109 protein-coding genes (2 of these 109 cut by a window edge) are annotated in these 112115 nt (G+C 64.8%); 71 read left to right on the top strand and 38 right to left on the bottom strand.

The annotated features are described in order from the left end of the window. The 4 genes from pgm to BRAGE_RS0127380 all read left to right on the top strand — a co-directional run. Nucleotides 1-197, top strand: the end of a protein-coding gene (gene pgm / locus BRAGE_RS0127395; protein WP_027564260.1) for a phosphoglucomutase (alpha-D-glucose-1,6-bisphosphate-dependent). 1450 nt of this gene lie to the left of the window's left edge; only the last 197 of its 1647 coding nucleotides appear in the window; its start codon lies beyond the left edge, outside the window; the stop codon is at nucleotides 195-197. A 297-nt stretch (nucleotides 198-494) separates the two neighbouring features. Beyond that, complete coding sequence (locus BRAGE_RS0127390) at nucleotides 495-1544, top strand: aromatic ring-hydroxylating dioxygenase subunit alpha (RefSeq protein ID WP_027564261.1); 1050 nt, start codon at nucleotides 495-497, stop codon at nucleotides 1542-1544. Between the two features lie 3 nt (nucleotides 1545-1547). Continuing rightward, nucleotides 1548-2300 carry a GntR family transcriptional regulator gene (locus tag BRAGE_RS0127385; RefSeq protein WP_027564262.1) on the top strand — a complete coding sequence of 251 codons (753 nt, stop codon included), beginning with the start codon at nucleotides 1548-1550 and terminating at the stop codon, nucleotides 2298-2300. 11 nt (nucleotides 2301-2311) lie between these two features. Continuing rightward, entirely contained in the window at nucleotides 2312-3292 is a 981-nt protein-coding gene (locus BRAGE_RS0127380; RefSeq protein WP_027564263.1) for a PDR/VanB family oxidoreductase, read from the top strand. 64 nt (nucleotides 3293-3356) lie between these two features. Here BRAGE_RS0127380 and BRAGE_RS0127375 read toward each other — a convergent pair whose 3' ends face one another. From BRAGE_RS0127375 to BRAGE_RS0127360, 3 genes are all read right to left on the bottom strand, one after another. After that, complete coding sequence (locus tag BRAGE_RS0127375; protein ID WP_231164292.1) at nucleotides 3357-4097, bottom strand: cupin domain-containing protein; 741 nt, start codon at nucleotides 4095-4097, stop codon at nucleotides 3357-3359. 168 nt (nucleotides 4098-4265) lie between these two features. Continuing rightward, on the bottom strand, nucleotides 4266-6227 hold the full coding sequence (locus BRAGE_RS0127370) for a putative bifunctional diguanylate cyclase/phosphodiesterase (RefSeq protein ID WP_027564265.1): 1962 nt from the start codon (nucleotides 6225-6227) through the stop codon (nucleotides 4266-4268). Between the two features lie 464 nt (nucleotides 6228-6691). Further along, nucleotides 6692-7057, bottom strand: a complete 366-nt coding sequence (locus BRAGE_RS0127360; protein WP_027564266.1) for a nuclear transport factor 2 family protein — start codon at nucleotides 7055-7057, stop codon at nucleotides 6692-6694. 347 nt (nucleotides 7058-7404) lie between these two features. Here BRAGE_RS0127360 and BRAGE_RS0127355 point away from each other — a divergent pair, with 347 nt between their 5' ends. The 3 genes from BRAGE_RS0127355 to hemC are packed head-to-tail and all read left to right on the top strand — an operon-like array spanning nucleotide 7405 to nucleotide 10680. Next, the gene (locus BRAGE_RS0127355; RefSeq protein WP_027564267.1) at nucleotides 7405-7995 is read left to right on the top strand and encodes a TetR/AcrR family transcriptional regulator; all 591 of its coding nucleotides are present in this window, start codon (nucleotides 7405-7407) and stop codon (nucleotides 7993-7995) included. 53 nt (nucleotides 7996-8048) lie between these two features. Next, on the top strand, nucleotides 8049-9674 hold the full coding sequence (locus tag BRAGE_RS0127350) for a GMC family oxidoreductase (RefSeq protein WP_027564268.1): 1626 nt from the start codon (nucleotides 8049-8051) through the stop codon (nucleotides 9672-9674). A gap of 25 nt (nucleotides 9675-9699) precedes the next feature. Then, nucleotides 9700-10680: a hydroxymethylbilane synthase gene (gene hemC / locus BRAGE_RS0127345; RefSeq protein ID WP_027564269.1), complete on the top strand. Its 981-nt coding sequence runs from the start codon at nucleotides 9700-9702 to the stop codon at nucleotides 10678-10680. A gap of 283 nt (nucleotides 10681-10963) precedes the next feature. Here hemC and hemE read toward each other — a convergent pair whose 3' ends face one another. Next, a complete protein-coding gene (hemE, locus tag BRAGE_RS0127340) occupies nucleotides 10964-11998 on the bottom strand; it encodes a uroporphyrinogen decarboxylase (protein ID WP_027564270.1) in 1035 nt (344 codons plus the stop codon). 106 nt (nucleotides 11999-12104) lie between these two features. Here hemE and BRAGE_RS0127335 point away from each other — a divergent pair, with 106 nt between their 5' ends. Further along, nucleotides 12105-12320, top strand: a complete 216-nt coding sequence (locus BRAGE_RS0127335; protein ID WP_027564271.1) for a hypothetical protein — start codon at nucleotides 12105-12107, stop codon at nucleotides 12318-12320. A 173-nt stretch (nucleotides 12321-12493) separates the two neighbouring features. Continuing rightward, nucleotides 12494-14395 (top strand): sensor domain-containing diguanylate cyclase, encoded by a 1902-nt coding sequence (locus BRAGE_RS0127330; protein ID WP_027564272.1) that lies wholly within the window; start codon nucleotides 12494-12496, stop codon nucleotides 14393-14395. A gap of 6 nt (nucleotides 14396-14401) precedes the next feature. Here the strand turns inward: BRAGE_RS0127330 and BRAGE_RS0127325 are convergent, their stop codons facing one another. Both BRAGE_RS0127325 and BRAGE_RS49290 read right to left on the bottom strand, forming a co-directional pair. Beyond that, nucleotides 14402-14620: a SlyX family protein gene (locus tag BRAGE_RS0127325; RefSeq protein WP_027564273.1), complete on the bottom strand. Its 219-nt coding sequence runs from the start codon at nucleotides 14618-14620 to the stop codon at nucleotides 14402-14404. Next, entirely contained in the window at nucleotides 14610-15377 is a 768-nt protein-coding gene (locus tag BRAGE_RS49290; RefSeq protein ID WP_027564274.1) for a rhodanese-related sulfurtransferase, read from the bottom strand. Before BRAGE_RS49290 ends, BRAGE_RS0127325 begins: the two co-directional genes overlap by 11 nt. A gap of 198 nt (nucleotides 15378-15575) precedes the next feature. Here BRAGE_RS49290 and ggt point away from each other — a divergent pair, with 198 nt between their 5' ends. The 5 genes from ggt to BRAGE_RS0127295 all read left to right on the top strand — a co-directional run bounded on the left by ggt (nucleotide 15576) and on the right by BRAGE_RS0127295 (nucleotide 21783). Beyond that, a complete protein-coding gene (ggt, locus tag BRAGE_RS0127315; protein ID WP_027564275.1) occupies nucleotides 15576-17162 on the top strand; it encodes a gamma-glutamyltransferase in 1587 nt (528 codons plus the stop codon). Nucleotides 17163-17378: 216 nt separating this feature from the next. Further along, a complete protein-coding gene (locus BRAGE_RS0127310; RefSeq protein WP_430642267.1) occupies nucleotides 17379-17942 on the top strand; it encodes a (2Fe-2S)-binding protein in 564 nt (187 codons plus the stop codon). Between the two features lie 4 nt (nucleotides 17943-17946). Then, nucleotides 17947-18963 (top strand): FAD binding domain-containing protein, encoded by a 1017-nt coding sequence (locus BRAGE_RS0127305; protein WP_027564277.1) that lies wholly within the window; start codon nucleotides 17947-17949, stop codon nucleotides 18961-18963. Between the two features lie 2 nt (nucleotides 18964-18965). Beyond that, nucleotides 18966-21257, top strand: a complete 2292-nt coding sequence (locus BRAGE_RS0127300; RefSeq protein WP_027564278.1) for a xanthine dehydrogenase family protein molybdopterin-binding subunit — start codon at nucleotides 18966-18968, stop codon at nucleotides 21255-21257. A gap of 61 nt (nucleotides 21258-21318) precedes the next feature. Continuing rightward, nucleotides 21319-21783: an FKBP-type peptidyl-prolyl cis-trans isomerase gene (locus BRAGE_RS0127295; RefSeq protein ID WP_027564279.1), complete on the top strand. Its 465-nt coding sequence runs from the start codon at nucleotides 21319-21321 to the stop codon at nucleotides 21781-21783. Nucleotides 21784-21931: 148 nt separating this feature from the next. On the opposite strand, the gene BRAGE_RS0127290 is transcribed toward BRAGE_RS0127295, so the two are convergent. Then, on the bottom strand, nucleotides 21932-22150 hold the full coding sequence (locus BRAGE_RS0127290; RefSeq protein ID WP_027564280.1) for a CsbD family protein: 219 nt from the start codon (nucleotides 22148-22150) through the stop codon (nucleotides 21932-21934). A 127-nt stretch (nucleotides 22151-22277) separates the two neighbouring features. Here BRAGE_RS0127290 and BRAGE_RS0127285 point away from each other — a divergent pair, with 127 nt between their 5' ends. The 3 genes from BRAGE_RS0127285 to BRAGE_RS0127275 all read left to right on the top strand — a co-directional run bounded on the left by BRAGE_RS0127285 (nucleotide 22278) and on the right by BRAGE_RS0127275 (nucleotide 23873). After that, the gene (locus BRAGE_RS0127285) at nucleotides 22278-22790 is read left to right on the top strand and encodes a cupin domain-containing protein (RefSeq protein WP_008568982.1); all 513 of its coding nucleotides are present in this window, start codon (nucleotides 22278-22280) and stop codon (nucleotides 22788-22790) included. 127 nt (nucleotides 22791-22917) lie between these two features. Then, nucleotides 22918-23346: a VOC family protein gene (locus BRAGE_RS0127280; protein ID WP_027564281.1), complete on the top strand. Its 429-nt coding sequence runs from the start codon at nucleotides 22918-22920 to the stop codon at nucleotides 23344-23346. A gap of 38 nt (nucleotides 23347-23384) precedes the next feature. After that, the gene (locus BRAGE_RS0127275) at nucleotides 23385-23873 is read left to right on the top strand and encodes a VOC family protein (protein ID WP_027564282.1); all 489 of its coding nucleotides are present in this window, start codon (nucleotides 23385-23387) and stop codon (nucleotides 23871-23873) included. Between the two features lie 124 nt (nucleotides 23874-23997). On the opposite strand, the gene BRAGE_RS0127270 is transcribed toward BRAGE_RS0127275, so the two are convergent. Both BRAGE_RS0127270 and BRAGE_RS0127265 read right to left on the bottom strand, forming a co-directional pair. Next, the gene (locus BRAGE_RS0127270) at nucleotides 23998-25143 is read right to left on the bottom strand and encodes a hypothetical protein (RefSeq protein WP_027564283.1); all 1146 of its coding nucleotides are present in this window, start codon (nucleotides 25141-25143) and stop codon (nucleotides 23998-24000) included. A gap of 2 nt (nucleotides 25144-25145) precedes the next feature. Beyond that, nucleotides 25146-25847 (bottom strand): FecR family protein, encoded by a 702-nt coding sequence (locus BRAGE_RS0127265; RefSeq protein ID WP_027564284.1) that lies wholly within the window; start codon nucleotides 25845-25847, stop codon nucleotides 25146-25148. Between the two features lie 200 nt (nucleotides 25848-26047). On the opposite strand from BRAGE_RS0127265, the gene BRAGE_RS0127260 reads away from it, so the two are divergent. Further along, nucleotides 26048-27328 carry a phospholipid carrier-dependent glycosyltransferase gene (locus BRAGE_RS0127260; protein WP_027564285.1) on the top strand — a complete coding sequence of 427 codons (1281 nt, stop codon included), beginning with the start codon at nucleotides 26048-26050 and terminating at the stop codon, nucleotides 27326-27328. 54 nt (nucleotides 27329-27382) lie between these two features. Here the strand turns inward: BRAGE_RS0127260 and BRAGE_RS0127255 are convergent, their stop codons facing one another. Beyond that, entirely contained in the window at nucleotides 27383-28024 is a 642-nt protein-coding gene (locus BRAGE_RS0127255) for an OmpA family protein (protein WP_027564286.1), read from the bottom strand. 492 nt (nucleotides 28025-28516) lie between these two features. Here BRAGE_RS0127255 and BRAGE_RS0127250 point away from each other — a divergent pair, with 492 nt between their 5' ends. The 4 genes from BRAGE_RS0127250 to BRAGE_RS0127235 all read left to right on the top strand — a co-directional run bounded on the left by BRAGE_RS0127250 (nucleotide 28517) and on the right by BRAGE_RS0127235 (nucleotide 32106). Beyond that, entirely contained in the window at nucleotides 28517-29932 is a 1416-nt protein-coding gene (locus tag BRAGE_RS0127250; RefSeq protein WP_027564287.1) for a caspase family protein, read from the top strand. A gap of 260 nt (nucleotides 29933-30192) precedes the next feature. Continuing rightward, nucleotides 30193-30438 (top strand): hypothetical protein, encoded by a 246-nt coding sequence (locus tag BRAGE_RS0127245; protein ID WP_027564288.1) that lies wholly within the window; start codon nucleotides 30193-30195, stop codon nucleotides 30436-30438. Between the two features lie 121 nt (nucleotides 30439-30559). Next, nucleotides 30560-30814: a hypothetical protein gene (locus BRAGE_RS0127240; RefSeq protein WP_027564289.1), complete on the top strand. Its 255-nt coding sequence runs from the start codon at nucleotides 30560-30562 to the stop codon at nucleotides 30812-30814. A 128-nt stretch (nucleotides 30815-30942) separates the two neighbouring features. After that, complete coding sequence (locus BRAGE_RS0127235) at nucleotides 30943-32106, top strand: winged helix-turn-helix domain-containing protein (RefSeq protein WP_027564290.1); 1164 nt, start codon at nucleotides 30943-30945, stop codon at nucleotides 32104-32106. A gap of 18 nt (nucleotides 32107-32124) precedes the next feature. Here BRAGE_RS0127235 and BRAGE_RS0127230 read toward each other — a convergent pair whose 3' ends face one another. Further along, nucleotides 32125-33105: an NAD(P)-dependent oxidoreductase gene (locus BRAGE_RS0127230; protein WP_027564291.1), complete on the bottom strand. Its 981-nt coding sequence runs from the start codon at nucleotides 33103-33105 to the stop codon at nucleotides 32125-32127. A 175-nt stretch (nucleotides 33106-33280) separates the two neighbouring features. Between BRAGE_RS0127230 and BRAGE_RS0127225 the strand changes: the two genes are divergently transcribed. Further along, nucleotides 33281-34285, top strand: a complete 1005-nt coding sequence (locus BRAGE_RS0127225; RefSeq protein ID WP_028146375.1) for a LacI family DNA-binding transcriptional regulator — start codon at nucleotides 33281-33283, stop codon at nucleotides 34283-34285. Here BRAGE_RS0127225 and BRAGE_RS49285 read toward each other — a convergent pair. Next, nucleotides 34251-34709 carry a DUF2809 domain-containing protein gene (locus BRAGE_RS49285; protein WP_027564293.1) on the bottom strand — a complete coding sequence of 153 codons (459 nt, stop codon included), beginning with the start codon at nucleotides 34707-34709 and terminating at the stop codon, nucleotides 34251-34253. The two genes, BRAGE_RS0127225 and BRAGE_RS49285, sit on opposite strands and share 35 nt — an antisense overlap. Nucleotides 34710-34878: 169 nt before the next feature. On the opposite strand from BRAGE_RS49285, the gene BRAGE_RS0127215 reads away from it, so the two are divergent. The 10 genes from BRAGE_RS0127215 (at nucleotide 34879) to BRAGE_RS0127170 (ending at nucleotide 49006) form a co-directional block, all read left to right on the top strand. Further along, a complete protein-coding gene (locus BRAGE_RS0127215; RefSeq protein ID WP_027564294.1) occupies nucleotides 34879-36210 on the top strand; it encodes an MFS transporter in 1332 nt (443 codons plus the stop codon). A 253-nt stretch (nucleotides 36211-36463) separates the two neighbouring features. After that, the gene (locus BRAGE_RS0127210) at nucleotides 36464-37570 is read left to right on the top strand and encodes an efflux RND transporter periplasmic adaptor subunit (RefSeq protein ID WP_027564295.1); all 1107 of its coding nucleotides are present in this window, start codon (nucleotides 36464-36466) and stop codon (nucleotides 37568-37570) included. A 170-nt stretch (nucleotides 37571-37740) separates the two neighbouring features. Next, nucleotides 37741-40878 carry an efflux RND transporter permease subunit gene (locus BRAGE_RS0127205; protein ID WP_027564296.1) on the top strand — a complete coding sequence of 1046 codons (3138 nt, stop codon included), beginning with the start codon at nucleotides 37741-37743 and terminating at the stop codon, nucleotides 40876-40878. A gap of 35 nt (nucleotides 40879-40913) precedes the next feature. Further along, nucleotides 40914-41513, top strand: coding sequence for a TetR/AcrR family transcriptional regulator (locus tag BRAGE_RS0127200; RefSeq protein ID WP_027564297.1), 600 nt, complete (start codon nucleotides 40914-40916; stop codon nucleotides 41511-41513). Nucleotides 41514-41633: 120 nt separating this feature from the next. Continuing rightward, complete coding sequence (locus tag BRAGE_RS0127195) at nucleotides 41634-42257, top strand: flavin reductase family protein (RefSeq protein ID WP_027564298.1); 624 nt, start codon at nucleotides 41634-41636, stop codon at nucleotides 42255-42257. 298 nt (nucleotides 42258-42555) lie between these two features. Continuing rightward, nucleotides 42556-44823, top strand: coding sequence for an acyl-CoA dehydrogenase (locus tag BRAGE_RS0127190; RefSeq protein ID WP_027564299.1), 2268 nt, complete (start codon nucleotides 42556-42558; stop codon nucleotides 44821-44823). Continuing rightward, nucleotides 44823-46106: an acetyl-CoA C-acetyltransferase gene (locus tag BRAGE_RS0127185; RefSeq protein ID WP_027564300.1), complete on the top strand. Its 1284-nt coding sequence runs from the start codon at nucleotides 44823-44825 to the stop codon at nucleotides 46104-46106. Before BRAGE_RS0127190 ends, BRAGE_RS0127185 begins: the two co-directional genes overlap by 1 nt. A 2-nt stretch (nucleotides 46107-46108) precedes the next feature. Beyond that, nucleotides 46109-48205, top strand: coding sequence for a 3-hydroxyacyl-CoA dehydrogenase NAD-binding domain-containing protein (locus BRAGE_RS0127180; RefSeq protein WP_027564301.1), 2097 nt, complete (start codon nucleotides 46109-46111; stop codon nucleotides 48203-48205). A 7-nt stretch (nucleotides 48206-48212) separates the two neighbouring features. Beyond that, complete coding sequence (locus BRAGE_RS0127175) at nucleotides 48213-48623, top strand: acyl-CoA thioesterase (protein ID WP_027564302.1); 411 nt, start codon at nucleotides 48213-48215, stop codon at nucleotides 48621-48623. Between the two features lie 191 nt (nucleotides 48624-48814). Next, on the top strand, nucleotides 48815-49006 hold the full coding sequence (locus BRAGE_RS0127170) for a hypothetical protein (protein ID WP_024341426.1): 192 nt from the start codon (nucleotides 48815-48817) through the stop codon (nucleotides 49004-49006). Between the two features lie 144 nt (nucleotides 49007-49150). Here BRAGE_RS0127170 and BRAGE_RS0127165 read toward each other — a convergent pair whose 3' ends face one another. Together BRAGE_RS0127165 and BRAGE_RS0127160 are read right to left on the bottom strand one after the other, a co-directional pair. Next, nucleotides 49151-49543, bottom strand: a complete 393-nt coding sequence (locus tag BRAGE_RS0127165; protein WP_027564303.1) for a nuclear transport factor 2 family protein — start codon at nucleotides 49541-49543, stop codon at nucleotides 49151-49153. A gap of 371 nt (nucleotides 49544-49914) precedes the next feature. Continuing rightward, the gene (locus BRAGE_RS0127160) at nucleotides 49915-50367 is read right to left on the bottom strand and encodes a nuclear transport factor 2 family protein (protein WP_027564304.1); all 453 of its coding nucleotides are present in this window, start codon (nucleotides 50365-50367) and stop codon (nucleotides 49915-49917) included. 154 nt (nucleotides 50368-50521) lie between these two features. Here BRAGE_RS0127160 and BRAGE_RS0127155 point away from each other — a divergent pair, with 154 nt between their 5' ends. Next, a complete protein-coding gene (locus BRAGE_RS0127155) occupies nucleotides 50522-51208 on the top strand; it encodes an HAD family hydrolase (protein ID WP_027564305.1) in 687 nt (228 codons plus the stop codon). A gap of 103 nt (nucleotides 51209-51311) precedes the next feature. Beyond that, nucleotides 51312-52157, top strand: a complete 846-nt coding sequence (locus BRAGE_RS0127150; protein WP_027564306.1) for a DeoR/GlpR family DNA-binding transcription regulator — start codon at nucleotides 51312-51314, stop codon at nucleotides 52155-52157. Between the two features lie 4 nt (nucleotides 52158-52161). On the opposite strand, the gene BRAGE_RS0127145 is transcribed toward BRAGE_RS0127150, so the two are convergent. Both BRAGE_RS0127145 and BRAGE_RS0127140 read right to left on the bottom strand, forming a co-directional pair. Further along, complete coding sequence (locus tag BRAGE_RS0127145; RefSeq protein ID WP_027564307.1) at nucleotides 52162-52584, bottom strand: type II toxin-antitoxin system VapC family toxin; 423 nt, start codon at nucleotides 52582-52584, stop codon at nucleotides 52162-52164. Next, nucleotides 52581-52865, bottom strand: coding sequence for a type II toxin-antitoxin system Phd/YefM family antitoxin (locus tag BRAGE_RS0127140; protein ID WP_027564308.1), 285 nt, complete (start codon nucleotides 52863-52865; stop codon nucleotides 52581-52583). Before BRAGE_RS0127140 ends, BRAGE_RS0127145 begins: the two co-directional genes overlap by 4 nt. Before the next feature lie 231 nt (nucleotides 52866-53096). Between BRAGE_RS0127140 and glpD the strand changes: the two genes are divergently transcribed. The 13 genes from glpD (at nucleotide 53097) to BRAGE_RS0127075 (ending at nucleotide 68525) form a co-directional block, all read left to right on the top strand. Then, on the top strand, nucleotides 53097-54647 hold the full coding sequence (glpD, locus tag BRAGE_RS0127135; RefSeq protein WP_027564309.1) for a glycerol-3-phosphate dehydrogenase: 1551 nt from the start codon (nucleotides 53097-53099) through the stop codon (nucleotides 54645-54647). Beyond that, nucleotides 54644-55723, top strand: coding sequence for an ABC transporter ATP-binding protein (locus BRAGE_RS0127130; protein WP_027564310.1), 1080 nt, complete (start codon nucleotides 54644-54646; stop codon nucleotides 55721-55723). The genes glpD and BRAGE_RS0127130 overlap by 4 nt, the downstream gene beginning before the upstream one ends. 11 nt (nucleotides 55724-55734) lie before the next feature. Then, nucleotides 55735-56820 carry an ABC transporter ATP-binding protein gene (locus tag BRAGE_RS0127125; RefSeq protein WP_027564311.1) on the top strand — a complete coding sequence of 362 codons (1086 nt, stop codon included), beginning with the start codon at nucleotides 55735-55737 and terminating at the stop codon, nucleotides 56818-56820. Continuing rightward, nucleotides 56820-57794, top strand: coding sequence for a carbohydrate ABC transporter permease (locus tag BRAGE_RS0127120; protein WP_027564312.1), 975 nt, complete (start codon nucleotides 56820-56822; stop codon nucleotides 57792-57794). Before BRAGE_RS0127125 ends, BRAGE_RS0127120 begins: the two co-directional genes overlap by 1 nt. After that, complete coding sequence (locus tag BRAGE_RS0127115; protein ID WP_027564313.1) at nucleotides 57794-58600, top strand: carbohydrate ABC transporter permease; 807 nt, start codon at nucleotides 57794-57796, stop codon at nucleotides 58598-58600. Before BRAGE_RS0127120 ends, BRAGE_RS0127115 begins: the two co-directional genes overlap by 1 nt. Before the next feature lie 10 nt (nucleotides 58601-58610). Continuing rightward, a complete protein-coding gene (locus BRAGE_RS0127110) occupies nucleotides 58611-58940 on the top strand; it encodes a DUF2160 domain-containing protein (protein WP_027564314.1) in 330 nt (109 codons plus the stop codon). Nucleotides 58941-59069: 129 nt separating this feature from the next. Then, the gene (locus BRAGE_RS0127105) at nucleotides 59070-60812 is read left to right on the top strand and encodes an ABC transporter substrate-binding protein (RefSeq protein ID WP_027564315.1); all 1743 of its coding nucleotides are present in this window, start codon (nucleotides 59070-59072) and stop codon (nucleotides 60810-60812) included. A 422-nt stretch (nucleotides 60813-61234) separates the two neighbouring features. Then, a complete protein-coding gene (locus BRAGE_RS0127100) occupies nucleotides 61235-62701 on the top strand; it encodes an FAD-binding oxidoreductase (protein ID WP_035730092.1) in 1467 nt (488 codons plus the stop codon). Nucleotides 62702-62714: 13 nt separating this feature from the next. After that, nucleotides 62715-63800, top strand: a complete 1086-nt coding sequence (locus BRAGE_RS0127095; RefSeq protein ID WP_027564316.1) for an ABC transporter substrate-binding protein — start codon at nucleotides 62715-62717, stop codon at nucleotides 63798-63800. A gap of 35 nt (nucleotides 63801-63835) precedes the next feature. Continuing rightward, nucleotides 63836-64927, top strand: a complete 1092-nt coding sequence (locus BRAGE_RS0127090; RefSeq protein ID WP_027564317.1) for an ABC transporter ATP-binding protein — start codon at nucleotides 63836-63838, stop codon at nucleotides 64925-64927. A gap of 2 nt (nucleotides 64928-64929) precedes the next feature. Next, a complete protein-coding gene (locus BRAGE_RS0127085) occupies nucleotides 64930-66696 on the top strand; it encodes an ABC transporter permease subunit (protein ID WP_035730090.1) in 1767 nt (588 codons plus the stop codon). Nucleotides 66697-66728: 32 nt separating this feature from the next. Then, a complete protein-coding gene (dapA, locus tag BRAGE_RS0127080) occupies nucleotides 66729-67634 on the top strand; it encodes a 4-hydroxy-tetrahydrodipicolinate synthase (RefSeq protein WP_027564319.1) in 906 nt (301 codons plus the stop codon). Nucleotides 67635-67646: 12 nt separating this feature from the next. Beyond that, nucleotides 67647-68525, top strand: a complete 879-nt coding sequence (locus BRAGE_RS0127075; RefSeq protein WP_027564320.1) for an IclR family transcriptional regulator — start codon at nucleotides 67647-67649, stop codon at nucleotides 68523-68525. Between the two features lie 214 nt (nucleotides 68526-68739). On the opposite strand, the gene BRAGE_RS0127070 is transcribed toward BRAGE_RS0127075, so the two are convergent. The 3 genes from BRAGE_RS0127070 to BRAGE_RS0127060 form a co-directional block, all read right to left on the bottom strand. Beyond that, complete coding sequence (locus tag BRAGE_RS0127070) at nucleotides 68740-69840, bottom strand: alkene reductase (RefSeq protein ID WP_027564321.1); 1101 nt, start codon at nucleotides 69838-69840, stop codon at nucleotides 68740-68742. Nucleotides 69841-70019: 179 nt separating this feature from the next. Beyond that, the gene (locus tag BRAGE_RS0127065; protein ID WP_027564322.1) at nucleotides 70020-70523 is read right to left on the bottom strand and encodes a DUF1993 domain-containing protein; all 504 of its coding nucleotides are present in this window, start codon (nucleotides 70521-70523) and stop codon (nucleotides 70020-70022) included. Between the two features lie 268 nt (nucleotides 70524-70791). Next, nucleotides 70792-72093, bottom strand: coding sequence for a lytic murein transglycosylase (locus BRAGE_RS0127060; RefSeq protein ID WP_027564323.1), 1302 nt, complete (start codon nucleotides 72091-72093; stop codon nucleotides 70792-70794). A gap of 188 nt (nucleotides 72094-72281) precedes the next feature. Here BRAGE_RS0127060 and htpX point away from each other — a divergent pair, with 188 nt between their 5' ends. Continuing rightward, nucleotides 72282-73241, top strand: coding sequence for a zinc metalloprotease HtpX (gene htpX, locus BRAGE_RS0127055; protein ID WP_027564324.1), 960 nt, complete (start codon nucleotides 72282-72284; stop codon nucleotides 73239-73241). A 135-nt stretch (nucleotides 73242-73376) separates the two neighbouring features. After that, nucleotides 73377-74018: a tetratricopeptide repeat protein gene (locus BRAGE_RS0127050; RefSeq protein WP_027564325.1), complete on the top strand. Its 642-nt coding sequence runs from the start codon at nucleotides 73377-73379 to the stop codon at nucleotides 74016-74018. A 175-nt stretch (nucleotides 74019-74193) separates the two neighbouring features. Here BRAGE_RS0127050 and BRAGE_RS0127045 read toward each other — a convergent pair whose 3' ends face one another. Further along, nucleotides 74194-74544, bottom strand: coding sequence for a hypothetical protein (locus BRAGE_RS0127045; protein WP_027564326.1), 351 nt, complete (start codon nucleotides 74542-74544; stop codon nucleotides 74194-74196). 160 nt (nucleotides 74545-74704) lie between these two features. Continuing rightward, on the bottom strand, nucleotides 74705-75508 hold the full coding sequence (locus BRAGE_RS0127040) for a hypothetical protein (protein ID WP_027564327.1): 804 nt from the start codon (nucleotides 75506-75508) through the stop codon (nucleotides 74705-74707). Between the two features lie 397 nt (nucleotides 75509-75905). Between BRAGE_RS0127040 and BRAGE_RS56015 the strand changes: the two genes are divergently transcribed. Next, the gene (locus BRAGE_RS56015; protein WP_014497428.1) at nucleotides 75906-76199 is read left to right on the top strand and encodes an antibiotic biosynthesis monooxygenase; all 294 of its coding nucleotides are present in this window, start codon (nucleotides 75906-75908) and stop codon (nucleotides 76197-76199) included. Between the two features lie 191 nt (nucleotides 76200-76390). On the opposite strand, the gene BRAGE_RS0127030 is transcribed toward BRAGE_RS56015, so the two are convergent. Further along, nucleotides 76391-77836, bottom strand: a complete 1446-nt coding sequence (locus BRAGE_RS0127030) for a helix-turn-helix domain-containing protein (RefSeq protein ID WP_027564328.1) — start codon at nucleotides 77834-77836, stop codon at nucleotides 76391-76393. 231 nt (nucleotides 77837-78067) lie between these two features. On the opposite strand from BRAGE_RS0127030, the gene BRAGE_RS0127025 reads away from it, so the two are divergent. From BRAGE_RS0127025 to BRAGE_RS0127015, 3 genes are all read left to right on the top strand, one after another. After that, nucleotides 78068-79702, top strand: a complete 1635-nt coding sequence (locus BRAGE_RS0127025) for an isocitrate lyase (protein WP_027564329.1) — start codon at nucleotides 78068-78070, stop codon at nucleotides 79700-79702. 30 nt (nucleotides 79703-79732) lie between these two features. Beyond that, entirely contained in the window at nucleotides 79733-79942 is a 210-nt protein-coding gene (locus tag BRAGE_RS0127020; RefSeq protein WP_008560963.1) for a DUF4170 domain-containing protein, read from the top strand. Nucleotides 79943-80234: 292 nt separating this feature from the next. Next, entirely contained in the window at nucleotides 80235-80792 is a 558-nt protein-coding gene (locus tag BRAGE_RS0127015) for a hypothetical protein (RefSeq protein WP_027564330.1), read from the top strand. 140 nt (nucleotides 80793-80932) lie between these two features. On the opposite strand, the gene BRAGE_RS0127010 is transcribed toward BRAGE_RS0127015, so the two are convergent. Then, a complete protein-coding gene (locus tag BRAGE_RS0127010; RefSeq protein ID WP_027564331.1) occupies nucleotides 80933-81814 on the bottom strand; it encodes a metallophosphoesterase family protein in 882 nt (293 codons plus the stop codon). A gap of 134 nt (nucleotides 81815-81948) precedes the next feature. Between BRAGE_RS0127010 and BRAGE_RS0127005 the strand changes: the two genes are divergently transcribed. Next, nucleotides 81949-82440, top strand: a complete 492-nt coding sequence (locus tag BRAGE_RS0127005; RefSeq protein ID WP_027564332.1) for an NUDIX domain-containing protein — start codon at nucleotides 81949-81951, stop codon at nucleotides 82438-82440. On the opposite strand, the gene BRAGE_RS49280 is transcribed toward BRAGE_RS0127005, so the two are convergent. Both BRAGE_RS49280 and BRAGE_RS0126995 read right to left on the bottom strand, forming a co-directional pair. Next, nucleotides 82437-82853, bottom strand: a complete 417-nt coding sequence (locus BRAGE_RS49280) for a DUF2304 domain-containing protein (RefSeq protein ID WP_051378518.1) — start codon at nucleotides 82851-82853, stop codon at nucleotides 82437-82439. The two genes, BRAGE_RS0127005 and BRAGE_RS49280, sit on opposite strands and share 4 nt — an antisense overlap. A gap of 58 nt (nucleotides 82854-82911) precedes the next feature. Then, the gene (locus BRAGE_RS0126995) at nucleotides 82912-83688 is read right to left on the bottom strand and encodes a glycosyltransferase family 2 protein (protein ID WP_027564333.1); all 777 of its coding nucleotides are present in this window, start codon (nucleotides 83686-83688) and stop codon (nucleotides 82912-82914) included. Between the two features lie 107 nt (nucleotides 83689-83795). On the opposite strand from BRAGE_RS0126995, the gene BRAGE_RS0126990 reads away from it, so the two are divergent. Together BRAGE_RS0126990 and BRAGE_RS0126985 are read left to right on the top strand one after the other, a co-directional pair. Next, the gene (locus tag BRAGE_RS0126990) at nucleotides 83796-84965 is read left to right on the top strand and encodes a hypothetical protein (protein ID WP_027564334.1); all 1170 of its coding nucleotides are present in this window, start codon (nucleotides 83796-83798) and stop codon (nucleotides 84963-84965) included. Between the two features lie 51 nt (nucleotides 84966-85016). Continuing rightward, the gene (locus BRAGE_RS0126985) at nucleotides 85017-85532 is read left to right on the top strand and encodes a GNAT family N-acetyltransferase (RefSeq protein WP_027564335.1); all 516 of its coding nucleotides are present in this window, start codon (nucleotides 85017-85019) and stop codon (nucleotides 85530-85532) included. A 247-nt stretch (nucleotides 85533-85779) separates the two neighbouring features. Here BRAGE_RS0126985 and BRAGE_RS54805 read toward each other — a convergent pair whose 3' ends face one another. The 7 genes from BRAGE_RS54805 to BRAGE_RS0126950 all read right to left on the bottom strand — a co-directional run bounded on the left by BRAGE_RS54805 (nucleotide 85780) and on the right by BRAGE_RS0126950 (nucleotide 96477). Further along, complete coding sequence (locus BRAGE_RS54805; RefSeq protein ID WP_156950877.1) at nucleotides 85780-86310, bottom strand: hypothetical protein; 531 nt, start codon at nucleotides 86308-86310, stop codon at nucleotides 85780-85782. A gap of 24 nt (nucleotides 86311-86334) precedes the next feature. Continuing rightward, nucleotides 86335-88698 (bottom strand): TonB-dependent receptor, encoded by a 2364-nt coding sequence (locus BRAGE_RS0126975; protein ID WP_027564336.1) that lies wholly within the window; start codon nucleotides 88696-88698, stop codon nucleotides 86335-86337. Nucleotides 88699-88846: 148 nt separating this feature from the next. Next, nucleotides 88847-89251: a DUF2946 domain-containing protein gene (locus tag BRAGE_RS0126970; RefSeq protein WP_027564337.1), complete on the bottom strand. Its 405-nt coding sequence runs from the start codon at nucleotides 89249-89251 to the stop codon at nucleotides 88847-88849. A gap of 402 nt (nucleotides 89252-89653) precedes the next feature. Continuing rightward, nucleotides 89654-91717 (bottom strand): membrane protein, encoded by a 2064-nt coding sequence (locus BRAGE_RS0126965; RefSeq protein WP_027564338.1) that lies wholly within the window; start codon nucleotides 91715-91717, stop codon nucleotides 89654-89656. Between the two features lie 7 nt (nucleotides 91718-91724). Next, nucleotides 91725-94538 (bottom strand): DUF4159 domain-containing protein, encoded by a 2814-nt coding sequence (locus BRAGE_RS0126960; RefSeq protein WP_027564339.1) that lies wholly within the window; start codon nucleotides 94536-94538, stop codon nucleotides 91725-91727. Further along, nucleotides 94535-95479: a DUF58 domain-containing protein gene (locus BRAGE_RS0126955; RefSeq protein ID WP_027564340.1), complete on the bottom strand. Its 945-nt coding sequence runs from the start codon at nucleotides 95477-95479 to the stop codon at nucleotides 94535-94537. The genes BRAGE_RS0126960 and BRAGE_RS0126955 overlap by 4 nt, the downstream gene beginning before the upstream one ends. Next, nucleotides 95479-96477 (bottom strand): AAA family ATPase, encoded by a 999-nt coding sequence (locus BRAGE_RS0126950; RefSeq protein WP_027564341.1) that lies wholly within the window; start codon nucleotides 96475-96477, stop codon nucleotides 95479-95481. Before BRAGE_RS0126950 ends, BRAGE_RS0126955 begins: the two co-directional genes overlap by 1 nt. A 275-nt stretch (nucleotides 96478-96752) precedes the next feature. Here BRAGE_RS0126950 and BRAGE_RS0126945 point away from each other — a divergent pair, with 275 nt between their 5' ends. From BRAGE_RS0126945 to BRAGE_RS0126925, 5 genes are read left to right on the top strand one after another with little or no spacing between them, the layout of a single operon-like run. Further along, on the top strand, nucleotides 96753-97364 hold the full coding sequence (locus tag BRAGE_RS0126945; RefSeq protein ID WP_027564342.1) for a DUF1285 domain-containing protein: 612 nt from the start codon (nucleotides 96753-96755) through the stop codon (nucleotides 97362-97364). Continuing rightward, nucleotides 97361-98044: a CoA pyrophosphatase gene (locus tag BRAGE_RS0126940; RefSeq protein ID WP_027564343.1), complete on the top strand. Its 684-nt coding sequence runs from the start codon at nucleotides 97361-97363 to the stop codon at nucleotides 98042-98044. The genes BRAGE_RS0126945 and BRAGE_RS0126940 overlap by 4 nt, the downstream gene beginning before the upstream one ends. Then, on the top strand, nucleotides 98041-98304 hold the full coding sequence (locus BRAGE_RS0126935; RefSeq protein WP_027564344.1) for a DUF6111 family protein: 264 nt from the start codon (nucleotides 98041-98043) through the stop codon (nucleotides 98302-98304). Before BRAGE_RS0126940 ends, BRAGE_RS0126935 begins: the two co-directional genes overlap by 4 nt. A gap of 10 nt (nucleotides 98305-98314) precedes the next feature. After that, the gene (locus BRAGE_RS0126930; protein WP_027564345.1) at nucleotides 98315-99571 is read left to right on the top strand and encodes a CCA tRNA nucleotidyltransferase; all 1257 of its coding nucleotides are present in this window, start codon (nucleotides 98315-98317) and stop codon (nucleotides 99569-99571) included. Then, nucleotides 99568-100338, top strand: a complete 771-nt coding sequence (locus tag BRAGE_RS0126925; protein ID WP_027564346.1) for a sulfite exporter TauE/SafE family protein — start codon at nucleotides 99568-99570, stop codon at nucleotides 100336-100338. The genes BRAGE_RS0126930 and BRAGE_RS0126925 overlap by 4 nt, the downstream gene beginning before the upstream one ends. Nucleotides 100339-100430: 92 nt before the next feature. On the opposite strand, the gene BRAGE_RS0126920 is transcribed toward BRAGE_RS0126925, so the two are convergent. Together BRAGE_RS0126920 and BRAGE_RS0126915 are read right to left on the bottom strand one after the other, a co-directional pair. Beyond that, nucleotides 100431-101285 (bottom strand): alpha/beta fold hydrolase, encoded by an 855-nt coding sequence (locus BRAGE_RS0126920; RefSeq protein ID WP_051378035.1) that lies wholly within the window; start codon nucleotides 101283-101285, stop codon nucleotides 100431-100433. Between the two features lie 195 nt (nucleotides 101286-101480). Further along, nucleotides 101481-102284 carry a helix-turn-helix transcriptional regulator gene (locus BRAGE_RS0126915; protein ID WP_027564348.1) on the bottom strand — a complete coding sequence of 268 codons (804 nt, stop codon included), beginning with the start codon at nucleotides 102282-102284 and terminating at the stop codon, nucleotides 101481-101483. A 99-nt stretch (nucleotides 102285-102383) separates the two neighbouring features. On the opposite strand from BRAGE_RS0126915, the gene BRAGE_RS0126910 reads away from it, so the two are divergent. Then, nucleotides 102384-102953: a pyridoxamine 5'-phosphate oxidase family protein gene (locus BRAGE_RS0126910; protein WP_027564349.1), complete on the top strand. Its 570-nt coding sequence runs from the start codon at nucleotides 102384-102386 to the stop codon at nucleotides 102951-102953. 49 nt (nucleotides 102954-103002) lie between these two features. Here BRAGE_RS0126910 and BRAGE_RS0126905 read toward each other — a convergent pair whose 3' ends face one another. From BRAGE_RS0126905 to BRAGE_RS0126890, 4 genes are all read right to left on the bottom strand, one after another. Continuing rightward, nucleotides 103003-103326, bottom strand: coding sequence for a GcrA family cell cycle regulator (locus BRAGE_RS0126905; protein WP_027564350.1), 324 nt, complete (start codon nucleotides 103324-103326; stop codon nucleotides 103003-103005). A 37-nt stretch (nucleotides 103327-103363) separates the two neighbouring features. Next, nucleotides 103364-103540, bottom strand: a complete 177-nt coding sequence (locus BRAGE_RS56010; RefSeq protein ID WP_167336525.1) for a hypothetical protein — start codon at nucleotides 103538-103540, stop codon at nucleotides 103364-103366. Nucleotides 103541-103670: 130 nt separating this feature from the next. Beyond that, nucleotides 103671-103982, bottom strand: a complete 312-nt coding sequence (locus BRAGE_RS0126895) for a hypothetical protein (protein ID WP_027564351.1) — start codon at nucleotides 103980-103982, stop codon at nucleotides 103671-103673. Between the two features lie 163 nt (nucleotides 103983-104145). Continuing rightward, on the bottom strand, nucleotides 104146-104361 hold the full coding sequence (locus BRAGE_RS0126890) for a dodecin family protein (RefSeq protein WP_027564352.1): 216 nt from the start codon (nucleotides 104359-104361) through the stop codon (nucleotides 104146-104148). A 316-nt stretch (nucleotides 104362-104677) separates the two neighbouring features. Here BRAGE_RS0126890 and BRAGE_RS0126885 point away from each other — a divergent pair, with 316 nt between their 5' ends. The 8 genes from BRAGE_RS0126885 to BRAGE_RS0126850 form a co-directional block, all read left to right on the top strand. Continuing rightward, nucleotides 104678-105751, top strand: a complete 1074-nt coding sequence (locus tag BRAGE_RS0126885; protein ID WP_027564353.1) for a TauD/TfdA family dioxygenase — start codon at nucleotides 104678-104680, stop codon at nucleotides 105749-105751. Nucleotides 105752-106021: 270 nt separating this feature from the next. After that, nucleotides 106022-106495: a cupin domain-containing protein gene (locus BRAGE_RS0126880; RefSeq protein ID WP_027564354.1), complete on the top strand. Its 474-nt coding sequence runs from the start codon at nucleotides 106022-106024 to the stop codon at nucleotides 106493-106495. A gap of 75 nt (nucleotides 106496-106570) precedes the next feature. Continuing rightward, nucleotides 106571-107212 carry a glutathione S-transferase family protein gene (locus BRAGE_RS0126875; protein WP_027564355.1) on the top strand — a complete coding sequence of 214 codons (642 nt, stop codon included), beginning with the start codon at nucleotides 106571-106573 and terminating at the stop codon, nucleotides 107210-107212. A gap of 196 nt (nucleotides 107213-107408) precedes the next feature. Then, nucleotides 107409-107651: a hypothetical protein gene (locus BRAGE_RS0126870; RefSeq protein WP_027564356.1), complete on the top strand. Its 243-nt coding sequence runs from the start codon at nucleotides 107409-107411 to the stop codon at nucleotides 107649-107651. Nucleotides 107652-107839: 188 nt separating this feature from the next. Then, nucleotides 107840-108331, top strand: coding sequence for a hypothetical protein (locus BRAGE_RS0126865; RefSeq protein ID WP_027564357.1), 492 nt, complete (start codon nucleotides 107840-107842; stop codon nucleotides 108329-108331). Nucleotides 108332-108352: 21 nt separating this feature from the next. Further along, nucleotides 108353-109051 (top strand): hypothetical protein, encoded by a 699-nt coding sequence (locus BRAGE_RS51740; protein WP_051378033.1) that lies wholly within the window; start codon nucleotides 108353-108355, stop codon nucleotides 109049-109051. A 444-nt stretch (nucleotides 109052-109495) separates the two neighbouring features. Further along, on the top strand, nucleotides 109496-111673 hold the full coding sequence (locus BRAGE_RS49265) for a PQQ-dependent dehydrogenase, methanol/ethanol family (protein ID WP_084334966.1): 2178 nt from the start codon (nucleotides 109496-109498) through the stop codon (nucleotides 111671-111673). A gap of 249 nt (nucleotides 111674-111922) precedes the next feature. Next, a protein-coding gene (locus BRAGE_RS0126850) for a glycosyltransferase (RefSeq protein WP_027564358.1) crosses the window boundary here: on the top strand, nucleotides 111923-112115 show its 5' portion. The gene runs 1106 nt beyond the window's last position; 193 of the gene's 1299 nt are visible here — the first part of the coding sequence; it begins with the start codon at nucleotides 111923-111925; its stop codon lies beyond the right edge, outside the window.

The raw sequence follows: 112115 nt of genomic DNA, 5'->3' as shown, positions 1-112115 counted from the left end.
CGCTGAGCAAGGCGCCCGGCAACGGCCAGCCCTTCGGCGGCATCAAGGTCGAGACCGATTTCGGCTGGTTCGCCGCAAGGCCCTCGGGCACCGAGGACGTCTACAAGATCTACGCCGAGAGCTTCCGCAGCACCGAGCACCTGAAGCGGATTCAGGAAGAAGCCCAGGCTGGTCTAGCGAAGGTGTTCGGGGCGTAAGCGCGCCGACGCGGAGCGCCGCGTGTCGCCTTTCCCGGCCAAAGGTAGGCCTCGCCACACCACGCGGCGTCATCGCCCGCGAAGGCGGGCGATCCAGTACTCCGCGGCGGAAATTGTCTGAACCAATGACCGCCGCGGAGTACTGGATTCCCCGCCTTCGCGGGGAATGACTTGTGGCTATATATGTATACATAATTCGCAGAAGAGGTAATTAGATACACAATTTTTGGCCTTGAACGATTCCGCGCTCCCGATATTGTATACATGGCGCATACATGAGCCCCGGGAGCACGGCCCATGACAAAACCCTTCCCCATGAACGCCTGGTACGCCGCGGCCTGGGACGCCGAGGTGAAGCCGGCGCTGTTGCCGCGGACGATCTGCGGCAAGCATGTCGTGATGTACCGCAAGGCCGACGGCTCGGTGGCCGCGCTGGAGGATGCCTGCTGGCACCGCTTGGTGCCGCTGTCCAAGGGCCGGCTCGAAGGCGACACCGTCGTCTGCGGCTATCACGGTCTGAAATACAACGCGCAGGGCCGCTGCACCTTCATGCCCTCGCAGGAGACCATCAACCCGTCGGCCTGCGTGCGCGCCTATCCCGTGGTCGAGCGCCACCGCTACATCTGGCTCTGGATGGGCGATCCGGCGCTCGCCGATCCCGCGCTCGTGCCCGACATGCACTGGAATCACGATCCGGCCTGGGCCGGCGACGGCAAGACCATCCGCGTCAATTGCGACTACCGCCTCGTGCTCGACAATCTCATGGACCTCACCCACGAGACGTTTGTGCACGGCTCCTCCATCGGCAATGACGCGGTGGCCGAAGCGCCGTTCGACGTCACCCATGGCGAGAAGACGGTCACGGTGACGCGCTGGATGCGCGGCATCGAGGCGCCGCCGTTCTGGGCGAAGCAGCTCGGCAAGTCCGGCCTCGTCGACCGCTGGCAGATCATCCGCTTCGAGGCGCCGTGCACCATCGCGATCGACGTCGGCGTGGCGCCAACGGGCACCGGCGCGCCGGAAGGCGACCGCTCGCAGGGCGTCAACGGCTTCGTGCTCAACACCATCACGCCCGAGACCGAGAAGACCTGCCACTACTTCTGGGCCTTCGTGCGCAACTATCGTCTCGATGAGCAGCGCATCACCACCGAGATCCGCGAGGGCGTCTCCGGCATCTTCCGCGAGGACGAGCTGATCCTCGAGGCGCAGCAGCGCGCCATGGACGAGAATCCCGACCGCATCTTCTACAACCTCAACATCGACGCCGGCGCGATGTGGTCGCGCAAGCTGATCGACCGCATGGTGGCGAAAGAGAACGCGCCGCAGCACCTCCAGGCCGCGGAGTAAACGATGGCCGAGCGTGAGGTCGACCGCTCCGTCTCGCAGACCGTGAAGGCGCAGCTCGCGCTGCGCGACCAGATCCTGTCGGGGTCCTTGCGTCCCGGCGAGCGCATCTCCGAGCTCCAGGCGGTGGAGACGACCGGCGCCTCGCGTACCCCGGTGCGCATGGCGCTGGTGCGGCTGGAGGAGGAGGGCCTCCTGGAGGCGATCCCGTCCGGCGGCTTCATGGTGAAGGCGTTTTCGGAGCGCGACATCTCCGACTCCATCGAGCTGCGCGGCACGCTGGAAGGCCTTGCCGCGCGCTTTGCCGCCGAGCGCGGCGTCTCCGCGCGCGAGCTCGAGCCGCTGAAAGAGTGTCTTGCTGCGATCGACGAGCTGCTGCGGCAAGTGCCGATCTCGATCGAGGCCTTCTCGTCCTATGTCACGCTCAATGCGCGCTTCCACGCCCTGCTCACCGAATTGTCGCGCAGCCCGCCGCTAATCCGGCAGATCGATCGCGCCTCCGCGCTGCCGTTCGCTTCGCCGAGCGGCTTCGTGATGGCGCAGTCGGCATTGCCCGAAGCGCAGCAGATCCTGATCATCGGGCAGGAGCACCACCGCGTCGTGATCGACGCCATCGAGAACCGCGAGGGCGCGCGCGCCGAAGCCGTGATGCGCGAGCACGCCCGGCTCGCCGTCCGCAACTTACGGCTTGCACTGCGCAACCGCACCCATCTCGATCTCTTGCCGGCGCTCGCGCTGATCAAGACCGCAACCGACTGAGGGCAGTCACCATGCGCTTCGTTGAGACCTGGATTCCGGCAACGCTCGTTGAGACGCGCGATCTCGCCCCCGGCATCCGCGAATTCCTGATCCGCCCTGATCAGTTCGACGGCGCGGCCTATCCGGTCGGCAGCCATATCAATGTCAGCGTCACCATCGACGGCCTGCCGGAGACGCGGTCCTATTCGCTGGTCGGCGAAGCCACCTCGCGCGGCCTGCGCATCGCGGTGCGCCGCGCCGAGGATTCCCGCGGCGGCTCGCGCTACATGTGGCAGCTCGCGCCGGGCGCGCGGCTCGACATCACGCAGCCCGCCTCGTTGCTCGCGGTCGACTGGGCCCGCCAAAACTACTGCCTGATCGCCGGCGGCATCGGCATCACCCCGATCTTCGGCGCCGCCCAGGCACTGGCCCGGCGCGGCGCAAATGTCACGCTGCATTATGCCATGCGCTCGCGCGGCGAGGCTGCCTATCTCGACGATCTCGGCGCGATGCTCGGCGATCGCCTGGTCGTGCATGCGAGCGACGAGGGCCAGCGGCTCGATCTCGACGCGCTGTTCGCGTCATTGTCGCAAGGCTCGCTCGCGCTGTTCTGCGGCCCAATGCGGATGCTGGATGCCGCGCGCCATGCCTGGATCGGCGCCGGCCATCCGCTGCCCGATCTGCGCTACGAGACCTTCGGCTCCAGCGGCACGCTGCCGACCGAAACCTTTCGCGTGCGATTGAAGGACTCGAACGTCGAGCTCGAAATCCCGCGCGAGCGCTCGATGCTCGACGTGCTCAACGCCAGCGGACACGACGTCATGTACGATTGCAAGCGCGGCGAATGCGGCCTCTGCGCCATCGACGTCGTCGCCGTCGACGGCGAGATCGACCACCGCGACGTCTTCTTCAGCGACCATCAGAAACAGGGCAACCAGAAGATCTGCGCCTGCGTCTCCCGCGCGCGGGGCACCATCACCGTGGACACGCTGCTGCGGGCAGATGCGGTCTAAGCAGGGCGTTCAGCCATCCATACGCTGCGCCTGAAAGCGGAGCCGCCCCACGATCCTTCAGCTATCAGGCGCGCTTCCCGCCGACCGAGATAAACGCCATGAGGCAAGGTTCCGGCAACGGGTTGCGCCAGCGATGGCGCGTTCCGTTCTGGACGATGCAGTCACCTTGGCGCAAATGGACCTTCTGCCCGTCGTCCAGTTCCAGCGTCATCTCGCCACGAACCACGACCCCGTAGTCGATGGTGTCCGACGTGTGCATTCCTGGAGTGCCGCGCTCGAAATGGTCTCCCATGCTGGGGATCTTCTCCGACATTTCCCTGAGCCCGCTCTCGAAAGTCACTCCAGGTGGCGGCTTCCAGCCTTCGGGACGCTTCGGCGGATACGAGATGAGACGAAACATCGTGCCGCCGGGGCCCGGGAAGGCTTTCGTTCCCTTCAACATCGGATCCGGCTCTCGGCCGGTGAGGTCTGGCACGCCCTCGGTCATATAGAGTTCGTAGAAAGTCAGTCCCGGATTTGCATCGATCTCAACCACCTTCGGCGTTACGTCGAAAGACTTCAGCACCGACTTGCCGGTCTCGTCGCGGCCGGTCAGCGCACGTCTTGGAGGCGGCAAATCACTCGAATCCCTTGCTTCGGCCGGGTGTGACATTCCGCCCAGCGCGCTGCCGGTCACCAGGACGGACAGCGCCTGCAACATGTGTCGCCGATGGCTGCCTTCGAATTGTTCGGAAGCTGGCTCCGCGTCATCCCGCGAGCTTTTCTTGTGCCGTTGCCACAAGCGCCAAAGGAAGCTGCTCACCATGCGGTATCCCCCGTTGGCCGCCGACAACCTGCCTTCACGGCCACAATCTAGGCGCGTAGGCATTGCAATGCTATTCGGCTTTGGTCGGGGATGCGCGCGTGTTGATGACGACCAGGCGGGGCGATGCTGGCCTTACGCTCGGAAGCTGACGTTCGTGAGCAAGCGCTCTTACGCCGCAAACGTCGCCCGAAGCTTCTTGGTCTCCAGCAGCGCCATCACGCCATCGGCCTGCACCGGCCGGCTGATCAGATAGCCCTGCACCTCGTCGCAACTGATCTGCCTGAGATATTCGAGCTGGTCCGCGGTCTCGACGCCCTCCGCGACCACGCCGATGCGCAGATCGCGCGCCAGCGAGATCACCGACTTCACGATCGCTGCGCAGTCGGGCTGCACCAGCATGTCGCGGATGAAGGACTGGTCGATCTTGATCCGGCTGAACGGCAGCTTGCGCAGGTAAGTCAGCGAGGAGAAGCCGGTGCCGAAATCGTCGAGCGCCACAGTGATGCCGAGCTCGAGCAGCGCATTCAGGATCGACGCCGCCGAGCCGTATTTCGACAGCAGCATCGATTCCGTGATCTCGATCTCGAGCCGGTGCGGGGCGACCTTGGCATCCGCCAGCGCCTGCACGATGATCTGGAGAATGCTCGTGTTGTGAAACTGCGCCGCCGAAAAATTCACGGCGACGCGGATGTCCTCGGGCCAGTCCGCCAGCGTTGCACAGGCGCGGCGGATCACCCATTCGCCGATCTCGTGGATCAGCCCGGTCTCCTCGGCGATCGGGATGAACTCGCTCGGCGGCACGAGGCCGCGCGAGGGATGCTGCCAGCGCAGTAGCGCCTCGAAGCCGGTGATGCGGTTCTCGTCGAGATCGAGGAACGGCTGGAAGGCGAGGAACAGCTCGTTCCGTCCGACGGCGCCTGCGAGGTCCGATTGCAGCGCCTTGCGCTCGCGCGATGAGCGGTCGTCGCTGGCCTCGAAGAAGCACACGGTGCCCGGGCCGGCCTTCTTGGCGCGGTAGAGCGCAGTGTCGGCATTCTTCATGATGTCGAGCGCAGCGCTGCCGTCGCGCGGCGCCAGCACGATGCCGACGCTGGTCGCGCCGACGAACTGGCGGCCCTCGATCTGGAACGGCTCGGTGAAGGCGGCAACGAAGCGCTCGGCGATCTCGAGCGCGTCTTCGGGGCGCGCCAGATTGGCCATCAGCAGCGCGAACTCGTCGCCGCCGATGCGCGCAACGTGCTCGGCCGCGCGGGTGCAGCGTTGCAGGCGGCTTGCGACCTGGACCAGGAATTCGTCGCCGGCGGGATGGCCGAACTGGTCGTTGACCTCCTTGAAGCGGTCGAGGTCGAGCAGCAGCACCGCGAACTCCTCGCCGGACAGAGCGAGGCGCTTCAGGGCGGCATCGAGCGTCTCGTTGAAGGCGACGCGGTTGGGCAGCTGGGTCAGCGGGTCCTGCCGCACCGTGCGCTCGGCCTCGATCTGCCGCATCACGCGCCGCGCGAAGGCGAACGAATTCACGAACACGCCGCGCAGCAGCACGCTGCCATAGACCACGACGAGAAAGGCGATCAGCAGGAAGGCGAGGTCGCCGTTTCGCCCCAGGCAAATGGCGATCCCGATGAAGATAGGCGCGGTGAAAGCAATGGCCGCGATCGGAATGGTGGCGAAGGCCAGCGCGCCGCCGGCCAGCATGCCCGAGCAGAGACAGGTGATGACGAGCTGGCCGCCGGTCGAGGCATTGGCGAAGAAGGCGACCGGGACGATGCCCCAGGCGGTGCCGAGCACGACGGCGTTGCGCACCAGGCGGTGGATCGCCCGGCGCGAGACGAATTGCGGTTTCGTGATCCGGCGCGCGGCGCGGGATTGCAGGCCGAATGCGATCGCGGCGCCGGCGACAGCGACCGCCCAGATCAGGGCAGGGATACGGTCCGGCGACTGCCACAGCGCGATCGCTAGCACGACGGCGTTGCAGGCATTGGCTAGCATGATGCCGACGGAATAGCCGAGCACCAGCGACATTTGTTCGGCGCGGATATGGCCGGCCACGGCTTCGTCGGTTGCAGGACCGCCAAAGGCCGACAGATCGCCGGCAAACAGCCGCGCGAAATAGCTGGTCGTTTGAGTCCGCATTCCAGAGCCTAGCAGCATGAGCCGATTGTCCGGCTCGATCGCGAGAATTCGCCGTAAAGATTTGACGAACTATGAATTATCCACGCTTGCGAGGTCCGGCGTGATCACTTCTAGGTGGCAAAGATCGCATATCGATAACAAATCGATACAAATGCGGCCCCCGCGCGTTACGGCTGTAACGGAAGGGCAATCTTCGCCACCATCTCCACTGCCATGCCCCGCCTAGTGCGCAATTGCGCACGGGGGCGGAGCATCCAGTACGCCGCGGTCTGCCGGTTCAATCACGACCGTCTCGGTGTACTGGATCGCCCGGTCAAGTGTTTAGTCCGGAGACGGATTGTCGGGGGAATGTTTGCGAGCTGGGACGACCGGGAGATCGAGGATCTTGTGCGCCTGATGCGCAAGCTCGCCGACGCGATGACCGCGCCGGGCGAACCGGGCTGAAAACGACTAGGAGGGGGGCGTCACCGCCCCAACTGCTTCGGGTCGTAATAGAACCGCTCTTCGATCAGCTCGTCGCCCCGCCAGGTCTGCCACGCGATCTCTTCCAGTGTGCGCGTGATGCCTTCGGCATTGGTGAAGCTGAAGATCCAGCGTGAGGCGACGTTGTCGCCTTCGATCAGGCTCGGGCCGACCCGCACGGCCTTGACCTCCTTGAAAGCGGCCAGCACGCCGCGCTCCTTCGCCGCCAGCTTGTCCCGGCCGACCGTCGGGGCCGCGTTGTTCTCGTAAGTGGCGGCATCGGGCGTGTAGAATTGCTCGATCGCCCCGACGAAATCCCCATCCTCCAGACGCTGCGCAAAGGCTTCGACGACGTCACGGCTCGGCATGGCACACCTCACGAATGAAACCGACTGGCAGTCGGTAAATACCGACCGATAGTCGAAAAGTCAACTGGTGACCCGCGGAGAATTCGATTACAGCCAGATGAGTGAGACGCAGCTAGCGCTCAAGCGACGGTGCGTTCCCTCCCCCCTTGCGGGGGAGGGCTAGGGAGAGGGGTAGCCCAGCAAAGAGCGCCAATTGTCGAAGATGCACGAGGCGGGTGCGCCCTCGATGGAATCCCCGTGTGGTACCCCTCTCCCTGCCCCTCCCCGCAAGGGGGAGGGAACGGAGAGACCGCCGCCGATCGCCGAACTCTCTTCGACTTCAACCCATCACGCGATAAACGAGACCCATGGCAAAACAGGCGGAGCGGCGGGCAGCGACGACGGAGGCGATCCTGACGGCGGCGCGCCGGCTGTTCGGAACACACGGCTTTGCTGCCACCACCATGGACGAGATTGCGGAGGCTGCCGGCATCGCCAAGGGCGCGGTCTATCACCACTTCAAGACCAAGGAAGCGGTGTTCGAAGCCGTGTTTGATCTCGTCTCGCGCGATCTCGTTGCCGAGATCGACAGGGCCGCGCGGGCGGAGAAGGACGTGCTCGCCGCGATGGTCGCCGGCACCCAGCATTATTTTGCTGCGACCGCCAAGGGAGCGACCGGCCAGATCATCCTGCGCGATGGTCCGGCCGTGCTCGGCTGGGAGCGCTGGCGCGAGATCGACGCGCAGCATTTTGGCGGCAAGATGCCGCGCGCACTCTCGGCCGCGATGGAGGCCGGCCTGATCGGACGCCAGCCGGTCGAGCCGCTGGCGCGGCTGCTGCTCGGCGCGGTGACGGAGGCCGCGGTCGCCTGCGCCGGACGCGCCGACATCGCAAGGGCCGGCGCGGAATATGCCCGTGCGTTCCGATCGCTGGTCGAGGCGCTGCGTCTGCGCGCATGATTGTGCTAGTGACGAAACGGAAACGCCCACACCAACAAAAAGAACAGTAGCGCATGAACGCAAATTCCTCTCTCGCACCCAGCGATCCTGAATTCGACTACATCATCGTCGGCGCCGGCTCGGCCGGCTGCGTGCTCGCCAACCGCCTGTCGGCGAATGGCAAGCACAGCGTGCTCTTGCTCGAGGCTGGCCCAAAGGATTCCAACATCTGGATCCACGTGCCGCTCGGCTACGGAAAGCTGTTCAAGGAGAAGACCGTCAACTGGATGTACCAGACCGAGCCGGAGCCCGAGCTGAAGGGACGGCAAGTGTTTCAGCCGCGTGGAAAAACGCTGGGCGGCTCGAGCTCGATCAACGGCCTGCTCTATGTCCGCGGCCAGCACGAGGACTATGACCGCTGGCGCCAGCACGGCAATGCCGGCTGGGGCTATGACGACGTGCTGCCCTATTTCAAGAAGGCCGAGAACCAGACGCGCGGCGCCGATCAATATCACGGCACGGGCGGGCCGCTGCCGGTGTCCAACATGATCGTGACCGATCCGCTGTCGAAGGCTTTCATCGACGCCGCGGTCGAGACCGGTCTGCCCTATAACCCTGACTTCAACGGCGCGACGCAGGAAGGCGTCGGCCTGTTCCAGACCACGACGCGAAACGGCCGGCGCGCCTCGACGGCGGTGGCCTATCTCGGCCCCGCAAAGACGCGCGGCAATCTCAGGATCGAGACCGAGGCGCTCGGACAGCGCGTGCTGTTCGAGGGTCGGCGCGCCGTCGGCATCGAATACCGGCAGGGTGCGAACGTGCGTCGCGCGCGTGCGCGGAAAGAGGTCGTGTTGTCGAGCGGCGCCTACAACTCGCCGCAGCTCTTGCAGCTCTCCGGCGTCGGCCCCGCCGATCTCCTGCGCAAGCATGGCATCGATGTCGTGCTCGACGCAGCTGGCGTCGGCCACGACCTCCAGGACCACATGCAGGTCCGCATCGTGATGCGCTGCTCGCAGCAGATCACGCTCAACGACACCGTCAATCATCCGCTCCGCCGCACGCTGGCCGGCGCGCGCTACGCGCTGTTCCGGAAAGGCTGGCTGACGATCGCGGCCGGCACGGCCGGCGCCTTCTTCAAGACCAATCCACGGCTGGCCTCGCCGGACATCCAGGTCCACTTCCTGCCGTTCTCGACCGATAAGATGGGCGAGAGGCTGCATGATTTTTCCGGCTTCACCGCGTCGGTGTGCCAGCTCCGCCCCGAGAGCCGCGGCTCCCTGCGGATCCGAAGCGCGGACCCGACCGTGCCGCCGGAGATCCGCATCAACTACATGTCGACCGAGACCGACCGCACCACCAACGTCGAAGGCATCAAGATCCTGCGCAAAATCTTGAATGCGCCGGCCCTGAAGCCGTTCGTGGTGAACGAGTACGATCCCGGCGCGAAGGTATCCACGGATGCCGAGATCCTGGATTATTGCCGCGACCGCGGCAGCACCATCTACCATCCGACCTCGACCTGTCGTATGGGCAACGACGCGCTCGCGGTGGTGGACCAACGGCTGAAGGTAAGGGGGCTCGACGGCCTTCGCGTCGTCGACGGCTCGGTCATGCCGGACCTCGTCTCGGGGAACACCAACGCGCCGATCATCATGATCGCCGAAAAGGCGTCGGACATGATATTGGAGGATGCGCGCTAAATTCGCGCATTGAAAGGACTTGGACTTGGCTACGCGATTCAAGATCGGCACCCGCAAGAGCGCGATGGCGCTGGCGCAGACGGAGGAGATTGCGCGTCGCCTGAGCGCGGCCATGCCCGATCTCGAGGTCGAGATCGTCAAGTTCGACACCACGGGCGATCTCGACCAGACCAGCAAGCTGCTGCCGCATGGCGGCAAGGGCGGCGCCTTCGTGGCGCAGATCCGCGCCGCCGTGCTGTCGGGAGAACTTCAGGCCGCGATGCATTCGCTGAAGGACATGCCGGGCAATGAAGACACGCCCGGTCTCGTCATCGGCGCCACGCTATCGCGCGATCCGCCCGGCGATGCGCTAGTGCTGCGCGAGGGCGTGACGCTGGAAGCGCTGCGTCAGTCCCGCGGCAAGGGTTTCAAGATCGGCACCAATGCCGTTCGCCGGGCCGCCTATGCGCGGCGGCTGTTTCCGGATGTCGAGGTGATCCACTTCCGCGGCGCTGCCGACACGCGCGTGCGAAAACTCGACAATGGCGAGAAGCAGAAGCTGCCAGATGGCGGCGCGGTAGGGCCCGCGGATGCGCTGATCATGGCACGCTCGGGCCTCGACCGCGTCGGTCTTGCGCATCGCATCGCCTACGAATTCTCCGCGGCGGAGATGTTGCCCGCGGCGGGGCAGGGCATCGTCGCCGTCGAATGCGCCGCGCAGGACTGGCAGACGCGGCAAATTCTGTCATCGATCGACGATCCCGCCGCGCACGCCTCTGCCGATGCCGAGCGCGAGGTGCTGTGGGTCCTCAACGGCCACTGCAATTCGCCTGTTGCGGGCTTCTCGACCATATCGGCCGATCAGATGTCACTCACCGCCTCCGTGCTCGACCTCTCCGGCAACACCATCATCGAAGCTTCGCACACGGGCCCTGCCAATCGCCCGCGTGAGCTCGGCCGTGCGGTGGGTCTGGATCTCTTGGCGAAGGGCGCCGCCGAGATCATCGAGCGCAGCCGGCCGCGCTAGGCTCTCGGCTAACCGGTCGCTTGGGTGATGATGGCATTATGCGCCTGTTTTGCCCGACGGGTCAAATCTTATTCGGAAAGGACGAATATCCGCGCGGGGGGAATTCTTCAATGATTCCTACTGTGCATGGGGTTGTTTTCGCGGCTTTTTATCGGAGCCGACCACAAAGGGGGCGTCATGCCCGGGCTTGTGCCGGGCATCCACGTTCTTGGTGCCGAGTGGTTAGGCGTGGATGGGGGGGGGGGGCCCGCCCCCCGGCCATGACGGCGTGGAAAGAGTCCCTCTACCCCCGCACCCGCTTGATCATCTGCTCGACATGGGCGATCGGCGTCTCCGGCTGGATGCCGTGGCCGAGATTGAAGATCAGCCGCCCTTGCGCAAAGTTCGCCAGCACGTTGTCGACGGCGCGATCGAGCGCGGCGCCACCTGATATCAGCACCAGCGGATCGAGATTGCCCTGCACGGCGACACGGCTCTGCACGCGCTCGCGGATGAAGGCGGGCTCCGCGGTCCAGTCGATGCTGACCGCGTTGACGCCGGTGGCCTCGACGTAACCGGGCAGTTGCGCAGCAGCGCCGCGGGGAAAGCCGATGATCTTCGCATCCGGCACCTTTGCGCGCACGCCCGCGACGATGCGCCGCGTCGGCTCGGTTGACCAGCGCGCGAATTCGGCTGGCGGCAGCACGCCGGCCCAGGTGTCGAAGATCTGCAACGCGTTGGCGCCGGCCTCCAGCTGCTTCAGCAGATATTCGATCGAGCTCTCCACGAGCACGTCGATGATCTTCGCAAACGCTTCCGGATGCCGGTAGGCCATCATCCGGGCCGGCGCCTGGTCGGGCGTGCCGTGGCCCGCGACCATGTAGGTCGCAACCGTCCACGGCGCGCCGCAGAAGCCGATCAGCGCGGTCTTTTCATCGAGCGCGCCGCGCACGAGCTTGAGCGCCTCGAACACCGGCGTGAGCTTGCCGAGGTCGGCGTATGCGGCGAGCGTTGCGACTTTCGCCGGATCATCGAGCGGCTCCAGCCGCGGACCTTCGCCGACCTCGAAACGTACCGAGCGGCCGAGCGCGTAGGGGATCACGAGGATGTCGGAGAAGATGATTGCCGCATCAAAGCCGAACCTGCGGATCGGTTGCAGCGTCACTTCGGCGGCGAGCTCCGGGTTGAAGCAGAGATCGAGGAAGCCGCCCGCCTTGGCGCGCACCTCGCGATACTCAGGCAGATAGCGGCCGGCCTGCCGCATCATCCACATGGGCGGGATGGCTTGGCGGTGGCCGGAAAGGACGTCGATGAAAGGTTTCGTCGCAGGCTGGGGCACGAATGGTCCTGAAGCAGGTTATCGCCCCTGATACACCGCGGCGGCCCCGAGCGGAACAGGGGAACCAGCGCAATCGGGCCGCGTTGACCAGCCAACGGAGGAGATCATGGCTGAGACATTCAATCCCGCGCCGCACGACAAGCACGCCGACGATCTGCGCGAGGCGCTCGTCGCCGATCGTCACGCCAAGCTCGACACCGGGCTCGAGGGTACCTTCCCGGCATCCGATCCCGTCAGCGCCGCCCAGCCGACGCCTTCGAAGGCCGACGCGGACGCCGACAATCCCTCGCTCTGGGACAAGGTTAAGGCGATCTTCAGCTAGCGGTAAGGGGCGCCGGATTCCGATAGGTTCGCTAATGTCTTGTTAGCGATGCATCGATCCCGGCGTCCGTACGACTACGGGAAACCGGGGGTATGGCGGCGTATTCCGCCAATCGTTTCAGAGTTCAATAACAGAAGCGGCAGAGGTTCCCGGCGATCGGAGAACCCTGCCGCATGAACGCCGTTGCCCAAAGAGCCGGATGGAGCCGCCTGCCGCTGCGCGCGGCGGCTTTCGTCGTGCTCACTTGCGCGACCATCCTCGGCGTCAGCGGCTGGCGCGAATGGGCCGCGCGCGATGCGGTGCTCAAGGGCGCCGAGACCGAGATGGCGAATGTCGCGCGCTCGCTGACCCAGCATGCCGAGGATAGCCTCGATCTGCTGGATTCCGGCGTCGTCGGCGTCGTCAGCCGGCTCGAGATGGACGGCACCGAGCCGGCCACGATCGCCAAGCTCAGAAGCCTGCTGGAGGCGCGCAAGAAGGCGATGGAGCGCGTCCACAGTCTCGCCATCATCGACGACCAGGGCAATTGGCTGACCTCGCCCGGCACGATCTCCTCGACGCTCAGCGACGATGCGTTCTTCCGCCATCATCAGCTCTCGCCGAAGCGCGAGCCGTTCGTCGGCCACCCCGTGAAGAGCCAGCTCGACGGCGAATGGGTCGTCACCCTGTCGCGCCGCTTCAACAAGCCGGACGGCAGCTTTGGCGGCGTCGTGCTCGCGACCATCAGCTCGCGCTATCTCTCGCACTTCTACGAGCAGTTCGAGATCGGCCGCAACAGCTCCGTGGCGTTGATGCATGGCGAGGGCACGATCATCGCGCGCAACCCGCACAACGAAAAATTCGTCGGCCGCAGCGTGGCCGATACCCCGCTATTCCGCGACGCCAGCCTGCAACGGCCGGCTGGCGCCTATCATTTCAAGTCGCCGCTGGACGGCGCCGACCGCGTCAGCTTCTTCAAGCGCAGCGGCCGCTATCCGCTCGTCCTGCTCGCGACCGTCGACAAGGACGAGCTGCTGGCGCCCTGGCGCGCGGCGGCGATCTCCCGCATGCTCTACGTGCTCGCGCTGGTCATGCTGATCGCGATCATCGGCGCGGTGCTGGTGCGGCAGTTGCAGCGGGGCCAGAGCATGGCCGCTGCCCTGGTCGAGAAGGAAGCCCATTTCCGCCTGCTCGCCGAAGGCTCCAGCGACATGGTCACCAGCATCGGGCTCGACGAGCGGCTGCGCTACGTCTCTCCGTCCTCGATCCGTGTCGTCGGCTGGCGCGCCAACCAGCTGATCGGCACGCCGGCGCTCGCGGGCATCCATGCCGACGACCTGCAGCAGGTCCAGGCCCTCGTCGATGCCATGAAGCGCGGCGAGAAGGAGGAGGCGCGGGTCACCTATCGGAACTCGCACCGGCAGAAGGAGGAGGTCTGGCTCGAATCGACCATGCGAGTGACGCGCAAGGACAACGGCCGCGTCGACGGCGTGGTCGCGATCTCGCGCGACATCACCGAGCAGAAGAAGCTGGAGACCAGGCTCGAGACCCTCGCGATCGAGGACAGCCTGACCGGGCTCGCCAACCGCCGCCGCTTCGACGAGCGGCTCAGCGATGAATGGGCGCGCGCCTATCGCGACCGCTCCAGCCTCGCTCTGCTGATGATCGATGTCGACCACTTCAAGGCCTACAACGACGAATACGGCCATCCTGCCGGGGACGCCTGCCTGCGCGTGGTGGCGCAGGTCATCGCCGCCGAGATGAAGCGTCCCGGCGATCTCGCTGCGCGCTACGGCGGCGAGGAATTCGCCATGCTGCTGCCGAACACCGATGCCGATGGCTGCGCCCGCATCGGCGAGCGGATCAGGAAGGCCATCCGCGAGGCGGGCCTCGTCCACAGCGCCAATCGCAGCTCCGGTCGCGTCACCGCTTCGCTCGGCGGCGCCGCCTGCCGTCCGGCGCTGGAGCGCACCGCCGGCGTCGGCACCCTCGTCGAGGCGGCCGACCAGGCGCTCTATGCGGCGAAGGAAGCCGGTCGCGACCGATTGATGATGTCGGTCCAGGTCGCGAACCTGCCCAAGGCCGTCGGCGAGTAGGACCGCTCAATAATGCGGCGGGCGCTCGTTGGCGGGGCCGGGCGCGTTGGCTTCGGCCTCCTGAAGCCGCTCGCCGAGCTCCGCGACTTTCCGCGTCAGCGCATCGATTTGCTTCCACTGCGCGGTGATGGTCTGGTTCAGCGTCTCGATCGTGTCGTCCTGATAGGCGATGCGCATCTCCAGCGCGTCGATGCGCTCGCCGAGCGTCTTGATCTCATTCGTCACGTGCGGCGTCCTTGTCCCGTTCGCGCAGACCCAATTCTTTCAAGCCATGGCCGAGCGCGACGCGCTCGTCGAACACGAAGCACTCGCCGCGCCACCGGCTCTGCGCCTCCGGCACCTCTTCCAGATATCTCAAGATGCCGCCCTTGAGGTGATAGACCTCGGCAAAGCCGCGCGCGAGCAGATGCGCGCTCGCCTTCTCGCAGCGGATGCCGCCGGTGCAGAACATCGCGATGCGCCGGTGCTTTGCGGGATCGAGTTTTTGTGCGGCAAAATCCTTGAACTGGCCAAAGCTCTTGATATCAGGATCGACCGCGCCCTCGAACGTGCCCATCGCCACCTCGAACGCATTGCGGGTGTCGAGCACCAGCGTGTCGGGCGCCGCGATCAGCGCGTTCCATTGGTTCGCATCGACATAGATACCGACCTGCCGGGTCGGATCGGCGGCCGCATCGCCAAGCGTGACGATCTCCTTCTTCAGCCGCACCTTGAGCCGGCCGAACGGCGTCGCGTCAGCGGTCGAGAATTTCAGTTCGAGATTGTCTAGCCGGCCGCCGAACATGGCGCCATGGGCGAGCTCATGGACGAAGGCGTCGATCGCCTCGGGTGTGCCGGCGATCGTGCCGTTGATGCCTTCCTCCGCCAGCAGCACGCTGCCCTTCAGCGCGAGGCCGGCGCAGAACGCGCGCAGCGGCTCGCGCAGCTCGCGGTAATCGGGCAGGGCGGTGAATTGGTAGAAGGCGGCGACCTTGTGGATCATGGCGGCTCGTTTAGCAGGCGGCCGCCGCCCAGAAAACCCGCATGGCTGCGGGGCGCAAACGGTCTATACGCCCAGCGGATGGCTGCCATTTCCCTGGTATGCCAGGATTGCCCGGATGGGCCGGAATGTGTCATGTAGGCCCGGTTTTTCCGAGACGGCGCGCTATCCGCGCCGACGGTCTGAGAGAGCAAAAATTCAATGAGAAACTTCCATTTCCCCGGCAGGTCCACGGTTCACGCCACCAACGCGGTGGTGGCGACCTCGCATCCGCAGGCCTCGCTGGCCGCGATCGAGGTGCTGCGCGAGGGCGGCACGGCGGTGGACGCGGCGGTCGCGGGCTCGGCCATTCTCGCCGTGATCGAGCCGCAATCGACCGGCATCGGCGGCGACTGCTTCGCGCTGATCCAGCCGCGCGGCGAGGGCAAGATCATCGCCTATAACGGCTCCGGCCGCGCCCCGAAGGCGGCCAACGCCGACTGGTATCTCGAGCGCAAGATCAATTCCGTGCCGCTGACCTCGGCCCATGCGGTCTCGATCCCCGGCGTGATCGACTGCTTCGCGACCGTGCTGCGCGATCACGGCAAGTTCGGCTTCGACCGCCTGCTCCAGCCCGCGATCAAGGCCGCCGAGGAAGGTTACGTCGTCGCGCCCCGCATCGCCTTCGACTGGAAGAACCAGTTCGAGAAGCTCAAGGCCGGCACCAACACCGTTCGCTACCTGTTGCCGGGCGGCAAGCCGCCGGTGGCCGGCGACGTCATCCGCCAGGCCGAGCTCGGCAAGACCCTGCGCGCGATCGCCAAGGACGGCCGCGACGCCTTCTACAAGGGCGAGGTCGCGGAAGACATGGTCGAGACCCTGCGCTCGATCGGCGGTCTCCACACCCTCGACGATTTCGCCGCGCACACCACCGAGACGACGAAGCCGATCGGCGCCATGTACAAGGGCTACGACGTCTGGCAGTGCCCGCCGAACGGCCCGGGCGTCACGGCGCTGTTGATGCTCAACATCCTGTCGCGCTTCGACCTGACCAAATACGCCCCCGTCAGCGTCGAGCGCTTCCATCTCGAGGCGGAAGCCGCGCGCATCGCCTACATGAACCGCGAGATGCATGTCGCCTCTCCCGAGCACATGAAGATCAACGTCGCCGAGATGCTCGAGAAGGGCTTTGCCGACGAGTATATCAGCAAGATCCGTATGGACGGCATGCTCGACCTGCCGAATGTCGCGCCGCCGATGAACCCCTCGACCATCTACATCACCGTGGTGGACAAGGACCGCAACGTCTGCTCGTTCATCAACTCGGTCGCGCATTCGTTCGGCTCGGCGATCGTCTCCAACAAGACCGGCGTGCTGTTCCAGAACCGCGCCGGCGGCTTCCGCATCCAGCCCGGCCATCCCAACTGCATCGAAGGCGGCAAGCGCCCGCTGCACACGATCATGCCGGGGCTGCTCACCAAGGGCGGCCGTTCCACGATGTCGTTCGCGGTGATGGGCGGCCAGTACCAGCCGACCGGTCAGACTCATCTGCTGACTAACATCCTCGACTACGGCTGCGACGTACAGGAGGCGATCGACATGCCGCGCGGCCTGCATTACGAGGGCCACTATCAGCTCGAGGACAGCGTGCCGGCCGATATTGTCGAGGGCCTGAAGAAGCTCGGCCATAAGACCACCAGTGTCGTCGGCCCGCTCGGCGGCGCCCAGGCGATCTGGATCGACTGGGACAAGGGCACCCTCACCGGCGGTTCCGATCCGCGCAAGGACGGCTGCGCGCTGGGCTATTGATCGCGCGCGGTTCCTCGCGAAGACATCAGGAAAAATTGACGAAGGGCGGCACGGCATTGGCTGTGCCGCCCTTTCCCGTTCGGAACGGAGCTCATGGCCCCAAGTTGGTTGGCGGTGAGCGGTGCAGGCGTGCGCTGCTTTGTTTTGAAGCGGCGGAGGCCGTCAATGTCCGACAATTCAAGTTCCCGATCATCCGGATTCGATCGCCGCGCCTTCATGGCGGGCGCAGCCGGCAGTGCCCTCGTTCCGATCACCGCGCGCGCGGCCGCGCAGGAGGCGGACGCGCCGTCCGCGCTGGATCCGGCGCTTCCCGTCGATGTCACGCTGCACGTCAACGGCAAGGACAAGCGCCTGCACATCGACGCCCGCACCACGGTGCTCGATGCGTTGCGCGAACATCTCAAGCTCACAGGCAGCAAGAAGGGCTGCGATCACGGCCAGTGCGGCGCCTGCACCGTGCTGATCAACGACCGCCGCGTGGTGTCGTGCCTGACGCTCGCGCTCGCCGCCGAGGGGCAGGAGATCACCACGATCGAGGGCCTTGCCACCGACGATCACCTGCATCCGATGCAGCAGGCCTTCGTCGACAATGACGCGTTCCAGTGCGGCTATTGCACACCGGGGCAGATCATGTCGGCGATCGCCTGCGTGAAGGAGGGGCATGCCAACAACGAGGCCGACATCCGCGAATATATGAGCGGCAACATCTGCCGCTGCGCCGCCTATCCCAACATCGTCGCCGCCGTGAAGCAGGCCGCGCCCGAAATCATGAAAGGCTAGGCACATGCGACCTTTCTCGTATCAGAGGGCGAGCGACCCCGACATGGCCGTGCAGGCGCTCAGCGCCGCCGCGGCCGCCAACGATCCGCTGACGCAGGCCGCTGCGCAGCCGCTCGCCGGCGGCACCACGTTGATCGATCTGATGAAGCTCGACGTGATGCGGCCCGCCGCGATCGTCGACATCAATCCGCTCGCGCGCGGCTGGTCGGCGATCGAGCCGGGCGGCGACAAGCTGCGGCTCGGCGCGCTCGCAAAGATGTCTGATGTCGCCGCGCATGACGGGATCCAGCGGGACTATCCGGTGATCGCGAACTCGCTGAAGCTTGCCGCCAGCGCCCAGCTGCGCAACATGGCAACGCTCGGCGGCAACGTGATGCAGCGGACGCGGTGCAGCTATTTCCGCGATGTCTCCTACGAGAATTGCAACAAGCGCAATCCCGGTTCCGGCTGTGCCGCAATGGACGGCGTCAACCGCATGCATGCCGTGCTCGGCACGTCCGACCACTGTATCGCCACCTATCCTGGCGATTTCGCCCAGGCGCTGATCGCGCTGGACGCCACGGTCGAGATCACCGGCAGGTCCGGCACGCGCAACATGCCGTTCGCGGAGTTGCACAAGGCGCCCGGCAGCACGCCCGATATCGAGACCACGCTTCAGCCCGGCGAGCTGATCTCGGCCTTTGTCATCACCGGCCGCTGGCCGCGTTCGGTGTACCTCAAGGCGCGCGACCGGCAATCCTATGAATTCGCGCTGTCCTCGGCGGCCGTCGCGCTCGACGTGCAGGACGGCACGATCAAGGATGCGCGCGTCGCGCTCGGCGGCGTCGCGACCGTGCCCTGGAGGGCACGCGAGGCGGAGGCGCTGCTCAAGGGCCAGAAGTTCGACGATGGGCTGGCGCAGCGTGTTGCGGATGCCGCTTTCGCCCATGCCAGAGGACGTCAGCACAACAATTTCAAGATCGCGCTCGGAAAGCGCGTGGTGGCGCGTGCGCTCCAGCAGGCCGTAACGATGGAGATCTGACCATGACCGCTGCTGCTCCCGAGCCGAAGGCCAATATGGGCCAGCCCGTGCCGCGCTACGATGCGACCGCAAAAGTCACGGGGCGCGCGACCTATGCGTCCGACATGCCGCTGGACAATCCGGCCCATGCCTACCTGGTCACCAGCGCCATCGCCAAGGGCCGCATCGACAGCTTCGACCTCGATAATGCCAGGCGCGTCCGCGGTGTGATCGACATCGTCACGCACGAGAACGCCCCGAAGCTGAAGGAGTCGAAACTTTTCAGCAATGGCGGCTATGCCGGCACGACGATCCAGCCGCTGAAATCGGCCGAGATCGCGCATGACGGCCAGATCATCGCTGTCGTGATCGCGGACACCTATGAGGCCGCGCGCGAGGCGGCCAACCGCATCAAGGTCAGCTATACGGCCGCTGCGCCCACCGCGACCTTCGATTCCCCGGGCACGACGACAGCCGCCGCGAAGGGGCAGAACTCGCAGTTCAAGGAAGACCCGAAGGTCGGCGATTTTGCCAAGGCGTTCGACGAGGCCGAGGTCAAGCTCACCGCCTCCTACGACACGCCGACCCAGCACCACAATCCGATGGAGCTGTTCACGACGAGCTGCGCCTGGATGGGCGAGGACCTCGTCATCTATGAGGGCAGCCAGTATGTATACGGCCTGAAGAACGGCGTCGCCGAGCAGCTCGGCATCGACGCCGACAAGGTGCGCGTGGTCAATCCCTATGTCGGCGGCGGCTTCGGCTCGCGCGGCTCGATGACGCCGCGCACCGCCATCATCGCCGGCATTGCGAAGCGCCTGAACCGGCCCATCAAGCTCGTCGCCACCCGCGACCAGGGCTTTACCATCGCGACCTACCGCGCCGAGACGCGGCACGAGATCAAGCTTGGCGCCAGCCGTGACGGCAAGCTGACCGCGCTCAGGCACGAGGGCGCCGAGGTGTCCTCGCGTCCGGATCCCTATTGCGTCGGCGGCACCAAGACCACGACGCGGCTCTATGCCTGTCCGAACGTCGACAGCCTGGTGTCGATCGTGCGCGCCGACCGCAACACGCCGGGCTTCATGCGCTCGCCGCCGGAGGTGCCGTATCTGTTCGCGCTGGAGAGCGCGATGGACGAGCTCGCGGTCAAGCTCAACATGGATCCGGTCGAGCTCCGCCGCATCAACGACACGACCAACGAGCCGATCGACGGCAAGCCCTACACGTCGCGCTCGCTGATGGCGTGCTTCGACGAAGCCGCCAAGGCGTTCGGCTGGTCGCAGCGATCGCCGGAGCCGAAATCGATGGCGGAGGGCGACTGGCTGATCGGCTATGGCTGCGCCGCCACCTGCTATCCGACGCAGATGGCGCCCTCGGCCGCGCGCGTGCGCCTCCAGCGCGACGGCCGTACCCGCGTGGAGATCGCGGGCCACGAGATCGGCACCGGCGCCTACACGATCATCGCCCAGACCGCGTCCGAGCGGCTCGGCGTGCCGCTGGAGAAGGTCGCCGTCTTCATCGGCGATAGCGATCTGCCGCCAGCGCCGGTGGCCGGCGGCTCGAACTCGACCGCCAGCACCTGCTCGGCGGTGATGATGGTGTGCGACCAGATCCGCCAGCGGCTGTTCAAGGCGGTGATGCCGAATGCGAGCCTGACCGACAAGGCCAAGGAAACCATCGGCATGGGACAGACGCCGACGACGCAAGCCGCAAAGAGCGATCGTCCGCTCGATCTGGACAAGGCATTCGACGCGCTCGGTGTCGGCGTCGTCGAGGAATATGGCGAGTGGAAGCCGGAAGGCGCGCCGCTGGATTCCTTCAAGGCCATGCATAGCGGGCACGCGCGGCTCGTCGGCGGCCACCAGATGAAGGACAAGATTGCCTACGCCTTCGGTGCGGAGTTCGTCGAGGTCCGCGTCAACCGCTTCACGCACGAGATCCGCAGCCCCCGCCTGGTCGGCGCCTTCGCGGCCGGCCGCATCATGAATCCGCGCACGGCGCGCAGCCAGCTGATGGGCGGCCTGATCTGGGGCATGTCCTCGGCCCTGCTGGAGGCCACGGAGATCGACAAGCGCTATGCGCGCTACGTCAACGACAATCTCGCCGATTATCTTGTGCCCGTGAATGCGGACACACCAAGCGTCGAGGTGATCCTGCTCTCCGAGCAGGACGATCACATCAATCCCGCGGGCGCCAAGGGGCTCGGCGAGCTCGCCAATGTCGGTACCAACGCCGCGATCTGCAACGCGATCTATCACGCCACCGGCCAGCGCATCCGCAAGCTGCCGGTGCGGCTGGAAAATATCGAGGTCTAAAGGGGTGGAATCCCCACGCGCCTTGCGCTAGACACCTTCCGCCTCAAACCGAAGGTGCCTTATGCAGCGTTTTCAACGCGCACTCCTCGCCATCATGTCGGCACTCGCGATCACCGTGATCGCCGGCGTGTCGACATTCGTTTCCACCACGGCCTCGGCCCAGACCGCAGGAAAGACCATGACCACAGCTTCAGGCTTGCAAGTCACCGACAGCGTCGTCGGCACCGGCGCTTCGCCAAAACCCGGCCAGATCTGCGTGATGCATTACACCGGCTGGCTCTACGAGAACGGCCAGAAGGGCAAGAAATTCGACTCGTCCGTCGACCGCAACGAGCCGTTCGAATTCCCGATCGGCAAGGGCCGCGTCATCGCCGGCTGGGACGAGGGCGTTGCCACGATGAAGGTCGGCGGTAAGCGCACGCTGATCATTCCGCCGCAGCTCGGCTACGGCGCCCGCGGCGCCGGCGGCGTGATCCCGCCGAACGCGACGCTGATGTTCGACGTGGAATTGCTCGCGGTGAAGTGACGCGAAGCGTCATTCCGGGGCGGCTCGAAGAGCCGAACCCGGAATCTCGAGATTCCGGGTTCGCTTCGCGCCCCGGAATGACGGCGTGAATGGACCAACAAAAAGACCGGCCTTGCGGCCGGTCTTTTCGCTTTCAACGCTAGTCGCGCTACTCTGCCGCGCGACGAGCCGCCGCAGCGGCGCGATCCGCCGCGTCCTTTGCTGCGTCCTTGGCATCGCCCATGGCCTTCTGGCCCTTGCCCTTCACTTCCTGGACCGCGCCTTCGCCCTGCAGGCGCTCGGAACCGGTGGCTTCGCCGATGCCCTGCTTGGCCTTGCCGATCGTCTCGTTGGCGGTGCCCTTGATCTTGTCGGTGGTGCTACCCATGAAACTCTCCATCCAATTTGCTCATGAGGGCAACGTCCCGCAGCTACGAGAGTTCCGATTTTGGTATGGCTTGCGGATGCGGCTTTGGGGTAGTTTGCCGCGCACGGAACCAACAGAAAGAAGTCCCATGACCGGCCATGACCATTCGCATTCCCACCATGACCACGATCACGATGATCGCTGGAAACATGACGGCGTGCGCGTCATTCCCGGCAACCAGCTCGACACCAACGTGCCCTCGACGGCCGGCATGGACCGCGCGGCCGCGATCAATTTCGCGCGCGTCGGCGCGCAGAAATTGTGGGCGGGCACGGTCAGCATCAAGCCGGATGCCAAGACCGGCGCGCATCACCACGGCCATCTCGAAAGCGTCATCTACGTGGTGAAGGGCAAGGCGCGGATGCGCTGGGGCGAGAAGCTGCAATTCACCGCCGAGGCTGGCCCCGGCGATTTCATTTTCGTGCCGCCCTACGTGCCGCACCAGGAGATCAACGCCAGCCCGGACGAGGTGCTGGAATGCGTGCTGGTGCGCAGCGACGGCGAGGCGGTCGCGATCAACCTCGACATCGAGCCGGTCGAGAAGCCCGAGACCGTGCTGTGGATCGACCCGGTGCACCGGGATCCCAACGAGAAGAAGTAAGACCTCCCGAGACCGCCGCGGGGCAGTGCGGTCGCCTCCAGGGAGGCGGCAAAAAATATCCGGAAGCGATGTCGGATGGCCGTCGGGCCATCCGTCCTTGGGCAGAACCCCGCCCAAGGAGCTTCCGATGCCCAGGATGATCTTCATCAATCTGCCGGTGACCGACCTGAAGCGCGCCACGGCCTTTTACGAGGCGGTCGGCGCGACCAGGAACCCGCAATTCTGCGATGACACCGCGAGCTGCATGGTCTTCTCCGAGACCATCTACGCGATGCTGACGACCCACGACAAATTCCGCCAGTTCACGCCGAAGCCGATCGCGGATGCGAAGACCTCGAACCAGGCGCTGTTCTGCCTGTCCGCCGAGAGCCGGAGCGAGGTCGACGAGATCGTTGCCAGGGCCGAGGCTGCAGGCGGGGTCGCCGATCCCAGCCCGAAGGACGAATACAGCTTCATGTACGGCCGCAGCTTCGAGGATCCGGATGGCCATATGTGGGGTGTGAACTGGATGGACATGGCAGCGTTCGCCGCGCAGTCCGAGATGGCGAACGCCTGATCGAAGCCCGATCGAACAACCAAAGAGGAGTGCGCTTCATGTCCAAGCTCGTGCCCTGCATGTGGTTCAACGGCGATGCCGAGGAAGCCGCGAAGTTCTACACCTCGCTCGTTCCGAATTCGGAGATCACGCACGTTCAGCAGAACGTTTCGGACGGCCCGTCCGGCAAGACGGGCTCGGTGCTGGTCGTCGAGTTCACTGTCGCCGGGCAGCCCCTGGTCGCGCTCAACGGCGGCATGACGATGGAATACACCCACGCCATCTCGCTGATGATCCATTGCGACGACCAGGCCCAGGTCGATAGCGTCTGGAACGCGTTCCTGGCGCATGGCGGCAGGGAAGAGCAGTGCGGCTGGCTCAGGGACCGCTGGGGCGTGGCCTGGCAGGTGGTGCCGAAGGTGATGTTCGAATTCCTGTCGAGCCCCGACAGGGCCGCGGCCGCGCGCGCGATGCAGGCCATGATGAAGATGGTCAAGCTGGACGTGGAGGCGCTGCGGCGCGCGTTCGAGGGCAAGTCCGCGGCGTGACGTCGACACAGGTGCCGTAGGGTGGGCAAAGGCGCGAAGCGCCGTGCCACCATCCGTCCCTGATTGCGAGAAGTGGTGGGCACGCTTTCGCTTTGCCCACCCTACGGGACCGTCCCTGGGCGCTCTAATAATTGATCCGCAGCCCCACGCCGCCATGGATGGTGTTGCCCACCGGCTGCGGGCCCAGCGTGCCGTTCGCGAACAGGTCCACGATCCAGCCCTTCTGCACCCGGAAGCCTAGTCGGCCGCCATATTCGAACCAGCCCTGGTTGCCCATGGTCGGCACCACCGTGCCGTTGCCGGTGACCGTCGCAACGATGCCGCTATGGCCGGCGAACGACTGCACCCAGCCACCGTTGATGTTGGTCTCGATGTTGCCGCCGTAGAGATGCGTCCACTGGCCGCCGATCTTGACCAGGTTGGTGCGGTCGGTGCCGGTCGCGATGCTGGCGTCGAACGGGTTGAAAGCGACTGCGCTGTCGCTATAGCCGGACACGCGCTGCCAGAGCTGCCAGACCTCGATCGAGGCCGCGACCTCGTCGCGCGGCGAGACGCGGCTCATCCAGCCGGCGCGGCCGTAGACGGCATAGTTCGCCGCATTGGTCGAGCTCGTCACGCTCACCGGGCCGAGGTTGGTGTCGTAGCTGCGGGTGTAGCGGGCCTTCTCCCACGGCGTCAGGATGGTGCCGACGTCGAAGAACGGGCGCGACGAGCCCCAGTCGGTGAAGTCGTAGCGCAGCGCAAAGGCGCCGATCGGCGCGCTGGTGATCTTGTACCCGCCCTCGTTGTATTGCGTGTAGGCGATGCCGGCGAGGAGCGACAAATTGTTGGTGAGCTCCTTGCGGCCGTGAATGCCGGCCGAGAATGAGCCGGCCGACCCGAACGCGCTGATGCAATCACTGCAATTGACCTGCTCGTTGACGCCGAGCAGCACCGTGCCGAGCACCCGGTTGGTGATCATCTGGTTGAAGCGCTGGCCCGCGAGACCGCCGATCGAATTGCCGCTGGAATCCGCGCCGGTCGGGCTGGGACTCGGGCTCGGATAAGGTGACGGATAGGGGGACGGCCCGCTGGATGTCGGGGTCGTCGTGGGCGTACTCGTGGGCGTGGACGTCGGCGCGTAGCTGGGCGTTGGCGTGGGCCCGTAGCAATTCGACTCGCAGGAGGCCTGCGCCATGGCCGGACGCGCATGGAGCGCCGCCAGCGCGAACGTGGCGGCTGCGGCCAGCACCGCGGCAGGCAGGAAACGCCTCAAGCGGTGTTTCGCCATCATCAGCGCCCGCACAGCATGCCGTCGTCATGGACGGCGGGCGTGATGGTTGGCGTGGCGTCGGCATATTGGTTGACTGAGCACAGCCCCGCGCTTGCGGCGCAATTGGCGGCAAACGTCCAGGGCGGTGTATTGGTCTTGGTGATGCTGACCTTGCCGCCAGTGGAGGTGATCACTGCTGTGTCGCCCGGCTGGGCGAGCTGCACGCATTGGAAGCTCAGCGTGCAGACGCTGGCCGCGCCGTCCTGAAGCACGACGACCGAGCGGCCGCGCTGCGACAGGATGTCGAGCGTGGTGCCGCGTACGCCGATGGTCGCGAGCGGCGTCGTGATCTTGTAGGCGGTCTTCTCGGAATGGCCGGTGACGAAGCGGAACGCGCCCGTGGTCATGCGGATCGCGACATCGCGATAGCTGTGCTCGTCGTTGAAGACGGTACGATCGAGCTTGAGCGTGGCGCTCGGGCCGAGCGAGAGATTGGTGCTGTCGGCCATGACGAAGCGCGCGGCGCTGTCGGCGCCGGTGCGCACGGTCTCGTCGCGCAGCATGCTGTCGCCGACATTGATCGGAGTCGCGGTCGCGGCGACGCGCACCACTTCGTTCTGGATCACGACGGCTTCGCCGACGCGCGTCTGCGCTTGCGCGCCAGACGCCGCGCACAGCACGGCCGTCAGCAGTGTGGAGAAAAACGAGAAACGCAAATTCATTTCGCAACCGATCGATGTGTCCCTGATCGTACCGGATCGCGCGCGCTTCTGATGTGGCGAAATTATCACAAGCGGCGCGGGACCTGCGCTATGCTTAGTGACAGTTGCGGCGGAATGCGTTCAATGAAAACCGCCGTCCAGATTATTCTCCCGGTGAAGCAGATTTGCCACGCAAGATATCTCCACAACAGCCGATCGAAGTGTCAGCGGTTCCGAAGCTGTCGCAGAGCGCAGTGATCGCTGTCGCGATCTTCCTGGTTGCGCATCTGGCGCTGCTGATTGGCCTGACGACCCCGGAGAAATTCGTCTTCGACGAGGTGCACTACGTGCCGGCGGCGCGGCAGATGCTGGCGCCTGCAATGTCGCAGCCGATGCTCAATCCGATGCACCCGCCGCTGGCCAAGGAGCTGATCGCGGCCTCGATTGCCACGTTCGGCGACAACGCATTCGGCTGGCGCTATCTCGCGACATTGTTCGGCGCGCTCGCGATCGTCGCGATCTATCTGAGCGCCCTTGCGCTGTTTTCCGCGCAAGGGCCTGCGATCGCCGCCGCGCTGATCGCGGCGTTCAACCAGATGCTGTACGTGCAGGCGCGCATCGCGATGCTCGACATCTTCGCGTTAGGCTTCGGCCTGCTCGCGATCGCCGCCTTCATGCATGGGTTTCGAAGAGAGCGCCCGCATGCGCTGTTCGCGCTCGCAGGCGCTCTGCTCGGCTTTGCTGCGGCCTGCAAATGGAGCGGCCTGTTTCCGCTCGGGGTCTGCATCGTCATCGTTGCGGTGATCCGCCTGATGCAGGGCTGGCGCACGCTGTTTGCCGACGCCAAGCCGGGCGACTGGTATCGGCCCGACCTCTGGCCCGACTTTCGCGTGCATCACGTTGCACTCTGCTTCGCGGTCTTGCCGGCGATCACGTATCTGGCCGCATTCGTTCCGCTCTATGGCTTCTCGCTATCGGATCTGATCGAGGCGCAGCGCCGGATCTTTGCGGACAACACCACGGCCGCGATCGCGGGGCATACCTATATGAGCGCGTGGCCGTCCTGGCCGCTGCTGGCGCGACCGGTGTGGTTTCTGTTCGACAAGTCTTCGGAGAATAGCGTCTCCGCGGTCGTCTTTCTCGGCAATCCCCTGGTGATGTGGCCGGCGCTGCTCGCGCTCGCAATCGTGCTGCGCGACTTCGTCGTCGCGCGCCGCTGGGATGCGTTCCTGATCGCAACGTTCTATTTCGGCTGCTGGCTCGCCTGGGCGCTGCTGCCACGCACGCTCGGCTTCATCTACTACTATCTGCCGGCAGCAACGATTGCATCGCTCGCGCTGGTCTATGTGCTGCGAAGACAGGGGCTGCCGCGCTGGCTGCTATGGGCCTATGTCGGCATCGCCGCCATCGGCTTTGCCATGATGCTGCCGATCTCGGCGGCGTTCATCGGTACGACGATGCAGAATTTCAACCGCCTGATGTTGTTCCAGAGCTGGATCTGACATCAGAAAACCGCCTGCCGCTGATTGTGGCAGGCGGCTCATTGATCGTCGCGATTATTTCGACGCGGTCTTGGTGTCCATGTTCACGACCTGGACGCGGCGGTTGATCGGGTCGGCGCCGTTGGCGGTGTCCTTCAGCTTGGTCTTGCCGTAGCCGACGGTGACGAGATCGGTGCCGTTGAGGCCGTAGTTCTGCACCAGGTACTTCTTGATGGTGTCGGCGCGACGTTCGGAGAGCCCCTGATTGTACTCTTCGCCGCCGATCGCATCGGTGTGGCCGGCGACCACGAAGGTCGAGCCCTTCAGCGCCGGGTCGGATAGGGCCTTGCCGAGCGCCTGCACCGACGACACCGAGGTCTTGGCGATGTCGGCCGAGTTGTAGTCGAACTGGATCTCCAGATCGATCTTCGGCTTGGTCGCAGCTAACTCGGCGATCTGCTCGCGTTCGCCCATCGAGAGCGATCGGGTCGAGCGGTTGCGCACGGTGTTCAGGAAGGTCGCTTCCTTGGCCTGCGCGGTCGGATCGGCTTGCGGTCCGACGGACAGGCCGCGGGTCGCCGGCTTCGGCTTCAACGCATTCACGATCTGGTCGGCGGAGAAGTTGTTGTCGCCGGCGAGAGCAAGGCTCGCCGTCATCGACAGCGCGGCCGTCAGAGTGATCGCCTTCAGTGCAAAAAACTTATCGAAACGGGTCATTGTCGTATCCTCGGTGTGACGCCTGATAGCGATTTGATGCTGGGAGCCTAGGACAGGTTCAAAGGCCCCGATGTGATGCGGGTCACATTCCAAATGGCCAAAATGTCCTGCGCGCCGGAGCCAATTGGCATCCATTGCGTGTCGGGTGAGTGGCAGCGCCCTGCCACCGGGAAGAAGCGCTGTCTCATTCGGCCGCAGAAGCAGAATGCTGACCCCTCTCGCTTTCTCGGAAGAGTGTTCGATACCTGCTGGACTCGCGGCCCCGGCAGGTACAATCTTTTCGTCATTGCTCGTCACCAGCCTGTATTGCCCGCTGCGTCAGCAGCCCGAAAAGCTACCGTCGCAGCGACTCCCAGTTCGGTTCGGGCAGCGGAAATCCCCGAGTGATCCAGATCACAGTGCGTCCTTGTGAGCTGGACCAGATTGCTCTCATCGGATCGGCTAAGGCCGACCCGAGAGCAGCGAAGAAGTTTGGATCAGGGGAGAATGATCATGCGCTTCTTGATCGCAGCAATTTCGATCGCAGCATTCATTGTCAGCGGCAACGCAGCTTTCGCGGACAAGCGCGTCGCCTTCGTCGTCGGCAACGCCACCTACAAGAATGTCCCGCAGCTTCCCAACCCCGCAATCGATTCCAAGGCGATGGCCAGGGTGCTGCGCAATGTCGGCTTCGATGTCGTCGAGGGCGCCAACCTCACCCGCGACGCCATGACTGCAAAGCTTCTGGAGTTCGGCAAGAAGAGCGAAGGTGCCGATGTCGCGGTATTCTTCTATGCCGGCCACGGGATCGCCGTGAACGGCGTCAACTACCTGTTGCCGATCGACGCAGACCTGAAATCCGAGATGGACGTCAAGCTGGGCGCGGCGATCAATGTCGACCTCACGCTCGATCAGACGATGTCGGACGCGAAGGTGAAGCTCGTGTTCCTGGATGCCTGCCGTGACAATCCGTTCGCGGCGAAGATCCGCGCGGCCAGGGCCACCCGTTCCGTCAATGTGCAGACTGGTCTTGCCGAGATGAAGTCGGGAGAGGGCACGCTGATAGCCTTTGCCACCGGCCCCGGCCAGACCGCGCTCGACGGCGAGGCCGGCACCAACAGCCCGTTCACCCGCGCGCTCGTCGCCAACATCGCCCAGCCCGGGATCGAGATCCAGCAGGCGATGACGAAGGTCCGCGCCCAGGTCAGCGACGAGACCAGCAAGGGGCAATTGCCCTGGGGTCACACCAACCTCACGGGCAATGTGTATCTCAATCCGGTTGGCGTGCCGGCCGCGGCCACGACCGATGCGTCGAACGCGCCGGCGCTGGCCGCCGGCAAGCAAGGCTCCGACGTCGAGCTCGAGTTCTGGCGCTCGATCAAGGACTCGAACAAGGTCGAGGAGCTCAACGCCTATCTCACCAGCTATCCCAATGGCACGTTCAAATCGATCGCACTCGCCCGGATCGCGGCGTTGCAGGATGGTCCCTCCAACACCACCCGCAACCTGTCGGCCGGGATCGATCCCGCGACCTTTACGGAAGAGGCCAACCAGGTGTCCGAAGACCAGATTGGTCTCGACAAGAGCCAGCGCCGCGACGTGCAGCGTCGCCTCACCGGGCTCGGCTTCGATGTCAAGGCGACGGGCAAGTTCGACGAGGAGACCCGTTCCGTGATGAGGCGGTGGCAGGCGGCACGCGGCTATCCCGCGACCGGTTATCTCAACAAGCTCCAGCACAAGGCCCTGCTGTCGGAGATCGTCTCGACCCGAGCGGCCTCCTCCGAGCAGGCCGACGATGAGCCGGCGCGTCGCCGTTCCTCCGGCGGTGGCGGCCGGCGCCATTATTATAGCGGCGGTGGTGGCGGTCCGACCGGCGGCCCAGGCGGCCTGTTCGGCGGTATGATGGGCGGGTTGTTCGGCCGCCGCTGAGGCCAAGGCGGAGCCAGAGGCGGCCCGGTTCGGGCCGCCTCTGTGTTTCGGAAACCCTTGCTCATCGATCGTCGCAAAGCCGTCGCGGGATGGCCTGCGTGCGAACAAGAATTCGGCCAGTTGCGCGCCTAGCACGATCCGACAACCACTCATCTGCGAAGGGAGCCGAGTTCCATCCTGTGCCGAGGCCAAGTGACTATCAGCGTGACTCCCAATTCTACCGCAGTGGCCCGCCGGATCGGACCGTCTCCCTGAATTCCATGCCCGTCTATATCGGCGCGGCGATGATCGCGGTGGCGATCCTGCTGTCGACGCTGATCACGGGGCTGACCTCCCGCTATGTCGGCCTGGAGGCACCGACCGACGAGAACATGTGGCTGGTCGACCGTCTCACCGGCAGCGTCTACCGCTGCCAGTCGGAAGGGCGCGGCAGGGCGTCCTGCGAGCCCGATGTCGCCACAGGCAGCATCGGCGGCCGGTCCAGGGCTCCGAAAGAGGGCCACTGAGCCTTCTGCCATCGCACGGCAGCAAGAAAATTGTCTTCTCCACGAAACGTCTGCACGAGAGAATACGTAATTGCGAAGGCCGGCATGACGCCGGTTTCGTTTTGCTCGAGGAGATTTTTCGATGAAGACCTTGCTCACGGCCATAGCCTTTGTCGCGTTTGCTCTTTCGCTGTCCCCCGCCTCCGCCGCGATGATGGCGTGCACCACGGACAACATGATGAAGACCGCCGCCATGATGGGCGGCACCCCCGACACGCCGGCGAAGATGGCGGCGAACAAGGAAATGGCCATGGCCAACGCGGACATGAGCAATGGCAAGATGAAGAGCGCCTGCATGCACTACATGAAGTCGCAAAAGGCGATGTCGATGAAGTAAGGCGCAAGGCGCGCCTTGTTTGGCCGCGCTGTCAGCAGATGGCAGCGTGGCTTTTACTTTAACTGCCGCTTTTCCTTGTCCGCTGCCTTCTTTCTCTTGGCGCGAATCTCGCTACATTGCTTCCCGCAATGTCTCGCGCGCCCAAACCGCTCCCGCTCACCACCACACAGGCCCGGCAGATCTGGCTGCATGCCCAGCGGCTGGACGAGCGCGCGCCGTTCGGCGAGGGGGCGCAGGCGGTGGCGGATGCGGTCACTCATCTCGGCTATGTGCAGATCGACACCATCAACGTCATCGAGCGCAGCCACCATCACATCCTGTTCAGCCGCATTCCCTCCTATCGCCGCGCCGATCTGCGCCAGGCCCAGAGCGTCGACCGAAGCGTGTTCGAATACTGGACGCATGCGCTCTCCTACGTGCCGTCCGCCGACTTTCGCTTCTTCCTGCCGGCGATGCGCGAGCACAAGCGCGAGGGACACAAATGGTACGCCTCGGTGAAGCCGGCCGACACGCGCAAGGTGATGCGGCTGCTGCGCGCGGGCCCGCTGACGATCCGCGACATCGAGGACGACGTGCTCACCGAGAAGGAGCACCTTTGGCAGAGCCGAAAGCCCTCGAAGCGGGCGCTCCAGCTCGCTTTCTATACCGGCGTTGCGACCATCAGCGCGCGCCTCGGCATGCTCAAGACCTATGACCTGATGACGCGCCATTTCGGCTGGGACAAGCTGCCGAAGCCGGCCTCCGCGAAGGAGATCACGGCCTATCTGCTCGACCGCGCGCTACGCTCGCAGGGCGTGGTGAGCCTGGATTCGATCTGCCATCTCGACGCGCCGCGCAAGAAGGCGGTCGCCGGGCTGATCGCCTCGCGCGTCCGCCGCGGCGAGCTCGTGCCCGTTGCGATCGATGGCGCCGGCAAGCAGGAGCATTGGGCGACGCCGGCGTCGTTGGAGCCGGGCGAGGGCGTATCGCCCGATCTCGTCCACATCCTCTCGCCGTTCGACCCGCTGATCATCCAGCGCAAGCGCACCAATCTCATCTTCGGCTACAACCATCTGTTCGAAGCCTATGTGCCGAAGGCCAAGCGCAAGCTCGGCTATTTCGCGCTTCCCGTGCTGGTCGGCGACGAGATCGTCGCTGCGCTCGATCTCAAGGCCGACCGGCAGGCCAAGAAGCTGCTGATGCAGAAATGGACCTGGGTCGGGCAGGGCAAGAAGACGGCGGGACGCAAGGAGCTGAAGCGGGGCATCGAGGACGAGCTTGATCGGTTCGAGCGGTTTCAACTGGAGGAGTGAGCGTTATCGTTTCCCCGTCTACGGTCGCTCTTTGAGTTCGTGCGGGTCTCGTGGTTCGCTTCCGGGCACCGACAGCTCGTGCGCATACCGGTCCAGCACTTCATCGGCGGAATAGACCGAGCGCCGCACGAACTCGTCCCGTAGCCCGAGTCGCGCGGAGACTTTCAATCGCGCCGTCGTGGCGGCCGTCATCAGGGGATCGAAGCCCAATTCCCGCAGGCCCGCCGCCACGCCGTCCATCTCCACCGCGCGGCGCTCGGCATGCAGCACGTCGGAGCGGACGCACATATCCAGGAACTTGCTGAACGTGGTGGCATCCATCGACGTGCAGAGCCCGCGCATGGTTTCATCGCGCACGCCGGCAAGCGTTGCGGCGGTCAGAGCTTCGACCAGCAGTGCCTCCATGCCTTTCGTCACCACGCTCCGCAGCATCTTGACGGCCGCTGCCGTTCCGGCTTCCGGGCCGGCCACATCGATGCGGAAGCCGAGTGGTCCGAAGATCTCCGCGAAGCGCTCGGCACCGCTGCCGGAGGTGTAGAGCGTGACCGCGGCGCCATAGAGGTCGACCGACCCCATCAGGTTCGCGTCCGCGAACACGCCGCCGCGCGCCTCCACGGCTTCGGCAACTCTCTTTTTCGTTCGCGGAGTGGCGGCGTTGATGTCCACCACGAGGCAGCCGGGACGGATGATCCTGGAAATGGCTTCACCGGTCTCAGCCGCGACAGCAACGACCACGGCGGAAAAGATCACGTCCGCGTCCGACAGGTCCTCGAGCCGGTCGGTGAGCGTGACGCCGCAACGGCCGGCCAGCGCACGGAAGGCCCCAGAGTAGGGCGGCGCATTGGTCTTGCCCTGGCAGAACGCAACCATTGGCGCACCCGTCTGCGCCGCCAGATGCGATGCAAAGCATCGCGCGGCCTCGCCAAATCCGACAAAGGCGATCTTGGGCTGCGGCATGGGTGAGGTCTCCTCACGCGGCGTTTCGCCGGCGACGGCCATTGTGCCGCGTCCTGCAACGGAGTCAATGAACCGGTTCATTACGACTTCGGTTGCCGGCGGCAATTACTAAGCAGAATGGTCATTTCGAAGGCAGAATCGTCGGCGCCGTCTTGCTCTGACCTGGTGAATCGGTTCATATTGCGGCATGCCATCGCACGCCCACCGACCGCAAACAGTGAAGGTCAAGGATGTCGCCCGGGAAGCCGGTGTTGCGGTCGGCACGGTATCCCGCGTGCTCAACGATCATCCTGCGGTGACCAGGGAGCTGCGCGAGCGTGTCGAAAGGGCGATGGCGCAGCTCGGCTATGAGGTCGATGTCACCGCGCAGAGCATGCGTGCGGGACGGTCGCGGCTCGTCGGCTGCGCGATTCGTGATTTCGACATTCCGCGCTTCGCGCTGTTCATCAAGGAGGCGGAGGCGGTCTTGCGGGAGGCCGGATACACCTTGCTGCTGGCGAGCACGACCAATCGCCCCGAAATCGAGATCGCCTTGCTGCGCGCCTTCCGCCGGCGCCGCGTGGACGGCGTGATGATGACGCTGAGCGACGAGCAGCACCAGGACGTGCGCGAGGCGCTGTCGGAGGCGCAGATGCCGGTCCTGCTCATCGACCGCGATCGCATCGAGGCGCTGGATCGCGTCACGGCCGATCATCGCGAGGGTGCGCGCCTTGCGACGAGCCATCTGCTCGGCCTCGGGCACCGGCGGATCGCGATGCTCGTCGGCGATACCAAGGCCTTTCCGTCGCGAAGCCGTCTGGAGGGATTTGGTGCAGCCTATGCGGCGGCGGGCTTTGCGCCGGATCCGAGACTTGTGCGCGACAACGTGCTCTCGAGCGAAGACGCCTATCGGGCGACGGCGTCGCTCATGGGTCTTGCGCAGCCGCCGACCGCGCTCTTCGTCGCGGCGATGGACATGCTCGGCGGCTGCCTGCGCGCGCTGCGGACGATGGGTCTTGCCGTCGGCGATGGGGTTTCAGTGGTCGCCGGCAGCGATTCCGACCTCGCCGAGCTGCACACGCCGCCGATCACGGCGATCGCGTGGGATCTGGCGGCCATGGGTCGCCACGCCGCGACCATGCTGCTGGAGCGGATGCGCGGCGACGAGATCGAGCGCGGCCGCGGTCTCGCCGTGCCGACAGAGCTGATCATTCGCGGCTCGAGCCGGCCGGTCGCGAGTTGAGCTTGCTCGACCGGACGACGTAGCTGTCTAGCCAGATGCCGACGACGATCCCGACCGCGTAAGCCACCAGATTCCACAGCGAGAAGATGCGGCCGAGCAGCAGCGCGCCCGCGGTGGTGAGCCGGAATCCGTCGAGCCACGGCGTATGCACCAGCCGGGAGAATTCGACGACGACGGCGATCGCCACTGCGATGGCCGCGATCTGCGCCCGTGACAGCTGCGGCAGCAAGACCCCGACCAGCAAGAACACCATGATCGCCCATAGCAGCGAGCCGCCATACTTCACCACGAAGGCGGGCAGGCCAAGCGGGAAGCCGTACCAGCGCAGGGACAGGCCGCAGGCGATCACGACCAGCGCGAGGGCGGCCCGGGTCAGCGATGTCCGTAGCAGCGCAGCAGAATGATTTGGCTGCGCCCCGTGCATTGCTTGCTCCATTGACTCTTTCGCGGCGATGCTCAAAACCGCGAACAGAGCGTTTTCGAGCGAGGTGGATACCGGTTCGCGTCAAGAAAACGCGTCAAAACATGAATCTAAAGCCGTTTCGATTCGAAACGGCTTTAGCCCATAAAAGCAACAACCCCGGGGGGAAGCGATGAGCCAGACCACGACCTATGCCGGTTCCACCGGCACTGCCAAGAGCGAAGTCGAGACCTCGACGATCCGCGCCATCTCCTGGCGCCTGATTCCGTTCCTGGTGCTGGCCTACTTCTTCTCCTATCTCGACCGCGTCAATCTCGGCTTCGCCGCGCTGACCATGAACGCCGAGCTGAAGTTCACGCCGCTGATCTTCTCCTGGGGCGCCGGCATCTTCTTCATCGGCTATTTCATCTTCGAGGTGCCGAGCAATCTGGCGCTGGAGAAGTTCGGCGCCAGCCGCTGGATCGCCCGGATCATGGTGACCTGGGGCATCATCTCGGCGCTGATGGCGATGGTCAGCGGCGTCACCAGCTTCTACGTCCTGCGCTTCCTGCTCGGTGTCGCCGAAGCCGGCTTCTTCCCCGGCATCATCCTCTATCTCACTTATTGGTACCCGGCCGAATACCGCGCCCGCTTCCTCGCGGCCTTCGCGATCGCTGTCCCGATCTCGACCGTGATCGGCGCGCCCATCTCCGGCCTGCTGCTTGGTCTCGACGGCATCATGGGCCTGAAGGGCTGGCAGTGGCTGTTCATTCTCGAAGGCATTCCCTCCGTGCTGCTGGGCATCGTCACCTGGTTCTATCTCACCGACAGGCCGGAGAAGGCGGATTGGCTCTCGGCCGAGCAGAAGGCCTGGCTCAAGGCGAAGCTCGATGCCGAGATCGCGGCCAAGCAGGCCGTGAAGCATCTGACGCTCGGCGAAGCGCTGTCCTCGCCCAAGGTGATCACGCTGAGCCTGATCTATTTCGGCTTCGTCGGCGCGCTCTACGGCATGCAGTTCTGGCTGCCGCAGATCGTCAAGGCGTTCGGTCTCACCAATGCGCAGACCGGCTTCGTGACCGCGATTCCCTATGTGTTCGGCACGATCGCGATGATCCTGTGGGCGCGGCACTCGGATGCCACGCGCGAGCGCGTGATGCATGTCGGCGCACCCATGATCCTGATCGCCATTGCGCTCGGCGTCTCCTCCTATCTCACCGATCCCACCATGACGATGGTGGCGCTGACCTTCGCCGCCATCGGCGTGTTCTGCGTCTTCGGCGTGTTCTGGACCCTGCCGACCGCCTGGCTCTCCGGTACGGCGGCGGCTGGTGCCATCGCGCTGATCAACTCGATCGGCAACCTCGCCGGCTTTGGCGGACCGTATCTGATCGGCTGGGTCAAGGAAGCCACGGGGCAGACCTCGACCGGTCTCCTGGTGCTTGCCGTGCTCCCGCTGATCGCCGGCATTCTGGTCTTCGTCGGCGGCCACGAGAGCAAGCACGAGTTCGCCGGGCAGGGGCGGTAACGCCGAGTGAACGGTCCCGCAGCTTCGTAGGGTGGGCAAAGACGCAGAGCGCCGTGCCCACGATCTTTCCCTGATACGCCGATCTGGTGGGCACGCTTCGCTTTGCCCACCCTACGATCGCACCTTCCTGGCAACCATCCCGCCAATCCTTACCAGCCCTTAACGATCACGCTTTCCTGATGACTGACGATTATTGACTTTTATCAGTGATTAGTCGACATTCCTCTCATTCAAGATTGAGGAGTGTCCTCCGATGTTCGTCCGGTCGGTTTTGTCGAGCTATTCCAGGCTTTTGGCGGGTGTGTCGCTGGCCCTGATGGCCGCTGCACTGGCCGGCTGCAATGACACCGTCGCCGAGAAGGCCGAGCCGTCGCGCCCGGTTCTGGTCGCGACCGCCCATTATGACGCCGAGACCCCAGAGCGGAGCTTTGTCGGCACCGTCCGTCCCCGGATCGAGAGCGACCTGGGTTTCCGCGTCGCTGGTAAAGTTGCAAAACGCCTGGTCGAGGTCGGCCAGACCGTCGAGATCGGCCAGCCGCTCGCCACCCTCGACGAGGTCGATCTGAAGCTCCAGGCCGAGCAGGCTGTCGCCGAGCAGACCGCTGCGACCGGCGTGCTGGCCCAGGCCGCCGCCGCCGAGCAGCGCGCCAAGGATCTGAAGGCCAAGGGCTGGACCACGGACGCACAGCTCGATTCGAGCCGTGCATCCGCCGACGAGGCCCGCGCGCGCCTCGACCGCGCCGTCCGCTCGGTCGAGCTGACCAAGAATTCCCTTTCCTACGCGACGCTCAACGCCGACGCCCGTGGCGTCGTCACCGCAACGCTGATCGAGCCCGGCCAGGTGGTTGCCGCAGGCCAGGCCTCGATCCGTGTCGCCCGCTTTGCCGAGAAGGAAGCGGTCGTCGCGATCCCTGAGACGCTGGTCGGACGTGCCAAATCGGGCGCCGCCAGCGTCACTCTTTGGTCCGAGCCGAACAAGAAATACACGGCGAAGCTGCGCGAGATCGCGCCGGCGGCTGATCCCGCCACGCGCACCTATCTCGCAAAGTTCTCGCTGCCCGAGGCCGACGACAGGGTCGCGCTCGGAATGACCGCGACGCTGACGCTGTCGGACGCCGCCACCGAGCGCGTCGCGCGGCTGCCGCTGTCGGCGCTGTTCAACGAAGGCGGCAAGCCCTCGTTCTACGTCGTCGACGACAACGGCGCGGTCACGCTGCAGCCGGTCGTGGTGAAGTCCTATGAGAGCAACGACGTCGTCATCACCGGCGGCGTGCCGGAAGGCGCCAAGATCGTCGCGCTCGGTGTGCAGAAGCTCGATCCGAGCCAGAAGGTGCGGGTCGTCTCGTCACTTTCTTTCTAAGCGAGTTACGTCGTGTGAGGTGAGTTTCGGCCTGTGTCCCTAAGCAAAGGCTGAAGCGGCGAAGCGATCCAGAACCTGCCCAGCCCCCTGGATTGCTTCGCTGCCTCGCGACGACGGTTTGAACAGAGCGGCTGTCGTTTTTGCAACTGGATCGTCTTTCGGAGAGAGCGATGAAGCGCTTCAACCTTTCGGCCTGGGCCGTCAGCCATCCGACGCTGGTTCTCTTCCTGATGCTCGTGCTCGGCGTCGCCGGCTATTTCTCCTATCAGAAGCTCGGCCGCGCTGAGGACCCGTTCTTCACGGTGAAGGTGGTCAACGTCTCCGTGATCTGGCCGGGCGCGACCGCGCAGGAGATGCAGACCCAGGTCGCGGACCCCATCGAGAAGAAGATCCAGGAGCTGCCCTACTTCGAGAAGGTGCAAACCTACTCCAAGCCCGCCTTCACCGCACTCCAGGTCACCTTCCGCGACAACACGCCGCCGAAGGACGTGCCCTATCTCTTCTATCTCCTGCGCAAGAAGCTGGTCGACGTGCAGGGCCAGCTGCCGTCCGGTATTCTCGGACCCGTCGTCAACGACGAGTTCTCCGACGTCGATTCCATCCTCTACATGATGACCGGCGACGGCGCCGACTATGCCCAGCTCAAGAAGGTCTCCGAAGGTTTCCGCCAGCGCCTGCTGAAGGTGCCTGGCGTCACCAAGGTCGACGTCTACGGCAACCAGGACGAGCGCATCTTCGTCGAGTTCAGCCATGCCAAGCTCGCCACCCTCGGCATCACGCCGCAGGCGCTGTTCGATTCGCTCGCCAAGCAGAACAACGTGACGCCGGCCGGCACGGTCGAGACCTCCTCGCAGCGCGTGCCGCTGCGCGTCACCGGCGCGCTCGACGGCGCGAAGGCTGTCGCGGAGACCCCGGTCGAGAGCAACGGCCGCGTGTTCCGCCTCGGCGACATTGCCACCGTCACCCATGGCTATGTCGATCCGCCGAGCTTCGTGGTGCGCCAGGAAGGCAAGGCCGCGATCGGCATCGGTGTCGTCACCGCCAAGGGCGCCAACATCCTCGAGCTCGGCAAGGAAGTTGAGAAGGCGACCGCCGAGTTCATGAAGGCCGTGCCGCAGGGCGTCGACGTCAAGCTGATCGCCGACCAGCCCAAGGTGGTCGAGCACGCCGTCGGCGAGTTCGTGCACTCCTTCATGGAAGCGCTCGTCATCGTGCTGTTCGTCTCGTTCCTGGCGCTCGGCTGGCGCACCGGCATCGTGGTCGCGCTGTCGGTGCCGCTGGTGCTTGGCATTGTCTTCATTGTCATGAACACGATGTCGCTCGATCTGCATCGCATCACGCTCGGCGCGCTGATCATCGCGCTCGGCCTGCTCGTCGATGACGCCATCATCGCGGTCGAGATGATGGTGGTGAAGATGGAGCAGGGCTGGGACCGCATGCGCGCGGCGTCCTTTGCCTGGGAATCCACTGCGTTTCCGATGCTCACGGGAACGCTGGTCACGGCCGCTGGCTTCCTCCCCATCGGCTTTGCCAATTCGGCGGTCGGCGAATATGCCGGCAGCATCTTCTGGATCGTGGCGATCGCGCTGGTCGCCTCCTGGTTCGTGGCGGTGATCTTCACGCCCTATATCGGCGTCAAGCTGCTGCCGGAGATGAAGGCCCATCACAACCACGATCCGCACGCGGTCTACGAGACCCGCATGTATCGCGGCTTGCGCGCCATCGTGCAGTGGTGCGTCAATCACCGCATCACCGTGGTCGTCGCGACCGTCGGCGTCTTCGTCGCCTCGATCGTCGGTTTCGGTCATGTCCAGCAGCAGTTCTTCCCGCTGTCGGAGCGGCCCGAGCTGTTCCTGCAGCTGCGGCTGCCTGAGGGTACCGCCTTCAACGTCACCGAGAAGGCCGTGAAGCAGGCCGAGACGCTGCTGAAGGACGACAAGGACATCGAGACCTACACGGCCTATGTCGGCCAGGGCTCGCCGCGCTTCTGGCTCGGCCTCAACCCGCAGCTGCCGAACGAGGCCTTCGCCGAGATCGTGATCGTCGCCAAGGGCGTCGAGGCGCGCGAGCGCGTCAAGGCCAAGATCGAGGGCGCGGTCGCCGACGGCATGCTGACCGAGGCACGCGTGCGCGTCGACCGCTTCAATTTCGGTCCGCCGGTCGGCTTCCCCGTGCAGTTCCGCGTGATCGGCCCCGACGCCAACAAGGTGCGCGAGATCGCCTACCAGGTCCGCGACGTCATGCGGCAGAACAAGAGCGTCAAGGACGTCCAGCTCGACTGGAACGAGCAGTCGCCTTACCTCAAGCTCGTCGTCGACCAGGATCGCGCCCGCGCCATGGGCCTGACCCCGCAGGAGGTCTCGCAGGCGCTCGCGATGCTGATCTCGGGCTCGCAGGTCACGACCGTGCGCGACGGCATCGAGAAGGTCGGCGTGGTCGCCCGTGCGATCCCGTCCGAGCGGCTCGACCTCGGCGGTGTCGGCGATCTCACCATTACCTCGCGCAACGGCGTTGCCGTGCCGCTGCAGCAGATCGCCAAGATCGAGTACTCCCATGAGGAGCCGATCATGTGGCGGCGTAACCGCGACATGGCGATCACCGTGCGCTCCGACGTCGTCGACGGCGTGCAGGCGCCCGACATCACCAACCAGATCACGCCGAAGCTGAAGGCGATCAAGGATCACCTCGAGCCGGCCTACCGCATCGAAGCGGGCGGCGCGTTCGAGGAATCCGCCAAGGGCAATGCCTCGATCTTCATCCTCTTCCCGGTGATGGTCATGGTGATGCTGACGCTGCTGATGATCCAGCTGCAGAGCTTCTCGCGCCTGATCCTGGTGTTCCTGACCGCGCCGCTCGGCATCGTCGGCGCCTCCCTCGGCCTCAACGTCGCCAACGCTCCGTTCGGCTTCGTGGCGCTGCTCGGCCTGATCGCGCTCGCCGGCATGATCATGCGCAACGCCGTCATCCTGGTGGACCAGATCGAGACCGACGTCAGCCACGGCCTGACCCGGCGCGAGGCGATCGTGGAGGCGACCGTCCGTCGTGCCCGTCCGGTGGTGCTGACGGCGCTGGCCGCCATCCTCGCCATGATCCCGCTGTCGCGCTCGGCGTTCTGGGGCCCGATGGCGATCACGATCATGGGAGGCCTGTTCGTCGCGACCTTCCTGACGCTTCTGTACCTGCCGGGCCTCTACGCCCTGTGGTTCAGGAAGAGCCTGGACGAGGCCGGTTCGGCCGAACCGCCTACCGCGTCGCAGCATGGGAGCGATGACCATCCCGCTATTCCGCTTGCTGAAGCGGCTGAATAAGTGAGATGAAGTACTGACGAACGAGTCCTGACAAAATGACACTGGTTGCGGAACATATCGAAGGCGACACCCGGGATCGTATCCTCGAGGTGGCCGAGCGGCTGTTCCGCCAGATCGGCTATCAGAAGACCACGGTCGGCGACATCGCCAAGGAGCTCAGGATGAGCCCCGCCAACGTCTATCGCTTCTTCGAATCGAAGAAGGCGATCCACCAGGCGGTGGCGCGGGGCCTGATGGGCGAGGTCGAGCTGGAGGCGCAGCGGATCGTGACCCGTCCCGGTCCGGTGCTGCCGCGCTTCCGCGAGCTGCTCACCACCATCCACCGCATGAACACCGAGCGCTATGTCGGCGATAGCAAGCTGCACGAGATGGTCGCGATCGCGATGGAGGAGGACTGGGACGTCTGCGTCGCCCATATGGAGTGCATTGCCGGCGTCATCGGCCAGATGATCGCCCAAGGCGCCGCCACCGGCGAGTTCGAGGCGCCGGACCTGCCACTGGCGTCGCTGTGCGCCTGCACCGCGATGATGCGCTTCTTCCACCCCCAGATGATCGCCCAGTGCGCCACCAAACCGGGCCCGACCATCGACCAGATGATCGATTTCGTCATCGCGGGTCTGTCCCCGCGCCACTGACCAATGTTTTGAGTTGACCGTCATTCCGGGGCGATGCGAAGCATCGAACCCGGAATCTCGAGATTCCGGGTTCGGTCCTGCGGACCGCCCCGGAATGACGGAAAACGGAGAAACAGCGGCGTGACCGATAAAGACCTTTACTTCTACGAGCCCTCCAAGGGCCACGGCCTCAAGCACGATCCCTTCAATGCCATCATCGCGCCGCGGCCGATCGGCTGGATCTCCTCGCGCGACACCAAGGGCCACGTCAACCTCGCGCCCTACAGCTTCTTCAACGCCTTCTGTTACGTGCCGCCGATCATCGGCTTCTCCTCCACCAACTGGAAGGACTCGGTCGAGAACATCCAGCAGACCGGCGAGTTCGTCTGGAATCTCGCCACGATGGATCTCGCCAAGCACATGAATGCAACCGCCGCGCATGTCGCCCCCGAGGTCGACGAGTTCGAGATCGCGGGGCTGACCGCCGTGCCCGGCAAGCTCGTCAACGTGCCGCGCGTCGGCGAGAGCCCGGTCGCCTTCGAGTGCAAGGTGTCCGACATCGTCCGCCTCAAGGGCGCCGACGGCAAGGAGGCCGACGCCTGGCTGACGCTGGGTGAGGTCGTCGCCGTCCACATCGACAAGGCCATGATCAAGGACGGCGTCTACCAGACCGCCGCCGCCCGCCCCATCGTCCGCGCCGGCCGCCGTGGCGATTATTTCGAAATCAAGCCGGAAAACATGTTCGAGATGATCCGGCCGGATTAGGCCGGCCGGACTTTCTCCACCGTCATTCCGGGGCGCGCCGCGAGGCGCGAGCCCGGAATCCATACTCCCGATCGTGGTTATGGATTCAGGGCTCACGCTTCGCGTGCCCCGGAATGACGCGGGGAGACATCTAGCCCCATTCCCCCTCCCGGAACTGCCTCCACGCCCCGGCCGTTATGGTCCCCGGGGCGGCCGCCCGGCCGCGTCAATTCGCGTCTTTTTGCAGGCGAAGTGTTCACGCACCCCGGCCACTTTCCGCTAAAATGCCTGATAACCGCGCCGATCCATGAGGTCCGCCATGAGCTTCCGCCGCGACAACATCACAAAGCCGATCTTCTCCTGGGCGCGCGGCGTGCTGCCGGCGATGTCCGACACCGAGCGCGAGGCGCTGGAGGCCGGTGACGTCTGGTGGGACGCCGACCTCTTCACCGGCAATCCCGACTGGACCAAGCTCCTGAAGGTGCCGCCGGCGCGGCTCACCGACGAGGAGCAGGCCTTTCTCAACGGGCCTGTAGACGAGCTCTGCGCCATGCTCGACGAGTGGAAGATCTTCTGGGAATGGCGCGACCTGCCGCCGGATGTCTGGCACTTCGTCAAGCGCGAGAAATTCTTCGGCATGATCATTCCGAAGGAGTTTGGCGGCCTCGGCTTTTCGCCCTACGCGCATTCGGAAGTGGTGCGCAAGATCTCGACCCGTTCGATCGCAGCGGCGGTCACCGTGATGGTGCCGAACTCGCTCGGCCCCGGCGAACTCCTGATGCGCTTCGGCACCAAGGAGCAGCAGGAGCGCTGGCTGCCGCGGCTTGCCGACGGTCGCGACATTCCCTGCTTCGGCCTCACCAGCCCTGAGGCCGGCTCAGATGCCGCCTCGATGATCGACACCGGCATCATCTGCAAGGGCAACTTTGAAGGCCGCGAGGTCACAGGCCTCCGCCTCAACTGGCACAAGCGCTACATCACGCTCGGCCCCGTGGCGACACTCCTTGGCCTCGCCTTCAAGGCCTACGATCCCGACCATCTAGTGGGCCAGCAGGAAGAGCTCGGCATCACCGTCGCGCTCATCCCGACCAACCTGCCCGGTGTCGAGATCGGCCATCGCCATCTGCCGTCGATGCAGGTGTTCCAGAACGGCCCGAACCGGGGCCGCGACGTCTTCATCCCGCTCGATTACGTCATCGGCGGCAAGGAGCGCCTCGGGCAGGGCTGGAAGATGCTGATGACGGCGCTCGCCGCCGGCCGCGGCATCTCGCTGCCGTCGCTCTCCGCTGCGGGCGCCGCCTATGCCGCGCGCACCACCGGTGCCTATGCCCGCATCCGCGAGCAGTTCGGCATCTCCATCTCCAAATTCGAGGGCGTCGAGGAGCCGCTCGCGCGCATCGTTGCGACCGCCTACCAGCTCGATGCAGCACGGCGGCTGACCTGCGCAGCGCTCAACGCCGGCGTTCATCCCGCCGTGATCTCCGGCATCATGAAACTGCATGCGACCGAGCGGATGCGGACCGCGGTCGACGATGCCATGGATATCCATGGCGGCAAGGCGGTGATCGACGGCCCGCAAAACTATATCGGCAATCTGCATCGCGCCGTGCCGGTCGGCATCACCGTCGAGGGCGCCAATATCCTCACCCGCAATCTCATCGTGTTCGGGCAGGGCGCGATCCGCGCGCATCCCTATCTGCTCGACGAGATGAACGCGCTGGCCGACACCGATCGCGAGCGCGGGCTCACCGCCTTCGACACTGCGTTCTGGAAACACGTCGGCCATAGCTTCCGGACACTGTTCCGTGCCTTCGGCCAGAGCTGGACCTTCGGCGCCTTCGCGATGGCACCGGATGCGGGCGATGCCACGCCGTTCTATCGCCAGCTCTCGCGCTACTCCGCGGCGTTCGCGCTCTGCGCCGACATGGCGTTACTGACGCTCGGCGGCGCGCTCAAGCGCAAGGAGATGCTGTCGGCGCGCTTCGGCGACATTCTCTCCGAGCTGTACCTGCTCTCGGCCGCGCTCAAGCGATGGCAGGACGAGGGCCGGCAGAAGGAGGATTTTGCCGCGCTGGAATGGTGCATGGCGACCGGCTTCAAGACGATCGAGAACCGGCTGGCCGAAATCCTCGCCAACCTGCCCAACCGCTTCGTTGCCGGCTTCCTCAAGCTCGTGGTCCAGCCATTCGGCGCCCGCGTGCTCGGTCCGTCCGACCGTGTCGTGCATCAATGCGCTGGCATCGTGCTGGAGCCGTCGGCCGCGCGCGAGCGCCTCACGCCGGATCTCGCCCATGTCGACGACGACAGCGGCTTTGCCCGGCTGGAGCGCGCGTTCAAATTGGTCGCGAGCACCGATGCGATCGCCAAGCGCATGCGCGCTGCGCATATCCGCGACTGGAAAGACGCCATCGCCAAAGGCGTGATCACGCAGGCCGAAGGCGAGCAGCTCGCGGCCGCTCACGAAGCCGTCACAAAAGTCATCGAGGTCGACGATTTTGCGCCGGAGGCGCTATCGCCGATTTACAAGAAATCCGGCGACGTGCATCAGTTCTTCCAGGAACTCGGTGAACAGAGGGCGGCGAGCTGATGGCACGACCGGTTTTCATCGTCGACGGCAGCCGGACGCCGTTTCTGAAAGCACGTTCCGGGCCGGGGCCGTTCACGCCGGTCGATCTTGCCGTGCAATGCGGCCGGCCGCTGCTGGCGCGCCAGCCGTTTTCGCCTGACGATTTCGACCAGGTCATCCTCGGCTGCGTCAACGTGATCGCCGACGAGATGAACCCAGCCCGTGTCGCCGCGCTCCGGCTCGGCATGGGCGAGGACATGGTCGCCTTCACGGTGCAGATCAATTGCGGCTCTGGCATGCAGTCGATCGACACCGCCTATCGCTACATCCGCGAGGGCCATGCCGACATGATTTTGGCGGGAGGCACCGAGGCGCTGAGCCACGCGCCGCTGGTCTGGCCCAATTCCGGTGTGCGCTGGTTCGCCGGCCTTGCCACCGCCAAGGGCATGGCCGCCAAGCTCGCTGCCGCGTTCAGGCTGCGGCCGCGCTATCTCAAGCCGATCATCGGCCTCGAGCGCGGGCTGACTGATCCAGTCACCGACCTCAACATGGGCCAGACCGCCGAAGTCGTCGGCCATCTCTTCGGCATCACCCGCGCCCAGTCGGACGCCTATGCGGCCGAGAGCCACCGCCGGCTCGCCCACGCGCAGGCCAAAGGATATCTGAAGGGCGAGGTCGAGACCGCGTTCTCCCGCGACGGCAAATTCTTCGATCATGACGACGGCGTGCGCCCGGACTCGACGGCCGAGACGCTCTCAAAGCTGAGGCCGGTGTTCGAGCGTCCGTGGGGCCAGGTCACGGCCGGCAATTCCTCGCAGATCACCGACGGCGCGTCCTGGGTGATCCTTGCTTCCGATGCGGCGGTGGCAAAACACGGACTGACGCCGAAGGCTGCGATCGTCGACAGCCACTGGGCCGCGCTCGATCCCAGCATCATGGGGCTCGGACCCGTGATGTCGGCAACGCCGCTGCTTCAGCGCAACGACCTCACCATCAAGGACGTCGAGACCTGGGAGTTGAACGAGGCCTTTGCCACGCAGGTGCTCGGCTGCCTCGCCGCCTGGAACGACGACAAGTTCTGCCGCGAGATCCTCGGCCTCGACGGCGCGGCCGGCGAGATCGACCGCGAAAGGCTCAATGTCGACGGCGGCGCGATCTCGCTCGGTCATCCCGTCGGCACCTCCGGCAATCGCATCGTGCTGCATCTCGTCAATGCAATGAAGCGGCTCGGCACGCGGCGTGGGGTCGCCACCGAATGCATCGGCGGCGGGCTCGGCGGCGCCATGCTGATCGAGGCGGTGTGACCATGGATTCAAAGATCATGACCGCGCTCGGCGACCGCGTGCTGGAGCTCGGACCGCAGCCCGCTTCGGACGGCCGGTACAAGCACTTCAAGCTGACCCGCGATGCCGACGGCGTTGCCTGGCTGCTGTTCGACCGCGCTGACGCAAGCGCTAACACGCTCTCGTCCGACGTGATGGAGGAGTTCGACGCCGTGCTCGCGGCAATCGAGACCGAGCGTCCGGCCGGTCTCGTGATCCGCTCGGCAAAATCGTCCGGCTTCATTGCCGGCGCCGACGTCAACGAATTCCGCGGCGCCAGCGATGCCGAGATGGTGGAGACACGCATCCGCGCCGCGCATGCGGTGGTGGATCATCTGGATGCGCTCAAGCTGCCGACGGTCGCGGTCATCCACGGCTTCTGCCTCGGCGGCGGGCTCGAGGTTGCGCTCGCCTGTCAGTCGCGCATCGCCATCGACGGCGCGCGCTTCGGCTTCCCGGAGGTGATGCTGGGCCTGCATCCCGGCCTCGGCGGCACCGCGCGTTTCACGGCGCTGGTCAACCCGACGCAGTCGATGGCCTTGATGCTTACGGGGCGCACCATCGATGCGCGCCGCGCCAAGTCGCTCGGCCTCGTCGACACCGTGACGCAGGAGCGCCACGTCCGGGGCGCCGTGAAGGACGCGCTGTTCGGCCGCCTGAAGCGGGCGCGTCCGGGTCTCCTCACACGCGCGGCCAATTTCGGGCCCGTGCGTGGGTTGCTGGCCAAGCGCATGCGCTCGGAGGCAGCGAAGGCTGCATCGCGCGAGCACTATCCGGCGCCTTACGCGCTGATCGATCTGTGGGAGACGCATGGCGGCAGCAAGGCCGCGATGCTGAAGGCCGAGCAGGCCTCCTTCGCCAAATTGATGGTGACGCCGACCGCGCAAAATTTGATCCGCGTCTTCTTCCTGCGCGAGCAAATGAAGAAGGCCGCCGGCACCGGCAACACCATCAAGCACGTCCACGTCATCGGCGCCGGCGCCATGGGCGGCGACATCGCGGCCTGGTGTGCGGGACAGGGACTGCGCGTCTCGCTCGCCGACATGAAGGCCGAGCCGATCGCCGGCGCGGTGAAGCGCGCCGCCGAGCTCTACGGCAAGATCATCCGCAGACCGACCGAGGTGCGCGACGCACTCGATCGACTGATCCCCGACATGGACGGCGAGGGCGTGCGTAACGCCGATCTCATCATCGAGGCGGTGCCGGAAAAGCTCGAGCTGAAGCAGAAGGTCTATGCCGGCCTCGAGCCGCGGATGAAACCGGGCGCGATCCTTGCGACCAACACCTCCAGCATTCCGCTTCAGGATCTGCGCACCACGCTGGCGCGGCCGGAGCGCCTCGTTGGCCTGCATTTCTTCAACCCGGTGTCGCGGCTGCAGCTTGTCGAGGTCGTCAGCCACGACGGCAATGAGTCGCAGGTGCTAAAGGAAGCGCTCGCCTTCGTCGGTGCCATCGATCGGCTGCCGCTGCCCGTGAAGAGCTCGCCCGGCTTCCTCGTCAACCGCGCGCTGACGCCCTACATGCTGGAAGCGATGGTGATGCTGGACGAGAAGATCGACCAGCGCCTGATCGATGCTGCGGCCGAGCAGTTCGGCATGCCGATGGGACCGATCGAGCTCGCCGATCAGGTCGGCCTCGATATCTGCCTCGATGTCGGCGACATGCTGCGCGCCAAGTTCGGCGACCTCTTGCCGCCGACGCCGGCCTGGCTGCGCGAGAAGGTCACCAAGGGTGAGCTCGGCCGCAAGTCCGGCAAGGGTTTTTACACCTGGAAGGACGGCAAGGCCGAGAGGGCGCCGCTGCCTGAGACCGGTCCGCGCGTCACCGACCAGATGATCGACCGTCTGGTGCTGCCGATGTCCAATGTCTGCATTGCGGCCCTTCGCGAAGGCATCGTCGATGACCCTGATGCGGTCGACGGCGCGATGATCTTCGGGACCGGCTATGCGCCGTTCCGCGGCGGTCCGCTGAACTATGCGCGCACGCGCGGCGCGGAAAATATTGTATCCACGCTGCGCGCGCTGGCCGAACGGTTCGGCGGACGCTTCGCGCCCGATCCGGGCTGGGATCATTTCAAGTGAGAGCCACATGACCGAGAAGTCCGATACCGCCCCGCGCGGCGATCTCTGCATCCGCACGCTGGCGATGCCCGCCGACACCAATGCGAACGGCGACATCTTCGGTGGCTGGCTGCTCAGCCAGATGGACGTCGGCGGCGGCGTGTTCGCATCAAAGGTCGCGAAGTCGCGTACGGTGACGGTCGCGATCGAGGCGATGAATTTTCGCAAGGCCGTCTACGTTGGCGATCTCGTCTCGGTCTATGCCAATCTCGTGCGGGTCGGCCGCACGTCGATGACCGTGCATCTCGAAGCCTGGGCGCTGCGCCGCGGCGAGGAGCATCCGTTCCTCGTCACCGACGGCAACTTCACTTATGTCTCGATCGACGAGCACGGCCGTCCGCAGGAGGTGCGCTCCACGGACACGTCGATCGCGACGTAAGCGCGCGCGGCGGATGATCGCGCGGCGTCGCGTCCGCATCCGTCGCGGCTTCGCCAAGAACAAGTCACAAAACGGATGAGGTCTCGGCGTACTCAATTGCGTGTCGATTCGGGGTGGAAAACGGCCTCAGATGCCCAGGAACCTTTGGGCCTGGATGCCGTTATCTGCGCGCACTGAGGACCTCACGGACCATGCCGGACAGCTACATCATCGAAGTTAATTCGCAGACCGCAGGTATCGTCGTTCGTTCCCAAGGAGGCTATTGCTTCTTCGCCTCGTCGCACCGCTTCAACCGTCTCGAAGGCCAGCTCTTTCGCAACGCCCGCGAAGCCGAGCGCGCTGCGCGCAAGCTGGTTAACGGCGATGTGAAGGAGGCGGCGTAAGCGTCGCACCTGTTATTCCGGGGCGCGCTTAGCGCGAACCCGGAATCTATCGTGCTGCAGAAATTGCCGACCAATGGATTCTCAGATGCGCAATTGCGCATTATCGCCCGCGGCTGTCGGCGCGTCCCGGAATGACGGCGTCGATCACAACTTCGTCGCGGAGCGTGACAACAGCTTCCAATCGTCGCCCTGCTTCTGCCAGTTCATCAGGATATGAAGGCTGTTTGCCACTTTCTGTCCGCCGGTCATCATCTCGGCCAGCCAGTGGAAGCGCACAATCGCGGCGGAGCCGACGATCTTGATGGTCGGATCCTTGTACGTAATCGACAGGAACTCCGTCTTGCCGTCAGTGGCGTTGGCGACGAAGGCCGCCCTGTCCTCGAGGAAGCCGTTGGAATGGCTGTAGCTCAGATCATCCGCGCATAGTGCGCTGAGCGCTTTCGGGTCGGCCGCGATCTGGGCGAGACGGAATGCCTCGACGTTTCTTGCCACCGCCTCGTGGTCCGTCGTGGCGGCATGATCGCGATTCAGTGTCATCGTGTCCTCCGTTCTTGATCTTGCGCCCACTGTTGCAGCCGCACTTGATTTTGTCGAGCGTCAGGTCGCAATACGGCGCATTGCGCTAGGTGGCGCGAATTCTGACGCGCAAAGTGTGGTCGGAATTTTATGCAGCCCTCAGTGCTGCTGTCTTCTTCCTTCTCCGCTTGTGGGAGAAGGTGGCGTAGGCCGCCTTCGGCGGCCGTTGCTAAGAGAACGCCGAAGCAAAGCTTCGGCTATGGCGCCGGATGAGGTGTTGGCTCGGCAAACTCACAAGTGAGACATTCGCTCGCGGAGAGAGACCTCTCACCCGTCTCGCCGCCTTGCGGCGAGCCACCCTCTCCCGCAGGGGGAGAGGGTAAGAGCGGGCATCACAACTTCGTTGCGGCCCGCGACAGCAGCTTCCACTCGTCGCCCTGCTTCTGCCAGTTCATCAGGATGTGAAGGTTGGTCGGCACTTTCTTCCCATCGGCCGCCATCTCCTGTTCCGCGACCCAGTGGAAGCGCACGATCGCGGCGGGGCCGATCACCTTGATGGTCGGGTCCTTGTATTCGATCGAAAGGAATTTCGACTTGCCGTCGGTGGCGTTGGCGATGAAGGTCGCCTTGTCCTCGACCTTGCCGCTGGAATGGCTGTAGCTGAGATCGTCCCAGCACAGCGCGCCGAGCGCCTTCGGGTCGGCCGCGATCTGGGCGAGGCGGAAGGCCTCGACCTTCTTCGCCACGGCTTCCTCGTCCGCCGATGCGGCAAGCGCAGGTGATGTGAGCGCGAGCGCCGAGACGGCAAGAGTCGAGAGAGCCAGATCGCGTCGGTTGATCGTCATCGTTTCCTCCTTTTTGATCTTGCACGGAGTGTTGCAGCCGCGCGCGACTTTGTCGAGTGCCGCATTGTCGTCATGTGGATGCGTCATTGCGCGATCGAGGCCGTATTGATACGTCTCGCGCATCGATGCGTCGCGCATTTTGGAAAGTACGGAAATGATCGAGGCCAGACAGGGTACGACGGGCAGGGCATTGCTGTTCGACATCGACGGCACGCTCGCCGACACCGACCCGTTGCATTTGAAGGCCTTCAACCAGGTGCTTGGTCCGCACGGCCATGTCTTTGACCACGCGCGCTTCTCCAGGGAGCTGCAAGGTTTCGCCAATGTCGCGATCCGCGAGCGCTTTCTGCCCCACGAAGCGCCGGAGCGGCGCGCCTTGATCCTCGACGAGAAGGAGGAGGTCTTCCGCACGCTGGTGGCCGGGCAGATCGCGCCGCTGCCGGGCCTGATGGCGCTGCTTGACCGGGCTGATGGCGCCGGCATTCCCATGGTCGCCGTGACCAACGCGCCGCGTCTCAACGCCGAGCTGCTGCTGTCAGGCCTCGGCATCGCGCACCGCTTCAAGGCGCTCGTGATCGGCGCCGAGCTGCCGCACGGCAAGCCGCATCCGCTGCCCTATCAGGAAGGTCTGCGTTTCGTCGGGGCGAGGCCGGAGACCTCGGTCGCATTCGAGGACTCCCGCACCGGCGTGCAATCCGCCACAGCGGCCGGCATTCCGACCATCGGCATCCGCACCAGCCTCAGCCATGCTGACCTGGTTGCATCAGGCGCGGTCGCGTCCGCCAGTGCCTTCGACGATCCGCAGCTGCTCGCGCATCTGGCCAGCGCCATGACTTGGTAAGAAATGGCGTGGTGACGGCCATCCGTTAACCGTGATCGGCGCGCACATTGACCGAAGCCGCGAACCGCCGCACCATGCATCCTCCTGATTTGAGGCCGTTGCCGTGACCGGACTGACCCACCGCCAAGCCGAAATCCTCAACATCGCGCGCGCTTCCGGCCGTGTCATGGTCGAGGAGCTCGCGCGCAGGTTCGAGGTTTCGGCACAGACCATCCGCAAGGATCTCAACGATCTCTGCGAGCGGAGATCGCTGACCCGCATCCATGGCGGCGCCATCATCGCCTCCGGCGTGGAAAACCTCGCCTACGAGGCGCGCCGCTTCGTGGCCGCCGATGAGAAGAAGGCCATTGGCGCCGCGGCCGCGTCGCTGATCCCGAACGGCTGCTCGCTGTTCATCAACATCGGCACCACGACGGAGGAGGTCGCGAGCGCCCTGACCTCGCACGAGGATCTTCTCGTCATCACCAACAACCTCAACGTCGCCATGCTGCTCTACCGCCATCCCCGCATCGAGGTGGTGGTGGCCGGCGGCACGGTGCGCCGCGCCGACGGCGCGGTGGTCGGCTCGACCGCGACGCAGCTGATCGGCCAGTTCAAGGTCGACTATGCCATCATCGGGGCCTCCGCGATCGACGAGGAGGGCGCGCTGCTCGACTTCGACTATCGCGAGGTGCAGGTCGCGCAGGCCATCATCGCCAACGCCCGCAGTGTCATGCTGGTTGCCGATTCCACAAAGCTCCGCCGCAGCGCGCCGGTGCGCATCGCCCATATGACCCAGATACAGACCTTTGTGACGGATCAGGAGCTCCCCGAGCGCCTCGCCACCATCTGCCACAGCAAGGGCATCGAAGTGGTGGAGGCGATGCCGAAGGGGGCGGATATCGACGACACCCAGGCCGATGCGCAGGACGCGGCGCCTGAAGCGGCACCGGTGGTGCGGCTGAGATAGGGTGTTAGGCGTCCCACGGGTTGAGCAGCGACAGGCCGAACGGTGCAAAATCCTTCACATTGCGCGTGACGAGCGTGAGGCTGTTCGCGAGCGCGGTTGCGGCAAAGAAGCCGTCCATGACAGACAATACGACGCCACTTCTGCGGCTCTGCGCCATCAGGTCGCCCCAGCGTTCCGCCACCGCGTGGTCGATCGGCAGGACGCGTTCGGCAAACCGCGCCGGTAGATCATGAGTCAGCCAGGCGGCTAACGCTGTGCGCCGACGGCCGTCCTCCAGCGACGCCACGCCGCGGCGAAGCTCGGCGATCGAGGCAACACTGATGAAAGTGCGATCCTCATCGATCGTATCAAGCCACGCCAGAACTTTCGGCGAAGGCGCAGGCCGCCGAACCTCGGACAGTACGTTGGTGTCGAGCAGCAGGTTCACGGCATTTCGTCGCGTGGCGTGTCGTGCACGCGATCGAGCTCAAGGTCTGCGCCACGCAGCGGCGACGCCAGCAGGAATTCGGCGAGCGTACCTTTGCGAGCGACCTTGCGCGCCCATTCCTCGGCGGAAACGACGACCGCATTGGGTTTGCCGTGGCGGGTGATGACCTGCGGGCCGGTTTGGGCGCGATCGATTACCTCGGACAGCCGTGCCTTGGCATTGGCGAGCGTCCAAGTGTCATCAGTCGGAAGCGTGGCAGGTGCAGGGTTGCTATCGACCATGGAGTGGAAACCAATATGACTATTATGACTATAATTCTGCGTTGATGACCTTTCAAGGGCGCGCTTGCTTCAAATTGCCCCCTCCGAGCTGCTTCATTTCTCGGCTTCTTGCCCATCAAAAAAGTTCCTCTTTCACTTCCTTTCGTCTCTCTTTCATCTTGCTTTCGTTTTTCGGTGTGATCTAATCAAAAACGAAAGTAGCCGCTCGAAGGAACGGGCGGTCGCCGGGGGATGCGTCTGTTGGAGCGTATTTTCGACCTCGCCATCATTGGAGGCGGTGTTAACGGCTGCGGCATCGCGCGCGACGCGGTGGGCCGCGGCAACACGGTTTTCCTGTGTGAAATGAACGATCTGGCGAGCGGGACCTCGTCCTGGTCGACCAAGCTGGTGCATGGCGGCCTGCGCTATCTCGAATATTACGAGTTTCGGCTCGTCCGCGAAGCGCTGATCGAGCGCGAGATCCTCTGGGGCATCGCGCCCCACATCATCCGTCCCTTACGTTTCGTTTTGCCGCATCACGCCGGCCTGCGCCCGGCCTGGCTGCTGCGCCTCGGCCTCTTCCTTTATGATCACATCGGCGGCCGCCATCTGCTGCCGGCGACCCGCTCGGTCGATCTCAAGCGTGACGAGGTCGGCAAACCGCTGATCCCGAACCGCTACAGCCGCGCCTTCGAATATTCCGACTGCTTCGTCGATGACGCCCGCCTCGTCGTGCTCAACGCGCGCGATGCCGCCGACAAGGGCGCCGAGATCCGCACCCGCACCCGCGCCACCGAGATCCGCCAGTCCGATGGCATCTGGACCGTCAGCATGGTCAACACGCTGACCGGTGCACGTTCGTCGATTCGGGCGAAGGCCCTGATCAATGCCGGCGGTCCCTGGGTCGAGGACGTGCTCGGCCGCGGCGCCGGCGTCAATGCGAAAGCCAAGGTGCGCCTGGTGCAGGGCTCGCATATCGTGGTCAAGAAGCTCTACGACCACGACCGTGCCTACATGTTCCAGAACGCCGACGGCCGCATCATCTTCGTGATCCCCTATCAGGACGATTTTACGCTGATAGGCACCACCGATCGCGACTATGACGGCGATCCTGCCAAGGTGAAGGCGACGCCCGAGGAGATTCAGTATCTCTGCACGGCGGCGAGCGAGTATCTGGCGAAACCCGTCACGCCCGATGACGTGGTCTGGACCTATTCCGGTGTGCGACCGCTCTATGACGACGGCGCCAACGAGGCCAAGGCCGCGACGCGCGACTACGTGTTCGAGCTCGACACCCCCGGCGGCGTGCCGCTGCTGTCGATCTATGGCGGCAAGATCACCACCTATCGGCGCCTCGCCGAAGAGGCGCTGGAGCGGCTCGCGCCCTATCTTCGCAGTGCGAAAGCGCGCGAGGGCTGGACCGGCAAATGGCCGCTGCCCGGCGGGGATATGGGTGTGTCCGATGTCGACGGCCTGATCGCCGAGCTTCAGCGTGGCTATCCCTTCCTCAGCCATGAGCATGCACGTCGCCTTGCGCGCGCCTACGGCACCAGGGCGATCAAGCTGCTCGGCGATGCCAAATCGGCCGCGGATCTCGGCCAGGCCTTCGGTGCGACACTGACCGAGCGCGAGGTGCGCTACCTCATGGCCAATGAATGGGCGGTCACCGCCGAGGATATCGTCTGGCGCCGCTCCAAGCTCGGCCTGCGACTAAGTGCCGACGAGATCGCGACACTTGAAGACTGGATCAGGACCCACGCTGTGCAGCAAAGTCCACTGCTGGAAGCAGGAGGACGTTCATGAGCGTGACACTCGATCACGTGACCAGGACCGTCGACGGCATCGCGCACATCCGCGACGTCTCGCTGACGCTCGAAAGCGGCACGCTGAATGTGCTGCTCGGACCGACGCTGTCGGGCAAGACCTCGATCATGCGGCTGCTCGCCGGCCTCGACAAGCCGAGCACGGGCAGGGTGCTGGTTGGTGGCAAGGACGTCACCGGCGCCGACGTGCGCCAGCGTTCCGTCGCGATGGTCTATCAGCAATTCATCAACTACCCCTCGCTGACGGTCTACGAGAACATCGCATCGCCCTTGCGCGTGCAGGGCAAGCCGCGCGGGGAGATCGAAAAGCGGGTGGCGGAGGCGGCAAAGCTGCTGCGGCTCGAGCCGTTCCTGAAGCGCACGCCGCTCCAGCTCTCAGGCGGCCAGCAGCAGCGCACCGCGATCGCGCGGGCGCTGGTGAAGGGCGCCGATCTCGTGCTGCTCGACGAGCCGCTCGCCAATCTCGACTACAAGCTCCGCGAAGAGCTGCGTGCCGAGCTGCCGCGCATTTTCGAGGCCTCGGGCGCGATCTTCGTCTATGCCACCACCGAGCCGACCGAGGCGCTGCTGCTCGGCGGCAACACGGTGTGCATGTGGGAGGGCCAGGCGCTGCAGATGGGCGAGACCGCCAATGTCTACCGCCGGCCGCAGACCCTGCGCGTCGCACAGGTGTTTTCGGATCCGCCGCTCAATCTGGTCGGCATCGAGAAGAGGAACGGTTCTGTGCAATATGCCGGCGGCGGCACGGCCTCGCCGGCCTCGGGCCTCTATTCCTCGCTCTCCGACGGCACCTATCGCGTCGGCTTCCGCGCCCATCAGCTCGGGCTTGCCAACGGCGAGGCCGATCGCCATGCCTTCCATGCCACTGTCACGGTGACCGAGATCACCGGTTCGGAGAGTTTCGTGCATCTGACCCGCGACGGATCGAACTGGGTGGCGGTGCTGCACGGCGTGCATGAGTTCGAGCCCGGCCAGACCATCGATGCTGTGCTTGATCCGAATGATGTCTTTGTCTTCGATGCTGCCGACCGATTGGTCGCAGCGCCGAGCTCGTAGGGGGATGCGCGATGGCTCGCATTGACCTCGTCGATCTCGCCCATTCCTACGGCGGCAATGATGCGCCACAGGAAAGCTTTGCGCTGAAGCCGGTGACCATGACCTGGCGGCAGGGCGGCGCCTATGCGCTGCTTGGGCCGTCCGGCTGCGGCAAGACCACGCTGCTCAACGTGATCTCCGGCATCATCACGCCCTCGCGCGGCAAGATCCTGTTCGACGGCAAGGACATCACGCCGCTGTCGACGCAGAAGCGCAACATCGCCCAGGTGTTCCAGTTTCCGGTGATCTACGACACCATGACGGTGGGGCAGAACCTCGCGTTTCCGCTCAAGAACCGCGGCGTTCCGAAGGCCGAGATCGACAAGCGCGTCGCCGAGATCGGCCGCCTGCTCGACCTCGAGCCCTATCTGAACCGCAAAGCCACGCGGCTCACGGCCGACGCCAAGCAGAAGATCTCACTCGGCCGCGGCCTCGTCCGCTCCGACGTTGCCGCCGTGCTGTTCGACGAGCCGCTGACGGTGATCGATCCCGAGCTGAAATGGCAGCTGCGCTCCAAGCTGAAGGCGCTGCATCGCGAGCTCGACCTCACGATGATCTACGTTACCCATGACCAGACCGAGGCGCTCACCTTCGCCGACACCGTCGTCGTCATGCATGACGGCCGGGTGGTGCAGAGCGGCACGCCGGCCGAGCTGTTCGACAAGCCGGCGCACACCTTCGTCGGCTACTTCATCGGCTCGCCCGGCATGAACATCCTGCCGGCGGAGGTGAGGGGACGCGAGGCCAGGGTCGACGGCCATGTCATCGCGCTCAACCGCGCTTACGACAATCTATCGGCAGGCGCCAAGATCGAGATCGGCGTGCGCCCCGAATTCGTCGAGGCCGTCACGCCCGCGCCCGGCCTGCTCAGCGCGAAGGTCGAACGCATCGACGATCTCGGTCGCATCCGCTTTGCGCGTGTGCGTGTTGGCGACGCCAAGCTCGCGGCGCGCGCGCCGGCGGGCTTCACGCCATCCGACGGCACGGCCGGGCTGAAATTCGATCCGTCGCATGTCCACGTCTATGCCGACAGCCTTCTGGTTGAGGGAACCGCCTGATGGACAAGACCGTCAACCAAAAAGCCTGGTTCCTGGTGCTGCCGGTGTTCCTGGTGGTCGCCTTCTCGGCGGTGCTGCCGCTGATGACGGTGGTGAACTATTCGATGCAGGATACCTTCGGCAACAACCAGTTCTTCTGGAACGGTGTCGGCTGGTTCAAGGAGCTGCTCGACCCCTCGACTGATCTCGGCGGCCGCTTTCTCGCTTCCCTCGGGCGAAACCTGTTCTTCTCGATGGTGATCCTCGCGATCGAGGTGCCGCTCGGAATCGTCGTCGCGCTGTCGATGCCGCGCCAGGGCTGGACCGTCGCGGCCTGCCTCATCATCCTGGCGCTGCCGCTCTTGATTCCGTGGAACGTGGTCGGCACGATCTGGCAGATCTTCGGCCGGCCCGACATCGGCCTGCTCGGCTACGTGCTGAATGCCATGGGCATCGACTACAACTACGTCTCCAACGAGGTCGACGCCTGGGTCACCGTCATCGTGATGGACGTCTGGCACTGGACCAGCCTTGTCGCGCTGCTCTGCTATGCCGGCCTGAAATCGATCCCGGATGCCTATTACCAGGCGGCCCAGATCGACGGCGCCTCGCGCTGGGCGGTGTTCAAGGCGATCCAGCTGCCGAAGATGAACCGCGTGCTGCTGATCGCGGTGCTGCTGCGCTTCATGGACAGCTTCATGATCTACACCGAGCCGTTCGTCGTCACCGGCGGCGGACCCGGCAATTCCACCACCTTCGTGTCGATCGAGCTGGTCAAGATCGCGCTCGGCCAGTTCGACCTCGGCAAGGCCGCCGCGCTGTCGCTGGTCTACAATCTGATCATCCTGATCGTGTGCTGGATCTTCTACACCGTCATGACCAATGCCGGCGTCGAACGAAAGGTCCAGGCGGAGAGCGAACCGGCGCTGGAGCCCAAGCCTGCGGCCGCGCTCAAGCCCGTGCCCGCGCTCAAGCCAAAGGAAGGAGTGGCCTGATGCATTCGATTCCCGGCCGCCGCCTCATCATGGGGCTGTTCCTGGTCTTCCTGCTGCTGCCGATCTACTGGCTCATCAACATGAGCTTCAAGACCAACAGCGAGATCGTCTCTACGATGACGCTGTGGCCGCACACGCCGACCTTGCAGCACTACAAGCGCATCTTCACCGACGAGAGCTGGTATTCCGGCTATATCAACTCGCTGGAATACGTCGTCCTCAACACCATCATCTCGATCTCGGTGGCGCTGCCGGCGGCTTACGCCTTCTCGCGCTATCGCTTCCTCGGCGACAAGCATTTGTTCTTCTGGCTGCTGTCGAACCGCATGGCGCCGGCGGCGGTCTATGCGCTGCCGTTCTTCAATCTCTATTCGGCGATCGGCCTGTTCGATACGCCCTGGGCGGTTGCGCTCGCGCACTGCATCTTCAACGTTCCGCTCGCGGTGTGGATCCTCGAGGGCTTCGTCTCGGGCGTGCCGCGCGAGATCGACGAGACCGCCTTCCTCGACGGCTATTCCTTCCCGCGCTTCTTCATCAAGATCCTGGTGCCGCTGATTGCTAGCGGCATCGGCGTCGCCGCCTTCTTCTGCTTCATGTTCTCCTGGGTCGAGCTGCTGCTCGCGCGCACGCTGACCTCGGTGCACGCAAAGCCGATCGCCGCGATCATGACGCGCACGGTGTCGGCCGCCGGCATGGACTGGGGCTTGCTTGCGGCGGCCGGCGTGCTCACCATCATTCCGGGCGCGCTCGTGATCTGGTTTGTCCGCAATTACATCGCGAGCGGTTTCGCGCTCGGCCGCGTCTGAGGAGGCATCAATGGAATCCATCGCATGGATGGCCTGGACGCTGCCGACGGCGATCTTCTTCGCCGCACTCGCATGCACGCTCGCGGTCATGACTTACCTTGCCGCGGTCTATCCCGAAGCCGAGCGCGTCGGCGTGCTGCGCATCCCGACCACGCGCGGCGATCGCCTGTTCATCTCGCTGATATCGGCGGCCGTCATCCACCTCTTGTGGATCGGCCTCGTCGGTACCGACGCGATCGCGACGCTGCCGATCGGCGAGGATGGCTTTGAGATTTCGAGCCTCTGGCTCGCAAGTGGAATTTCGCTGGCCACGGCCGTGCTCATTTTCCGCACGGTCTGACGCTCGCGAAGGGACGGCCAGATCCGGGGGCAACCGGGTCTGTATAAAAGTTTGTCGCTGCAACGGAGGAACAACATGCGACAGTTTAGGAGAAGGAAAGGTCCATTGACCAAGAGCAGCTTTCTGACCATGTCCAGCGCCGCCGCCATCGTCGCGGTGTCGTTCGCCGTCTCGGCGCCGGTGCGCGCCGCCGACGATGCCGCGATCCAGAAGTGGATCGCGGAATTCCAGCCCTCGACGCTGTCGAAGGAAGACCAGAAGAAGGAGCTGGAGTGGTTCGCGAAGGCGGCCGAACCGTTCAAGGGCATGGAGATCAACGTCGTCTCCGAGACCATTACCACCCACGAATACGAATCGCAGACGCTCGCCAAGGCGTTCTCCGAGCTCACCGGCATCAAGCTCAAGCACGACATCATTCAAGAAGGTGACGTCGTCGAGAAGCTGCAGACCCAGATGCAGTCGGGCAAGAACGTCTATGACGGCTGGATCAACGACTCCGACCTGATCGGCACGCACTTCCGTTACGGCCAGACCATCGCGCTGTCGGACTACATGACCGGCGAGGGCAAGGACGTCACCGACCCGATGCTCGACGTCAACGACTTCATCGGCAAGTCGTTCGGCACCGCGCCGGACGGCAAGCTCTATCAGCTGCCCGACCAGCAGTTCGCCAACCTCTACTGGTTCCGCTACGACTGGTTCACCAACCCCGACTACAAGGCCAAGTTCAAGGCCAAGTATGGCTACGAGCTCGGCGTGCCCGTGAACTGGTCGGCCTATGAGGACATCGCCGAGTTCTTCACCAACGACATCAAGGAGATCAACGGCGTCAAGGTCTACGGCCATATGGACTATGGCAAGAAGGATCCCTCGCTCGGCTGGCGTTTCACCGACGCCTGGCTGTCGATGGCCGGTAACGGCGACAAGGGCATCCCGAACGGCCTGCCGGTCGACGAATGGGGCATCCGCATGGAAGGCTGCCGTCCGGTCGGCTCGTCGGTCGAGCGCGGCGGCGACACCAACGGTCCGGCTGCGGTCTACTCGATCACCAAGTACCTCGAATGGATGAAGAAGTATGCCCCGCCGCAGGCGCAGGGCATGACCTTCTCCGAGTCGGGTCCGGTGCCGGCGCAGGGCAACATCGCCCAGCAGATGTTCTGGTACACCGCCTTCACCGCCGACATGGTGAAGCCCGGCATCGCCGTGATGAACGCGGACGGTACGCCGAAATGGCGTATGGCCCCGTCGCCGCACGGCTCGTACTGGAAGGAAGGCATGAAGCTCGGCTACCAGGACGCCGGCTCGCTCACGCTGTTGAAGTCGACTCCGGCTGACCGCCGCAAGGCGGCCTGGCTCTATCTCCAGTTCATCGTCTCGAAGACGGTGTCGCTGAAGAAGAGCCATGTCGGTCTCACCTTCATCCGTGAATCCGACATCTGGGACAAGTCGTTCACCGAGCGTGCGCCGAAGCTCGGCGGCCTGATCGAGTTCTACCGCTCGCCCGCGCGCGTGCAGTGGACCCCGACCGGCAACAACGTGCCTGACTATCCGAAGCTCGCGCAGCTCTGGTGGCAGAATATCGGCGATGCGTCGTCCGGTACGAAGACGCCGCAGCAGGCCATGGACGCTCTCGCGGCGGCCCAGGACTCCGTGATGGAGCGCCTGGAGAAGTCCGGCGTGCAGGGCGCCTGCGGTCCGAAGCTGCACAAGAAGGAGACGGCCGAGTACTGGTTCGCCAAGGCCCAGAAGGACGGCACGATCGCGCCGCAGCGCAAGCTCGCCAACGAGAAGCCGAAGGGCGAGACGGTCGACTACGACACGCTGATCAAGTCGTGGCCGGCGCAGCCCCCGAAGCGGGCGGAAGCGAAGTGACGTCGTAGACGTCGTCATGGCCGGGCTTGACCCGGCCATCCATCAAACACGAAAGGCCGGGAGCAATCTCGGCCTTTTTTCTTTTTGCGTTGTGTCGGACGCCGCCTCCCCGCGTCATTTGCAATGACGAGTCTGTGGCAGGTGTTTCCACATTCTCGGTGTCATCGTCCGACTTGATCGGGCGATCCAGTATTCCAGAGACGGGAGCGGGCCACGGAGAGGCCGCGGCGTACTGGATTCCACGCCTTCGCGGGGAATGCCAGCGGAGGTGTGGCGCGTCGCCGCGACGCAGCCGGACGCCCCCGCTTGACTCCCTGTCACATCGAATTCATGATCAGCATAATGCGATTGAAGTAATTGCATTGCGATTACTTATGCAGAACCCGTTTGGGCCAGCGTCGGCCCGTTCCGGAGGCCGGTAGATGGCATTGATCGAGGCGTTCAGGCAGTTGCTGGGCGACACGGCCGTGCTGACGCGCGAGGAGGATCTCGCTGCTGTCACCGAGGATTGGCGCGGCCGGTTTCGCGCGCCGGCGCTCTGCGCGGTGCTGCCCTCGACGACGGAGCAGGTCGCGGCGATCGTCCGTCTCTGCGTCGCGCATGAAACGCCGGTGCTGCCGCAGGGCGGCAACACCAGCCTGTGCGGCGGTGCGACGCCGTCGGGGCAGGGCAAGCCACCGGTCATCGTCGCGTTGACGCGCATGCGCCGAATCCGTTCGCTCGATCCCGTTAACAACACCATGGTGGTCGATGCCGGCTGCGTGCTGGCGACCATCCAGGAGAGCGCCGCTGCCGCCGGCCGGCTCTATCCGGTCAGCCTCGGCGCCGAAGGCTCGTGCCAGATCGGCGGCAACATCGGCACCAATGCCGGCGGCACCGGCGTGCTCCGCTACGGCAACACGCGCGACAACGTGCTCGGGCTCGAGGTCGTGCTGCCGGACGGCTCGATCTGGGATGGGCTCTACGCGCTGCGCAAGAACAACACCGGCTACGACCTCAAGCATCTTTTCATCGGTTCAGAGGGGACGCTCGGCATCATCACCGGCGCGGTGCTGAAACTGCATCCGCTGCCGACGGCGGAGGCTGTTGCCTGGCTCGCGGTCGACAGTCCGCAAGCAGCGCTCAAGGTGCTCGGCCTGTTCCAGGCCGCCTGCAATTCACGGCTCTCCGCGTTCGAGCTGATGAATGCGAAGCAGATTGAGCTGGTGCTGGAGCAGGTCCCGGGCCGACGCTGTCCGGTCGCAGAGATCAACACCTGGCACGTCCTCGTCGAACTCTCCGATACCGGCGATGCCGCAGTGCTCGCCGCGACGATGCAGACGGTGCTCGAACAGGCGTTAGAGGCCGGGCTCGTCAGCGACGGCGTCGTCGCATCGAGCGAGGCGCAGCGCAAGGCGATGTGGCTGGTGCGTCACAGCGTGTCGGAAGCCAACAAGAAGGCCGGCGTCGGCCTGACGTCGGACACCGCGGTGCCGGTCTCGACCGTGCCTGATTTCATCGACCAGGCCATGGCGGCCGTGCGTGCGATCGTGCCGGGTCTGCCGTTCATCATCGTCGGCCATATGGGCGACGGCAACATCCACCTCATCCCCTTCTTCAGCTTCGCCGAATGGGACGCGCTGCCGGATCGCGACGCCGTTGCACAGCGGATCCGCCGCGCCATGAACGACGTCGCAAGCTCGCTGCGCGGTACGTTCAGCGCCGAGCACGGCGTCGGCCGCACCCTGACCGGCGAGATGACCCGCTACAAGCCGCCGGTCGAGCTCGCCTTGATGCGGGCGGTGAAACAGGCGTTCGACCCATCGGGTCTGTTCAATCCCGGCCGCGTTCTGCCGCCGTCATCGGCGACTGAGGCGGCCGCCGCTTCGCCGACCAATGCAACATCGTAGAGAGGGGACTGACATGACCAACGCACCGAAGATCATCACTTCCCGCCGTCGCCTGCTGCTGGGCGCAGGGGCTGGCGCCGTCGCGCTCGCCGCGCCCTCCGTCTGGTCGCCGTCCCGCGCCGCCGGCAAGCGCATCGTCGTGCGCGACGACGGCGGCATCTACACCAAGGCCTATGGCGCCGTGTACTACCGGCCCTTCACCGAGGCGACCGGGATCGAGGTCGTCGGCGTGCAGGCCAATGCCGAGCCTGTCGCGCAGATCAAGACCATGGTCGACACCAAGAACTACACCTGGGACATGGCCAAGATTTCCTGGCCCGCGATCCAGATCCTGACCACCGGCGCCAAGCAATATCTGGAGAAGCACGGCCTCGAAGCCGAGCCCGTCATCAAGTCGATCCCGGCCGAATACGCATCGCCCTACGGCGTTGCCACCAACGTCTACACCACCGTGCTGGCCTATCGCACGGACGCCTTCAAGGGCCGCAAGGCGCCGCAGTCCTGGGCCGATTTCTGGAACGTGGCGGATTTCCCCGGACGCCGTTCGGTGCGCAAGCATCCGTTCGACACGATCGAGGAAGCGCTGATGGGCGCGGGCGCGCCGACCGCGCAGGTCTATCCCTGCGATCTCGACAAGGCCTTTGCCTCGCTCGACAAGATCAAGTCGCAGGTCGCGGTGTGGTGGACCAGCGGCGCGCAGGTCGAGCAGATGCTGACCTCCGGCGAGATCGACATGCTTCCGACCTGGGTGTCGCGCGCGCAGTCCGCGCAGGCGGCCGGTGCGCCCGTCGAGATTGTCTGGAACCAGGGCATCTGGGGTGCCGACAATTGGTCGATCCTCGCCGGCACGCCGAACGCCGATGCCTGCCGCGAGTTCATCAAGTTCGCCTCCGATCCGAAGCGGCAGGCGGCGCTCGTCGAATATTTCCCGGCCGGCCTGACGCAGCCGGAGGCCTTCAACTACGTCAAGCCCGAGGTCGCAAAGAACTGTCCGACCTATCCTGACAACATCAAGGCCGGGCTGAAGATCGACGCGAAGTTCTGGTACGACAACCAGGCCGCCGTCATCGAGCGCTTCAACAGCTGGATCCTGGCTTGACCGGCAAGGGAGGCGCCAAGGGATCGGAGCGGCCCATGGTCTCATCGAGCCTGCGCATTCACGAGTTGTGCAAGCGCTATGGCGACTTCGTCGCGCTGGCGCCGACCAGCCTCGATGTCGCGAAGGGCGAATTCCTCACGCTGCTCGGTCCGTCCGGCTCGGGCAAGACGACGATGCTCAGCCTGATCGCGGGCCTCGCCCATCCCGACGAGGGACGGATCCTGATCGACGACGCCGACGTCACGCATAGCCCGGCCTATGACCGCGACATCGGCGTCGTGTTCCAGAACTATGCGCTGTTTCCTCACATGACGATCGAGGACAACATCGCCTTTCCCCTGAAGATGCGGAAAGTGTCCGACGCCGAGGCGCGCCGGCGCACCGCCGAGGCGCTGGAGACGGTGCGGCTGCCGCACGTTGCAAAGCGCTATCCGCGCGAGCTGTCCGGTGGTCAGCAGCAGCGCATCGCACTGGCACGCTGCATCGTCTATCGCCCCGCGATCATTCTGATGGACGAGCCGCTCGGTGCGCTCGACAAGAAGCTGCGCGACCAGATGCAGCTCGAGATCAAGCGCATCCATCGCGAGCTCGGCACCACGATCGTCTACGTCACCCACGACCAGGAAGAGGCGATGACCATGTCGGATCGCATTTGCCTGATGAATGCGGGTGCGATCGAGCAGCTCGGCACGCCCCAGGATCTTTACTTCCGGCCGCGCTCGCTGTTCGTTGCCGACTTCCTCGGCGAGTCCAATCTGCTCAGCGCCACCGTGCGCAGCGTCGACGGCGACGGGCTCGACATCGTCCTCGCCGAGCAGGCGGGGGCGTCGCGCGCGGTCGGCAATGGCAGCAGTTTCGCCGCGGGCGAGCCGATCAAGGTCATGGTTCGTCCGCAGAACCTCGTGGTCGGCGGGGAAGGCGGCCAGCTCAGCGGCCGGCTCGTGGACGTGATGATCAGCGGCAGCCTGACGCGGCTCTACATCGCTCCGGAGATGGCGGGCCTGCCGCAGCTCGTCGCAGCGCACCCGACCCGCAGCGGGTCGGCGCCCTACGAGATAGGACAGCGTCTGTCGCTCGGATGGAATGCGGTCGACGCCGTCGCCATCCGCGACGGGAAGGGGATCTGAGCTTGGCCGCCCTGCGCACGATATCGCGGAGGCTGGCCTGGACGCGGGCTGCGATGGGCGCGCCGCTCATCCTGCTGCTCGTGCTGTTCCTGGTCTATCCCGTCGGCCAGTTGCTGCTGCTCAGCGTCTACGGCGACAATGGCTTCACGCTTGCCCAATATCGCCAGCTCTTTGCCTCGTCGGTTTATCTCGACGTCCTGCTGATAACCCTGAAGATCTCGCTGGTCACCACGCTCGTCTGCATCGCGACGGGTTACCCGATCGCCTATCTGATCTCGATCGCCGGCAAGGACCGAAAGACGAAGCTTCTGTTCTGGGTGCTGCTGTCGTTCTGGACCAGCTTCCTGGTCCGCGCGTTCGCCTGGATCGTGCTGCTCGGGCGCAACGGCGTCATCAACAAGATGCTGATCTCGCTCGGCATCATCTCCAGTCCTGCGAGCCTGCTCTACAATTTCGGCAGCGTCCTCGTCGGCATGGTGAATGCGCTGCTGCCGCTTGCCGTTCTGACCATGCTCTCCGTGATGGAGAACATCGATCGCACCTTGCCGCGCGCGGCCGCAACCCTCGGGGCGCGGCCGGGCATGGCGTTCTGGAAGATCTATTTCCCGCTGTCGCTGCCCGGCGTCGCCGCCGCCGGAATCATGGTGTTCGTCACCGCGATCGGCTTCTTCATCGTGCCGGCGCTGCTTGGCGGGCGCCGCGAGACCATGATCACGCAGCTCATCATCGACCAGGTCCAGCAGACCATGAATTGGGGCTTTGCCGGCGCGATTTCGGTGCTGCTGCTGCTCGTGGTCCTCATCGTCTTTGCGGCCTATGACCGACTGCTCGGCCTGTCGACCATGACCGGCGCATCCGCGCCTCGCAAGGCGGCGCCGTCGCGCTTGTTTGCCCCGGCGCAGAGGGTGGGAGATGCGCTCCTCACGCTGCTCGGCGCGATCTCGGACGGACTCCTCCGCCTGCTGCCGTCACGCCGTCGCGACCGCAATCCAGATCAGGCCGGCCTCGGCTTGCGGGCCTTCGTCTGGACCATGCTGCTCGTCATCAGCGCGCCGACCATTCTGATGATCCCGCTGTCGTTCGGCACCGGCGGCCTCAACTGGCCACCGCAGGGTTTCACCCTGCATTGGTACGAGACGGTGCTGAATTCGCCGGTCTGGACCCAGGCGCTGCTGCGCTCGCTGCTGGTCGGAATCGGCACTGGATTGCTGGCGATGCTGATCGGCACGCCGGCCGCGTTCCTGCTGGTGCGCAGCGACATTCCCGGCAAGGCGGCGTGGCTCGCCTTCATCCTGTCGCCGATCGTCGTGCCGCGCATGATCATCGCGGTCGGCCTGTTCTACGTCTTCGCGCGCATGGGCCTTGTCGGCAGCGCCTTCGGCCTCATTCTCGGCCATACCGTCGTCGCGGTGCCCTACGTGGTCATGACCATGATGGCCGTGCTGCGCAATTACGACACGCGGCTCGACCATGCCGCGCAGAGTCTCGGCGCGCGCCCGCTTGCCACGTTGCGCTACGTCACCTTCCCGATCCTCGGGGCCGGCATGATGTCGTCGTTCCTGTTCGCCTTCGCGACCTCGTTCGACGAGCTCACCATCGCGCTGTTTGCCACCGGCGGCTTGAACGCGACGTTGCCGAAGCAGTTCTGGGACGAGGTGACGCTTCAGGTCTCGCCCGCGATCGCCGCCGTCTCGACCTGCCTGTTCGTCTTCATGGGGCTTCTCATCTTCGTCGCCGAACGCCTGCGCCGGCGTGCTGCCGCGAGATAGCCGTCCCGCATCCCAACCAGAGGTTCTCAATCATGCTCACTGCCAATCGCCTCCGCGGCCTGTTCCCGGCCATTCCGACCCCGGTTAAGGCCGACGACACCATCGATGCCGGCGCGGTCTCGGCCATGTTCGCCTGGCTCAACAAGCAGGGCATCGATGGCGTGGTGCCGCTTGGCGGCACCGGCGAATATGGCGCGCTCGCGCGTGCCGAGCGGATCAAGATGGCTGGCCTGTCAGTGAAGGCGATGGCGGGCAAGGGCCCGGTCATCGCTGGCGTGCTCGACACCGGCTTCCACGATGCCTTGCAGGCCGGCCGTGAATTCGCAGCCGAAGGCGTGGACGGGCTCCTCGTTCTTACGCCATATTATACCAACCCGACTCAGGCGGGCATTCGCGACTATTTCCTGCGCTATGCCGATGCCTCGCCGGTGCCCGTCCTGATCTACGAGATTCCTTATCGCACCCGGATCGCGATCGAGCCCAAAATCCTGCATGAGCTGTCCAGGCATCCCAACATCATCGGCATGAAGGCCTGCAATCTCGACATGTACCATTTCCTCCAGGTCGTGGCCGGCGTCGACGAGAGCTTTGCGGTGCTGAGCGGCGAGGACAGCCTGTTCCCGCTGCATCTGGCGGCGGGCGCCAAGGGCGGCATCATCGTCACCGCGTGCCTGTTGCCGCGCGCCTGGCGCCAGATCTTCGAAACGGCGACGGCGGGCAAGACGGCGGAGGCGTTGAGCCTGCATCGCGGCCTGATTCCGCTGATGAACATGGCATTCGCCGAGACCAATCCGGGTCCGATGAAGGCGGTGATGGACATGGTCGGCGTCGAGGCGCCGCGCATGCTGGCGCCCCTGGTGCAGCCGGCGCCGGCGCTGGTCGCATCTCTCCGCGCCGAGCTCGGCCGGCAGCTGGCGATCTCGGAAGGCATCGCATGAAGGGATGGCAGCATGGCGCGTAGCAGCGGCGCGGGCGGCGGCCGGCCGGCGAAGGCAAAGGCCACCAAAGCCAGCACGAAGTCGGTGACGAAGACGACGGACAAGGCAGACGAGCCGCGCTCGTCGCTGTTCGTCGGCTCGACCGAGAAGGCGTTCCAGGTCCTGCATGCCTTCGACGGGCCGCAGCGCTACATGACGCTGGCCGACATTGCGCGCGCCGCCGATCTCGACCGCAGCGCCACCCAGCGCCTGGTATATACGCTGGAGACGCTCGGCTATCTCAAGCGCATCGAGGGTACGCGCAACTACGGCCTCACCTCGAAAGTGCTCCAGTTCTCGCACAGCTATCTCAAGGCCAACGATCTGATCGACCGCGCCTCGCCCTATCTGCTGGAGATCAGCCGCAATCTCGGCGAGACGACCAACCTGCACGAACTCGACGGCCACGAGGTCGTCTTCGTGGCGCGCTTTCCGGGCGCGCATCTCATCAACATCGACATCGTGATCGGCAGCCGGTTGCCGACCTTCTTCACGGCCTCGGGTACCGCAATCCTGTCGGCGCTGCCCGAAGAGGAGCGCCTTGCGCTGCTCGAACGGACGCCGCTCGAACCGCTGACGCCTTTCACCGTGACCGACCCAAAGGCGCTGCTGGAGCGCGTGCGTGTCGCCGCCCAACGCGGCTACGCCGTCATCATGAACGAGACCGTGATGGGCGACATTTCGGTCGCCGCTCCCATCATCGACGAGCACGGCCGCGCCGTTGCCGCGATCAACATCTCGGTGCCGACGACGCGCTGGACCAAGGAGCGTGCCGAGGCCGAGCTGGCGCAGCACGTCCACGTCGCCGCGACCTCGATTTCCAAATCGAAATTCAACCGCTACGCGGCCTGAGGCGGTTCTGGGCAGGAAAAAAGGCCGGGAGCGATCCCGGCCTTTTTCTTGTTGCGCTCACAATGACGAGCTCGTGGCACACGCGTCCCACATTCACGGTGTCATCGCCCGCGAAGGCGGGCGATCCAGGACGCCGCAGCTTCTCGGTTGAATCTCACTGCTGGTGGAGTACTGGATGCCCCGCCTTCGCGGGGCATGACAGTGTGCCCGCCGCTTACTCCGCCGGCTCGGCCGCCAGCGACGGATAGTCCGTATACCCCTTGGCGCCGCCGCCGTAGAACGTGTTCTTGTCCCAATCGTTCAGCGCCGCGCCCTGCTTCAGCCGCTCGACGAGGTCGGGGTTGGAGATGAACGGCTTGCCGAAGGCGATGAGGTCGGCCGCGTTCGCGTCCAGCACCTTGCTGGCGAGATCGAAGTCGTAGCCATTGTTGGCGACGTAGGCGCCACTGAAGCGCTTGCGCAGGGACGCATAGTCGAACGGGGCGACGTCGCGCGGCCCGCCGGTAGCGCCCTCGACGACGTGGAGATAAACCAGCTTCAGCGCGCTGAGGCCGTCGACGATGTGGTCGTACAGAGCCTGCGGGTTGGAATCCGAGATGTCGTTGGCGGGCGTCACCGGCGAGATGCGGATACCGGTGCGATCGGCGCCGGCTTCTGCCACGACGGCCTTGGAGACTTCCAGCATCAGCCGCGCGCGGTTCTCGATCGAGCCACCGTAAGCATCGGTGCGCTTGTTGGTACCGTCCTTGGCGAACTGCTCGAGCAGATAGCCGTTGGCGCCGTGGATCTCGACGCCGTCAAAGCCGGCCTCCAGCGCATTCTTCGTGGCGCGCTTGAAGTCGTCGATGATGCCGGGAATCTCGGAGAGCTCGAGCGCGCGCGGCTCGGAGACGTCGGCAAAGCCGCCGTTCACGAAGGTCTTGCCCTTGGCGCGGATCGCGCTCGGCGCCACGGGAGCAGCGCCATTCGCCTGCAGATCGACATGCGAGATGCGGCCGACATGCCAGAGCTGGATGAAGATCTTGCCGCCGCGCTCATGCACCTTGTCGGTGACCTTGCGCCATCCCGCGACCTGCTCCTTGGAGTAGATGCCGGGGGTGTCCTGGTAGCCCTGGCCCTGTTGCGAGACCTGGCTCGCCTCGGTGATCAGGAGGCCTGCGGAAGCGCGCTGGCTGTAATAATCGGCGGCGAGCGCACCGGGTACGAAGGTGCCGGGAACAGCGCGGTTGCGTGTCAGCGGCGCCATCACGAAACGGTTGGCCAGCGTGATCGGGCCGAGCTTGTAGGTCTCAAACAATTTGGTCGAACGGCTCATGGGAATGCTTCCAGGCGGTGAGAGGTCAGCAACACTTGTGCATCGCGATAACCCGCGCAAGGGAGGAGCCATACGGAAAGTGCAGGCGAGCTACGCGTGGGGCCTCGCGTAGCATAATTCATGTGCAATTTCGGCCACGACAGCAGAATCCCGCTGCCGCGGCCGTGCGATTGCGCAAATCAGGTCTGGCCCATGAAATCGCGCTTGCCGATCTCGACGCCGTTGTGACGCAGGATGCCGTGGGCGGTCGCGCAGTGGAAATAGAAGTTCGGCAGCGAGAACGCGCTCAGGAACTGCTGGCCCTTCAGGGTCGTGGTCTTATCGGGTCCGGTCGGGAAGGTGACGTCCTTGGCCTCGGCGCCCTCGAACTGCTCGGGCTTGAACGACTTCACGTAGTCGATGGTTTTCGCCAGCCGCTGCTTCAACTCTTCGAAGGTCTTTTCGGTGTCGGGATTGGAAGGCACTTCGCTGTGGGTCAGCCGCGCGCAGCCCTTGGTGGCGAAATCGCTGACGAGCTGGATCTGCTTCGACAGCGGCAGCATGTCCGGGAAAAGGCGGGAGCCGAGCAGCACGCTTGGGTCGATCTTTTTGGCCGCGCAATGCGCCTCGGCTTTCGTGAGCAGGCCGGTGAGGCTATTCAGCATTTGCAAGTAGGCGGGGACGACGGCGTCGTAGAAGGACATGTGATGCTCGCTTCAATGGTGGGAAATCTCAGGAGAAAACCTGAGCCACTCACATGGGAGCCTCATGGAAAAATACAATCGCGCAACGCCGCCTGTGCAGTGCGAAAATCCTATCGCTTCGCTACCCCGCTGTAATCGCCGCCCCACCCACAGTGTCATCGCCCGCGAAGGCGGGCGATCCAGTATTCCGAGACGGTTGTGATTGAATCGATAGGCCGCGGCGTACTGGATGCCCCGCCTTCGCGGGGCATGACCACGAGTTGAGTGCTTACCGCACCGTCGCCTGGGGCTGCGCCTGCGCCGTGCCGCCGCGCATCCGCGCCAGCAGCTCGGCGGTCGGCCAGGAATCCGCCGGCAGGCCGTATTTGATCTGCATCGCCTTCACCGCGGCGCGGCTCTGCTGGCCCAGCACGCCGTCGACCTTGCCGACATTGAAGCCGGCCTGGACCAGAAGCTGCTGCAATTGCTTGAGCTCGTTGAACGGCAGCTGCGCGACCGGCTGGGCGGGCTTTCGCATCGGCGCGGCACCGGCGATGCGCGAGGCGAGATAGCCCGCGGTGGTCGAATAGATCAGCGAGTTATTCCACTCGGTATAGGCCGCGAAATTCGCATAGGCCATGAAGGCCGGCCCATTGCGGCCCATCGGCAGCAGCACGGAGGCTGCGAGATTGTCGTTCGGCAGCGGCCGTCCGTCGGGATAGGTGACGCCTAACTGCGCCCATTTCGAGCGCGGCTGCTGCACAGTGAGATCGGTCTGCTCCCAGGGCAGATTCTGCGGCACCTTGATCTCCTCCAGCCACGGCTCGCCGCGCCGCCACTTCAATCCGTTGGCGATGTAGTTCGCGGTCGAGCCGATCACGTCGGGGCCCGAGCGCAACAGATCGCGCCGGCCGTCGCCGTCATAGTCGACGGCGTAGTTGACGTAATGCACCGGCAGGAACTGCGTCTGCCCGAGCTCGCCGGCCCAGGAGCCGATCATCTCGTCGGGCGTGAGATCGCCGCGGTCGATGATCTTCAGCGCGGCGATGGTCTCGCCCACGAACATCTCCGAGCGGCGGCAGTCATAGGCCAGCGACACCAGCGATTTCAGCGTCGGCAGATTGCCCATGTTGGCGCCGAAGTCGCTCTCCAGGCCCCAGAACGCAGCGATCACCGCCGGCGGCACGCCATATTCCTTCTCGGCACGCGCGAATGCGGCGGCGTATTGCTTGATGTGCTGCTGCCCGTTCTGCATGCGATACGGTGCGGCCATGCGTCCGGCAAATTCGGTGAAGAGCTGGCCGAACACGCGCTGGCCGCGGTCGCGGTTGACGATGCCCTGGTCGTAGACGAGATAGGGCGAGGCCTCCGCGATCGTCCGCTGCGACACGCCGGCGGCGACGGCCTGTTGCTTCACCTCGGCGAGGAAGCGATCGAAGCTCGCTCCGTTATGGCACGAGGCCGCACGCGGCGAGGGTGCCTTCGGCGCTGCGGGCTTGGGCGCTGCGGGCGGCGACATGAACTGGGCGGAGGCGGGAAGAGAGAGCGAGAGCAGAGCGGCTGCCGCGATCGCAAATCGGGTCTTGAGCATGAGGGTTCCGGAAGGGGAGGAGACGCCAGGATTCTTGTCGAAGTTTAATGGAATGATCCAGGTCAAACCAGTGCCGCGGCTCCGCGACGCACCTTGAAACCTTGCATCCGGGCCGGGGTCATCCCCACCTCATGTCTGCCGGCCTGCTGGCGCCTCCTGCCCGCCCGCGGCCGGTTTGGGAGACGGCCATGAACTATCTTCGTACCGCAATGCTGCTCGCAGGCCTCACCGCCCTGTTCATGGGCGTGGGCTATCTCATCGGCGGTGCCACGGGCGCCATGATCGCGCTCGTCATCGCGGCTGCGACCAATGTCTTCACCTACTGGAACTCCGACCGCATGGTGCTCTCGATGTACGGGGCTCATCAGGTCGACCGCGCCAGCGCGCCGGAACTGGTCGGCCTCGTCGCCGAGCTCGCCGGCCGCGCCGGATTGCCGATGCCGCGCGTGTTCGTGATGGACGAGCCGCAGCCCAATGCGTTCGCGACCGGCCGCAATCCGGAAAATGCCGCCGTCGCCGTCACCGTCGGACTGATGAACCAGCTCAGTCGCGAGGAGCTCGCCGGCGTGATCGCGCACGAGCTTGCGCATATCAAGAACCACGACACGCTGCTGATGACGATCACTGCCACCATCGCCGGCGCGATCTCCATGCTGGCGCAGTTCGGCATGTTCTTCGGCGGCCACCGCGACAACAACAGCGGCCCCGGCATCGTCGGCTCGATCCTGATGATGATCCTGGCGCCGCTCGGCGCGATGCTGGTGCAGATGGCGATCAGCCGCACCCGCGAATACGCCGCGGACGATCTCGGCGCGCGCATCGCCGGGCAGCCGATGTGGCTGGCCTCGGCGCTGGTGAAGATCGAGGGCGCCGCGCACCAGGTCCCGAACTTCGAGGCCGAGCGCAACCCGGCGACCGCGCACATGTTCATCATCAATCCGCTGTCGGGCCACGGCGTGGACAATCTGTTCGCGACCCATCCCTCGACGCAGAACCGCATCGCCGCGCTCCAGCGGCTTGCGGCTCAGCTCGGCGCACATGCGGCGCCCTCGGTCGGCGCCAACGAGAATTATCCGCCGCAGGGCCCGTGGGGCCGCTCGTCCTCGCGCGGGCCTTCCAATGGTCCTGCTCGCGGCCCTTGGGGCTGATGGAACCGATCAGGAATTGCGTCTGGCTTTGTGACCTGGCGCACACAGAATGGCCCTGGCCGGTGTTAACACGCAGGCGAGCCACTTCCTTCGAAAGGGGATGCGTGGCCGGCCTGCCGCCGGTCACGGTCGAAGATGACCAGAACTGCCGTACCATTGCTGATCGTCCTTTGCGTGCTCATCGGGCTGTCCACGCACATGGTCGTCAATTGCGGCGACGAGGATGATTCCGACATCTGCTCGGCTGTGATCGGCTTCTCGCCGCTGCGTGGCTCGCTGATCGCCTTTGCCTATGAAGGGCGCGGCCGGATCGCGATGCGCCATGGCGACTTCCGGCGGGCGATCGCCGATTTCGACGAGGCCATCCACCTCAATCCCAACCGCGCCTCGCTCTATCGCGATCGCGCGCTGGCGCGCCGGCAGAACGGCGATCTCGCGCTCGCCATCGAGGATTATGACGAGGCGATCGCGCATGATCCCAAGCTTGCCGCGCCCTATCACCAGCGCGCCCTGGCGCTCGCCGCCACCGGCGACCTCGACCGCGCCATCCTGAGCTACAACACGGCGATCCGCCTCGACCCGTCGGATGCGCAGGCCCGCCTCGACCGCGGCCTTGCCTTCCTCGCCCGCGGCCAGGCCGACGACGCCCGCGCCGATTTCGAGGCCGCCCTCGCACTGCCCGCCGGCAAGGATGCCCGCACCCGCGAGGCCGCGCGGGCCAAGCTCGCCGAGCTCGCGAGCGCCGAGCCGGCCCAGGTGTCGGTGCCGAGAAGGTGAGGTCTCTATCCGCGAGTCCCGGAATCGTAGGGTGGGCAAAGGCGCACTTGCGCCGTGCCCACGATCTTTGCAATACGGCAACAGACGCGTGGGCACGCTTCGCTTTGCCCACCCTACGATGCTGAATGTGCGGGGCCACCTTCTCCCGCAAGGAGAGAAGGGAAGAACTCCGGCGCTACTTCGCCTTCTTCGCTTTTGCCTTCTTCGCCTTGGCCTTCTTCGCAGGCTTGTCTTCCTTCGGCTTCTCCGCCTTCACCGCAACCGGCGTGCTCGCGGCAACCCGCATCGACCTGGCGTAGCTGTCGGCGACGTTGTCGGCGGACATCTGCAGGCGCCTCGCGGCGGCGGTGGCCTGCTCCATGGTGGCCTTGGCCATCATCTTGAAGCGCTCGCCGGTCTCCTTGCCCTTGGCCTTGGCCGCAAGGCCGTTGAAGCGATCCCGCCGCTCCTTGGCGCGGGTCATCAGGCCCGTATGCAGCTGTCTGGCCAGTTGCCGGATCACGACATCCAGGTCGGCGTCCGCCATGTTGTTCTATCCCCTTGAAAACAGTCTCGATGCGGGCGGGACTATGCAGATCGGGCCCCACCTTGGCAATTCCTCCCCACGCGTCATCCGCAGCTTCCGGTTAGCAAAACAAAAAAGCCGCGCTGTTGGCGCGGCTTTTGGGGTGTCTGAGGCAGACGCCTTATTTCAGCGAGGCGACCGGGCCGCTCGTGGCTGCCGGATCGGGATCGAAGCCGAACACGCCGACCAGATATTTGTAATAGTCCGGCATCTTCTCCTTGAGCGCCTCGCGCGACTTCGGGTCGTGGAATTCGCTTTTTCCCGCCAGGAAGATGCTGCCGGTCACGGCGAAGAATTCCATGGGATTCTTCATCGCATAGGATTCCTTGGGCAGGAGGTCCTTGGTCTTGGCCAGCGCATAATAGAGGATCACGCCCTTGTTGGCGTAGCCGTCCGGCAAGAGCCGGGCGTGATAGGCGTGCAGCAGCTCGTGCAGCAGCACAGCCTCCTTCTCGTAGCGCATCATGTCCGGTCGCAGCATGATGACGCCGAGGCCCGAATCGACCGCGAGGTCGACGGCGTTGGGATTGGTCCAGCGCTGCTTGTCATGGTCCCACACCGTCAGCGTCCGCGGCGCGCTGCGCTGGATGTCCGGGGTGACGCGGCCGTAGCAGGCGGTCGCGGCGCCCTCGTCGAGACAGGCGAGCTCGCTCGCGACGATCGGGACGGTGCGGAAGAAGCGCAGCACGCGCGGCGACAGGCCGGATGCTTCGACGACGTCGATCTGCTGCTTCACATTCTCGGTGAGCTTCTCGACGTCCTTGCGCTCGGAATTCTCCGTGAGGTCGAACATGTAGCCGCGGTAGCTCTGGAAGCCGGGCGGCAGCGGCTGCGCTGCGCCAGCGGCATCGAGCGAGCCGGCATGGGACGGATTGGCGAAAAGCGCGCCGACAATGGTTGCGGACAGCAGCAACGCAATGCGCATGATGAACCCCCTGATGTCACTTCGCCCGGCAGGATAGGCCACCGTTGTTTGCGAAAAGTGAGTGGGGCAACACTAAGGCACCGATGTTGAGGCGTGCTTAACCGCTGGTTGCAGATCGCGGCAGCTGATTAGGGCGGGGTTAACCAAGGCCGATACTGCGGGCGCAGGCTGTCATCCGTCACCCTGAGGTGGCCGCTTCTTCAGCGGCCCTCGAAGCGCGACGGCCCGGCTGCCGCATCGGGGCCGTGCATCCTTCGAGGCTCCCCCTGCGGTGCTCCGCACCGCAGGCCTCGCACCTTCAGCGACAACGGCTTCGCCGTTGCGCGGAGATGACGGGGCTGGCTGTCAGGTGTAGGTTGACGTTACCAAGCTTCAGACAGCCGGAAGGGAGGATGCCATGTATGCCGCCATCCGTCAGGCCAAGGCGAAAAGCGGGAGCGCGGAAGAACTGGCGCGCCGCATCAAGGACGGCGCCGTTCCGATCATCAGCGACGTCGACGGTTTCCGCGCCTATTACGTCGTCTATGCCGGCGACGACACGGTGACCGCGATCTCGATCTTCGACAAGTTCGAGCAGGCCGAGGAAGCGAACAGGCGCGCCATCGCCTGGATCGAGAAGGATCTGGGCCCGCTGCTGGCGGGGCATGCGAGTGCCGCCGCCGGGCCGGTGATCGTGCATACGCTGGCGTGAGGCGGGTCAGTCACGCCTCATTTTCCACTGTCATGCCCCGCGAAGGCGGGGCATCCAGTACTCCGCGGCGTCTCGGTTCAATCACAGCCGCTGCGGCGTACTGGATCGCCCGCCTTCGCGGGCGATGACAGCGGTGGGTGTAGCGGATGCCTTCCGCCAAACGCGAAGCAATGCCCGCGCGATTCCTGCCCTCACAACTCCCGCGCATTCGAGAACGCGAACGAACTCACCCGTCTGGTCGTCTCGTCCAAAATCAGCGTGCGCGTGATCGGCGGCTCGGCGCGCTGGGCGCAGTTTTCGCGCTCGCAGAGGCGGCAGTTGACGCCGATCGGCGTGCCCTCGGTCTTCTCGAGGTCCAGGCCGGCGGCGTAAGTGAGGCGCGCGGCGTGGCGGATCTCGCAGCCGAGGCCGATGGCAAAGCGCGGCTGCGGCAGCGGATGGGGTGCCACCGGCCGGCGCACCATCTGCGCAATCGAGAAATAACGCGTGCCGTCGGGAAGCTCGATCACCTGCTTGAGCAGGCGATCCGGCGTGTCGAAGGTCGAGTGCACGTTCCACAGGGGGCAAGTGCCGCCGAACTTCGAGAACGGGAATGTGCCGGACGAGAAGCGCTTGGAGACGTTGCCGGCATTGTCGACGCGCAAGAGGAAGAACGGAATGCCGCGCGCGTTCGGCCGCTGCAGCGTGGTGAGGCGGTGGCAGACCTGCTCGAAGCCGGAATTGAAGCGCTGCGCCAGCACGTGGATATCGTAGTTGAGCGCTTCGGCCGCCGCGAGGAACGCCGGGTAGGGCATCATCACGGCCGCCGCGAAGTAGTTGCCCAGCGTGATCCGGAACAGCCGGCGCGGCGCGTCGTCGAGCGGGCCGGCACGGCCGATGATGGTCTCAAGGGCTTGCGTGCATTCGCCAAGGCCGAGCTGGAAGGCGAGCTGGAACGCGCGGCCGGGCGGATCGACCAACTCCGAGATCAAGAGCTGGCGGCGGTGGCGGTCGAATCGCCGCAGCGTCTCGCGCATTACGTCCACAGGCATGATGCGGGTCTGGATCGAATGCTTTTCGCGCAAGCGCGCGGCGAGCGCGGCGTAGAGCCCTTCGGCCGGCACGTTCAATTCGTCGCGCAGCGTCTCCGCAGCCTGCTCCAGCTCCGGAAAATAATTGCGGTTGGCCTCGATCAGCTCGCGCACGCGCTCGACCGGATTGGCCTCGAAGCGCGTGCCGACGTCGCGGTCGGCCATCTGTGCGGCCGCCAGCGTCTCGCCCTGGCGCGCCTCGGTATAGGCCGCATAGAGCCGCTGCAGCGCGTGGGTGACGCCGGGGCAGAGCTCGGCGAGATCCCGCAGCTCCTGCTTGGGAACGTCGATCTGGCGGAACAGGGGATCGGAAAAAATCTCGTTCAGCTCGGCGAAGAAGCGGTCCTCGTCAGCGGTGGCGAGGTCGCGCAGGTCGAGATCATAGGTCTCGGCCAGCCGCAGCAGGATCTGCGCCGTCACCGGGCGCTGGTTGCGCTCGATCAGGTTGACGTAGCTCGGCGAGATCCCGAGCCCCTCGGCGATCTGGGTCTGCGACAGCCCCAATTGCTGCCTGATCCTCCGGAACCGCGGCCCGACGAACAGTTTCTTCCCGGATTCGGCGGGCATTTCTCAGGTCTCCATGCACGAAGGTCAGTTTTGTTGACCTATATTTACAAAATTTACAAAATAACATCTATTACATGTTCTGATGTTACATGACATCACCATTCGAATACAAGGCCTCTGTACGAACTTCCCTTTCTCGCGTTTAGCTCATGACACGCATTTCGCAATGCACTGTCAAAAATGTCGATGGCGAAGCCGAAGGCTCCGTCATCATCGAGAAGGATCAGGCACATGAATTACCAGCCCCGCGGCATTAGCGCTCTCGAGCGTCCGGCGTCCTATCAGAGCGAGATCGAGGCAGCCCAGGCGCTGCTTCAGACCAAGCCGACCTGGAACGGGGTGACGGCCGAGGCCGTCGCGCGCATGCGCCTGCAGAACCGCTTCAAGACCGGTCTCGACGTCGCCCGCTACACCGCGGCGCTGATGCGCGCCGACATGGCGGCCTATGACAAGGATCCGACCAAGTACACCCAGTCGCTGGGCTGCTGGCACGGCTTCATCGCCCAGCAGAAGCTGATCTCGGTCAAGAAGCATTTCGGCGGCAAGACCGATCGCACCTACCTCTATCTCTCCGGCTGGATGATCGCGGCGCTGCGCTCCGAGTTCGGCCCGCTGCCCGACCAGTCGATGCACGAGAAGACCTCTGTGCCGGCGCTGATCGAGGAGCTCTACACCTTCCTGCGTCAGGCGGATTCCCGCGAGCTCAACGACATCTTCCGCCTGCTCGACAAGGCGCGCAAGGAAGGCGACAAGACCCGTGAGAAGGAGCTGATCGAGAAGATCGACAACTTCCAGACCCATGTCGTGCCCGTCATCGCGGACATCGATGCCGGCTTCGGCAACGCGGAGGCGACCTATCTGCTCGCCAAGAAGATGATCGAGGCGGGAGCCTGCGCGCTCCAGATCGAGAACCAGGTTTCCGACGAGAAGCAGTGCGGCCACCAGGACGGCAAGGTCACCGTGCCGCACGACGTCTTTCTCGCCAAGATCCGCGCCTGCCGCCACGCCTTCCTCGAGCTCGGCGTCGAAGACGGCATCGTCGTAACCCGCACCGACTCGCTCGGCGCCGGCCTGACGCAGCAGATCGCCGTCAGCCACAAGCCCGGCGACATAGGCGACCAGTACAACAGCTTCCTCGACTGCGAGGAAATCACCGCTGAGAACGCCCGCAACGGCGACGTCATCATCAACCGCAACGGCAAGATGATGCGTCCGAAGCGGCTGCCCTCGAACCTCTACCAGTTCCGCCCGGGCACCGGTGCCGACCGCTGCGTGCTCGATTGCATCACCTCGCTGCAGAACGGCGCCGACCTGCTCTGGATCGAGACCGAGAAGCCGCATATCGAGCAGATCGCCAGCATGGTCGACCGCATCCGCAAGGTAGTGCCGAACGCCAAGCTCGCCTACAACAACTCGCCGTCGTTCAACTGGACCCTCAACTTCCGTTGGCAGGTCTACGACGCGATGAAGGAAGCGGGCCAGGACGTCAGCAAGTACAACCGTGCCGAGCTGATGAAGGCGGAGTACGACGACACCCCGCTGGCGAAGGAAGCCGACGAGCGCATCCGCACCTTCCAGGCGGATTCGGCCAAGCGCGCCGGCATCTTCCACCACCTGATCACGCTGCCGACCTATCACACGGCCGCGCTCTCGACCGACAATCTCGCCCGCGAGTATTTCGGCGAGCAGGGCATGCTGGGCTACGTCAAGAACGTCCAGCGCGCCGAGATCCGTCAGGGCATCGCCTGCGTGAAGCACCAGAACATGGCCGGCTCCGACATCGGCGACGACCACAAGGAGTACTTCGCGGGTGAGGCCGCCCTCAAGGCGGGCGGCGCCCACAACACGATGAACCAGTTCGGCTAACGCACCACGCGCTTCGAGAGGAGACTGACAATGACCAAAGGCAGCAATTTCTGGGTGATCGGCGGCGAGTTCGGCTCGATGAACTTCCACAAGCTCGTGGAAGGTTCGGCCCAGGTCAAAGGCCCCTTCAAGACCCGCAAGGAAGCCGAGGACTGCTGGCGCGAGGTCTCGGAAGAGAGCCGCCACAAGGCCGGCGTCCGCTTCTCGATCGTGGAAGAGCCCTCGCGCGTCTCGGCCTAAAGCATGATCCGGAAAAGTGCGAAGCGGTTTTCCGGAAAGATCATGCGTAAACAACAACCTGAAGCGCGATGACGATTCATCCAAATCTCAGCGCTTAAGAGCCCGGCCGCCAAGCTGAATTAAGAAGACGTCCAAGGACGGATGGTCCCATCCAGGCTCTGCCTGGGTGGGATCGTCTGTTTTTGGCACAATCAGTCGGCTGTGGGCGCCGTAAGTATCTGGAATTGTGGACCCTTTGCGGACGGTTTGGTTGCTGATAGGTTAACGTCAGCAATTCAGGACGAGGCCGACAATGTCAGAGCCCGAGACCAGCGTGACCCATCCCAGCCAGCCGCGCCCGGTGCGGCTGCGCGATGCGCTGCTGCGTGCGCGGATCGAGGCCGCCGACCGGACCGGCGTCGTCGTCGACCTCCGCGACGCCGAGGTGGCGCGGCTGGAGATCCTGAACGACGCGCTCGATCCGCTGTTCGCGCAGGTGCCCGACCAGATCGACCTGTTCGACCGCGGCATCAGCCAGGGCGAGACGCCCAGGCTCTGGATCGACGTGGTCGCGCACATCGTGATGGGGCGCGACAAGCGGCAGTACCGCTTCGTGCAGGACACGCGCTTCGGCCGCATCGTGCTCGCCGAATCGCACGACACCGCCGTGATCGTCGAGGCCGTCACCGACTATGTCGCGCGCCGCATGATCGAGCGCGAGCGCGCGATGGTGGTCCCGCCCGAGCCGGCGCCCGAGGTCGCGGAGATGCCGCGGCGGCCTTCGCGCGTCTGGCCGTTCGTGTTCGGCTTCATCCTCGGCGCCGCCGCGCTGTTCGGCCTCGCCGTGGTGGCGGTCTTGCGGAGCTGGTGAGGACGCACGCGCGAGCGCGCAAATCTCTCAGTTCGTCATTCCGGGATGCGTGCGAAGCACGCAGGCCCGGAATCCATAACCACTATCGTGAGTATGGATTCCGGGCTCGCGCTTACGCGCGCCCCGGAATGACAGTGACCTCAAATCAACCTCGCATGCTTGACCTGCTGGATCTGAAACCCAGCCCCGAGGCCCCGCACCGTCTGCTCGCAGCGCCAGCCGGCATTGTCCCTTTCGATCGTGAAGAGATTATACGCCGCCGCCGGATAGCGCCCATGCGCGAGCGCGGAGGCCGAGGGTACGCCGAGCGCGGGAATGTTGCCGTTGGGGCCGTCGAACCACATTGTCGAATGAATGTGGTCGTGCCCGTGCAGGATCAGCTCGACGCCGTGGCGCTTCACGAGCGCGAGCAGCTCGGCCGAATCGGTCATCCGCTTCTGGCGTGCGGCCGACTTCAGCGGATGATGCACCAGCAACACGCGGAAGACATCCTCGGCCGCGAGCCGCTTGAGCACCTCCGCGAGCGCGGCGAGCTGATCGCGCCCGAGCGTGCCGGTCGCCATCAACGGCAAGGTCGGCACCGCCGTCGACAGGCTGATCAGCGCGAGCGGCCCGCGCCGGCGCACGTTCGGAAAGCCGATGCGGCCGTCGTCGCCGGCAAGATAGGGCGCAAAGGTCTCGCCGAAGCGATGAAAGGTGGCGCGGACATAGGCGTCGTGATTGCCGGGAATCGTGGTGACGCGGTCCGGCGGCCCGACATCATCGAGCCAAGCGCGGGCAGGCGCGAACTCGGCTTCCAGTGCGAGGTTGACGAGATCGCCCGTCACCGCGATGTGGTCGGGCGCCTGCGCCTTCATGTCGGCGACGATGGCGTCGAGCACCTCGCGGCGCTGGTATTTGTGGCGGTTGCGCGTCCAGTTGACGTAACCGAGCACGCGCTTGCCCGCGAGCTCGACCAGCCGCGGCTTCGGCAATGGCGGCAGATGCGGGTCGGACAGGTGGGCGAGCGTGAAGGGGGCCAGCGTGTTGCAAGTCATGGCGCGCGATTGCCTCGCTATTCGTCCGCTGTAATGGCAAGGTCGCGGCCAGCGCGCAAGCCAAGCCTGGCAATCAAGCCTGACAAGCAAATCCTGAAGCGGAGCGTCAAGGAAGCCTGATGGGAGAACCTCTCGACCGGATGCGACGGAAATTCGAGCCGCTGCTGCGGCACGTCTTCCACACCTATTTCCTGTTCGTCCGCGGCATGACCCTCGGCGTCCGCGCCGTGGTGCTGGATGCCGAGAACAGGGTGTTCCTGGTCAGGCACAGCTATGTCAGCGGCTGGCATCTGCCCGGCGGCGGCGTCGACTATGGCGAGACCATGGAGCAGGCGATGCGGCGCGAGCTCAAGGAGGAGGGGGACATCGATCTCACCGGAGGGGCCGTGCTGCACGGCATCTTCCTCAACAGCCACATCTCCCGCCGTGACCATGTCGCGGTCTATGTCGTCAGGCAGTTCAGGCAGGATCGTCTGCCCGAGCCCAATCGCGAAATCGCCGAATGTGGTTTCTTCGCGATCTCGGCGCTGCCCGAGAGCACCACGCCCGGCACGCGGCTGCGGCTTGCCGAAGTGCTGGACGGCAGGCCGCTGATGACGACGTGGCGTTAAGCTGATTCTGCGCTAGGCAGTTTGGCGATAGCCCGCTCGAACGCCGGGCTGGCTGCCTTCTTCGCCTGCAGCTCCAGCGCGAGCAGGCTCTGCTCCTGGATCAGCGCGCAGTTCTGCCGCTCCAGCCGGTGCAGCCGCGCCGTCATGTTGTGCATGAACGCGAACACCACCAGGAACAGCGCGCCGAACATCACGACGAACGGGAACACGACGCCGGTCAGGTGGCTGAGGAGATAGGCGAGACTTGGAAACAGCGCGAAGCCCGCGGGGATGATCGCGACCATGGACAGCATCAGGAAGTCGTAGAGATCGAACTTGCCTTGCAGCGTCTTCTTCAGCAGCACCAGCATGTAGACCAGCGCGAAGACGGAGATGACGACGACTGTCTCGATGCTCGGAAGGACGTTTGTCACGGCCGCCTCCTCAATCTGTTCGATGAAATCGTGAAGTCGCAAATCGAAAACGAACGCGTCATGGCGATCTCGTGAGGCGCGCGAGCAGGATGTAGCCGAGGACGCGGATCATGTAGCTCGCCGATTTCAGCCCGTCGATCGAGCTGGCGCCGGCCTCCCGCGCCCGCATCTCGACTGCGACCTCGTTGACCGTGAGGCCGGCGCGCATCGCCCAGGCCAGCGAGATCGGCTCCGGAAAATCCGTCGGATAGGCTTTTGCGAAGAAGGCGATGGCGGCGCGGTCGAGCAGCCGCATGCCGCTGGTCGGATCGGTGATGCGGCCGCCGGTGCTGAAGAGGCTGTTGAGCGCGAGCACGATCAGCCTGATGCCGGCGCGGCGCATCCGCGTCGAGCAGAAGCCGGCATGGTCGATGAAGCGGCTTCCGATGGTGATGCTGGCGGGGTCCTTGCGATAGGCGTTCAGCAGCGTCTCGATCGCGCGCGGATCGTGCTGTCCGTCGCCGTCGATCTGGATGCAGAAATCGAAGTTCTGACGCGCTGCATATTTGATGCCGGTCTGCACGGCGCCGCCGATGCCGAGATTCTGCGCGAGGCGGGCGACCGGCGAGTGACGGCTTGCGACCGCGGAGGTTGCATCCGTTGAGCCGTCGTCGACGACCAGCGTGTGGTAGCCGCGGCCGGTCGCGGCGATCTCGTTCAGGAGACCGCCGATCGAGGCCTCCTCGTTGAAGCAGGGGATGATGAGCAGGATTCGCGCTGCGCCAGCACCGCTGCGGCACGTGTCGGTTGAACCGACGCCCAAGCCCAAGCCCAAACCCATGCCGATGTCGGCCACGTCCGCCTCACCCCCAAAATCCCCACTCTTGCTATACTTGCCGGTGCTTTTCCTGTACAGGCGGCAGAGCCCTTTTCAAGCTGTGGCGGCTCGCCCGGCAGGCATCCATGAGAGCTGTTAGAGTATTTTTTTCGCTTTTGTTTCTGGCAATTCTGGCCAGCAATGTTCGGGCGATCTCGCACTGGAGCGAGAGCCGTGGCGTCTATGACGACATCTGCTATCTCCGGCAGGCGCATCTCTTCCAGCGTTTCGGCTGGACCGGCATCGATACCAGTCTCGCCCACGAAACCGACGGCTATCTCGCGGGCAAGTTGCGTAGCATCGATTTTCCGAATTGGAACGAGCCGACCCGGGCGCCCTGCCACACCGAGACCGCCGACGGCAGCAAATGGGTGATGACGCCGCCGCCGGGCACGGGTTTTGTGCTGGCGCTGTTTCCGGAAGGGTTCCAGGTCATTCCGCTCTATGTGCTGGCCAATGTCATCATCGCCGGCTTTGCGCTGTATGGACTATGGCGGGCGCGAGAGCCCGGGTCCTTGACGCTTGCAGCAGTGTTCGGCGCGCTCGCGATCTACTTCATGATCAATCCGACCAAGGCGAGCTATTCGATGGCGCCGACCATGGTCGTCTGCGCGTTGACAGGTCTGTTGACTGCAAGACTGTTCATTGGCGACAGAAGGCGTCTGCTGATGATCGCCATCGTCGGTCTTCTGCTCAGCCTGTCCGTGAGCTTCCGGATCGCCAACATCGTTCTTGCGGCCGGCTATTTCCTGTTCTTCGGCGTGTCGTTCCTGGTCTGGCGCACCCGCGAGAGCTTCGTGTCGGGCCTTGCGCTGGGTCTTGCATTCCTTGTCGGGCTGCTGCCGGTGTTCGCCGCGAACCTCGTCAATTCGGGTCATCCGCTGGTCTCGGCCTATGGCGGCCAGGATACCGCGGCACCATATCTCGATCCCGCGGTGCTGGCCGCCTATCTCCGCGACCCGCAGTTCCCGTTGATGGTGGTCGCCTGTGCCGGCACCGCGCTGCTGTGGCGTTTCGGTGACCATGCGGGCGTCAGGCAACTCGCGTTGCTCGTCGCCGGAAACCTGGCGCTGAATCTGGCATTCTTCGCCACGCATCCGGTCTTCACGCAGTATTACATCATCCCGATCCTGATGCTGTCCCTGTGGACGCTGCTGTTCGCCGCCGTCCTCACCCGCGGGCCGGCGCGGGGATTTATCGCCCAGAAGTCCGATGGACCGCGGCCGCGCGAGATGTTATCCCGCATCCCGCATTGACGCGTTTTCCGAACGCGAACAGGTCCACTTCGCTCGAAGACGCATGCCGACATGAATGATCTCTCGCTCTCCATCCTTCCAGAAGCCGCCGGCGACGCCCAGGCCATCGAGCGGCTGCATGAGCGCACTTTCGGCCCCGGCCGTTTCGTGCTCAGCGCCTATCGCATCCGCGAGCATGTCGATCATCTGCTCGACGTCTCCTTCACCGCGCGCATCGGCACGCTGCTGGTCGGCTCGGTCAGGCAGTTGCCGATCCTGATCGGCGAGACCAAGGCGCTGATGCTCGGGCCGCTCACCGTCGAGCCGCCGTTCCGCGACCGCGGCATCGGCCGTCAGTTGATGGAGCGCGCGTTGAAGGACGCGAAGGAGAAAGGCCACGCCATCGTGCTGCTGGTCGGCGACGAGGCCTATTACAGCCGCGTCGGCTTCAAGCCGGTGCCGAAGGGCCGCGTCATCATGCCGGGCCCGGTCGATGCCGCCCGCGTCCTGGTGTACGAGCTGGTTGAAGGTGCGTTCGAGGGCGTGTCGGGGACGGTCGTGCCCGATTGGAGCAAGGCGCGGGGGTAGCGGTGCGGGTCGAAAGGAATGTGTTCGCTACTGCTTGTTGCGATTTTTGCTCGCACCTCTGAGCGGCGGGGGCGATGACAGCGCACTCGCCGTCTCCGTCATCTGGATGCAGGTAAGTAGATCGACATAGCTCTGGGATCCCGCTGATACCGCCTCGCCCTCGCAGGCATCACGGACAGTGGACTTGGTCGTCGCCCACACCGTGCCGAGCTGTTGCTGCGCTGCCGTCTCGTCTAGCTCTCCATCTCTAAAACTGTCCCGGCTGCGCCGGCGGAGCCGGCCAATCAGACCTGACATTGTTGGGAGCGGCGCGATCGAACAGATCCTGTCGCAACACAAAGCCGCGTGCTGCCGAAGGGGCATCGAGCGCAAATGGCACCTTGGGTCTGGTTGTGCCGATCGTATTCTTCGGTGAAGCATGAGCTGCCGTTCCGGCAGATGCGGTGTCGGTCGTTGCGAGAGCGGCAACAGCAAGAATGAGGACGTACGATGCATTTGAGAACATATGAATTCTCCTGCGATCAAATCCACGTCCCGGGCAGAGGGCCACGGCATCTCGTGAAAGAGGTTGATTCAGATCAATATCGACGGACGCAGAAAATGCTCCCAGCGCGCCTCGCACCAGGCTCTCGGCGGTCCGCAGCGCTGGCCGGTCGCGATGCCGCAGAAGCGCAGTTTCGTACTTCGACTGTCTAGCCTCGTAGCCCGGATGGAGCGAAGCGCAATCCGGGAAACGTTTTGCTGCAGAGGTGCTGTCCCGGATTTCGCTTCGCTCCATCCAGGCTACAGCGCTCGCAATGACCTAGAACTTGAAGTTCGCGAACGCCCGGACGCCGATGCCGGGCATCAACACTTCGTCCTTGGTGTAGGACACCGAGTTGCGGATGCTCTCGTTGAGGAGATTGTTGCCGACGATGCCGGCCATCATCTCGCGCGCGCCGAACCAGTTGCGGTCGAGCTTGGTCTTGTAGCTGACCTCAGCCTTCAACAGGTTGTAGTCGGGTGTCGGCGTCTCCGCGACCGGGGCGATGTTGTTCTGCGCGAAGGCGTGCAGCAGGTTGACCCGCATCAGCCAGTTGTCGTCGCGCCAGAACACGCCGCCGCCCATGCGCAAGGGCGGAATGCGCGGCACGTTGGTGCCGTCGCTGAAGGTGGCGCGGACCACGTCGAGCTGGTTCTCGATGCCCCAGATGCCGCCCTGGAACGCGCCGACATCGAGCTGCGACTGGAATTCGCCGCCGCGGAAATTCGCATTGCGCTGCGAATAGACCGCCTGGTTCAGCTCGGCGCCGGGCGCACCGCAGGAGGCAAAATCGTTGTCGCACATCACGCCGGTGAGGCGGCGATAGATGAAATTGTCGAAATGCGTGTAGTAGGCGGTGGCTTCGAAGCGGAACGGCCCCGTCGCCTTGCGCACGCCGACCTCGATCGACTTCGCGGTCTCGATCTTCAGGTTCGGATTGCCGATGTCGAACGTCGCGGTTGCATCATGAGCGCCGCGCGAGAACAGCTCGGCCGGCTTCGGCGCGCGCTCGACATATTGCGCGGTGATGCTGCCGACCATGCCGCCCGGCAGGTCCTGCAACAGGCCGATGCTGCCGCTCTTCGGCGTGAACGACGGATTGCGCGCGATTGCCACCTGCGGCGTGCCGTCGGGCAGGTAGTCGGCCGGGAAATTCGGCGTCGTGCCGCGCAGCTCGACATGCTCGATGCGGCCGGCGATCTGGGCTCGCGTCGCATCCGTGAACTTGAACTCGTTGAAGGCGTAACCGGCAACGCGCGTGTTGTTGTTGGGGTCCCACAAGCCGTTGAACAGCGTGCCGGGATTGTCGGGGCTCGGTGCGGTCAATTCCTGGTGTCCGACCTGGAAGCCCAGTGCCGTCGTCACCTCGGCGAAGCGCGCGTTGAACGGCATCAGCTGCACCTCGGTGCGGATCTCCTGCTCCTTGTTGGTGAAGGTCTGCCGCACACCGTCGGTGTTGGGATCGGCGGGATCGGCGAGGCCGATCTCGTTGTGTCGATAATCCGTGGCGCCAGCCCAGAAGCGGATAGTGTCGATCGCGGTGGCATCGGGCCGGTACTCGCCCTTGACGTTGATCTTGGTCTGGTGACCGTCGATCCGCGTGTTGTGGTCGGCGCCGTCGATGCCGGGGATGTAGTAGAGCGAGTCGTTCTGCGTGATTGCCGCGCCGATATAGCCGCCCTGGAAGAAGTAGGAGCCGCCGATCGAGGCGCCGTCCGACCGCGTCGCCGAGTTGGGCTGGCGGCCGTTGGTAATGATGCGCGTCTGGTCGGTCAGGTAGGGATAGCTCGGAATGCCGTAGTCCGTGGTGCTGCGGCCATAGGCGTCGGCATGGAAGGCAAAATTGCCGCCGCCGGTGTCGAGCAGCACACCGCTTTCGACGCCGCGATCGACCGAGCTGAAGGCGCTGCGGGTCTCGGCGGTGACGCAGGGCGAGGTTCCGGCGGTTGCGAGCGGCGCCTTGGTCGGCAGGCCGTAGCTCTGGAACGAGGGAGCGCAGGACGGCAGCGCATCCGGAATCCGGTTGTTGGCAGCGCTGACGACGCCGCCGATCGAGGTCGAGCCGTAGCGCAGCGCGGCCGGCCCGCGCACCACCTCGACCTGGTTGGTCGCGAGCGTATCGATCGGGACGAAATGATCCTCGCCGAGATCGGAGGCGCCGCCGGAATTAGTGCCGTTCTCGACGATGCCGACGCGGTTGACGTCGAGACCCCGGATGATCGGCCGGCTGGAGGCGCCGGGCGCAAAGCTCGATCCGGTGATGCCCGGCTTGGAGAACAGCAAATCGCCGAGCTGGCCGCCGCCCTCGCGGCGGATCTCCTCGTTCGGCACCACGGTGACGGTGGCGAACTGGTTGGTCACAATAGGCAGAACACCCTGCTGAGGCGCGGCGGCCGGCGGCGCCGCCGGCGCGGCCTCGGCCGTGCGTTCGCGGCTTCGCACCCGCGCGGTTCGTGTGGCGCGGCCGGGGGTGCGGGACGGCACCACCACTCTGCGCACGATGGGGCTCGGGGCCGTCACGGTGACGGACGGAAGCTCGGTGGCCACCGGCTTGTCCTGAGCCAGCGCCGGGGTGGCGGCGGCACCGAGCAGGAGCAGGCTCGCTCCGCCGAGGCGCTGCGCGCGTCGCAATTCAAATGACATGGTCCTGATTCCAGTCAGGCGCCGTCCGCGTGATGGTGTGCTGATCGGAGGCGGCCTGCCGTCGCGGCGCGACGGAATTCGACTTCAACGGCTCCCAGGCGATCGCCTGAAAGCGGCGAGCCCGGGTGTGATCAAGCGATGTTGGAAGTCAGGACGCGGGAGGGGCGCGGGGCTGGAACGCCGTGCGGGCCGATTCCAGATGGATGAATTCGGCGTCGAGGGTGCGGTAGAGCAGCTCGGTCGCCTGCGGCAGCTGCAACAGGGGCGGCGTCGCAAACACGACGGTGCCCGCCATCGCGACCACGGCGCAGATCGCGCAATTGTCCTCGCCCGGCTGCTCGCGGTCGGGGCTTCCGGGCGATTGCTTCTGGACCCCGGCGCGGTCGGTCGAAGCGACGGCCTTGCCGTTGTCGGTCTGCTGAAGCGAGGCTGCCGCAAGCGGCGTGGCCTGCGCGAACCAATGGCTGTGGCCGAAGGTCAGCGCGAGCTGCACCAGCATCGCGAACAACGCGAGCCGGGCGCCGTGCCTGATATTCGACCGGAACCACTTCATCTGCAGACGCCACCCCGCATCGCGAGCCGCCGATTTCGAGCGGTCGCGATGTTATAATGTAACATCGCCTGATCGGTGAGGGGATGTCAACGGTGAGCGGAGCCGCGCACGCAGGCGGCCGGCCCGATGTGTCGTTCGGGCAACTCTAGTGCGATGAGAAGATGAACTCGAATCGAGTTGGGCCAACAGCGTTGCTCTCTCCGTTCCCTCCCCCCTTGTGGGGGAGGGGCAGGGAGAGGGGTGCCGCACGGGGACTCTTTCCGTCGCGCACCCACACGCGACGCATCGCCAACGTCCGGCACCATTTGCTGGGCTACCCCTCTCCCTAGCCCTCCCCCACAAGGGGGGAGGGAACGCACCGGCGTTGGGGGCGCCAAGCAGATCCAATCAAACGTTAGGAAATCACCGCCCCTCGCGCACCCACGTCGCCGCAAACGCGCCGAGCAGCAGCAACAGTCCGATCAGGCCGGCGAAGATCGGCAGCACGCCGACGCCCTTCACGACGCTGGCGTCGCGCATCCGCACGCCCATCCAGCCGTCGCCGGCGAAGACGCTCGCCGAGCGCGACGGCACGATGCGCGGCAGCTCGACGCTGTTGCCGTCGACGACGCGCACGGCATTGCCGCCGGTCGCCTGCGTCAGCGGCTTCAACGTCTCGGTGGTGGAGGTGACTTCCGAAAACTCCTTCGGATTGGTCGGGCCGACATTGATCAGCGCCTTCAGCGTGCCGTCGGTGGCCTGCCACAGGCCGAGCTCATTGGCCGGCAGGCTGGCACGCCACTCGCCGGGATCGCCGGCGCTCAGCGTCAGGTCGCGCGACACGCCCGACGGCGAGGTCACGCTGACAGGGGGAACGCTGTCCGCCATGGTCTGGCGCACCACGACGAGATCCTTGCCCTGCACCTGGAGGCGCAGCGCCTCTTCGTCGAGATCAGGCTGCTTCATCAGCCAGTGCGACATCCGCCTGAGCAGATCGAGATGCGGGCCGCCGCCTTCATAGCCGCGCGCCCACAGCCAGATGTGGTCGGAGAGCAGCAGCGCGACGCGGCCCTCGCCGAAGCGCGACAGGAACAACAGCGGCTTGCCGTCGACGCCCGTCATGACAGGCGGGTTGACGGCGTTGCGGGTGTCGACGGTGCGGAAGAACCGGCTCCAATGCGGCGGCTCGCTGGCCGAGCCTTCCAGCCCGCGCGTGACGGGGTGGCGTTTGCCGATGTCTGAGAGATGCGCATAGAACGGCTTCTCGGTCACGCCGACGGGCTCGGCCGGCAGCACCGAATCCAGCGGCGTGCGCCAGATGCTGGTGTTGGAGGCATAGTCCGGACCGGCCGAGACCAGCACCGCGCCGCCGCTGCGCACATAGCGCGCAATGTTGTCGAAATAGGCGATCGGCAGCACGCCCTGGCGGGCGTAGCGGTCGAAGATGATCAGCTGGAATTCGTTGATCTTCTGCTGGAACAGCTCGCGGGTCGGAAACGCGATCAGCGACAATTCATTGATCGGCGTGCCGTCCTGCTTCTCCGGCGGACGCAGAATGGTGAAGTGCACGAGGTCGACGCTGGCGTCGGACTTCAAGAGGTTGCGCCAGGTGCGCTCGCCGGAATGCGGCTCGCCCGAGACCAGCAGCACGCGCAGCTTGTCGCGCACGCCGTCGATCGCGACCACGGCGCGATTGTTGACCGGCGTCAGCTCGCGTTCCAGCGGCGAGGCCTCGATCTCGACGATGTTCGGGCCGGCATGCTTGATGTCGACCTCGACGCTGGCGGTCTGGCCGCTCGAGAGCGTGCGCTCGTTGATGGTCTCGCCGTCGCGGCGGACCGTGACCTTGGCGCGCTCGCCGGAGACGCCCTGGTCGTCGAGGCGGTAGGTGATGGTCTGGCTCTGGCCGACGATGCCGAAACGCGGCGCCGCCGTGATCGCGATGCGGCGGTCGCGCTCGTCCTTCTGCCCGGTGATCAGCGCGTGCACCGGTGCCTGGAAGCCGAGTGCGGCGGCACTGGCGGGAATGTCGTGGACGCGGCCGTCGGTGATCAGGAACGCACCGGCGACACGGTCGACCGGCACGTCCGACAGGGCCGAGGCGAGGGCGCCGAACAGCCGTGTGCCGTCGGTCTCGCCGTCGGCCTGTCCGGCGTCGACGACGCGGACCTCGAGTCCTTTGATTTTCTTCAGGCCGTCGACCAGCGCTTCCTGCGCCTGGGCTGCCTCGCGATTGCGGTTGCCGAAGTTCTGGCTCGGGCTCTTGTCGACGACGACGGCCGCGACCGAGGTGAGGGGATCGCGGTCTTCGCGGGTGAAGGACGGATTGGCGAGCGCCAGCAGGAACAGCGCCAGCGCCGCGACGCGCACGGCCGCGCCGCGCGCACGCGCCACCAGCAGCAGAAGCGCGATGACCACGATCGCCGCGAGCGCGATCCACAGCACGATCGCGGGAACAAGCGGCGTGAAGGCGATGCCGTAATTCATATCGATCCTATTGCCCCAACCGTTCGATTAGGGCCGGTGCGTGCACCTGGTCGGCCTTGTAGTTGCCGGTCAGCGTGTACATCACGATGTTGGCGCCGGCGCGGTAGGCGAATTCGCGCTGGCGGGGGTCGCCTCCGACCACGGGCAGCATGGCCTGGCCGTCGGGCCGCACAGCCCAGGCGCCGGCGAGATCGTTGGAGGTGATGATGATCGGCGAGACGCCGTCACCGCCGCGCGCCGGCCGCTGCGCAGCCTCGTCATCCTCTTCGCGCGGCAGGGTTTCGACCCAGGTCTGGCCGGTGCTGAAGCGGCCGGGGAAGTCGCGCAGCAGGTAGAAGGTCTTGGTCAGCACGTGCTCGCGCGGCACCGGCTCGAGCTCGGGGACGTCGAGCGAGGACAGGATCTCGCGCAACGTCCGCATCGCCGGGGTCTGCGACCCGCCGTTGTCGCCGGGCGCGGCCTCGATGGCGTCGCGGGTGTCGAACAGCACGGTGCCGCCCTGCTTCATGTAGGCGTCGATCTTGTTGATGGCGTCCTGCGGCGGCTTGGGCGCGCCGGGCACGATCGGCCAGTAGATCAGCGGGAAGAAGGCGAGCTCGTCGCGCGCCGGATCGACGCCGACGGGATCGCCGGCCTCCAGCGCGGTGCGCTGCGCCAGGAACAGCGTCAGTCCGGACATGCCGGCCTTGACGATGGAATCGACGTCGGCATTGCCCGTGACGACATAGGCGAGGCGGGTCTGCGAGGTCGCCTTCATCGCGAAATCGTCCGCGGCGCTGTCGGCGCGCGACGGCGAGGGCGAGAGCGACGCGAGGCCTGCGAGCATGAGGCCAAGCACGATCGTTGCGGTCGCGGCGCGGCGGCGCAGCAGTGCGGCGAGGCCGCCGCCGAGCACCGCGACGATGATGGCATCGATCAGGAACAGCGCCAGCGCGCTCGACAGCAGCCAGCCGCGCAGGTCGCGCGGCTCGGCATTGGTGTAGGTGGCGTGCCGGGCGCGCAGGCTCGCGGTGTTCAGGGCGGCGATGCGGTCGGCGGCAGCAAGCGTGTTCACGGCAAGCGGTCCTTCTGCCGGACCATAGAAGCCGGGCGGATGATCGGGGGTGGCGCGGTCGCGGTAATCCGCAGGCAGCGGCTTCGCGGTCGCCGGCGGCGGGCCGAAGGCGCCAAAACCGTCGAGGATGTGCAGCGGCGCCACCGTCTCGGTGGTGGCCTCGGCGGCAACGCCAGCGCCTGGCTTGGCGGTGTAGCCGGACATGTCGACGACGCGCCTCAGCATTTCGACGAAGGTGCCCGACATCGGCAGATCCGACCAGCGCATGTCGGCGCTGACGTGGAACAGGCTGACAAGGCCCTTGCCGCGATGCTCGCCGGTGACGAGCGGCGTGCCGTCCTCCAGCGAGGCCCAGCTCTTGGTGGCGAGCACGGCGTCCGGCTCGGCCAGAACCTGCCGGTTCACGGTGACGTCCTTCGGCACGACGACGCCGGCGAACGGACCGTCGGCGGCGAAGGAGGCGAGATGCTGCGGCTTCTCCCAGGTCAGGCTGCCGCCGAGCGTGCGGCCGCCCTTGCGCAGCTTGACCGGCACGAGATCGTCCTCGGCCTGCGCGAGGCGGGGCCCTGCAAACCGCACCAGCACGCCGCCTCCGTCGATCCAGGCGTTGAGGCGTTCGCGCAGCTCCGGCGCGATGGTGCCGACATCGGCGAGGATGATCATCGGCAGCTTCTGGTCGAGGAACTGCGTGATGCCCTGCTGCGGCGAGCCCTTGTCGGCGAGCCGCACATCGGCGAACGGCGCCAGCGCGCGGGTGAGGTAGAAGGTCGGCGCCAGCAGCGGCTGCGCGGTCTCGCTGGTCGAGCCCGAGACGATGCCGATGGCGCGGCGGCGCCAGCGCTTGTCGAGCAGCTGCACCGCGCCGGCGGAGCGCTCGCCCGAGATCTCGAGCCGGGTGATGTCGTTGCGCAGCTCGACCGGCAGGTCGAACGCGGCGTCGGTCTCCTTGTCCTGCGGGCCAAACGAGAAGCGCGCTTCGCCGATCGGGGAAGCCTTCTGGTCGAGCGCACGTACGGTGCCGACCGCAATGCCGCTGTCGGTGCGCAGCACCTTCACCGTCATCTTGGCGGCGGCGTTCTCGGCCGCGACCAGCGCCAGCGGCGCGGAGGTGCCGCCTTCGAAAATGGTCAGGCTGCGGTCGCCGATGGTCTTGCCGAGGCCAGTTACGAATTCCTCGCCGCGGCCGGTGTCGACGCCATCCGACAGCCAGGCGATCTCGCAGTCGCCGGTTGCCTTGAGGAAACGGTCGATCGTGCTCAGCGTCTCGACGCGGTCGATCGAATAGGGCTTTGGCGCGAGCTGCCGCAGTGCGACGCGCGCCGCGCCCGCCGGCATCAGGGTGATGTCGCGGTTCGGCTCGGAGAGCGGCACCAGCGCGATGGCGCGGCGGTCGTTGTCGGCATTGGCGATCAGCTCGTCGGCGGCCCTGATCCGGATGTCCCAGTTCGAGGCCGCGCTCCAGCCGTCGTCGAACATGATCATCAGCGGCGCCTTGCTGCCGGCAAGCCCGGTCTGCGGATTCCAGATCGGGCCGGCGGCGGCGAAAATGACCAGCGCCGCAGCCAGGAGCCGCAGCGCGGTCAGCCACCACGGCGTCCGCGACGGCGTCTCTTCGCGCGGTGCGATGTCGAACAACAGGCGTGTCGGCGGAAACTCGATGCGGCGCGGCCGCGGCGGCATCACGCGCAGGAGCCACCACAGCACCGGCAGGCTGACGAGGCCGATCAGGAGCAGCGGTTCGGTGAAGGCGAGCGGCAGTCCCATCATGCGGCCGGCCCCGCCTTGATGGTGGTGGTTCGGACGCCCGACTTGCTCACCTGCATGCCGGCGTGCAGATACAGCAACAGCTCGGCCGCCGAGCGATCGGTCGCATGGGTCGTGAACAGCCAGTCGAGCTTGCTCGTCTCGGCGCGGATCTGGTCGCGGTGCAGGGCGAGGCGCGCGGTGTAATCCTGCGCCCAGCTCTCGGCGCGGCCGGCGGTGATCACGCCGAAGCCTTCGGGCTCGACGAACTCGATGCGGCCGGAATAGGGGAACGACTCCTCGGCGGGATCGACGACCTGCACCATGGTGCCGTGTGCGCCGGAGCCGGAGAGGCCCGCGAGCGTGGTCTTGATCTCCGCGATCGGCGACCAGAAATCCGACAGCACGATGATCTCGGCCAGCGCCGCGGGCACGAAGGAGGGCGGCAGGCTGAGCCGGTCGGCATCGTCATGCAGCATCGCCTGCGCCATCTTGTCGATGACGCTGCGGCTCGCGGTCGGTGCCATCAGGCCGGGAATGCCGACGCGCTCGCCGCCGGAGACCAGCAGCTCGGCCAGCGCGAAGGCGACGATCAGCGTGCGCTCGAGCTTGGACTCGCGCGCCGTCTTCGAGGCGAACGCCATCGACGGCGAACGGTCGGGCCAGATCCAGACCGTGTGCGAGGCCTCCCATTCGAGCTCGCGGACATAGAGATGGTCGTCGCGCGCCGAGCGGCGCCAGTCGACGTTCTGCGCCGGCTCGCCGGAGACGAAGCGGCGGTATTGCCAGAAATTCTCGCCGGAGCCGGCACGGCGGCGGCCATGCAGGCCGTGGATGACGTTGGCGGCGATGCGGCGGGCTTCTAGCACCAGGCGCGGCAGCGAAGCGGCGAGCGTGCGGCTTTCGCCATCGGCACGTCGGATCGCGATGATCTCCTTTGCTGTGTGCCCGGTCTCTGCGGCCATCAACCGATCCGTGTCTTGAGTTGCTTGATCACGTCCGGAATCGTGCGGCCTTCGGCGCGCGCCTGGAACGTCAAGGCCATGCGGTGCTTCAGCACGGGCTCGGCGAGGTCGAGCACGTCGTCGACCGAAGGCGCAAGGCGGCCGTCGATCAGCGCACGGGCGCGCACGGCGAGCATCAGGGATTGGCTGGCGCGCGGGCCGGGGCCCCAGGCGATGAACTTGCCGGCTTCGCCGCTCTCGGCGCCGGGACGGGCCGAGCGCACCAGCGACAGGATCGCCTCCACCACGGAATCGCCGACCGGCAGGCGGCGCACCAGCCGCTGCGCGGTGATCAGCGCATCCGCGCTCATCGAGCCCTTGGCGAGCGTCTCCTCGGCGCCGGTGGTTTCGAACAGGATGCGGCGCTCGGCGTCGCGATCGGGATAGTCGACGTCGATCTCCATCAGGAAGCGGTCGAGCTGTGCTTCCGGCAGCGGATAGGTGCCTTCCTGCTCCAGCGGGTTTTGCGTCGCGAGCACATGGAAGGGCTTGGGCAGATCGTGACGCGCGCCGGCCACCGTGATGTGCTGCTCCTGCATCGCCTGGAGCAGCGCCGACTGCGTGCGCGGTGAGGCGCGGTTGATCTCGTCGGCCATCAGCAGCTGCGCGAACACCGGGCCCGCAATGAAGCGGAAGGCGCGCCTGCCGGCAGTGCTCTCGTCCAGCACCTCGGCGCCGAGAATGTCCGACGGCATCAAATCGGGCGTGAACTGGATGCGCTTGGCATCGAGACCGAGCGTGACGCCGAGCGTCTCGACCAGCTTGGTCTTGGCAAGACCGGGCACGCCGATCAACAGCGCATGGCCACCGGAGAGGATCGTCACCAGCGTGTTCTCGACGACGCGATCCTGGCCGAAGATGACGGAGCCGATCGCCTCCTTCGCCGCGCGAATCTGGCTCGACACCTGCTCGGCCGAACGGACGATCCCGTCCTCGAGTTTCTCGACACTCTCCGCCATTCGCTCGCTCCTTCAGCCGGTCCTTCGGCTCGCTTGCGTCGTCACATCAGCACGTCGGCTAGATCATGGGCCCTATGCTAGACTTGCAGGAAGGCCATGTATTCGTTGAATTAACCTATCCCCACCTTATCGGCTTCGGGTTATGTACGGCATCACGAAGTGGCGACCTCCGCACCGGACTAATCCGGGGTGGAACCGAGCGCCCGACTACAACGTAGACCTGCACCAATCGTGCCAAAAGACATTCGTGCCAAATGACAAAGTCAGGGCAAACCATGGCGAACCAAGGGCAGAGTGCCGATCGCGGTCTTGAGGGGCTGACTGCCGCCGCCAAAAGTGCTGCCAGTGCCGAAGGCGCCAAAAAGGGCCTGCCTCCGGTGCATCTGTGGAATCCGCCGTTTTGCGGCGATCTCGATATCCGAATCGCTTCCGATGGTACTTGGTTCTACATGGGGACGCCAATCGGCCGTCACGCGCTGGTGCGCCTGTTCTCGACCATCCTCAAGCGCGAGGGCGACAAGCATTTCCTGGTCACGCCGGTGGAGAAGGTCGGCATCCGCGTCGACGACGCGCCGTTCATGGCGGTCGAAATGCTGAAGAGCGGCGAGGACAACCATCGCGTGCTGAGCTTCCGCACCAATGTCGACGACTGGGTCACATGCGATGCCGCGCACCGGCTGCGCTTCGAGCAGGCCGAGGACGGCGGGCTGACGCCCTATTTGCATGTCCGCGCCGACCTCTGGGCCAAGGTGACCCGCGCGCTCTACTACGATCTGGTTGACATGGGCGAGGAGCGGATGGTCGATGGTCAGCCGATGTTCGGCGTCGAGTCGGCCGGCGAGTTCTTCGCCATGGCCGACGCGGAGCAGGTGAGGGCCGCGCTTTGAACAAGCCTATCTCCAAGAGCGGTCCCGAGCGTGAGCCCGTCGCGATCGGCGCGGCGGATTTCTTCGCCCGCTCGCGCGCAAGGCTCGGCTTCGACGTGCCGCCCGGCCTCTACGATCCCAACATCATTCCCGCCTCCGGCGATCCCGGCACCGACAAGATGCTGGAGATCATCGCGCGCGAGCAGCCGGTGCGCCCCGCGGCGGTCCTGATCGCGGTGGTGGACCGTCCCGAGCCGACCATCCTGCTGACGCAGCGCTCGGCCCATCTCAACGACCATGCCGGCCAGATCGCCTTTCCCGGCGGCAAGATCGACGCGACCGATTCCTCGCCGCTCGATGCGGCGCTGCGCGAGGCCGAGGAGGAGGTCGGGCTGTCCAGGGACTTCGTCGAGCCGATCGGCTATCTCGATCTCTACGGCACCGCCTTCGGCTTCCGCATCCTGCCGACGGTCGCGAGGGTCCGGCCGGGCTTCGAGCTCACCATCAACCATTCCGAGGTTGATGACGCCTTTGAGGTGCCGCTATCCTTCCTGATGAACCCGGCGAACCACCAGGTGCACAGCAAGGAATTCCGCGGCATGGAGCGGTTCTACTACGCGATGCCGTTCGCGGAGCGCTACATCTGGGGTGCGACGGCCGGAATGCTGCGTGTGCTGTATGAGCGGATCTATTCATCATGATCCGGACGGTTCTGACCGAGATCGGAATCTTCCTCATCCCCTTTGCCGTCTATGCGCTGTTCCTGGCCGCCACCCGCTCCGGCCTGTTCGTGCAATCGTCCTGGCCGGTCACGGTCGTCGCGCGCCTCGTCCTGGCGGCACTGGTGCTGGTGATCGCAGGCCTGGTCGGGCTTGCGCATTTCTCCGGCGCGGCGCCGGATTCGACCTACACGCCCGCCCATATCGAGAACGGCAGGCTCGTGCCGGGCGTGGAACGATAGGGGCGGGCCGATGACCGCGGAGCCGTTACTTGCGCAAGCGCCCTGGCTGACCTCCGGTGGCACCGCACGCGTCCTGAAATTGCTCAATGCCGATGGCGAGGAGGCGCGCGTGGTCGGCGGCGCCGTGCGCAACGCGCTGCTCGGCCTCGTGCCCGGTGACATCGACATCGCGACCACGGCGCTCCCGGACGAGGTGATCCGCCGCGCCAAGGCGGCCGGCATCAAGAGCGTGCCGACCGGCGTCGACCACGGCACCGTCACTCTCGTCATCGACGGGCATCCTTACGAGGTCACGACGCTGCGCGAGGACACCGAGACCTTCGGCCGCAAGGCCAGGGTCGCGTTCGGCCGCGACTGGGTGAAGGACGCCGAGCGGCGCGACTTCACCATGAACGGCCTGTCGGTCGATGCGAGAGGCGTCGTCTACGACCATGTCGGCGGCATCGCCGATGCCAAGGCGCGCCGCGTGCGCTTCATCGGCGATCCCGACCAGCGCATCGCCGAGGACTATTTGCGCATCCTGCGCTTCTTCCGCATCCATGCCGCCTTCGGCGCCGGCGAGCCCGACCGCGACGGCTATCTCGCCTGCATCCGCGGCCGCGCAGGGTTGGCCAGCCTGTCGGCCGAGCGGGTGCGCATGGAGATGCTGAAGCTGCTGGTGGCATCAGGCGCATCCGCCGCCGCGCTGGCGATGACCGATGGCGGCCTGTTGCAGGCGCTGACCGGCGGCGTTGCCTATACCGGCCCGCTCTCGGCGATGATCGCGCTCGAGCGCGAGCTCGGCCTCGCCGCAAGCACTACGCGGCGCCTCGCCGCGCTGACGGTCGCCGTGACGGAAGACGCCAAGCGCGTCGCGACGCGCCTGCGGCTCTCCAATGCCGAGGCCAAGGCGCTGGACTCGATGGGCCATCGCTGGTGGCGCTTCGCCGCCAAGGACGAGGCCCATGCGCGGCGGCTGCTCTACCGGCTCGGCGCGGAGCGCTATCACGATCGCGTGCTCTTGGCCTGGGCGCGGGACGGCGGCGATACCGGCTCGTCGCGCTGGCGTGCGCTCGCCGAGCTGCCGCAGCGCTGGACCGCGCCGAAATTTCCGCTGAAGGCAGCCGATTTCATCGCGCGTGGTCTCGCCGAAGGTCCCGCGCTTGGACATGTGTTGACGCTCGCCGAGGACGCTTGGCTTGCGGCGGATTTTCCCCTAGAGGAAGCCGCACTCGCTTCCATCGCCGATCAAGCTGCGGCACGCATCACGCGCGATCAGAAAAATTGACCATCGTCTCAGGCTTCGCCGACATCTCGATCCTTCAGCTTTTGCTGGTCGCGATGATGGCGTTGTTTGCCTCGATCATCGGTGGTCTTGCCGGCTACGGCACCGGCGCGCTGATGCCCTTGGTGCTGGTGCCGCTGGTCGGCGCCGAGCCGGTGGTGCCGATCATCGCGATCTCCGCGATGCTGACCAATGCGAGCCGCGCCCTTGCCTATGTCCGCTATGCCGACCGCCGCCGCGCGCTGATCGTGCTCGCCTGCGCCGCGCTCACGACCGCGCTCGGCGCCTATGGCTATACGCGCCTCACCAATGCGGGCGCTGCGATCGTGATCGGCGCCATGCTGATGCTGAGCGTGCCGCTGCGCCGCGTGCTACGGCGTCGCGAGGTCAGGATCGGCGACACCGGCCTTGCCGCGGGCTCGGTCGGCTACGGCGTGCTGGTCGGAGGCACGTCCGGGTCGGGCGTGATCCTGCTCTCGCTCCTGATGGCCGCCGGCCTCGAAGGCGCCGCCGTGATCGCGACCGATGCGATGATCTCGCTCGGCACCGGCCTCATCAAGATCGCCGTGTTCGGCTTCGCCGGCGCCGTGACGGCGCAGGTGCTCGCCTTCGCGCTCCTGATCGGCGGCATCGCGATCCCCGGGGCCTTCCTGGCAAAGGCCTTCGTCGAGCGGATGCCGGTGCACATCCACGCCGCGATCCTCGATGTCGCGGTGATCACCGGCGGGCTGGTGATGATCTCGGCGGCGGCGAGGCAGCTCGTCGCGTAGAGGCGGATCGAAGCTCGTCAGGGGCGTGTGTGCACAGACGTCGGCTTCCGAGCGCAAATCGAAGGTGGCCCGGCTTGGCCGTCATCGGCGGTTTATGACCCACAGCGGACGACGGCACGCCAAAATCGCGTCACGCCGGCGATGACTGCTTCCGGGGCGTCTTCTTGAACAAGGTGCTTCGCTCCGGAAACGATCATCAACGGAGCCGAGAGCCGGCGCGACAGCTCCTCTCCGTCCGACAGCGGGCACCACTCGTCTTCTTCTCCCCAAATAAGCGTAACGGGACAGCGCATCTCTCTGTAACGCCACTCGATCTCCTGCGTATACTTGTCGTCCATTTGCGCAATCTGCCGCCAGAATGCCTTTTGACCCTCATCACCAAGCCACGGGCGCAAATATAACGACATGTCGGAAGTACGCAGGGCCTTGGCAACCGCGCCGTCGATGTAAGCGTGCAAGATAGCTTCATGGACATAGGCTGGCAGATTAGAGAAGACGTCCTCGTGTTGCTTGGCTGATTGAACAAGCGCTGATCCTTGAGGGCTGATTGCCACAGGGTCTATTAGAGTAAGCGATCTGTATTCAAGCCCGTCGAGCAGATGCCCCCGCAAAGCAGTGGATCCTCCGAAGTCGTGTGCGACGATATCCGGAGTACCGATGCCCCAATGTTCATAGAGGGCTGCGAAGAGACGGTTTTGAATGCCTCTCGACACGTCAGCGTTCGGCATATCGGATCGACCGTATCCCAGCATGTCGAAGTAGTATACGCGGCGTTCCTGTGCAAGCAGAGGAGCAATCCGCCGCCATTCGACCGACGAAAATGGAGTACCATGTAAGAGGACGGCGGGCGGACCATTTCCGATGCAATCCCAAGCAATCGAGTGTCCCCGAAAATCGAAACGATTTTGCAGCCGCCAATGTTCGTCAAGCTGATCGACAGTTTTCATGAGGCTTCGACCTGGAACGGATGTCACGCGGGCAAAACCGAGCTGAAGCGATAACGTTCCAAGGAGACAGGCAGGCCATAGTGTCCACTTCTGGCCCAAAAGTCACATCAGCGGATGCCCGGCTATGTCCGCAAGTGGATCTTGGGCGACCGTTTCATTCTAATTTCCTCGATCGGCGGGTTTGGCCGGCCCAAATCACCGCTCGCGCAGCGCCGGTGCAGCCAGCAGCATCGTCAGCCGATAATCCGGCCAGCCCGCGAGCGACAGCGACACCTGCTGATAGTGCAGCACTCCCATGGCCGGATGATCGAACGCACGTTCGCCGCCTTCGCGCGCCAGAACCCCCTGGGTCTCCCAGCAGCGCGCGAAATCGGAGCTTGCAATTCTCAGCTCGTCGACGAGCCGGCGGATATCCGGATCGTCGGAGTAGCCCGTCACTGCTGCACGGAATTCTGCGACGACGCGATGTGCGCGTGAGGGCCAGTCGCGGATGAGCGTTCGTGCCTCGGGCCTGAGGAAGATGTAGCGCAGCAGGTTTTTCTCGCCGTCGGCATCGAGCCATCCTGCGAACAGGCGGGACGCTTTCGCATTCCAGCGCCGCGCGCCCCAGCTGCGATCGAGGATGTAGGCGGGACCATCGATCGCATCGACGCAGGCCAGCACCGCCTCGGGCGGATCGTCCCTGCTGTCCGGCCGCTCGGGATCGCGCTTGCCGGCAACTTCGAACAAATAGCTGCGCTCGGCGCGCGACAGGCGCAATCCGCGTGCGAGGCGCGCAAGTGTCGCGGCGGAGACCGACACATCGCGCCCCTGCTCGATCCAGGTGTACCAGGTGGCGCTCAATCCGCAGAGCTGCGCGACCTCCTCGCGCCGCAGGCCCGGCGTGCGTCGTCGCGGCCCGGCGGCGAGACCGAATTCTGCCGGAGACTGGCGCTCCCGGAGCGCCCGCAGGAACGCGCTGAGCGAGAGCGCCGGAGCGATCGGGTCTTGTCCTGTCATGGTGGTCTTTATACCAGGATAAGATGTATCCTTAAACCGGTACATATGACGTGCTAGCTCTTTGTCTCGACGTCTTCGCTGAGCAAAGGATGGCCGGGCATGGGCAAGCAATTCGCTGGGATCGAGCCGGAGCACAGGGCTTTCATCGAGCGGCAGAAAATCTTCTTCGTCGCCAGCGCCCCGCCGCAAGGACGCATCAACGTCTCGCCCAAGGGCCTGTCATCATTCCGCGTGCTCGGGGAGACCGACGTCGCCTATCTCGATTGCACCGGCAGCGGCAGCGAGACCCGCGCGCATCTGATGGCTTCGCATGACAAGCGGCTGACCATCATGTTTTGCGCCTTCGATGGTCCTCCGATGATCCTGCGACTCTATGGCCAGGGCCGATCGCTGATGCGCGGCACGCCGGAATATGCCGATCTCGTTCCGCAGTTCGAGGAAGTTGCGGGCGCCCGCCAGATCGTGCGTCTTGCGGTCGACCTCGTGCAGACCTCGTGCGGCATGGGCGTGCCGCTGTTCGACTACAAGCAGGAGCGCGGCAGCCTCGTCCGCTACTGGATGGCGCAGGGTGTCGACAATCTGCGAAAATACTGGCGTCTGAAGAACATGAAGAGCATCGACGGCCTGCCGACCGACTTTGTACCTGACAGCATGGTTCCGCCGAGCTGACAGGCAAGGTTGCATTCCGCGGGAGCGCGACCACGGTCGCGGCCAGCTCCTAGCCAGTGTTTTTGACCGCCTCAGCCAGAATGGCATAGAGCTGCTGCTTGCTGAATTCCTTCGGCTGCCGCCTGTCGGCTGTCTTCCGCGACACCTTCTGTGCGACCCGATTGGTGCAGGCTGCCGATGACATCAGCTTCGGGGGCGGCCTTATCTTGGGCCTTGCTGTAGGCGGCTTGCGGCCGCGCTTCAGGCCCTGACGGGTCAACATGCCGCAGACCGCGTTACGACTGCACCCGAGACGGCGCGCAATCTCCGCCGCGCTCTGTCCTGCGGACCAGAGCCTCTTGAGGAGCGCTATGTCTTTCGCGTCCCAGCCCATGGGAGACATTATAAAGCCGATCGGCGAGCGCGCTAGTCTAGTCTTCGTCCGGCTCGCGCACGACCGCCGGTTCGTCAGCGTCATCTTCCTCTTCGTCGTCTTCGTCCTCATCGTCTTCGTCGGGATCTCTTGGCGGCATCGCCGTGCCCATAAGCACGAGCGGTGTCCAGCCGTTCGCTGGGGTGAAAAGTGCTTCGGAGGTGTGTTGCTTCATGTTGTTGCTGCTCCTCGAAAGGAAAGCGCAGTCGCACGTTCCTGGTTGACGACATGCAGATGCTCGGAGGCGCGGTCGCCGCAAGCGCGACGGGGGTCCGGGCGGCATCCGCCACGCAACGGTGACGTGGCTACCTTATGCCTGAAGGCCCGTCAGGCTCCATGTTCACCAAAACCTCACCGGCGAAGATCTCGGGAACTCCGAGATCGAGGTCAGGTAGACTTGCTTGAACGAACGCCAATATCTTGGCGTTCGCTGCGTTGGCGCTTTCGCGGTCCTCAAATATCATCACGGCGATACCAACGCCGTCGCCGGCATCCAGCACATGGTAAGATCTGAAGCCGGGCGATTGCCTCAGGATCTCGCCGACGCCGCTCTTGGCGCGGCGGGCAGCGTCCGCTACCGAACGAACCTTGGTGTACTTGCGAATGACCATGTACATGAGGTCACCACGCGCCACACACCCCCACGCATCAAAACATATCGGTCCCGATCAGACTAGGGCCTACTTCCGAGATGGCTTACACTGCCCTGTTCGGCGGACCGCAGCGCCTTGTTCCGATGAGCCATCCTCGCCCCGCAAAGCGGGGCGAGGATGCCGAGGCTCAGGAGCCCTCGAATTTGAACGATACGTTGAGCTTGGCGCGATAGGCCTCAACTTTTCCCTTCTCATCCAGTTGCATATCGAGCTTGATGACCTCTGCGACGCGAAGGTCTCGGAGCGATTTTGCAGCTTGCTCGACCGCATTGGCGGCCGCCTTCTCCCACGAGTCGCTGCTGGTACCGACCAGTTCTATGACTTTGTAGACGCTATCGGGCATGTCGTCCTCCTGTCCGGTGTGACCCGGGAAATCTAGCATCAGGCTCACGAGGCCGATACCGCACCCGTAGCCGCGGCCGGACCAGCGCCATCTCACGGCGGGTAGACTGAAAAACGTCCGATTGGCTGTCACTTTTCAATCCGACCCGGATCGCAGGACGATCCAGTTCAATCGCCGACAAAATGTCGTGCCTCTAAAAATGTCGTGCCTCTACGAGAGTGCCTGGCCAAGTTGCAAGCAAGCGGTCGGCGCAATACCGTCGATGTCGATGGTCCGACGCCTGTTCTGACAGCCAATCTTGCCAGGAGCCAACGATATGAATGTGGTCTCAGTGCCCAGCGGGATCAATCGCCCGCCCGGGAAGATCGATATCCCATCGGCCTGGCTTGGCGCCGACATGAAGGCCCATCCTGATCGATGGCTGATATCGCTTGGGGCCAGCGAGATCGCGGAGCTTGAGAGCGCGGCGGAATCCTATCTTGGCCGGACCACGAAAATCGCCGACATCACCAAGGAAAGCTTTCCGCTTCCCCGCCTCGGTGCGCACCTGGAAGAGCTCAAGACAACGCTGCTGGCTGGCCTGGGTTTCGAAGTCATCCGCGGCTTGCCTGTGGCAAGATACAGCCAGGAGTTTGCCGCGACGATCTTTTGCGGGGTGGGCGCGCATCTCGGATCGGCGCGGTCCCAGAATGCAGCGGGTCATATTCTCGGTCACGTCCGTGACATCGGCGCCGATGCGAGGGATCCCAATACCCGCATCTATCAAACGTCGGAACGACAAACATTCCACACGGATTCGTCCGACGTGGTTGGCCTGTTATGCATTCGCGAGGCGATGGAGGGAGGAGATTCTCTCCTTGTCAGTACGTCGACCATCTACAACGAGATGTTCGACAGGCGTCCCGACCTTGCCGCCCTCTTGTTCGATCCCATCGCGACGGACCGGCGCGGCGAGGTGCCTGAGAACGAAAAGCCATATCTCGAAATCCCGGTGCTGAATTGGCATGCGGGGTTCCTGACCGGCTTCTATCAGCGCCAGTACATCGATAGTGCGCAGCGCTTTCCCGATGCGCCAAGACTGACGACAGCTCACGTCGAGGCTCTCGATCTGTTCGACGCGCTCGCAAATGACCCCGCGCTGCATTTTGGCATGCGGCTTCAGCCGGGTGACATGCAGTTTGTCTACAATCATGCCTTGTTGCACGATCGGACCGGATTCCGCGATTGGCCCGATGCAAGCCAGAAGCGTCATCTGTTGCGCCTTTGGCTCAGCATGGAAGGCGACCGCCCGCTGCCCGATTGCTTCAAGCAGCGCTATGGTTCGATCGAGATCGGCAACCGTGGCGGCATTATCACCAAAGCCACCAGCCTGAACGTTCCGTTGGATTGACGATCGAGGCGTCCGGCGATGTCCGCTATTGCGCTGCTGTTGGCACAGAGCGGACATCAGGCGCGGCGGAGCATGGGGCTCCAATCCAGGCAGGATGCGATCTCATCCGTGCCGACTAATCGTCGTCCTCTTCCTCGTCCGGGTCTTCTTCCACCTGCACGAGTGCGGCTTTGGCCGCGCGCTTGCAGGATCAGGCTTGCCATATTTCTGCGTCAGGCCCGTGGTGTAGCTTAGCCTTCCGGCAACCGCCGACCCAGAAAGGATCGAGACATGACGCTCGCGATTTCCACAAGGCTGGCACCTTCATTGATTAGCCTTGCGGCTGCGGCGTCTCTCGCGCTGGGCGGATCGACGCCGGTTCTTGCCCAGGATGCGGTTGTCGCAACGCTTCCCCAGGACATTCATTTCGAGGGACCCGCCGGAGCGGTGGGGATCGCTGTCCTGTATGGCGACCCGAAAAAGGCGGGCATGCTTTCGGAGCGGGTGAGAATCCCGGCTGGCTTCAAGATCATGCCGCATTGGCACGGTGAGACGCGAACCGCCGTCGTTCTGTCCGGCACCTTCTATTACGCGAACGGCGATGAGTGGGATGAAAGCAAGTTCAAGGCATACCCACCCGGCTCGTTCTTGATTGAACCGGCGAAAATCTCCCATTACGCGATGGCAAAGGACGGCGAGGTCGTTCTTCAGGCGACGAGTATCGGTCCGAGCAGCACCATCAGGATTGAACAAGCGAAGAAGTAGGTGAGTGGTGGCGCACGCCTCGGCCTGAATGTTCGCTGCCGGCCATATCTAGCCCAAATCCAGGAACGCTCAACTATGCTCACCGTCTATGGCGAAGGTCGTGGCTTCCGTGTTGTTTGGCTGCTCGAGGAATTGGGATTGGCTTATCGGCTGCGCCCGGTCGATCTGCTGGCAGCCGAGATTGATCGCGATTTCCTCGCGATCAACCCCGCCGGCTTCATTCCCGCACTGCAGGACGGCGAGACGATCATGGTCGAATCGATTGCGATTCTCGAGTACCTGCTCGCCCGCCACGGCTCAGGTTCGCTCGCCGTCGCCCCGGACGATCCCGCCTTCGCGTCCTATCTGCAATTTCTCCACTTGGGCGAGGCCGGGCTCGCCGGGCCGATGAACACCGTCCTTGTCGGTCGCCAACTGGCGCCCGAAGCCGAGCGAAATGCCCGGGTGACCCGCTGGGCATTCGAGACCTTCGAGAGCCGGCTGGGATTGGTTATCCGCCGCCTCGCGGATTGCCCCTATCTCGCCGGCGACCGATTCACTGCTGCCGATATCTCGGTGAGCTACGCCCTCCTGCTCGGCCTGCGCACCGGTAACTACGTCCCCGGTTCGACCGAGCGGGACTATCTCGCCCGCACGACGGCACGGCCTGCCTACGCCCGAGCGATGGAAAGCTGCCAGGCCACCAAGGCCTGGGCGGCGAGATCACCGGGATTGTAGCGCTCGCTTCAATCCGGGTGTGGCTCCGCGCTGACGAGAAGGCCTGGATCAATATTGATGCGAGTCCTCAACGAATCGTGTGCTAAAGCGCGGTGAGATTGGGATGAATCGTCATCGCGCTTTAGGTTGTCGTTTGAGCATGATCTGTTCGGAAAACCGCTTCGCACTTTTCCGGATCATGCTTTAGGGCAGAGCAATGGAATTTCTGTCAGGATGGTTTTCTGAATATCTGATCGGCGAGTCCGACGATTGGATGCCGCGAACGTGGCTGGGCTGGATCAGAGTTGGGCTCCTTGCCGGCCTGATCGGCCAGCTCATCTACCTGATCCATGCTTGCATCGCGTTGTCGGTCCCGATGATGCTCTGGTTTGGCCTTCCAGCAAATGTCCTGGCTCTGGTTGTCGTCCGTCGCGTTCTGCGGTGGCGCTACCCCGTCTAGCCAGGACCGTAGATCGAACCTCGTACTGATAATTTCGGCTCGCAAGCTCAAACCGTCGTCGGCGGCTTGTGACCCTACCCGGACACCAAGTCGGTATCTCCAAATATACCTCATTCAACCGATGCCGACGTCTTCCAAGCGCCGGTTCTGGCCAGCTACACTATCGCACTCTGATCGCGAGGCGAGGGATGCGGCGACGGCAATTTCTCGGGTTGATCAGCGGCGCGGCGGCGTGGTCGCGCTCGGCCCGCGCGCAGCAGGCAAACATCTCCCGGCTGGGCTCCCTCAAATTGACCGAACCTAATGGGAAGCCGGTTCATATCAACGTAGCGCAGATAACCTACATCAGATCTGACACTCAAGTTTCCGGTGCTAACGCCGAACTCGGTTTGGCCAGCGGGAAAATTCAGGGCGTGCAGGAGAACGTCGACGAAGTCATGCGGTTAGTCACAGTCGGACAACGTGGCGAAATGTCTTGGATCAAATTGACTGAACCTAGCGGTCTGCTGATCTACGTCAACGTATCACAAGTAACCACCGTTAGGTTTGACAGTCAAATTCCCGGCACAAATGCTGAACTCGGTTTTGCGAGTGGGAAAGTTCATGGCGTGCAAGAGTCTGTCGATGATGTCATGCAGTTGATCGCAGCCATTGCAAGGCAACCAGGAAAGCCGCCATGATCAACCGGCAGATCAAGCCCCATGTTCGCGCCAGCAATGAAGTCTTTCTTGCGCAATCGCGGCACTAGCCTCACGATGGTTGTGCTGATCTTGTTTGCCACCTCTCTTGCGCAGGGCGCCATCTCCTACACGATGACGCTGGGCGCTTTGCGGGGCCTTCTGCCGAGTGATGTGTCGTTGTTCGGAAAGGGCCTGATTGTCTTGCGATTTGGCCTCGTTACAGCGCTGAGCATATTGTGGCTCTTCAAACTCAAACGTGCGCTTTTCCAGTTAATCATTCTTGTCAACGCATGGTTCACGTTGGGACTGCTGGGCCAGACGAGCGGCCTTATTGCCACCCTGTTCGGTTCCGGCTCGCCGGCGGTCCGCACGCTTCTGCTCGACGTCGGGCTAATGGCGGTGTCGAACATTTTGATTTTTTCAATCTGGTATTGGATTATTGATCCCCCGGGAGTCGAGGAGGTCACACGGGCCGGTGAGCCATGGGATTTTCTGTTTCCGCAGCGGGGGAGCAGCTTGCCACATTATGAATCGTGGTCCCCACTCTATGCTGATTATCTGTTCGTCGCGTTCACGACCAGCTTCGCGTTCAGTCCAACCGACGTGCTGCCACTGACGCGCCGCGCCAAGTTGCTGATGCTCCTGCAGGCGGCGATCTCAGTTGTCTCGTTGACCGCGATAGCCGGCAGCGCGATCAATATTCTTGCCGGTGGCAAGTGACATGCTTGGCGAAGGCGAGGATGAAATCACAGGGTCCGCCCAGGATTTCACGCCAAGCCGCTCACGGATCATCCCAGATCTGAACCTCTCCATTCATCAGCCTCGTGCTATCGCACAGAGGCTGCCGCTTTCCACCAGCTATTAGGCCCCCGTCGTCACGGTTGACCAAGGCTAAACCGCTTCGCACTTTTCCGGATCATGCTTTGGCGCAATCGCTTTGATCGCTTGAGCTCGGCGACCTGAAACGTGTTGCCGCCACGGGCTCGCTTGCAGCTATCGGTCGCCTCTGTCCGGCGCAGGACGCTTTCTTACAACTGCAATCGGGAATGCCGGGACTGAAACGCTTCAGTAGCACCGTCGAGCGAGGCTCGACGCTTCATATCAACGGAAGCGGGCGCGTGCATGCGCGCGCATCGTGGTCTCGACGTGCACGGGAGGTGAGGCATGGAACGATCCAACGCAGAGTGCCAATGGCCTGAAAAAACCTCGGGCGACCGGTTCAGGATTCAGATTGCCTTCCGTGAGCTCAGCGTCTTTTTTGCTCTTTTGGGTCTTTCCCTGCCTTCCAGTGCATTGGCGCAGACCGCGACTAGCGCGACGCCGGACCGCATCAAGGCGGAAACTTCGAGAGTCGACGGCGACTTTATCAAAGCCAATACGAAAACATCCTGGGATTGGCCGACCGTCGGCCTCGACTATGCGGAAACGCGGTTCAGCAAGCTCAATCAGATCAACACCGACAACGTCAGGGAGCTCGGGCTCGTCTGGAGTTACAATCTCGAATCTTCGCGCGGGATCGAGGCAACTCCTCTCGTCGTCGACGGCATCATGTATCAGCCGGCCCCCTGGAACGTGGTCCATGCCATCGATGCACGGACCGGGACAAAGATCTGGTCGTTCGATCCGGGCGTCGACCGGTCCAAGGGCTATCGGGGTTGCTGCGACACTGTCAGCCGCGGGCTCGCGCTTTACAAGGGCAAGGTCTTCGTTGCCGCCTATGACGGACGCTTGATCGCGCTCGATGCCGCGACCGGGGCCAAGCTCTGGGAAAAGGACACGCTGATCGATCACAAGCATTCCTACACGATCACCGGCGCGCCTCGCGTCTTCAACGGCAAGGTCGTGATCGGCCAGAGTGGTGCCGAATACGGTGCGCGCGGATATATCACGGCGTACGACAGCGAGACGGGCAATCAACTCTGGCGCTGGTTCACCGTGCCCGGGGATCCGTCGAAGCCGTTCGAGGACGCTTCGATGGAAGCCGCGGCGAAGACCTGGGATCCCTCAGGCAAATATTGGGTCAACGGAGGCGGTGGCACGCCGTGGGACACGATCACATTCGATCCCGATCTGAACATGGTTTACGTCGGCACCGGAAACGGCGGTCCCTGGAATCGCAAGCTTCGCAGTCCGTCGGGTGGCGATAATCTTTATCTCGCCTCCATCGTCGCGCTAAACGCCGACACGGGGCAGTATATCTGGCACTACCAGGAAACGCCCGGCGACAATTGGGACTATACATCGACCCAGCCGATGATCCTGGCCGACATCAAGATCGACGGCGTGCCGCGCAAGGTGATCCTGCACGCGCCGAAGAACGGCTTCTTCTTCGTCATCGATCGCACCAATGGCAAGTTCATCTCGGCGAAGAACTTCGTCGATGTGAATTGGGCGACCGGATACGATTCCAACGGACGGCCTATTGAGTTGCCAGCTGCGCGCGACGCAGATCGATACGAGTCCATTCCGGGACCGGACGGAGCTCACAACTGGCAGCCGATGTCGTTCAATCCGCTGACCGGCCTCGTCTACCTTCCGGCGCAGCACATCCCGGTCAATCTGACGCCGGAAAAGTCATTCGTGCAGAACGCCGCCGCGCCGGGCAAGCTCGGCGGCATATTGGGCGGCAATATCGGCTTCGTTTTCAACCCGCCGAACTCGACCCCATTCGGACGTCTGCTCGCCTGGGATCCCGTGAATCAGAAGGAAGTCTGGCGCGTCGAGCACGTGTCGCCGTGGAATGGCGGCACGCTGACCACCGCTGGCAATCTGGTTTTCCAGGGCACGGCGGATGGCCGCTTCGTCGCTTATGACGCAGCAAACGGCTCCAAGCTGTGGGAAATCCCGACCGGGACCGGTGCGGTGGCGGCCGCTGCAACCTACATGGTCGACGACAAACAATACATCTCGATTGCGGTCGGCTGGGGCGGCTCCTACGGCCTTACGCATCGCGTGACCGAGTACCAGAACCCGGGAACGATCTACACATACGCGCTCGGCGGCACGGCGAAGCTGCCGGCGTTCGTCAAATATCAGACCGAAGGTCTGCTCCAGGGCGTGAAGTACGATCCGAACGATATCAAGAAAGGTGGAGAGATCTATGTCGAGGCGGCCTGCGTCGCCTGCCACGGCGTGCCCGGTGTCGGCCGCGGCGGCAACATCATCAATCTCGGTTATGTCGGCGCTGACGAGATCGCCAATCTGAGGAACATCCTCTTCCACGGGCCATTCCGCGATCAGGGCATGCCGGATTTCAGCGGCAAGCTGACGGAAGGGGACGTCGTCAAGCTCCAGGCCTTCATCCAGGGAACGGTCGACGCCATCAGGCCAAAGATCAGGTGATGAGCCAACAGGTGCGGCAGGCAGACATGCGAATGTCCGCCTGCGGCCATCAACTCAAATGTCCGCTTTGCGCCGACAAGCGCTCGTCCTCCCCTTACAGCTGTAACCATCCCGGCCTGAAGAGACATCCTTCAGTAGCGCGTGGTGCTTCATTCTTGTCGTGGCCAGTGCGGCCAAGCATCCGTCCGGACGCCTGCGCCCAGGATGGATCGCAAGCCAATTTCACCAGCGTGACGGAAGGGCTCGCCAATGTCGTATGATTTTCTGCTGGCGTCGTGGGGAACGCTCGGAAATTTGAGCCCGATGCTGACTGCGGCGCGGCGGTTGCGCCAGAACGGACACCACATCCGGGTGATGGCGGATCCGGCGATGCGCTCTGAAGTCGAGGCCTCCGGCTTTGCATTCGTCACATGGCGCCGCGCTCCGACCGGAACGGCTGCGG

The organism is Bradyrhizobium genosp. SA-4 str. CB756, from assembly GCF_000473125.1.
GTDB lineage: Bacteria > Pseudomonadota > Alphaproteobacteria > Rhizobiales > Xanthobacteraceae > Bradyrhizobium > Bradyrhizobium arachidis.
Note: the sequence above shows the minus strand (reverse complement) of the source record. Positions and strands in the feature narration are given on the sequence as shown.

Bases quoted from the DNA above. Each gene is read 5' to 3' on its own strand.
- BRAGE_RS0127235 (WP_027564290.1), top strand. From the start codon at position 30,943: ATGTCTCGCGCGCCCAAACCGCTCCCGCTCACCACCACACAGGCCCGG.
- BRAGE_RS0126875 (WP_027564355.1), top strand. From the start codon at position 106,571: ATGCTCACCGTCTATGGCGAAGGTCGTGGCTTCCGTGTTGTTTGGCTG.
- BRAGE_RS0127250 (WP_027564287.1), top strand. From the start codon at position 28,517: ATGCGCTTCTTGATCGCAGCAATTTCGATCGCAGCATTCATTGTCAGC.
- BRAGE_RS0127190 (WP_027564299.1), top strand. From the start codon at position 42,556: ATGAGCTTCCGCCGCGACAACATCACAAAGCCGATCTTCTCCTGGGCG.
- BRAGE_RS0127075 (WP_027564320.1), top strand. From the start codon at position 67,647: ATGGCGCGTAGCAGCGGCGCGGGCGGCGGCCGGCCGGCGAAGGCAAAG.
- BRAGE_RS0127330 (WP_027564272.1), top strand. From the start codon at position 12,494: ATGAACGCCGTTGCCCAAAGAGCCGGATGGAGCCGCCTGCCGCTGCGC.
- BRAGE_RS0127270 (WP_027564283.1), bottom strand. From the start codon at position 25,143: ATGGCGAAACACCGCTTGAGGCGTTTCCTGCCTGCCGCGGTGCTGGCC.
- BRAGE_RS0127185 (WP_027564300.1), top strand. From the start codon at position 44,823: ATGGCACGACCGGTTTTCATCGTCGACGGCAGCCGGACGCCGTTTCTG.
- BRAGE_RS0126890 (WP_027564352.1), bottom strand. From the start codon at position 104,361: ATGCCCGATAGCGTCTACAAAGTCATAGAACTGGTCGGTACCAGCAGC.
- BRAGE_RS49290 (WP_027564274.1), bottom strand. From the start codon at position 15,377: ATGATCCACAAGGTCGCCGCCTTCTACCAATTCACCGCCCTGCCCGAT.
- BRAGE_RS0127245 (WP_027564288.1), top strand. From the start codon at position 30,193: ATGCCCGTCTATATCGGCGCGGCGATGATCGCGGTGGCGATCCTGCTG.
- BRAGE_RS0127350 (WP_027564268.1), top strand. From the start codon at position 8,049: ATGAACGCAAATTCCTCTCTCGCACCCAGCGATCCTGAATTCGACTAC.
- BRAGE_RS0127335 (WP_027564271.1), top strand. From the start codon at position 12,105: ATGGCTGAGACATTCAATCCCGCGCCGCACGACAAGCACGCCGACGAT.
- BRAGE_RS0127175 (WP_027564302.1), top strand. From the start codon at position 48,213: ATGACCGAGAAGTCCGATACCGCCCCGCGCGGCGATCTCTGCATCCGC.
- BRAGE_RS0127040 (WP_027564327.1), bottom strand. From the start codon at position 75,508: ATGCGCATTGCGTTGCTGCTGTCCGCAACCATTGTCGGCGCGCTTTTC.
- BRAGE_RS0127050 (WP_027564325.1), top strand. From the start codon at position 73,377: ATGACCAGAACTGCCGTACCATTGCTGATCGTCCTTTGCGTGCTCATC.
- BRAGE_RS0127230 (WP_027564291.1), bottom strand. From the start codon at position 33,105: ATGGCCGTCGCCGGCGAAACGCCGCGTGAGGAGACCTCACCCATGCCG.
- BRAGE_RS49265 (WP_084334966.1), top strand. From the start codon at position 109,496: ATGGAACGATCCAACGCAGAGTGCCAATGGCCTGAAAAAACCTCGGGC.
- BRAGE_RS0126970 (WP_027564337.1), bottom strand. From the start codon at position 89,251: ATGAAGTGGTTCCGGTCGAATATCAGGCACGGCGCCCGGCTCGCGTTG.
- BRAGE_RS0127285 (WP_008568982.1), top strand. From the start codon at position 22,278: ATGACCGGCCATGACCATTCGCATTCCCACCATGACCACGATCACGAT.
- BRAGE_RS0127280 (WP_027564281.1), top strand. From the start codon at position 22,918: ATGCCCAGGATGATCTTCATCAATCTGCCGGTGACCGACCTGAAGCGC.
- BRAGE_RS0126960 (WP_027564339.1), bottom strand. From the start codon at position 94,538: ATGATGGGACTGCCGCTCGCCTTCACCGAACCGCTGCTCCTGATCGGC.
- BRAGE_RS0127210 (WP_027564295.1), top strand. From the start codon at position 36,464: ATGTTCGTCCGGTCGGTTTTGTCGAGCTATTCCAGGCTTTTGGCGGGT.
- BRAGE_RS0127375 (WP_231164292.1), bottom strand. From the start codon at position 4,097: ATGGTGAGCAGCTTCCTTTGGCGCTTGTGGCAACGGCACAAGAAAAGC.
- BRAGE_RS0127370 (WP_027564265.1), bottom strand. From the start codon at position 6,227: ATGCGGACTCAAACGACCAGCTATTTCGCGCGGCTGTTTGCCGGCGAT.
- BRAGE_RS0127020 (WP_008560963.1), top strand. From the start codon at position 79,733: ATGACCAAAGGCAGCAATTTCTGGGTGATCGGCGGCGAGTTCGGCTCG.
- BRAGE_RS0127275 (WP_027564282.1), top strand. From the start codon at position 23,385: ATGTCCAAGCTCGTGCCCTGCATGTGGTTCAACGGCGATGCCGAGGAA.
- BRAGE_RS0127105 (WP_027564315.1), top strand. From the start codon at position 59,070: ATGTCCAGCGCCGCCGCCATCGTCGCGGTGTCGTTCGCCGTCTCGGCG.
- BRAGE_RS0127025 (WP_027564329.1), top strand. From the start codon at position 78,068: ATGAATTACCAGCCCCGCGGCATTAGCGCTCTCGAGCGTCCGGCGTCC.
- BRAGE_RS0127380 (WP_027564263.1), top strand. From the start codon at position 2,312: ATGCGCTTCGTTGAGACCTGGATTCCGGCAACGCTCGTTGAGACGCGC.
- BRAGE_RS0127300 (WP_027564278.1), top strand. From the start codon at position 18,966: ATGACCGCTGCTGCTCCCGAGCCGAAGGCCAATATGGGCCAGCCCGTG.
- BRAGE_RS0126910 (WP_027564349.1), top strand. From the start codon at position 102,384: ATGGGCAAGCAATTCGCTGGGATCGAGCCGGAGCACAGGGCTTTCATC.
- BRAGE_RS0127155 (WP_027564305.1), top strand. From the start codon at position 50,522: ATGATCGAGGCCAGACAGGGTACGACGGGCAGGGCATTGCTGTTCGAC.
- BRAGE_RS0127165 (WP_027564303.1), bottom strand. From the start codon at position 49,543: ATGACACTGAATCGCGATCATGCCGCCACGACGGACCACGAGGCGGTG.
- BRAGE_RS0127290 (WP_027564280.1), bottom strand. From the start codon at position 22,150: ATGGGTAGCACCACCGACAAGATCAAGGGCACCGCCAACGAGACGATC.
- BRAGE_RS0127215 (WP_027564294.1), top strand. From the start codon at position 34,879: ATGAGCCAGACCACGACCTATGCCGGTTCCACCGGCACTGCCAAGAGC.
- BRAGE_RS0127240 (WP_027564289.1), top strand. From the start codon at position 30,560: ATGAAGACCTTGCTCACGGCCATAGCCTTTGTCGCGTTTGCTCTTTCG.
- dapA (WP_027564319.1), top strand. From the start codon at position 66,729: ATGCTCACTGCCAATCGCCTCCGCGGCCTGTTCCCGGCCATTCCGACC.
- BRAGE_RS0127100 (WP_035730092.1), top strand. From the start codon at position 61,235: ATGGCATTGATCGAGGCGTTCAGGCAGTTGCTGGGCGACACGGCCGTG.
- BRAGE_RS0127170 (WP_024341426.1), top strand. From the start codon at position 48,815: ATGCCGGACAGCTACATCATCGAAGTTAATTCGCAGACCGCAGGTATC.
- BRAGE_RS0127030 (WP_027564328.1), bottom strand. From the start codon at position 77,836: ATGCCCGCCGAATCCGGGAAGAAACTGTTCGTCGGGCCGCGGTTCCGG.
- BRAGE_RS0127095 (WP_027564316.1), top strand. From the start codon at position 62,715: ATGACCAACGCACCGAAGATCATCACTTCCCGCCGTCGCCTGCTGCTG.
- BRAGE_RS0127205 (WP_027564296.1), top strand. From the start codon at position 37,741: ATGAAGCGCTTCAACCTTTCGGCCTGGGCCGTCAGCCATCCGACGCTG.
- ggt (WP_027564275.1), top strand. From the start codon at position 15,576: ATGAGAAACTTCCATTTCCCCGGCAGGTCCACGGTTCACGCCACCAAC.
- BRAGE_RS0127115 (WP_027564313.1), top strand. From the start codon at position 57,794: ATGCATTCGATTCCCGGCCGCCGCCTCATCATGGGGCTGTTCCTGGTC.
- htpX (WP_027564324.1), top strand. From the start codon at position 72,282: ATGAACTATCTTCGTACCGCAATGCTGCTCGCAGGCCTCACCGCCCTG.
- BRAGE_RS0126895 (WP_027564351.1), bottom strand. From the start codon at position 103,982: ATGTACATGGTCATTCGCAAGTACACCAAGGTTCGTTCGGTAGCGGAC.
- BRAGE_RS0127310 (WP_430642267.1), top strand. From the start codon at position 17,379: ATGGCGGGCGCAGCCGGCAGTGCCCTCGTTCCGATCACCGCGCGCGCG.
- BRAGE_RS0126930 (WP_027564345.1), top strand. From the start codon at position 98,315: ATGACCGCGGAGCCGTTACTTGCGCAAGCGCCCTGGCTGACCTCCGGT.
- BRAGE_RS0127390 (WP_027564261.1), top strand. From the start codon at position 495: ATGACAAAACCCTTCCCCATGAACGCCTGGTACGCCGCGGCCTGGGAC.
- glpD (WP_027564309.1), top strand. From the start codon at position 53,097: ATGCGTCTGTTGGAGCGTATTTTCGACCTCGCCATCATTGGAGGCGGT.
- BRAGE_RS0126935 (WP_027564344.1), top strand. From the start codon at position 98,041: ATGATCCGGACGGTTCTGACCGAGATCGGAATCTTCCTCATCCCCTTT.
- BRAGE_RS0127265 (WP_027564284.1), bottom strand. From the start codon at position 25,847: ATGAATTTGCGTTTCTCGTTTTTCTCCACACTGCTGACGGCCGTGCTG.
- BRAGE_RS0127130 (WP_027564310.1), top strand. From the start codon at position 54,644: ATGAGCGTGACACTCGATCACGTGACCAGGACCGTCGACGGCATCGCG.
- BRAGE_RS0127200 (WP_027564297.1), top strand. From the start codon at position 40,914: ATGACACTGGTTGCGGAACATATCGAAGGCGACACCCGGGATCGTATC.
- BRAGE_RS0126950 (WP_027564341.1), bottom strand. From the start codon at position 96,477: ATGGCGGAGAGTGTCGAGAAACTCGAGGACGGGATCGTCCGTTCGGCC.
- BRAGE_RS0127295 (WP_027564279.1), top strand. From the start codon at position 21,319: ATGCAGCGTTTTCAACGCGCACTCCTCGCCATCATGTCGGCACTCGCG.
- BRAGE_RS0126965 (WP_027564338.1), bottom strand. From the start codon at position 91,717: ATGAATTACGGCATCGCCTTCACGCCGCTTGTTCCCGCGATCGTGCTG.
- BRAGE_RS49285 (WP_027564293.1), bottom strand. From the start codon at position 34,709: ATGCACGGGGCGCAGCCAAATCATTCTGCTGCGCTGCTACGGACATCG.
- BRAGE_RS0127255 (WP_027564286.1), bottom strand. From the start codon at position 28,024: ATGACCCGTTTCGATAAGTTTTTTGCACTGAAGGCGATCACTCTGACG.
- BRAGE_RS0126945 (WP_027564342.1), top strand. From the start codon at position 96,753: ATGGCGAACCAAGGGCAGAGTGCCGATCGCGGTCTTGAGGGGCTGACT.
- BRAGE_RS0127360 (WP_027564266.1), bottom strand. From the start codon at position 7,057: ATGCCGAGCCGTGACGTCGTCGAAGCCTTTGCGCAGCGTCTGGAGGAT.
- BRAGE_RS0126975 (WP_027564336.1), bottom strand. From the start codon at position 88,698: ATGTCATTTGAATTGCGACGCGCGCAGCGCCTCGGCGGAGCGAGCCTG.
- BRAGE_RS0126990 (WP_027564334.1), top strand. From the start codon at position 83,796: ATGAGAGCTGTTAGAGTATTTTTTTCGCTTTTGTTTCTGGCAATTCTG.
- BRAGE_RS0127060 (WP_027564323.1), bottom strand. From the start codon at position 72,093: ATGCTCAAGACCCGATTTGCGATCGCGGCAGCCGCTCTGCTCTCGCTC.
- BRAGE_RS56010 (WP_167336525.1), bottom strand. From the start codon at position 103,540: ATGAAGCAACACACCTCCGAAGCACTTTTCACCCCAGCGAACGGCTGG.
- BRAGE_RS0126870 (WP_027564356.1), top strand. From the start codon at position 107,409: ATGGAATTTCTGTCAGGATGGTTTTCTGAATATCTGATCGGCGAGTCC.
- BRAGE_RS0127120 (WP_027564312.1), top strand. From the start codon at position 56,820: ATGGACAAGACCGTCAACCAAAAAGCCTGGTTCCTGGTGCTGCCGGTG.
- BRAGE_RS0127005 (WP_027564332.1), top strand. From the start codon at position 81,949: ATGGGAGAACCTCTCGACCGGATGCGACGGAAATTCGAGCCGCTGCTG.
- BRAGE_RS51740 (WP_051378033.1), top strand. From the start codon at position 108,353: ATGTTCGCGCCAGCAATGAAGTCTTTCTTGCGCAATCGCGGCACTAGC.
- BRAGE_RS0127110 (WP_027564314.1), top strand. From the start codon at position 58,611: ATGGAATCCATCGCATGGATGGCCTGGACGCTGCCGACGGCGATCTTC.
- BRAGE_RS0126865 (WP_027564357.1), top strand. From the start codon at position 107,840: ATGCGGCGACGGCAATTTCTCGGGTTGATCAGCGGCGCGGCGGCGTGG.
- BRAGE_RS0126885 (WP_027564353.1), top strand. From the start codon at position 104,678: ATGAATGTGGTCTCAGTGCCCAGCGGGATCAATCGCCCGCCCGGGAAG.
- BRAGE_RS56015 (WP_014497428.1), top strand. From the start codon at position 75,906: ATGTATGCCGCCATCCGTCAGGCCAAGGCGAAAAGCGGGAGCGCGGAA.
- BRAGE_RS0126915 (WP_027564348.1), bottom strand. From the start codon at position 102,284: ATGACAGGACAAGACCCGATCGCTCCGGCGCTCTCGCTCAGCGCGTTC.
- BRAGE_RS0127070 (WP_027564321.1), bottom strand. From the start codon at position 69,840: ATGAGCCGTTCGACCAAATTGTTTGAGACCTACAAGCTCGGCCCGATC.
- BRAGE_RS0126920 (WP_051378035.1), bottom strand. From the start codon at position 101,285: ATGAAAACTGTCGATCAGCTTGACGAACATTGGCGGCTGCAAAATCGT.
- BRAGE_RS0127385 (WP_027564262.1), top strand. From the start codon at position 1,548: ATGGCCGAGCGTGAGGTCGACCGCTCCGTCTCGCAGACCGTGAAGGCG.
- BRAGE_RS0126880 (WP_027564354.1), top strand. From the start codon at position 106,022: ATGACGCTCGCGATTTCCACAAGGCTGGCACCTTCATTGATTAGCCTT.
- BRAGE_RS0127090 (WP_027564317.1), top strand. From the start codon at position 63,836: ATGGTCTCATCGAGCCTGCGCATTCACGAGTTGTGCAAGCGCTATGGC.
- BRAGE_RS54805 (WP_156950877.1), bottom strand. From the start codon at position 86,310: ATGGAGCGAAGCGAAATCCGGGACAGCACCTCTGCAGCAAAACGTTTC.
- BRAGE_RS0127125 (WP_027564311.1), top strand. From the start codon at position 55,735: ATGGCTCGCATTGACCTCGTCGATCTCGCCCATTCCTACGGCGGCAAT.
- BRAGE_RS0127065 (WP_027564322.1), bottom strand. From the start codon at position 70,523: ATGTCCTTCTACGACGCCGTCGTCCCCGCCTACTTGCAAATGCTGAAT.
- BRAGE_RS0127305 (WP_027564277.1), top strand. From the start codon at position 17,947: ATGCGACCTTTCTCGTATCAGAGGGCGAGCGACCCCGACATGGCCGTG.
- BRAGE_RS0127015 (WP_027564330.1), top strand. From the start codon at position 80,235: ATGTCAGAGCCCGAGACCAGCGTGACCCATCCCAGCCAGCCGCGCCCG.
- BRAGE_RS0126955 (WP_027564340.1), bottom strand. From the start codon at position 95,479: ATGGCCGCAGAGACCGGGCACACAGCAAAGGAGATCATCGCGATCCGA.
- BRAGE_RS0126985 (WP_027564335.1), top strand. From the start codon at position 85,017: ATGAATGATCTCTCGCTCTCCATCCTTCCAGAAGCCGCCGGCGACGCC.
- BRAGE_RS0127160 (WP_027564304.1), bottom strand. From the start codon at position 50,367: ATGACGATCAACCGACGCGATCTGGCTCTCTCGACTCTTGCCGTCTCG.
- BRAGE_RS0127140 (WP_027564308.1), bottom strand. From the start codon at position 52,865: ATGGTCGATAGCAACCCTGCACCTGCCACGCTTCCGACTGATGACACT.
- BRAGE_RS0127355 (WP_027564267.1), top strand. From the start codon at position 7,405: ATGGCAAAACAGGCGGAGCGGCGGGCAGCGACGACGGAGGCGATCCTG.
- BRAGE_RS0126905 (WP_027564350.1), bottom strand. From the start codon at position 103,326: ATGGGCTGGGACGCGAAAGACATAGCGCTCCTCAAGAGGCTCTGGTCC.
- BRAGE_RS0127180 (WP_027564301.1), top strand. From the start codon at position 46,109: ATGGATTCAAAGATCATGACCGCGCTCGGCGACCGCGTGCTGGAGCTC.
- BRAGE_RS0127045 (WP_027564326.1), bottom strand. From the start codon at position 74,544: ATGGCGGACGCCGACCTGGATGTCGTGATCCGGCAACTGGCCAGACAG.